Annotated in this window: 89 protein-coding genes, 11 tRNA genes, 4 rRNA genes, 1 pseudogene and 1 other annotated feature (1 of these 106 running past the window's edge); of the genes and pseudogenes, 72 read left to right on the top strand and 33 right to left on the bottom strand. The window is 27.2% G+C overall.

Features of this window, described 5'->3' with window-relative positions; all coding sequences use genetic code 11:
* Positions 1-39 precede the first annotated feature (39 nt).
* Positions 40-161, top strand: a sequence feature (ribosomal protein L10 leader region).
* 51 nt (positions 162-212) lie between these two features.
* The 14 genes and pseudogenes from rplJ (at position 213) to NBW53_RS09145 (ending at position 19,279) form a co-directional block, all read left to right on the top strand.
* Positions 213-704 carry a 50S ribosomal protein L10 gene (gene rplJ, locus NBW53_RS09210; RefSeq protein WP_250277958.1) on the top strand — a complete coding sequence of 164 codons (492 nt, stop codon included), beginning with the start codon at positions 213-215 and terminating at the stop codon, positions 702-704.
* Positions 705-847: 143 nt separating this feature from the next.
* On the top strand, positions 848-1,222 hold the full coding sequence (rplL, locus tag NBW53_RS09205) for a 50S ribosomal protein L7/L12 (protein WP_250277957.1): 375 nt from the start codon (positions 848-850) through the stop codon (positions 1,220-1,222).
* Between the two features lie 193 nt (positions 1,223-1,415).
* Positions 1,416-1,877, top strand: a pseudogene (tnpA, locus tag NBW53_RS09200) (IS200/IS605 family transposase).
* 440 nt (positions 1,878-2,317) lie between these two features.
* Positions 2,318-5,365 (top strand): S-layer homology domain-containing protein, encoded by a 3,048-nt coding sequence (locus NBW53_RS09195; RefSeq protein ID WP_250277956.1) that lies wholly within the window; start codon positions 2,318-2,320, stop codon positions 5,363-5,365.
* A 431-nt stretch (positions 5,366-5,796) separates the two neighbouring features.
* The gene (locus NBW53_RS09190; RefSeq protein WP_250277955.1) at positions 5,797-8,976 is read left to right on the top strand and encodes an S-layer homology domain-containing protein; all 3,180 of its coding nucleotides are present in this window, start codon (positions 5,797-5,799) and stop codon (positions 8,974-8,976) included.
* Between the two features lie 706 nt (positions 8,977-9,682).
* Positions 9,683-11,107 carry a tRNA (N6-isopentenyl adenosine(37)-C2)-methylthiotransferase MiaB gene (miaB, locus tag NBW53_RS09185; protein WP_250277954.1) on the top strand — a complete coding sequence of 475 codons (1,425 nt, stop codon included), beginning with the start codon at positions 9,683-9,685 and terminating at the stop codon, positions 11,105-11,107.
* Positions 11,108-11,125: 18 nt separating this feature from the next.
* Complete coding sequence (locus NBW53_RS09180; RefSeq protein WP_250277953.1) at positions 11,126-11,521, top strand: YlbF family regulator; 396 nt, start codon at positions 11,126-11,128, stop codon at positions 11,519-11,521.
* A 16-nt stretch (positions 11,522-11,537) separates the two neighbouring features.
* Positions 11,538-14,183 (top strand): DNA mismatch repair protein MutS, encoded by a 2,646-nt coding sequence (gene mutS / locus NBW53_RS09175; protein WP_250277952.1) that lies wholly within the window; start codon positions 11,538-11,540, stop codon positions 14,181-14,183.
* Positions 14,184-14,200: 17 nt separating this feature from the next.
* On the top strand, positions 14,201-16,141 hold the full coding sequence (mutL, locus tag NBW53_RS09170) for a DNA mismatch repair endonuclease MutL (protein ID WP_250277951.1): 1,941 nt from the start codon (positions 14,201-14,203) through the stop codon (positions 16,139-16,141).
* A gap of 12 nt (positions 16,142-16,153) precedes the next feature.
* The gene (locus NBW53_RS09165; RefSeq protein ID WP_250277950.1) at positions 16,154-16,786 is read left to right on the top strand and encodes a site-2 protease family protein; all 633 of its coding nucleotides are present in this window, start codon (positions 16,154-16,156) and stop codon (positions 16,784-16,786) included.
* A 1-nt stretch (position 16,787) separates the two neighbouring features.
* Positions 16,788-17,543 carry a segregation and condensation protein A gene (locus NBW53_RS09160; protein ID WP_250277949.1) on the top strand — a complete coding sequence of 252 codons (756 nt, stop codon included), beginning with the start codon at positions 16,788-16,790 and terminating at the stop codon, positions 17,541-17,543.
* Positions 17,544-18,101 carry an SMC-Scp complex subunit ScpB gene (gene scpB / locus NBW53_RS09155; RefSeq protein WP_250277948.1) on the top strand — a complete coding sequence of 186 codons (558 nt, stop codon included), beginning with the start codon at positions 17,544-17,546 and terminating at the stop codon, positions 18,099-18,101.
* A 101-nt stretch (positions 18,102-18,202) separates the two neighbouring features.
* Entirely contained in the window at positions 18,203-18,580 is a 378-nt protein-coding gene (locus tag NBW53_RS09150) for a DUF1292 domain-containing protein (RefSeq protein ID WP_250277947.1), read from the top strand.
* A 24-nt stretch (positions 18,581-18,604) separates the two neighbouring features.
* A complete protein-coding gene (locus NBW53_RS09145) occupies positions 18,605-19,279 on the top strand; it encodes a hypothetical protein (RefSeq protein WP_250277946.1) in 675 nt (224 codons plus the stop codon).
* A 153-nt stretch (positions 19,280-19,432) separates the two neighbouring features.
* Here NBW53_RS09145 and NBW53_RS09140 read toward each other — a convergent pair.
* Positions 19,433-19,513 (bottom strand) — tRNA-Leu (locus tag NBW53_RS09140).
* Positions 19,514-19,816: 303 nt separating this feature from the next.
* Between NBW53_RS09140 and NBW53_RS09135 the strand changes: the two genes are divergently transcribed.
* The 5 genes from NBW53_RS09135 to NBW53_RS09115 all read left to right on the top strand — a co-directional run bounded on the left by NBW53_RS09135 (position 19,817) and on the right by NBW53_RS09115 (position 20,260).
* Positions 19,817-19,899, top strand: a tRNA-Leu gene (locus NBW53_RS09135).
* A gap of 4 nt (positions 19,900-19,903) precedes the next feature.
* Positions 19,904-19,975 (top strand) — tRNA-Gly (locus NBW53_RS09130).
* 5 nt (positions 19,976-19,980) lie between these two features.
* Positions 19,981-20,052, top strand: a tRNA-Gln gene (locus NBW53_RS09125).
* 59 nt (positions 20,053-20,111) lie between these two features.
* Positions 20,112-20,183: transfer RNA gene (locus NBW53_RS09120), tRNA-Gly, on the top strand.
* Between the two features lie 5 nt (positions 20,184-20,188).
* A tRNA-Gln gene (locus tag NBW53_RS09115) sits at positions 20,189-20,260 on the top strand.
* A 678-nt stretch (positions 20,261-20,938) separates the two neighbouring features.
* Here NBW53_RS09115 and NBW53_RS09110 read toward each other — a convergent pair.
* Together NBW53_RS09110 and NBW53_RS09105 are read right to left on the bottom strand one after the other, a co-directional pair.
* Positions 20,939-21,667 (bottom strand): tetratricopeptide repeat protein, encoded by a 729-nt coding sequence (locus tag NBW53_RS09110; RefSeq protein ID WP_250277945.1) that lies wholly within the window; start codon positions 21,665-21,667, stop codon positions 20,939-20,941.
* Between the two features lie 93 nt (positions 21,668-21,760).
* On the bottom strand, positions 21,761-22,423 hold the full coding sequence (locus NBW53_RS09105; protein WP_250277944.1) for a manganese efflux pump: 663 nt from the start codon (positions 22,421-22,423) through the stop codon (positions 21,761-21,763).
* Positions 22,424-22,559: 136 nt separating this feature from the next.
* On the opposite strand from NBW53_RS09105, the gene NBW53_RS09100 reads away from it, so the two are divergent.
* From NBW53_RS09100 to NBW53_RS09090, 3 genes are all read left to right on the top strand, one after another.
* On the top strand, positions 22,560-25,154 hold the full coding sequence (locus tag NBW53_RS09100; protein WP_250277943.1) for a calcium-translocating P-type ATPase, PMCA-type: 2,595 nt from the start codon (positions 22,560-22,562) through the stop codon (positions 25,152-25,154).
* A 301-nt stretch (positions 25,155-25,455) separates the two neighbouring features.
* Positions 25,456-26,034, top strand: a complete 579-nt coding sequence (locus NBW53_RS09095; protein ID WP_250277942.1) for a BofC C-terminal domain-containing protein — start codon at positions 25,456-25,458, stop codon at positions 26,032-26,034.
* Positions 26,035-26,933: 899 nt separating this feature from the next.
* Complete coding sequence (locus NBW53_RS09090) at positions 26,934-28,823, top strand: DUF4914 family protein (RefSeq protein ID WP_250277941.1); 1,890 nt, start codon at positions 26,934-26,936, stop codon at positions 28,821-28,823.
* Between the two features lie 76 nt (positions 28,824-28,899).
* On the opposite strand, the gene smpB is transcribed toward NBW53_RS09090, so the two are convergent.
* Entirely contained in the window at positions 28,900-29,370 is a 471-nt protein-coding gene (gene smpB / locus NBW53_RS09085) for an SsrA-binding protein SmpB (protein ID WP_250277940.1), read from the bottom strand.
* A 206-nt stretch (positions 29,371-29,576) separates the two neighbouring features.
* A complete protein-coding gene (locus tag NBW53_RS09080) occupies positions 29,577-30,413 on the bottom strand; it encodes a PHP domain-containing protein (RefSeq protein WP_250277939.1) in 837 nt (278 codons plus the stop codon).
* Between the two features lie 103 nt (positions 30,414-30,516).
* Between NBW53_RS09080 and NBW53_RS09075 the strand changes: the two genes are divergently transcribed.
* The 18 genes from NBW53_RS09075 to NBW53_RS08990 all read left to right on the top strand — a co-directional run bounded on the left by NBW53_RS09075 (position 30,517) and on the right by NBW53_RS08990 (position 46,484).
* Complete coding sequence (locus NBW53_RS09075; protein WP_250277938.1) at positions 30,517-30,921, top strand: TIGR04086 family membrane protein; 405 nt, start codon at positions 30,517-30,519, stop codon at positions 30,919-30,921.
* An 81-nt stretch (positions 30,922-31,002) separates the two neighbouring features.
* Entirely contained in the window at positions 31,003-31,146 is a 144-nt protein-coding gene (scfA, locus tag NBW53_RS09070) for a six-cysteine ranthipeptide SCIFF (protein ID WP_250277937.1), read from the top strand.
* Positions 31,147-31,325: 179 nt separating this feature from the next.
* Entirely contained in the window at positions 31,326-32,687 is a 1,362-nt protein-coding gene (gene scfB / locus NBW53_RS09065; RefSeq protein WP_250277936.1) for a thioether cross-link-forming SCIFF peptide maturase, read from the top strand.
* A gap of 155 nt (positions 32,688-32,842) precedes the next feature.
* The gene (gene secD, locus NBW53_RS09060) at positions 32,843-34,219 is read left to right on the top strand and encodes a protein translocase subunit SecD (RefSeq protein WP_250277935.1); all 1,377 of its coding nucleotides are present in this window, start codon (positions 32,843-32,845) and stop codon (positions 34,217-34,219) included.
* Positions 34,220-34,231: 12 nt separating this feature from the next.
* On the top strand, positions 34,232-35,119 hold the full coding sequence (secF, locus tag NBW53_RS09055) for a protein translocase subunit SecF (protein ID WP_250277934.1): 888 nt from the start codon (positions 34,232-34,234) through the stop codon (positions 35,117-35,119).
* 112 nt (positions 35,120-35,231) lie between these two features.
* The gene (gene recJ, locus NBW53_RS09050; protein ID WP_250277933.1) at positions 35,232-37,004 is read left to right on the top strand and encodes a single-stranded-DNA-specific exonuclease RecJ; all 1,773 of its coding nucleotides are present in this window, start codon (positions 35,232-35,234) and stop codon (positions 37,002-37,004) included.
* 15 nt (positions 37,005-37,019) lie between these two features.
* Positions 37,020-37,532, top strand: coding sequence for an adenine phosphoribosyltransferase (locus NBW53_RS09045; protein WP_250277932.1), 513 nt, complete (start codon positions 37,020-37,022; stop codon positions 37,530-37,532).
* Positions 37,533-38,279: 747 nt separating this feature from the next.
* Positions 38,280-39,799: ribosomal RNA gene (locus NBW53_RS09040) — 16S ribosomal RNA — on the top strand.
* A 121-nt stretch (positions 39,800-39,920) separates the two neighbouring features.
* A 5S ribosomal RNA gene (gene rrf, locus NBW53_RS09035) occupies positions 39,921-40,038 on the top strand.
* Between the two features lie 7 nt (positions 40,039-40,045).
* Positions 40,046-40,119, top strand: a tRNA-Ile gene (locus NBW53_RS09030).
* A gap of 37 nt (positions 40,120-40,156) precedes the next feature.
* Positions 40,157-40,229: transfer RNA gene (locus NBW53_RS09025), tRNA-Ala, on the top strand.
* Between the two features lie 214 nt (positions 40,230-40,443).
* Positions 40,444-43,342: ribosomal RNA gene (locus NBW53_RS09020) — 23S ribosomal RNA — on the top strand.
* A gap of 70 nt (positions 43,343-43,412) precedes the next feature.
* Positions 43,413-43,530 (top strand): 5S ribosomal RNA (gene rrf / locus NBW53_RS09015).
* Together the 16S, 23S and 5S rRNA genes with 5 tRNA genes alongside form the textbook arrangement of a ribosomal RNA operon.
* A gap of 7 nt (positions 43,531-43,537) precedes the next feature.
* Positions 43,538-43,610 (top strand) — tRNA-Thr (locus NBW53_RS09010).
* Between the two features lie 22 nt (positions 43,611-43,632).
* Positions 43,633-43,706 (top strand) — tRNA-Ile (locus NBW53_RS09005).
* Positions 43,707-43,710: 4 nt separating this feature from the next.
* Positions 43,711-43,784, top strand: a tRNA-Asp gene (locus NBW53_RS09000).
* A gap of 242 nt (positions 43,785-44,026) precedes the next feature.
* Positions 44,027-45,271 carry a GGDEF domain-containing protein gene (locus tag NBW53_RS08995; RefSeq protein ID WP_250277931.1) on the top strand — a complete coding sequence of 415 codons (1,245 nt, stop codon included), beginning with the start codon at positions 44,027-44,029 and terminating at the stop codon, positions 45,269-45,271.
* A gap of 172 nt (positions 45,272-45,443) precedes the next feature.
* Positions 45,444-46,484: a GGDEF domain-containing protein gene (locus NBW53_RS08990; protein ID WP_250277930.1), complete on the top strand. Its 1,041-nt coding sequence runs from the start codon at positions 45,444-45,446 to the stop codon at positions 46,482-46,484.
* 98 nt (positions 46,485-46,582) lie between these two features.
* Here the strand turns inward: NBW53_RS08990 and NBW53_RS08985 are convergent, their stop codons facing one another.
* The 12 genes from NBW53_RS08985 to NBW53_RS08930 all read right to left on the bottom strand — a co-directional run bounded on the left by NBW53_RS08985 (position 46,583) and on the right by NBW53_RS08930 (position 58,735).
* Positions 46,583-47,461 (bottom strand): YitT family protein, encoded by an 879-nt coding sequence (locus NBW53_RS08985; RefSeq protein ID WP_250277929.1) that lies wholly within the window; start codon positions 47,459-47,461, stop codon positions 46,583-46,585.
* The gene (locus NBW53_RS08980; RefSeq protein ID WP_250277928.1) at positions 47,439-48,200 is read right to left on the bottom strand and encodes a WecB/TagA/CpsF family glycosyltransferase; all 762 of its coding nucleotides are present in this window, start codon (positions 48,198-48,200) and stop codon (positions 47,439-47,441) included. The genes NBW53_RS08985 and NBW53_RS08980 overlap by 23 nt, the downstream gene beginning before the upstream one ends.
* A 13-nt stretch (positions 48,201-48,213) precedes the next feature.
* Complete coding sequence (locus NBW53_RS08975) at positions 48,214-48,693, bottom strand: hypothetical protein (RefSeq protein ID WP_250277927.1); 480 nt, start codon at positions 48,691-48,693, stop codon at positions 48,214-48,216.
* Between the two features lie 22 nt (positions 48,694-48,715).
* Positions 48,716-49,837: a polysaccharide pyruvyl transferase CsaB gene (csaB, locus tag NBW53_RS08970; RefSeq protein WP_250277926.1), complete on the bottom strand. Its 1,122-nt coding sequence runs from the start codon at positions 49,835-49,837 to the stop codon at positions 48,716-48,718.
* Between the two features lie 13 nt (positions 49,838-49,850).
* A complete protein-coding gene (locus NBW53_RS08965) occupies positions 49,851-51,236 on the bottom strand; it encodes an O-antigen ligase family protein (RefSeq protein WP_250277925.1) in 1,386 nt (461 codons plus the stop codon).
* Between the two features lie 4 nt (positions 51,237-51,240).
* Positions 51,241-51,753: a hypothetical protein gene (locus NBW53_RS08960; RefSeq protein ID WP_250277924.1), complete on the bottom strand. Its 513-nt coding sequence runs from the start codon at positions 51,751-51,753 to the stop codon at positions 51,241-51,243.
* Positions 51,754-51,763: 10 nt separating this feature from the next.
* On the bottom strand, positions 51,764-52,318 hold the full coding sequence (locus tag NBW53_RS08955) for a DUF4330 domain-containing protein (RefSeq protein ID WP_250277923.1): 555 nt from the start codon (positions 52,316-52,318) through the stop codon (positions 51,764-51,766).
* Positions 52,315-53,445 carry a glycosyltransferase family 4 protein gene (locus tag NBW53_RS08950; protein ID WP_250277922.1) on the bottom strand — a complete coding sequence of 377 codons (1,131 nt, stop codon included), beginning with the start codon at positions 53,443-53,445 and terminating at the stop codon, positions 52,315-52,317. The genes NBW53_RS08955 and NBW53_RS08950 overlap by 4 nt, the downstream gene beginning before the upstream one ends.
* An 85-nt stretch (positions 53,446-53,530) precedes the next feature.
* Complete coding sequence (locus tag NBW53_RS08945) at positions 53,531-54,793, bottom strand: glycosyltransferase family 4 protein (RefSeq protein WP_250277921.1); 1,263 nt, start codon at positions 54,791-54,793, stop codon at positions 53,531-53,533.
* Positions 54,793-56,046 carry a nucleotide sugar dehydrogenase gene (locus tag NBW53_RS08940; protein WP_250277920.1) on the bottom strand — a complete coding sequence of 418 codons (1,254 nt, stop codon included), beginning with the start codon at positions 56,044-56,046 and terminating at the stop codon, positions 54,793-54,795. Before NBW53_RS08940 ends, NBW53_RS08945 begins: the two co-directional genes overlap by 1 nt.
* Positions 56,047-56,188: 142 nt before the next feature.
* Positions 56,189-57,679, bottom strand: coding sequence for a lipid II flippase MurJ (locus NBW53_RS08935; protein ID WP_250277919.1), 1,491 nt, complete (start codon positions 57,677-57,679; stop codon positions 56,189-56,191).
* A gap of 366 nt (positions 57,680-58,045) precedes the next feature.
* On the bottom strand, positions 58,046-58,735 hold the full coding sequence (locus tag NBW53_RS08930) for a 5'-methylthioadenosine/adenosylhomocysteine nucleosidase (RefSeq protein ID WP_250277918.1): 690 nt from the start codon (positions 58,733-58,735) through the stop codon (positions 58,046-58,048).
* A gap of 235 nt (positions 58,736-58,970) precedes the next feature.
* On the opposite strand from NBW53_RS08930, the gene NBW53_RS08925 reads away from it, so the two are divergent.
* On the top strand, positions 58,971-60,467 hold the full coding sequence (locus NBW53_RS08925) for a hypothetical protein (protein ID WP_250277917.1): 1,497 nt from the start codon (positions 58,971-58,973) through the stop codon (positions 60,465-60,467).
* Positions 60,468-60,801: 334 nt separating this feature from the next.
* On the opposite strand, the gene NBW53_RS08920 is transcribed toward NBW53_RS08925, so the two are convergent.
* The 4 genes from NBW53_RS08920 to NBW53_RS08905 form a co-directional block, all read right to left on the bottom strand.
* Entirely contained in the window at positions 60,802-62,064 is a 1,263-nt protein-coding gene (locus tag NBW53_RS08920) for a GntP family permease (protein ID WP_250277916.1), read from the bottom strand.
* A gap of 1 nt (position 62,065) precedes the next feature.
* A complete protein-coding gene (locus tag NBW53_RS08915) occupies positions 62,066-63,211 on the bottom strand; it encodes a glycerate kinase (protein WP_250277915.1) in 1,146 nt (381 codons plus the stop codon).
* Between the two features lie 115 nt (positions 63,212-63,326).
* The gene (locus NBW53_RS08910; RefSeq protein WP_250277914.1) at positions 63,327-63,761 is read right to left on the bottom strand and encodes a PucR family transcriptional regulator; all 435 of its coding nucleotides are present in this window, start codon (positions 63,759-63,761) and stop codon (positions 63,327-63,329) included.
* A gap of 104 nt (positions 63,762-63,865) precedes the next feature.
* Complete coding sequence (locus NBW53_RS08905) at positions 63,866-64,384, bottom strand: sugar diacid recognition domain-containing protein (protein WP_250277913.1); 519 nt, start codon at positions 64,382-64,384, stop codon at positions 63,866-63,868.
* Between the two features lie 125 nt (positions 64,385-64,509).
* Here NBW53_RS08905 and trmB point away from each other — a divergent pair, with 125 nt between their 5' ends.
* A complete protein-coding gene (trmB, locus tag NBW53_RS08900; RefSeq protein ID WP_250277912.1) occupies positions 64,510-65,154 on the top strand; it encodes a tRNA (guanosine(46)-N7)-methyltransferase TrmB in 645 nt (214 codons plus the stop codon).
* A 292-nt stretch (positions 65,155-65,446) separates the two neighbouring features.
* On the opposite strand, the gene NBW53_RS08895 is transcribed toward trmB, so the two are convergent.
* The 4 genes from NBW53_RS08895 to NBW53_RS08880 all read right to left on the bottom strand — a co-directional run bounded on the left by NBW53_RS08895 (position 65,447) and on the right by NBW53_RS08880 (position 71,919).
* Complete coding sequence (locus NBW53_RS08895) at positions 65,447-65,737, bottom strand: hypothetical protein (protein WP_250277911.1); 291 nt, start codon at positions 65,735-65,737, stop codon at positions 65,447-65,449.
* Between the two features lie 9 nt (positions 65,738-65,746).
* Positions 65,747-68,578 carry an excinuclease ABC subunit UvrA gene (gene uvrA / locus NBW53_RS08890; RefSeq protein ID WP_250277910.1) on the bottom strand — a complete coding sequence of 944 codons (2,832 nt, stop codon included), beginning with the start codon at positions 68,576-68,578 and terminating at the stop codon, positions 65,747-65,749.
* A gap of 720 nt (positions 68,579-69,298) precedes the next feature.
* Entirely contained in the window at positions 69,299-71,296 is a 1,998-nt protein-coding gene (uvrB, locus tag NBW53_RS08885) for an excinuclease ABC subunit UvrB (RefSeq protein WP_284345815.1), read from the bottom strand.
* Between the two features lie 17 nt (positions 71,297-71,313).
* Positions 71,314-71,919 (bottom strand): 3'-5' exonuclease, encoded by a 606-nt coding sequence (locus NBW53_RS08880; RefSeq protein ID WP_250277909.1) that lies wholly within the window; start codon positions 71,917-71,919, stop codon positions 71,314-71,316.
* A 215-nt stretch (positions 71,920-72,134) separates the two neighbouring features.
* Between NBW53_RS08880 and NBW53_RS08875 the strand changes: the two genes are divergently transcribed.
* The 7 genes from NBW53_RS08875 to NBW53_RS08845 all read left to right on the top strand — a co-directional run bounded on the left by NBW53_RS08875 (position 72,135) and on the right by NBW53_RS08845 (position 81,759).
* Positions 72,135-72,824, top strand: coding sequence for a DUF2225 domain-containing protein (locus tag NBW53_RS08875; protein WP_250277908.1), 690 nt, complete (start codon positions 72,135-72,137; stop codon positions 72,822-72,824).
* Positions 72,825-72,849: 25 nt separating this feature from the next.
* Entirely contained in the window at positions 72,850-76,431 is a 3,582-nt protein-coding gene (gene smc, locus NBW53_RS08870) for a chromosome segregation protein SMC (protein WP_250277907.1), read from the top strand.
* A 14-nt stretch (positions 76,432-76,445) separates the two neighbouring features.
* Positions 76,446-77,996 carry a signal recognition particle-docking protein FtsY gene (ftsY, locus tag NBW53_RS08865; RefSeq protein WP_250277906.1) on the top strand — a complete coding sequence of 517 codons (1,551 nt, stop codon included), beginning with the start codon at positions 76,446-76,448 and terminating at the stop codon, positions 77,994-77,996.
* 98 nt (positions 77,997-78,094) lie between these two features.
* Positions 78,095-79,396: a M18 family aminopeptidase gene (locus NBW53_RS08860; RefSeq protein ID WP_250277905.1), complete on the top strand. Its 1,302-nt coding sequence runs from the start codon at positions 78,095-78,097 to the stop codon at positions 79,394-79,396.
* Between the two features lie 63 nt (positions 79,397-79,459).
* On the top strand, positions 79,460-80,236 hold the full coding sequence (locus NBW53_RS08855; protein ID WP_250277904.1) for a L,D-transpeptidase: 777 nt from the start codon (positions 79,460-79,462) through the stop codon (positions 80,234-80,236).
* Positions 80,237-80,294: 58 nt separating this feature from the next.
* Positions 80,295-80,999, top strand: coding sequence for a hypothetical protein (locus NBW53_RS08850; protein ID WP_250277903.1), 705 nt, complete (start codon positions 80,295-80,297; stop codon positions 80,997-80,999).
* Positions 81,000-81,372: 373 nt separating this feature from the next.
* Positions 81,373-81,759, top strand: coding sequence for a helix-turn-helix domain-containing protein (locus NBW53_RS08845; protein WP_250277902.1), 387 nt, complete (start codon positions 81,373-81,375; stop codon positions 81,757-81,759).
* Between the two features lie 334 nt (positions 81,760-82,093).
* Here the strand turns inward: NBW53_RS08845 and NBW53_RS08840 are convergent, their stop codons facing one another.
* From NBW53_RS08840 to NBW53_RS08830, 3 genes are all read right to left on the bottom strand, one after another.
* Positions 82,094-82,405: a rhodanese-like domain-containing protein gene (locus NBW53_RS08840; RefSeq protein WP_250277901.1), complete on the bottom strand. Its 312-nt coding sequence runs from the start codon at positions 82,403-82,405 to the stop codon at positions 82,094-82,096.
* 95 nt (positions 82,406-82,500) lie between these two features.
* Complete coding sequence (locus NBW53_RS08835) at positions 82,501-83,256, bottom strand: exodeoxyribonuclease III (RefSeq protein WP_250277900.1); 756 nt, start codon at positions 83,254-83,256, stop codon at positions 82,501-82,503.
* A gap of 82 nt (positions 83,257-83,338) precedes the next feature.
* The gene (locus tag NBW53_RS08830) at positions 83,339-85,255 is read right to left on the bottom strand and encodes an NAD(+) synthase (RefSeq protein WP_250277899.1); all 1,917 of its coding nucleotides are present in this window, start codon (positions 85,253-85,255) and stop codon (positions 83,339-83,341) included.
* A 242-nt stretch (positions 85,256-85,497) separates the two neighbouring features.
* Here NBW53_RS08830 and spoVT point away from each other — a divergent pair, with 242 nt between their 5' ends.
* Both spoVT and NBW53_RS08820 read left to right on the top strand, forming a co-directional pair.
* Positions 85,498-86,037 carry a stage V sporulation protein T gene (spoVT, locus tag NBW53_RS08825; protein WP_284345814.1) on the top strand — a complete coding sequence of 180 codons (540 nt, stop codon included), beginning with the start codon at positions 85,498-85,500 and terminating at the stop codon, positions 86,035-86,037.
* Positions 86,038-86,421: 384 nt separating this feature from the next.
* Entirely contained in the window at positions 86,422-87,984 is a 1,563-nt protein-coding gene (locus NBW53_RS08820; RefSeq protein WP_250277898.1) for an AbgT family transporter, read from the top strand.
* 211 nt (positions 87,985-88,195) lie between these two features.
* On the opposite strand, the gene NBW53_RS08815 is transcribed toward NBW53_RS08820, so the two are convergent.
* Complete coding sequence (locus NBW53_RS08815) at positions 88,196-89,536, bottom strand: GHKL domain-containing protein (RefSeq protein WP_250277897.1); 1,341 nt, start codon at positions 89,534-89,536, stop codon at positions 88,196-88,198.
* A gap of 302 nt (positions 89,537-89,838) precedes the next feature.
* Here NBW53_RS08815 and NBW53_RS08810 point away from each other — a divergent pair, with 302 nt between their 5' ends.
* From NBW53_RS08810 to NBW53_RS08735, 16 genes are all read left to right on the top strand, one after another.
* Positions 89,839-90,537 (top strand): sortase domain-containing protein, encoded by a 699-nt coding sequence (locus tag NBW53_RS08810; protein ID WP_250277896.1) that lies wholly within the window; start codon positions 89,839-89,841, stop codon positions 90,535-90,537.
* A gap of 372 nt (positions 90,538-90,909) precedes the next feature.
* A complete protein-coding gene (locus NBW53_RS08805; RefSeq protein ID WP_250277895.1) occupies positions 90,910-91,596 on the top strand; it encodes a GntR family transcriptional regulator in 687 nt (228 codons plus the stop codon).
* Between the two features lie 182 nt (positions 91,597-91,778).
* A complete protein-coding gene (locus NBW53_RS08800; protein WP_250277894.1) occupies positions 91,779-92,630 on the top strand; it encodes an SDR family oxidoreductase in 852 nt (283 codons plus the stop codon).
* Between the two features lie 19 nt (positions 92,631-92,649).
* A complete protein-coding gene (locus NBW53_RS08795) occupies positions 92,650-93,255 on the top strand; it encodes a bifunctional 4-hydroxy-2-oxoglutarate aldolase/2-dehydro-3-deoxy-phosphogluconate aldolase (RefSeq protein ID WP_250277893.1) in 606 nt (201 codons plus the stop codon).
* A gap of 34 nt (positions 93,256-93,289) precedes the next feature.
* Positions 93,290-94,687 carry a glucuronate isomerase gene (gene uxaC / locus NBW53_RS08790; protein WP_250277892.1) on the top strand — a complete coding sequence of 466 codons (1,398 nt, stop codon included), beginning with the start codon at positions 93,290-93,292 and terminating at the stop codon, positions 94,685-94,687.
* 39 nt (positions 94,688-94,726) lie between these two features.
* Complete coding sequence (locus NBW53_RS08785) at positions 94,727-95,749, top strand: TRAP transporter substrate-binding protein (protein ID WP_250277891.1); 1,023 nt, start codon at positions 94,727-94,729, stop codon at positions 95,747-95,749.
* Complete coding sequence (locus NBW53_RS08780) at positions 95,746-96,228, top strand: TRAP transporter small permease (RefSeq protein WP_250277890.1); 483 nt, start codon at positions 95,746-95,748, stop codon at positions 96,226-96,228. Before NBW53_RS08785 ends, NBW53_RS08780 begins: the two co-directional genes overlap by 4 nt.
* Entirely contained in the window at positions 96,229-97,533 is a 1,305-nt protein-coding gene (locus NBW53_RS08775; protein ID WP_250277889.1) for a TRAP transporter large permease, read from the top strand.
* Positions 97,534-97,591: 58 nt separating this feature from the next.
* The gene (locus NBW53_RS08770) at positions 97,592-98,623 is read left to right on the top strand and encodes a sugar kinase (RefSeq protein WP_250277888.1); all 1,032 of its coding nucleotides are present in this window, start codon (positions 97,592-97,594) and stop codon (positions 98,621-98,623) included.
* A 44-nt stretch (positions 98,624-98,667) separates the two neighbouring features.
* Positions 98,668-99,711, top strand: coding sequence for a mannonate dehydratase (locus NBW53_RS08765; protein WP_250277887.1), 1,044 nt, complete (start codon positions 98,668-98,670; stop codon positions 99,709-99,711).
* Positions 99,712-99,973: 262 nt separating this feature from the next.
* Positions 99,974-100,516 carry a biotin transporter BioY gene (locus NBW53_RS08760; RefSeq protein ID WP_250277886.1) on the top strand — a complete coding sequence of 181 codons (543 nt, stop codon included), beginning with the start codon at positions 99,974-99,976 and terminating at the stop codon, positions 100,514-100,516.
* 26 nt (positions 100,517-100,542) lie between these two features.
* Positions 100,543-101,511 (top strand): biotin synthase BioB, encoded by a 969-nt coding sequence (gene bioB, locus NBW53_RS08755; protein ID WP_250277885.1) that lies wholly within the window; start codon positions 100,543-100,545, stop codon positions 101,509-101,511.
* Positions 101,504-102,157, top strand: a complete 654-nt coding sequence (bioD, locus tag NBW53_RS08750) for a dethiobiotin synthase (protein WP_250277884.1) — start codon at positions 101,504-101,506, stop codon at positions 102,155-102,157. Before bioB ends, bioD begins: the two co-directional genes overlap by 8 nt.
* A gap of 4 nt (positions 102,158-102,161) precedes the next feature.
* Positions 102,162-103,499 carry an adenosylmethionine--8-amino-7-oxononanoate transaminase gene (bioA, locus tag NBW53_RS08745; RefSeq protein ID WP_250277883.1) on the top strand — a complete coding sequence of 446 codons (1,338 nt, stop codon included), beginning with the start codon at positions 102,162-102,164 and terminating at the stop codon, positions 103,497-103,499.
* Between the two features lie 151 nt (positions 103,500-103,650).
* A complete protein-coding gene (locus NBW53_RS08740) occupies positions 103,651-104,232 on the top strand; it encodes a nucleoside recognition domain-containing protein (protein ID WP_250277882.1) in 582 nt (193 codons plus the stop codon).
* Positions 104,229-104,759, top strand: a complete 531-nt coding sequence (locus NBW53_RS08735; RefSeq protein ID WP_250277881.1) for a spore maturation protein — start codon at positions 104,229-104,231, stop codon at positions 104,757-104,759. The genes NBW53_RS08740 and NBW53_RS08735 overlap by 4 nt, the downstream gene beginning before the upstream one ends.
* Positions 104,760-105,057: 298 nt before the next feature.
* On the opposite strand, the gene nhaC is transcribed toward NBW53_RS08735, so the two are convergent.
* From nhaC to NBW53_RS08720, 3 genes are all read right to left on the bottom strand, one after another.
* Positions 105,058-106,440, bottom strand: a complete 1,383-nt coding sequence (nhaC, locus tag NBW53_RS08730; protein ID WP_250277880.1) for a Na+/H+ antiporter NhaC — start codon at positions 106,438-106,440, stop codon at positions 105,058-105,060.
* A 306-nt stretch (positions 106,441-106,746) separates the two neighbouring features.
* Positions 106,747-107,232, bottom strand: coding sequence for a thiol peroxidase (gene tpx / locus NBW53_RS08725; RefSeq protein ID WP_250277879.1), 486 nt, complete (start codon positions 107,230-107,232; stop codon positions 106,747-106,749).
* Positions 107,233-107,352: 120 nt separating this feature from the next.
* Positions 107,353-107,766: an endosialidase gene (locus tag NBW53_RS08720; RefSeq protein ID WP_250277878.1), complete on the bottom strand. Its 414-nt coding sequence runs from the start codon at positions 107,764-107,766 to the stop codon at positions 107,353-107,355.
* A gap of 125 nt (positions 107,767-107,891) precedes the next feature.
* Between NBW53_RS08720 and NBW53_RS08715 the strand changes: the two genes are divergently transcribed.
* The 5 genes from NBW53_RS08715 (at position 107,892) to typA (ending at position 114,532) form a co-directional block, all read left to right on the top strand.
* On the top strand, positions 107,892-108,623 hold the full coding sequence (locus NBW53_RS08715; protein WP_250277877.1) for a pseudouridine synthase: 732 nt from the start codon (positions 107,892-107,894) through the stop codon (positions 108,621-108,623).
* Positions 108,624-108,713: 90 nt separating this feature from the next.
* A complete protein-coding gene (locus NBW53_RS08710; RefSeq protein WP_250277876.1) occupies positions 108,714-108,878 on the top strand; it encodes a hypothetical protein in 165 nt (54 codons plus the stop codon).
* A 496-nt stretch (positions 108,879-109,374) separates the two neighbouring features.
* Complete coding sequence (locus tag NBW53_RS08705) at positions 109,375-110,751, top strand: S1C family serine protease (RefSeq protein ID WP_250277875.1); 1,377 nt, start codon at positions 109,375-109,377, stop codon at positions 110,749-110,751.
* A 147-nt stretch (positions 110,752-110,898) separates the two neighbouring features.
* Positions 110,899-112,107 (top strand): S1C family serine protease, encoded by a 1,209-nt coding sequence (locus tag NBW53_RS08700; protein WP_250277874.1) that lies wholly within the window; start codon positions 110,899-110,901, stop codon positions 112,105-112,107.
* Positions 112,108-112,702: 595 nt separating this feature from the next.
* Positions 112,703-114,532 (top strand): translational GTPase TypA, encoded by a 1,830-nt coding sequence (typA, locus tag NBW53_RS08695; protein ID WP_250279030.1) that lies wholly within the window; start codon positions 112,703-112,705, stop codon positions 114,530-114,532.
* Between the two features lie 260 nt (positions 114,533-114,792).
* On the opposite strand, the gene NBW53_RS08690 is transcribed toward typA, so the two are convergent.
* Positions 114,793-115,343: the 3' portion of a siderophore ABC transporter substrate-binding protein gene (locus NBW53_RS08690; protein ID WP_250277873.1), read on the bottom strand. 436 nt of this gene lie beyond the right edge of the window; the window shows 551 of its 987 coding nt (coding positions 437-987); its start codon lies beyond the right edge, outside the window; the stop codon is at positions 114,793-114,795.

Below are 115,343 nucleotides of genomic sequence, written 5' to 3'. Positions count from 1 at the left end.
ATAAATTAAATATTTATCTTGACATAATGTTAAAAATATATTATTATGTAATAAGTGCCGTAGACAGTAGGTGTTTTTACGTAATGCTTTTGCAACCTACCGAGGAATTATAATCGAAGATTTTATCCTTGCTGTCTTTGCAGGGTTTTTTGTGTTTAATTTTATACGGCTACTTAGGCTTTTGCCTTAAAAATATTATAGGAGGTAAAAAAATGGCTAAAGTAGAACAAAAACAAGTCATAGTTAATGAAATTAAAGAAAAGCTTTCTAAAGCTACTTCTGCAGTTTTAGTTGATGCTCGTGGTCTTACTGTTGAGCAAGACACTAAACTTAGAAAAACTTTAAGAGAAGCTGGTGTAGACTATAAAGTTTACAAAAATACTATGATGAGATTTGCTATTGAAGGTACAGAGTTTGAAAGCTTAGGCCAACATTTAGAAGGTCCTAGCACATTAGCTATTTGCTATGGTGCCCCAACAGTTGCTGCTGGTATCTTAAATAAATTTAGACAAGAAGCTAAAGCTTTAGAGTTTAAAGCAGGTGTTATTGAAGGTACTTACTATGACACAAAAGGTATGGAAATTATCGCAGATATTCCATCAAGAGAAGTTCTTCTTTCAAGACTTCTTGGCAGTATACAAGGTCCTATTGGAGCATTTGCTCGTGTGGTTAAAGCTATTGCTGAACAAAAAGAAACAGCTTAATCTTAAGATATGTATATTGAAATAGGTATTTATAACAATTTTATAAACTAAAATATTATATTTTTTAGTTTTAAGATTAAAATCATACCTTAATTATAATTAATTAAAAAATAATAAAATTTATATTTATGGAGGAAAATAAAATGGCTAAATTAACAATTGAAGAATTTATGGCTGCTATTGAAGAGCTTTCTGTTTTAGAACTTAACGAATTAGTTAAAGCTTGTGAAGAAAAATTTGGAGTATCTGCTTCTGCTGGTGTTGTAGTAGCTGCTGCTGGTGGCGGTGCTGCTGCTGAAGAAAAATCAGAATTTGATGTAGAATTAACTGAAGTTCCTGGTGATGCTAAAGTTAAAATCATCAAAGTTGTTAGAGAATTAACTGGTCTTGGTCTTAAAGAAGCTAAAGAAATCGTTGACGGTGCTCCTAAAATCGTTAAAGAAGGCGTTTCTAAAGATGATGCAGACAACTGCAAAGCTAAACTTGAAGAAGTTGGAGCTAAAGTTACTTTAAAATAATTGGAAATAGTAGAATAATAATTTAGGGCTATCATTTTAAAGATAGTCCTAAATTTTATTGTCGCCGAATAGGATTGATTAAACCACCAGCATAGCTGGTGGTAGGTAAAAACTCTTATAGAAAAGTAAAAACCTCCTATGATAGAATATAATTGGTCTGGCAAGCAAAAATAAAATAATAGGAGGTTTTGTCATGAAAGACATAAATAGTTTATCATATTCTAAATGGAGATGTAAATATCATATAGTATTTGCACCAAAATATAGGAGATAAGAAATATATGGAAAGATAAAAGCAGATATAGGGAAAATATTAAGAATGCTGTGTGAAAGGAAAGGGGTTAAAATAATAGAGGCAGAAGCTTGTAAAGACCATATACATATGTTAGTAGAAATATCACATTTAAGTGTATCACAATTTATGGGATATTTAAAAAGTAAAAGTAGCTTAATGATATTTGATAGGCATGCAAACTTAAATTATAAATATGGGAATAGGAATTTTTGGTGTAGAGGATATTATGTAGATACAGTAGGTAGAAATCAAAATGCAATAAAAGAATACATAAAAAATCAATTAGAAGAAGATATAGCAAATGACCAAATAAGTTTAAAAGAATATATAGACCCATTTATGGGTATCCAGAGTAAGTAGGCAAAAAAATAGCCACTTTTAGTGGCAGCCAAGAAATAGTAGTGTAATTGTCAGACCATTCAGTGCCTCTTTAGAGGCTTATAACAATAAAAAAGCCCTTATAGGGCTTGAGCAAACCACCCGTTAAACGGGTGGTTTTGATTTATATCAGAAAGTAAATTAATAAGTTAAGAGTAGTTTTTTATTTTTTAGAGGTTAATTATCATTATTATTGATATAAAAAAATATCAATGATAAAAATATTTTATAAAATTAAATAGGATGATTAAAAATTACAAATAGGTATTTTTTATTTAGACTGATTCTAAAATATATTATTTGACAAACTATGGATATATATGTAATATATAATTATAAACTTAATTACATACTATATGTTTTAGTTACAATTATTAAATATTAACTGAAGTTAATATTCATATTTAATGGAGGATTTTAATATGAAAAAAAATATTTCAAAAAAAGCTATCAAAGCTATGGCTATGGGTATAGCCATTGGTATAGGTAGTTCTTTAGCTATAAGCGGTGCTATAGATAAAACAGTTGTAAAGGCTTATGCTTCAAATTTAGATGCAGTAGCTCCTGGTTCAATAGATAATACAAGAGTTGGAGTACAGGAAGGTGACTATATTGTTGTTAATTCTGGATTATTATTTAAGGTTAATTCTAAGAATAATAAAAATACAGCAACTTTAGTTGGGAAAATATCTAGTGTAGGATCTTGGGGTGCAAAAACAAAAAGTTCTGAATATCCTTTTGCAGGTAGATTAGTTGATGGTAAGTTAACAGTTTGTACTAATAAATGCTATACTTTTGATGTGGTTGAAATAGCTAATAATGAACCAGGTAAAAAAATAAATTTTGTTGATGGTGATGTTTTAACAAATGCTTCTACTTTAGTTACAGAAATTAAAGAGGATGCATTAAGAAATGTTACAATAAAAGGAGATTTTTCTTTACCAGCTGTTAGTCATATAGAAGATTCTGCTTTTAAAGGAGCAACTATAATGGGTAACCTAAATGTAACTATTAATGAACCAAGTAAAAATTTACTTACTTCTAGAGATGCTTCTTCTCAACTTACATTAGGGAATTATGTTTTTGAAAATGCTAAGATAAAAGGAAGTTTTAATATTAGCTCAAATGCAAAAAATAATATTGTAGGTAATGAAATTTTAAAAGGTGCTAATATTGGTAAAGATTTAATTATTGATTTAAGAATAAACATTACTGATTATAATCAAGCTAATAATGTTTTTAAAAATTTAATAGTTAATGGTAATTTAGATTTGTCTAAATTTTCTGGTGATGGTGTAGATAATCTAAGTCAATATGGGTTAGGTAATAGTGTTGATGATATACCAGAAGGATTAAACCCTACTATTGTTAACGGCGAATTAAAATTACCATCGACTACTACTTTAGATAAATCTTCTTTAGCGGGAATTAAAGTTGGAAAGTTAGATTTAACTAAGATACCTTTAACAACACCAAATGAGTTAAGTGAAAAGACTTTTGAAAAAGCAACTATAAAAGACTTAAACCTTGATTCTAAAACTAATAAGATTAGTTCATTTGCATTTAGCGAAGCTAATATTAATGTAACAAATGATACTTTTAAAAATATTAAAGAGTTAAAAGAAGGAGCTTTTAAAGGTTCTAATATTAATGGTGACTTAGATTTTTCTAATGACACAATAATGAAGAATGCTTTTAAAGATTCTATTATTAACGGTAGTTTAGATTTATCAAGTGCTAATTTAGAGGTAAGTGATGATAATAAGATTTTAGAGAATTCAACTATTAATGGTACTTTAAATTTAAGCAATACTACTATTCCTACAATAAAAGATGGAACAACTGGTGCAGTTGCAAATTCTAAAATTAGAGATATTATTTTAGCAGGTGTTAATAACATACCAGCTAATACTTTTAAAGGAAGTACATTTGAAAATACTTTAATAGTAGATGCAACAACTATTGGAGCAAATGCATTTGATTTGACTAACGAAGCTACTATTAGATTAACAAAATATTCAAAAGATAATCTTGCAACAATAGATGCTAATGCTTTTGGTGGACAAAATGGAAAAAAAGTTACATTACTTTTACCTATTGGTACAAGTAATGAAGATATTAAAAACTTAAAAAATAAATTAAATAATAAAAATATTAATTTTATTGCCGATACTGTAGTTGTTACAAACAATGTAGGTACTTATACATTTGAAAGTGGAGTAAAATATAATGAAATTACACTAATAGATTTTACACCATCAAATAAGTCTAGATTTGCAAGAAATGTAGATGATAATACTTCTTTTATTAATGGAAAATTAACTTATAATGGTAATACATATAATTTAACAAAAATTGGAAATGATAAACCTTTATTAGAAATTACAAATGAAGCTTTAAAAAATAACACATCTTATGTAACAACTATTTCAGATAATGTTTTTAAAGATAATAAAACTATAAATGAGATAAACCTTCCTGTTGTAACAAATGTTGGAGAAAATGCTTTTTCTAATACAAATATTATTAAAGTTGATTTAGGTAGTAAGTTATCTACAAAAGTAAATATACCTAGTAGTGCTTTTTTAGGTGTTTCAACTATTAAGGAAATAAAAACTAACAAAGAAAGTAAAAATGTTGTAAAAACAGCATTATCTAAATCTAAATCTAATAATATTATTTTAGAAGTTAATAATAATAAAGAAATTGTTAATGAAATTAATAATAGCACAGGAGCAAATCCAAATAGTATATTAGGAAACTCATTTACACATGGAACAGGTGCTAATATAGGCATTACAAGTGATAAAATTACAAACACTAATGATAAAGCTATTAATACACAAAATAGTCAAAAAGTTGGAGAAGATAAAAATCTATCTATTAGTGATATAAAATTACCTATATTATCAGATGAATCTAAAGTATTTTTAGATATTTCTGATAAACATTGGGCAAAACCATATATTGACAAGTTATCTAAAGCTGGTATTATAAATGGAAATAATGGAGAATTTAATCCAGATTCTAAAACAAAGCGAGCAGATGTTACAGTAATGCTTATTAAACTTTTAGGTTTACAACCAGAAACTAATAATAAATTTATAGATGTTGATTCTTCTGCATATTATGCACCTTATGTAGGCACAGCATCTACTTATAAAGTAGTTAATGGAGCTAATGGTATGTTTAATCCAGAACAAGCTATATCTAGACAAGATACTATGGTTATGATAGCTCAAATATTAAAAGGTTTAGATTTAAATATTAATACGGATACTAGTGTATTAAATAAATTTAGTGATATAAATAAAATTTCTAGTTATGCAAATGAAAGCGTGGCTATATTACTTAATTCTGGTATTATATCAGGTAATAATGGTAAATTAAACCCTACAGATAATATTACTAGAGCAGAAATGGCTACTATTATGTCAAAATTATATGATATTTTAATTAATACTAAATAATTGAATAACAATATATTTTAGGTTATAGACTTTGTCTATAGCCTTTTAATTATATTATTTTTTATGCAAAGTTAAAAATAAATAAAATTTTATTAAAATAATAAAAATAAGTATAAATTTTAATTATTTTTGTGAAAATTATTTTCAAATATTTGTGAAAAAATATAATAAGCAATTTAAAAGTGTATATAGTTTATTTAATTTAAATAATTATAAAAAAATTTTATATATTATTATTTAAAAATAACATATTTTGACAATGAATTAATAGTAGTTTATGTATTGACAAAATATAATTATATATATATTATATAATTGTAATTTTAATGATTTATGAAATATTTTAAGGATAAATATATTAAATTGTAAATTAATATATTTTTTCTTTTATTTTTATAATTAATTTTTATTTTTTATGGAGGGATTTTTAGATGAAAAAAAATATATCAAGCAAAGCTATAAAAGCTATGGCTATTGGTATGACGGTTAATTTAGCTACAATAAGTATAGCTACTGTTGGAGGAATTAGTCTTAATATTGTTAAGGCAGAAGATACATATGATGATGGATATGAAGAAGATTATTATGAGTATATTGACATTAAAAATCCAGAGAGTATAAAATTAACTGAATATAGTTATGCTGTTACAGTAGATAGATTATTATTTAAGTTTGTAAAACCTAAAAATAAAGAAGATGCTCAGCCAGTAGAAATTAGTGAAAATAATGAAAGTGAGTTTGAAGCTATTTTTATAGGAATAGTTTCAAATAATTCAAATTTAAATGATGAAATAGAAAAGAAGGATAATGATAAGTTACCTTTTATGGCTAATATTGATAAAGAAGGAAATTTAGTTATAAAAACATCTGAAAAAAATAGTGAAGCGAGTTCAATAAGTGATTCAGTACAAGATAATGGACAAAAAGAAGTAAAAGTTCCTATTACACAAATTGGTAATGATAGTGATAACAATTATGGTAATGAAGGTGTTTTACGCTACTATAAAATAGATAAAGACAAAGACCCAGAACAAGAAAATGCTATAGCAGTTGATCAATATTTAATATATTCATTTTCAAAATTTAAAAAAGTAACGAAGATAGGTGCAAATGCATTTAGAGACATTACAATTGAAGATTATTTAATATTTCCAAAAGTTACTGAAATAGGTAAAAATGCATTTTGGGGAAGTACAATAAATGGAAATTTAATATTACCAGAGGTTTCGAAATTAAATTTATTTACTTTTCGTGGAGCAACAATAAATGGTGATTTATTACTAAAAAAAGCTAAAGAAATTAATGGAGCTTTTAGAGGTACTTATTTTACAGATGAATATAAAGGTATCACAGTAAAAGGTAAATTAGTATTAGGTGATAATGCTATTATAGATGATATGGAGTTTAATTATACTAATATAGGAGAGTTGGATTTAAGCAAATGTAAAGTACTTGAGGTTAATCCAGAATATGAAAAAGAAGAAGATGATGATGGACCAGATATTCCATCCACACCTTTTATTAATACTAAAATAGGAATTTTAACATTACCTAAAGACTATAAAGGTGCTAATGGAGCTTTTTTTAATTCTAAAATAGGTGTTTTAAATATAAATGCAAATACATTTGCAACAGATGCATTTAATGGTGAAATTTTTAGTTCTGAAACAAAATTTTCAGAAATAGGTACTTTAAATTTACCAGATGAGTTTACAGGACAAAACCATTCTTTTAAATATACTACTATTAAAAATTTAGATTTATCTAATGTTAAAGATATTAGCATAAAAAATGACTTCGAAATTAACGAAGATGAAGATCTTGAATTAGGTTTAGAAGATGATTTAGGAGATTTTGAAGATTTCGAAGATTTCGAATCTATAGATACTGCGTTTGCAGAGAGTATTATAGAAAATCTTACTCATAATGGTACTACTATAATGGGTGATGGATTTTTTTATGGTTCAACTATTAAAAATCTTAAGTTTAAAGAAGGTTTAACTCGTATAGAAGATAAAGTATTTGCTCAAGCTACTATACCAAAAGAAGTAGTTCTTCCAGAGATTACAAGTATAGGAAGTAGAGCCTTTGACATAGGTAATATAGAACCAGTTACTATAAAATTACCAGCGTATAAACCAGAATATATAGATAATATAGAAAAAGATGCTTTTAGCTTAGTAGTAACAGTTATATTACCGGCTGGTACTTCTGAAAAAGATAGAAAAGCTCTTGAAGATAAATTAACAGGTGATTTTGGAGCTCCTACCGTATTAGTAGATAAGGCAGAAGAAAATATTGTATCTACTACAAATGTTGGGACATATAAATTTGAAATGTTAGATAAAAAGAAAAAAGAAGTTGCTTTAACAGGATTTGAGCCTACAAATACAAATTTAAAATCTAAAATGGTTGATGATAGTAACTTTAAAAATGGTGTAATCACTTTAAATGGCAGTAACTATAAATTAACTCAAATTGGTGTTGGAACACCTATTACTAATTTAACAGATAAGGATTTAGAAGGACATACAAATAATGTAATAACTATTGCAGATAATGCTTTTAAAGGTAATAAAAACATTATAACTGCAAATTTTAAAAATGTTAAAACAGTAGGTGTAAATGCATTTGAAGGGGCTAGCAATTTAAGAATAGTTAATTTACCTAAAGTGACTAAAATATCTGATAAAGCTTTTGCATCTACAAATGTTATTGAAGTTAATTTAGGTAAAGATACTACTGAAAAAATTGAAGTTAAACCTAATATTTTTGACGAAGTTACAACAATTAATAAAGTTGAAACTAATAATATTAGCAAAGATAATGTTATAGATGCTATTAAAAATTCAAGCTCAGATAAAGTAAATCTTGTTACTAGCAATGGTTCACAAACTGTTAGCTCTGAGAAAAATAGTGTAAAAGGTATGCAATTTAATAGTAGTAGTGCAAATATAGGTGTAAAAAATAAAACTGATAATACAGAAATAAACCAAGAAAATAAACCAAATAAAAAAATTAGTGTAGATACTATAAAATTACCTAAAACAGAAGGTAAAGCTAAAGACTTTACAGATGTTAAAGATAATCATTGGGCAAAGGCTCATATTGATAAATTATCTACTGCTGGTATTATAAATGGAGATAATGGTAAATTTAATCCTAATGGTAATACAAAAAGAGCAGATGCTACTATTATGATTGTTAATCTTTTAGGTTTAACACCAGAGAATAATAATAAATTTACAGATGTTAATCCTTTAGCTTATTATGCACCTTATGTAGGTACTGCATCTACTTACGGTATTGTTAGTGGGTCTAATGGAATATTTAATCCAGAACAAATTATATCTAGACAAGACACTATGGTTATGATAGCTCAAGTTTTAAAAAGTTTAAATTCAAATGTTAATACAGATGTTAGTGTATTAAATAAATTTAGCGATGCAAACAAAGTTTCTGCTTATGCAAATGAAAGTGTTGCTATATTAGTTAATGCGGGTATTATATCTGGTAATAATGGAAAGTTAAACCCTAATACTCCAGTTACTAGAGCAGAAATGGTTACTATTATGTCTAAATTATACGATATTTTAATTGACGTTAAATAATTAAAATTTAACAATATAACATATATCATTTAAGTTTTATTGATTATTATTTTATATAAAAGACAAAGTCATAAAATAATATGATTATGTCTTCAGGGTGTAGACTTTGTCTACGCCCTTTCGTCGTAATAATAAAAAATTAGGTTGTTTACTGTTTTTAGTGATAGAAAAAATATAAACAATTAAAATATTTTACAAATAAAAAATAGAAAATTACTACTAAAAATTATAAATTGTATATATGTTTTTATAATAAATATATAAATAAAATACTTAGATACTTATAAATTAAATTATGATTTAGTTATATTTATAAATTTAAAAAATTTATCACTAATTTTGATAAATAACCTAAAATTATTATAACGAGTTACTATATGAAAAAATTTGATTTCTTTACACAAGGGCTAAAGTCCTAGTAGAATTTTTATGCCTTGTATAAAAATAAAAAAATTAGTATAAAATATTTTTTCTTCAATTTTAAGATAAAGTCATAAAATAGTATAAATTTATCTTTTATAGTATAAGTTATCTTAATACATTAAGTATAATATTTTTTTATAAAAACAAAAAAATAATAATCATTTACAAAAAAACTTTTTTAGAGTAAAATTAAAAATGTATTTAACAAATATTATTTGATAATAAGCAGGTTTTATTATAAAATGTATTATGTTAATACACTAATATTACGGAGGTAAAAAACTTGGGAAAAAGAGAAGACATAAAAGTATCTGAAGAAGAACTTTTATTACAAAAGCAATATATAGAAAAAATAAAGAAAATAAATGAAGATTTTGAAAAAATAAATGGTAGAAAAAAGAAAATGATTATATCTACCTTTGGCTGTCAAATGAACGCTAGAGATAGTGAAAAGTTAGACGGTATGCTTAAAGATATGGGATACATAGATGCTAAAGACGAAAAAGATGCTGATTTTATTATATACAATACTTGTTGTGTTAGAGAAAATGCAGAAAATAAAGTATATGGTAATTTAGGTTATCTTAAAAAGGCTAAAGAAGAAAATAAAGAGCTTAAAATAGCTTTGTGTGGTTGTATGATGCAACAAGATATTGTTATAGAAACTATACAAAAAACATATAAACATGTAGATTTAGTTTTTGGTACGTTTAATTTATACAAATTTCCACAGCTATTATACACAAACTTTGAAATAAACCAACCAGTATTTGATATATGGAAAGAACATAAAGATATAGTGGAAGATTTACCTAGCATAAGAAAATATAAATTTAAGGCTAGCGTAAATATTATGTTTGGTTGTAACAATTTTTGTTCTTATTGTATAGTACCATATGTACGAGGAAGAGAAAGAAGCCGTAAAAGTGAAGACATTATAAAAGAAATAAGAGAGCTTGTAGAAGACGGTGTGGTGGAAATTACATTACTTGGACAAAATGTTAATTCTTATGGAAAAGGACTTGAAGAGAATATAGATTTTGCAGGGCTTTTAAGAAAAGTAAATGAAATAGATGGATTAGAACGTATTAGATTTATGACAAGCCACCCAAAAGATTTATCAGATGAGCTTATTTATGCTATGAGAGACTGTGAAAAAGTATGTAACCATATACATTTACCTTTCCAAGCTGGTAACAATGAAATACTTAAAAAAATGAACCGTAATTATACTAAAGAGCATTATTTAGGTCTTATAGAAAAAATTAAAAAAGAAATACCAGATATTGCTATTACTACAGACATTATTGTAGGATTTCCTGGAGAGACTTTAGAACAAGTAGAAGATACTATAGATGTAATTAAAAAAGTAAGATTTAGCGGAGCTTTTACATTTATATATTCTAAAAGAACAGGAACACCAGCGGCTAAAATGGAAAATCAAGTAGATGAAAAAATAATTAAAGAAGGCTTTAATAAAGTTTTAGATACATTAAACCCTATTATATTAGATATTAATAAGCAAAAAGTTGGCAATACTTATAAAGTGTTGGCCGAAGAATATGATGAAGAAACTAAAACTATAAAAGGTAGATTAGAAGATAATAGCCTTATACATTTTAGCGGTGGAGAAAGACTTATAGGAAATATTATTGATGTTAAAGTAGTAGATTGTAAAACATTTTATCTAATAGGTGAAGTTATATAATTTTAGGAGGGAAAAAATATGAATAATCTTTTTGAACAAGCAAGAGAACTTGCAAAAAATTTATTAGAAACTAATCAAGGTAAAAAATATCAAGAGGCAAAATATATTTTTGAAGGTGATGATGAAGCCGTTGGCATGCTACAAGAATACGGTAATAAAACTAGAGATTTTCAAATGAAAATGCAAAGAGGAGAAAGCGGAGAAGAATTTGAAAATGCTAAACAAGAGCTTAATAACCTTGTTGCAGAGATGAAAAAAAATAGTATAATAACAGAGTTATTTAAAGCAGAAGGTGAGTTTAACCAAATGGTAGCTAGCGTAATGGATATATTTAATGCAACCCTTACAGGTGAAAGCGAAGAACAAGGTGGTTGTTGTAGTGGGGGTTGTGGCGGTTGCACTGGTTGCCACTAATTTTTAGGAGGCTTTTATGACAGAGTATACACCTATGATGAATCAATATTTAGAGATAAAAGAAAATTATAAAGATTGTCTTTTATTCTTTAGACTTGGTGATTTTTATGAATTATTTTTTGAAGATGCAGTTACAACTGTTGCAGAGCTAGACATAGTGCTTACTAAAAAAAGTTGTGGGAAAAAAGATGGGGAAGCTTTAAAAGTAGATATGTGTGGAGTTCCTTTTCATTCGGCAGATGGGTATATAGCAAAGCTTGTAGAAAAGGGCTACAAAGTTGCTATATGTGAACAAATAGAAGACCCGAAAAATATGACCGGGAAGGTTGTAAAAAGAGATGTTGTAAGAGTAGTTACAGCTGGAACTGTTATAGATACTAATGTTCTAGAAGAATCTAAAAATAATTACATTATGTGTATATTTGAAAATAAGGCAGCTATTGGGCTTTCTGTATGTGATGTTTCTACTGGTGAGTTTTTAACTATAGATTTTAGTCTTAGCGAAAAAAATAAAGTTATAGATGAAATAGCAAAATATAATCCATCGGAGATTATATGCAATAGTAATTTTACTTTATCATCAGAAATAGAAAAAATATTTAACATTAGGACATATACTTATTTAGATTTTTATTTTCAAGTAGACAATGCTAAAGATAGTCTTTTAAAACATTTTAATGTATTAAATCTTAATGGATTTGGTATAGAAGAAGAGCCTATATTAATAAGTGTTAGTGGAGCATTAATGAGGTATCTTTTAGACACACAAAAAAATAATCTTTCTCATATATCTAAAGTAAAAAAATATACAACTAATAAATATATGTTTTTAGATATATCTTCAAGAAAAAATTTAGAACTTACACAAACTATAAGAGAAAAAGGGAAAAAAGGGTCTTTATTATGGGTGTTAGACAAAACCAAAACTCCTATGGGAGCAAGGCTTATTAGAAAGTGGATAGAACAACCACTAATAGATAAAACAGATATAGAAAATAGGCTTTTAGCCGTAGAATATATAAAAAATAATCCATTAGACAAAACAGACATAGCCGAATATCTTTCAAAAATAAAAGATATGGAAAGGCTTATTAGCAAAGTGTCTTATCAAACGGCAAATGCTAGAGATTTGATAGTGCTTAAAAATAGTTTTAAAAGTTTACCTGATATAAAACAAGTTTTATTAAAAGCAGATACACCATTAATAAAAAATATATGTGAAGATTTTGATACATTAGAAGATTTATATACTATAATAGATAATTATATAAAAGAAGAACCTCCATTTAGCATTAGAGAAGGCGATATGATAAAAGATGGAGTTAACGAACAGATAGATAATTTTAGACAAGCTAAAAGCAAAGGTACAAGTTGGCTTTTGGAGCTAGAAGAAAAAGAACGAGAAAAAACAGGTATAAAAAATATAAAAATTAGATTTAATAAAGTTTTTGGTTATTATATAGAAGTTACTAATTCTTATTTATACTTAGTGCCAGAAAATTATATTAGAAAACAAACATTAGCTAATTGTGAAAGATTTATAACAGAGGAACTTAAAAAAATAGAAGAAGCTATATTAGGAGCAGACGAAAAATTAGTTGAGGTAGAGTATGAAGAATTTTGTAACGTAAGAAACAATTTATCTGATAATATAAGTCGTATACAAAAAGTTGCAAATATTATTGCTAAAATAGATGTATTAATATCTTTTGCAGAAGTTGCAACAAAGAATAATTATACAAAACCAAACATAACAGATACCCAAAATGGAGTTATAAATATATCTCTTGGCAGACACCCTGTTGTAGAGCTTTTAACAGAAGATAGCTTTATACCTAATGATACTATATTAGACAAAGAAGAAAATAGATTATCTATTATTACAGGGCCTAATATGGCAGGTAAATCTACATATATGAGGCAAGTTGCACTTATTGTTTTGATGGCTCAAATAGGAAGCTTTGTACCTTGTGATGAAGCAACAATATCTATTGTAGATAGAATATTTACACGTGTTGGAGCAAGTGATGATTTAGCAACAGGTCAAAGTACATTTATGGTAGAGATGACAGAAGTGGCTAATATTATTAACAATGCAACGGATAATAGCTTATTAATATTAGACGAAATAGGACGAGGGACAAGTACGTTTGATGGACTTAGCATAGCGTGGTCTGTTTTAGAACATATTGCCGAAAGAATAAAAGCAAGAACACTTTTTGCAACACATTATCACGAGCTAACAGAATTAGAAGGCAAAATAGAAGGTGTAAACAACTATTGCGTAGAAATAAAAGATAATGGTGATGATATAGTTTTTCTTAGAAAAATTATAAAAGGTGGAGCAACTGGTAGCTATGGTATACATGTTGCAAAACTAGCAGGAATTCCTAGCCGAGTGATAGACAGAGCTAATGAAATATTGAATATTCTTAATGAATGTGATGCTACAAAAGTAGCTAATGTAAGCATACAAAATTTAGATAGAGTAGAAGAGGATAAATCTTCAAATGATTTTATGTATAATGCATCTGCTAAAAGAACTATACTTTTTGTAGATGAGCTAGAAAAAGAGTTTAGAGAGATTGATATAGACAACATATCTCCTAGAGAGGCTTGGCAAAAACTTTTTGAAATAAAAAGCAAGCTAAAAAATCTATAAGAAATGAGGTATGCCTATTGAACAAAAAAATAAAACTTTTAGAAAATAATCTTATTAATAAAATAGCGGCAGGCGAGGTAATAGAGCGTCCTGCCTCTATTGTTAAAGAACTTGTAGAAAATTCTATAGATGCTCAAAGTAAAAATATTATAATAGAGATAAAAAATGGTGGTACTTCTTTTATAAAAATACAAGATGATGGTATAGGTATAGAAAAAAGCCAAATAAAAACAGCATTTTTAAGACACGCTACAAGTAAAATTGAAAAATTAGATGATTTAGATAGTATTTTAACCCTTGGGTTTAGAGGTGAAGCACTAGCTAGTATAGCATCTATATCTATGGTAGAGATGATATCAAACACTGGAGATAGCAACATAGGAAATAAAATAACAATAGAAGGTGGAGAAATAATTACTGAAGAAGAAGTGGCATCTTTAAAAGGTACAACTTTTATTGTAAAAAATATATTTTTTAACACACCAGCTAGAAGAAAATTTTTAAAAAAAGATTCGGTAGAAGGTGGATATATATCTGAAATAGTAAATAGATTAGCTTTGGCACACCCTAACATAGCTTTTACTTATATAAATAACGGTGTTGAAGTTATCAGAACATATGGAGATAACGATTTAACAAATACAGTTTTTTGTATATACGGAAAAGAAATATGTAAAAAGCTTATACCTATAAAATCTAGTAAAAATGGATTTAGTATAGAGGGGCTTATAGGTATACCAGAATTAGCTAGAGGTAACCGTTCTTATGAAAACTTTTTTATAAATGGTAGATATATAAAAAGCTCTGTTGTTCAATCTGGTATAGAAGAAGGATATAATGGAAAATTAATGGTTGGAAAATTTCCAGTATTTATTATAAATATGACTGTTCCAGAAAATACAGTTGATGTTAATGTACACCCTACAAAGTTAGAAGTGCGTTTTGAAGATGAAAATTTTATATATAATTTTTTATGTGATTCAGTAGAAAAAACATTAAAAAAAGAAGTTTTAATACCTAATATTGAAATTGAAGAGGAAAAAATATTTTCTAATGTAGCTAATACTATACCTTTTAATGTAGAAATACAAAAAAATTTAGAAGATTTATTAATAGAAGATGAGGAAGATGATATAACAATAAGTATTAAAAATAATAACAATATACTTATGGTAAATGAAGAAGCAGAAGATGAAATTAATTTACCTAAAAATACTATTGTAGATATGGTATATACAAAAAAACAAGATGATAATAAAAAAATATATAAAGATGATGAAATAAAAGGTATAAAAAAAGAAAAAGAAGATATTTCTTTAATTGAAAATGAAACAATATTGAAAAAGAAAGAAACTATTACTAAAAAACATAGCTTTTTTAATAATTATAAAATAGTAGGTCAAATTTTTAGCACTTATTGGATTGTAGAACAAGGCGAAGAAGTATTTATTATAGACCAACATTCAGCTCACGAAAGAGTGATATATGAAGAGCTTAGCAAAAAGTTTAAAGAAGAAACTATTAATAGCCAAAGGCTTATAGAACCTATTGTTATAAAAGCATCATCTTTAGAAAAAGCTACAATAGAAAATAATATAGATTTATTTTTAAAATTTGGATTTGATATTGAAGAATTTGGGGCAAACGACTATGCTATAAGGCAAGTTCCTTTTATATTTAAATCTCCAGTAGAGCCAAAGTTTTTTACAGAATTATTAGATATGCTTGTAGATAAAAACATATCAAATGTATATGATATGAAAATAGAAAAAATAATATCTATGAGTTGTAAAAAAGCCGTAAAAGCTAATGATAGACTTAGCTTTGTAGAGGCTAAAGCTCTTATAGAACAATTGTTAAATTTAGAAAATCCTTTTAGTTGTCCTCACGGTAGGCCTACTATTATAAAAATGACTAAATATGAAATAGAAAAACTTTTTAAACGAATACAAAACTAATGGGGTGAAAAAATGGATGTTATTTTATATTATTTAGCTATTTCTTTAGCTGTAATTGTAGTTATGACCATAACAGGCTTTACAAAAGCATATACTTCTTACAAGTTAGGCGATATAGCTATAAAAAATATAGGAAAAGTGTCGTTAAATCCCAAAAAGCATTTTGAAATATTAGGATTTATTTTATTTGTTTTTTTTAATTATGGGTGGACGGCACCAGTAGATACTTCTACTATGTATTATAAAAATAGAAAAAAAGGAAATATATTAGTAAATATTATGCCTCTTATAGTTGCAATAATATTTAGTTTTTTTAGCTACACAATATTTAGTTTTTTATCAAAAAAAATAGGGTTAAGTAATAGTAATTTTGTTTTAATATTTTTTAATAGCTTGACTTTATTTTTTATAAACTTTTCAGTTTTTAATATTTTACCTATATATCCTCTTTTGGGACAAAAATTATTTCAACATATTTTGCCTTCTAACAAAGCTGTTATGTTAACACAATATGAAAAATTATTTCAAATATTAATTATATTTTTATTATTATCAGGGTTGTTACAAAAAGTTTTAGATATTTTAACATTTAGTATATTAAATTTTATAGCTATTTTATCAAATTTATTATTAGGGATAATATAAAATGTCTTTGTTACAAATAAAGCTAGAAGATTTTGAAGGACCTTTAGATTTACTTTTAAAACTTATAGATAAAAATAAAATAGATATTTATGATATACCTATATCTAAACTGACAGATGATTATCTTTATTGTATAAAAAATAAAAATATAACAGATATGGAAGAAATGAGCCAGTTTATAGTAATGGCTACAACATTATTAGAGATAAAATCTAAAATGCTTTTACCAAAAGAAAAAGATGAACAAACAAACGAAGAAATTGACCCAAGAGAAGAGCTTGTACAAAAGCTTATTGAATATAAAAAATATAAGATGATAGCAGAAAAACTTTATAACACAGAGGTTTTTACTGAAAAAGTTTTATTTAAAAATGCAGATATAGAGGCTATAAATAGTATAAAAATAAAAATTGAACCGACTGTTGAAGAAATTTTAGAAGGTGTTACATTAAAAGATTTATATAATGCTTTTGAAGAGGCTTTGAAAAGAAAAGAATTAAAAACAGACAAGATAAGAAGTGGGTTTAAATCTGTAACAAAAGCCATTTATAACATAAATGATAAGATAGTTTATTTGAAAGATTTAATAAAATTAAACAAAAAAATAAGTTTTAATAAAATATTTGAAGAAAGTTCATCTAAAGTTGAAGTAGTTGTTACTTTTTTAGCTGTTTTAGAGCTTATAAAAACAAAAGATATAAAAGTAATACAAAAAAATATTTTTGATGAGATAATTATAACACAAGGGGAAATATAAATGGGCATAAAAAATATAGAAGGAATAATAGAAGCTATATTATTTGCAAAAGGTGAACCTGTACCTTTAAAAAATATTGCTTATGCTATAGAAAATACAGAAGAACAAACTAAAATTATTATAGAAAAACTAATGTTTAAGTATGAAGAAGAAAAAAGAGGTATAAAAATAATAAAGATAGATAATAGCTATCAAATGTGCACTAATCCAGATTATTTTTCTCACATAAAAAATATTTATAACATACCACAAAAAAGAACTATATCCCAAACATTGTTAGAAACATTGGCTATAATAGCATACAAACAACCAATAACAAGGGCACAAATAGAGTATATACGAGGTGTAAGCTGTGAACATGCTATAAATAGTCTTATAAAATATGAATTGATAGAAGAAAAAGGAAGGCTAGATACCATAGGAAAGCCAATACTTTTTGGTACAACAAATTATTTTTTAAAACATTTTGGATTTACTTCTTTAGAAAATATGCCTAATATAGATAATGAAGAAGATATAAAAAAAGAAGTAGAAAATGAAGTTTTTAATTTAAAATAAGTATAGCAATATAATATATTGTATGGTATAATCATATTGTATTATTAAATGTATAAAAATAGCAATATTATAAATTAAAACATTACAAAGGAGGCTTTTTTATGAGCGAAAAAGAACATAACTGCTGTGGAGGAGAGCATCATCACGAAGGGTGTTGTGGAGGACACGGACACGACCACGAAGAACAATATCTTAAAGTAATTTTAGAAAATGATGAAGAATTAAAATGTAGTGTATTATCAATATTTGAAGTAGAAGACAAAGAATATATAGCGCTTTTACCAGTTGGTGATGACAAAGTATTATTATATCAATATTTAGAGCATAGTGAAGAAGATTTTGAACTTTTAAACATAGAAACTGAAGAAGAATTTGCAAAAGTAGAAGATGCATTTTTTGACATATTTAACGAAGAGCTTTTTGAAGACGAAGAAGAATATGATTATGACGACTATGATGATGAGGAAGATGAAGAGTAGTTAGCTAGAGAAGGGGAGAAGATTATGATAGCTACATTACACTATTACAATAGCTACAAGCCTTTTGTATTAGATAAAAAGAAAAGCAGAGAGCGAAAAATTTCTCCAGATAAAAAATATAATAAACAAGTATCAAAATATAAAAATTCAGAAATTTCATATTTCCTTAATAAATCTTTAAATGACAATGTTAAATCGTATATGTTTGAGCTATCGTCTAATTTTAATAGCTTAAAAAATATATCTAACAATATATATGAAAAGATGCATTATAACTTGCCTTCTGAAACATTAGAAGAAAATTTTGAAAAATTTACATCTACATATAATAGATTTATAGGATTTTTAGAGGAAAATGCAGAGAATAGCAGTAGTTTTAAAAATATGTTAAACTCTACTAAAGACATAGTTAATAATAATATAGATATACTAAATGATATGGGTATAAATATGTCTAAAACTGGATTTTTAAATGTAAATAATGATGAAAATAAAAATATAATGAGTATAGATAATGACAAAATAAAATCATTTTACCATAATTTATATGAAAAAATGTGTGACTTTATGGAAGAACCTATGTCAAACCATATGGATTTTAAAGATTTTTCATATTATTTTAATTATAGTGGTGATTATGATAAAAATAAATCTTTTAAGATAATAGAGCAAGGAATATTAGTAGATATAGTAGTATAATTAATAAAATTAAGACTATTTATAAATTTTAAAGTATTTTAAACTATGTTATAAGCTAAAAGGATATGTTTTATATTAACATATCCTTTTAGTGTAATTTTTATTTAATTGAGTTGTTAAGATTATTATATATAAAGTATATAATAAATTTTATACCGTTGGTGGGACTCGAACCCACACGAGAAAACTCGCCAGATTTTGAGTCTAGTGCGTCTACCATTCCGCCACAACGGCATATAATACAGTTAAAATAATTATACATATATATTTACTATTTGTCAATTATTTAATACTATTTTTTATTAAAATATAATATTGAAAAGTATATTAATTTTTATATTTATAACAGACTAATATTTTTAAATAATATAAAATTCAAATAATTATTGAAATTTTAGACGAAATATTATATTAAATAATAAATTAATTAATATTTTAAAATAAAAAACAATAAAATAATAAAAAAAGTATTGACTTTTTTTTATTTATGGAGTATAATTGATGACAGAGTTGTTAAGTATTAAACGTATTTAACTTGCAGTCGTGGCGGAATTGGCATACGCGCTAGACTAAGGATCTAGTGGTCCTAGACCTTGGGGGTTCGAGTCCCCCCGACTGCATAGTGCGCGAGTGGCTCAGTGGTAGAGCATCGCCTTGCCAAGGCGAGGGTCGCGGGTTCGAATCCCGTCTCGCGCTTATGAAGGGTTATCGCCAAGCGGTAAGGCACAGGGTTTTGATCCCTGCATTCGTAGGTTCGAATCCTACTAGCCCTGTATTTTAAGCTATGTAGCAAAAGCTACATAGCTATCATATAAAAAAAGCATATATTTATGCGCGAGTGGCTCAGTGGTAGAGCATCGCCTTGCCAAGGCGAGGGTCGCGGGTTCGAATCCCGTCTCGCGCTTATAAAGGGTTATCGCCAAGCGGTAAGGCACAGGGTTTTGATCCCTGCATTCGTAGGTTCGAATCCTACTAGCCCTGTATTTTAAGCTATGTAGCAAAAGCTACATAGCTTTTTTACATATAGAGGTTTTTATAATAGTTGTAGTAATACTAAAATTAATAAAATATGTATTTATAATAAATATTGAAGTAGATAAATAGAAATTTCAAAAAAATAATAAAAAAGATAGTATATTTAACCAAAATAAAATAAATTTGAAAAAAACTATCGTAGGTTAAAAATATACTATTTTTAATATTATAATAAAATTTATATACTAAAGATATTTTAGTAAAAAATATATAAATTAATGAAAAATTTTACTTAATTGGTAATGATTAGAAAATAGCTTAGATAAAGTTATAAAATATTATTTAATTAACTTATTATTTGTTATGAAATATAAAAAGAAAAGTTTTATTTTAAAATTTTATGTATAGATTAAAAAATTTGAATTATTTAGTAAAGCTTATATTCTTTCATAATAATAATGATATTATTACAATTAGCATATCTTTTGAAAAATCCTATTTTACTATATAAGGGCTAAAGTATCTAAAAATATAGCTTTTTATTATGATTATTTAAATACTTTTCATTTAAAAATAATATATAAAATTAAATATTTAATCTTATAGCTTAAAATATATCTTAGTATATAAAAAATAAAGCTTTAAATATTTTATATTTAAGCCTTATTTTAATTTTATATATTTTTATTTTATATTTTTAATTTTTTCTTCTATACTTTCTTTTGAAACAGTATTAAAAAAAGTAATATTACAATCTAGTGCTTTTTTAAAATAATCTAAAGCAACATCTTTATTACCTTCTAGTTCACTTATTACTCCTAAATAATAAAGGCTTTCAACAGATTTAGAATTAATTTCTATTGCCTTTAAAAAGTTCTTTTTAGCATTATCTAAATCTTGTAGCTCTAAATATATTTGACCCATATTATCCCAAGCCGAATAAAAATTTGCATCATCATCAATAGCTAATTGAGAAAGCTCTTTAGCTTTTTCATAATCTTTTACTAAAAGATAAAAGTATCCAAGAGTTGTAAGTGTATTAGGGCTAACATAGTCATATTTTTTTCTTAAATCTTCTAATATTGATATAGCTTTATCAAGTTGATTTAAACGCCAATAGCTACTAGCTATAGCAAGAGGTATGTTTTTTTCCAAAAGTGCTGTTCTATTGGCAGAAGATGGTATAATAGATTTTTTTTTAGCTTTTTCATTATTAAGTTTCTCTGCTTTTAAAAAGAGGTCTAATGATTTATTAAAATCACCATTTTGTAAAAGAATAAGCCCATAATTGTATATGGATAATACATTTTTAGTATTATAGTTTAGAGCTTTTTCAAAACAATGTATAGCGCGTTTTGTGTCATATTTAATAAGATATAAATTGCCTAAAAAGCTATATATATAACCTTTCATAGTTCACCTCAATTAATATATTTTTATTATATATAAAAGATAATAATAAAAATTTTAACATTAATTAACTAACTATGCAATATTTTTTAAATATTAGCTATAAAAAACTAGTCTTAAAAAACCAATTATTATTAAAATAAGCCCAGATATTACAGAAATTTTTGTTTCATCTAAAAAGTTTAATTTTGTTTTTTTACCAAAAAATACACCTACTAATAAAAATGTTAATTGGAATATAACAATAAAAATAGGAAACAAAAATGTATATGTCTTAAATGACGATATAGCTATACTTGCACACATACAGTCTAAAGATAGAGCTATGCCAAGATAAAAGGCTTCTTTAGGGTCTATCTTTAAGGAGTTATCTAGGTCGCAATATGAAGGAGTTTTTATAATATTTATTGTTATACCTAAAGATTTTATAAAAAAAGAATATATATTTTTATTTTCATCGCTTAAAATAGGTATTTTTATATTTTTTTCATTTTCATCTTTTTCAAGACCTTTTTTTATTATAAAAAGCCCCAAAATAACTAAAATAACAATACTTATAAAAGATATAATTTTTTCTGAAAAAATGGAGGCTAGAATATTTCCAAAAAATATAGAAATAGTAGAAAAGAAAAGAGCTATAAAAGATATAATAGCTAAAGATGATAGCTTAAAATCTATTTTTCTAACCCCATAAGATAAGCCTATACCAAGAGCATCTATGCTAAGAGCTAATGCTAACACTAGTAGTTGTATAATCATTTTATACCTCCTACAATAAAATCTTATTTTAATATATGTTTTTATAATAAAAAAGGTTAATAAAATTTAAAAACAATTGCATATAAATTAGGACAAGCTAATATAATGTATAAATAAAATTTTAAGAGGTGAACAAATGAATTATTATTCTATAAATATTAAAGATACAGAAAAACAATTAAAGACAAACATACAAACAGGGCTTACTAGCAAAGAAGCTACAAATAGGCTTAGGCAAAACGGAGAAAATATAATAAAAGATAGTAATAAAAAAAATAATATAGTTAAGTTTTTTGAACAGTTTAATGATTTTATGGTTATAATACTTTTAATAGCAGGATTTATCTCTTTTTTTATTAGCTTTTTGCAAGGAGAAAAAGATTTTTTAGATGCTATAATAATAATTTTAATAGTTTTTATAAATGCAATTTTAGGATTTATGCAAGAAAATAAAGCCGAAAAAGCATTAGAGGCATTAAAAAAAATGTCATCTCCAAAGGCAACTGTTATAAGAGATGGTATTTTACAAAAAATAGATAGTACAAGCCTTGTTGTAGGAGATATTATTGTTATAAATAATGGAGATTATATATCGGCAGATGCTAGGCTTATAGAATGTACTAATTTAAAAGTGGAAGAAGCTACTTTGACAGGAGAAAGTATACCTATAGAAAAAGTATCCGATACTATAAACATAGAAAATAGTTCTATTGGAGATAGAAAAAATATGGTATATAGCGGTACATTAGCTATTAATGGCAAAGGAAAAGCTATTGTAACTGCCGTAGGTATGAAAACAGAAATGGGCAAAATAGCAGATATGCTTATAAACCAAGAAAATGAGCAAACAAACTTACAAAAAAAATTAGAAGAAACAGGTAAAATATTAGGTATAGGAGCACTTATTATTTGTTTTGGAATATTTTTTATAGGTATATTTAGAAAAATACCACCATTTGAAATGTTTATGACATCTATTAGTCTTGCAGTTGCAGCCATACCAGAAGGTCTACCAGCAATAGTAACTATTATGTTGGCAATAGGTGTTGAAAAAATGGTTAAAAGAAATGCCATAATAAGAAAGTTACCAGCCGTAGAAGCTTTAGGTTCGGCAACAGTTATATGCTCAGACAAAACAGGAACATTAACACAAAATAAAATGAAAGTTGTAAGAACATATACAAAAGACAAACAAATGTTATATAGTATGGCATCTCTTTGTAATAATGTAGAAATAGGATTAAAAAATAAATTAATGGGTGAGCCAACAGAAATAGCTATTATGGAGCTTGCTATACAAAATGGAGTTTACAAGCAAAAAGAAGAAGAGGCTTTACCAAGAGTAAATGAAATACCTTTTGATTCTAAAAGAAAAATGATGACAACTATACATAGAAATAAAAATGGATATAAAATAATAACAAAAGGGGCAATAGATGTACTTTTAAAAAGATGTAGTTATTATTATGAAAATGGTAGAAAAGAACCTTTAACAGAAAATAAAAAAAGAGAAATATTAAGAGAAAATATGGCAATGGCTAAAGAGGCTTTAAGAGTTTTGGCTATATGCTATAAAGATAGTGATACATATATAGATATAAAAAGTACCAATGTAGAAAAAGACCTTATATTTTTAGGTATGGTTGGTATGATAGACCCACCAAGAGAAGAAACATATGAGGCAGTTATGAAGTGTAAAAAAGCAGGTATAAAGCCAGTTATGATAACAGGCGACCATATAGAAACAGCAAAAGCAATAGGTAGAAAAATAGGTATATTAAGACAAGAAGGGCTAGCCATAACAGGAGAAGAGCTTAATAATATTACAGAAAAAGAACTTTGTGAAAATATACATAAATATGACATTTTTGCAAGAGTTAGCCCAGAGCATAAAGTACGCATAGTAAAAGCATTTAAGAAAAGAGGACATATTGTTGCTATGACAGGAGACGGTGTAAATGATGCACCAGCTTTAAAAGCCGCGGATATAGGCTGTGCTATGGGTATAACAGGAACAGATGTAGCTAAAGGGGCAGCAGATATTATACTGGCAGATGATAATTTTTCTACAATAGTAGAGGCTATAAAAGAAGGCAGGTCTATATATGAAAATATAAAAAAATCGGTACATTTTTTATTATCTAGTAATATAGGCGAGATTATAACAATATTAGTAGCACTAATAATAGGGTTTAAAAGCCCTCTTGTAGCTATTCAATTATTATGGATAAATCTTGTTACAGATTCGCTACCAGCAATAGCCCTTGGCATAGACCCACCAGACCAATTTTTAATGGAAGGTAGCGTCAAAAAGTCTAAAACAGGTATATTTACAAAAGCTAGATGGAGCAGAATAGCTTTAGAAGGAATGATGATAGGTTGTCTTTCTTTATTAGCTTATGCTATCGGAATAGCAGTTTTTAAAGAATATATAATAGGTAGCACTATGGCTTTTGCAACTCTTAGTATATCTCAATTAATACATGCTTTTAATATGAAAACAGAAAAATCTATTTTTTCTATAAATTTATTTAACAATCCGTATTTAATATATTCTTTAATTGCAGGAGTGATTTTGCAAGTATTAGTTATAATGGTGCCATTTTTAGCTAATATTTTTAAAGTAGTTGCACTTAATACAACTCAATGGTTAATTGTTTTGATATTATGTATTATGCCTATAATAATTGTAGAATTAGAAAAGTTTTTAACTAGAAAAAATGATTTATAAAATAAATAATATTGAAAGGTTGTAGGTAAAGTATATAACTTTTCATCACAATAATAAAATTATCACAATGAGATACTGTATAAGTAAAGTAAGGTTTTTTCGTAGAAGGGGTTAAATTCACTTAAAATCTAGCTTTTATTTATAAATTTTAGTTTATCTTCAGTTTGATTGATTTATGATATAAATAATAATTGATTTATGATATAAACAATATTATTAAAAATTAAAAAAACTGTTATATGTATTTTTTATCTTTTATCTGGAAATTATAAATATATAATTTTTAGATGGAGGATAAAGTATGTATAAGAAGATATATTTTGCTTTATTTTTTATAACTATTGTATTAGTAGCTATAATAGGTATTGCTATTGGGTATAATATGTATAATAATGATAAAAATGAAGTTATAGAATATAAAACCCAAGTTGACACAGATTTTTTAGAAGAAGAAAAACAAGTTGATAATATAACAGTTGCAAAAATAACCCCTTCTACAAAAATGACTTATGAATATGTATTTAAAGAAGATAACATAACAGAAGTGGTAGAAGATGTTCCGCCTTATTTTTTAATAGATTTAACAAGGGAGGATTTAGAAAATAATTTTAAAGATTGGCAGATAAAGTCTTTTTCTGAAAGAGAAGTTGTTTTACAAAAAGCTATAGAAGGAGAAAGTACACAACATTATATAATAGGAGAGTATGAAGGATATATAGCAGTTTTTTATGAGAAGTATATAAACGATACAAATATTAAAGAAATAACAAATATACCATTAGAATCTTTACCACAAGAAGAACAAGACAGAATAAAAAAAGGAATAAAAATAACAGGTAAAGAAGAACTTATGAAATTTTTGGAAAGCTATGGTAGCTAAAAATAATGCTAAAAGTATAAAAAAACAGAGAAAATGTTGAAATTGCACAAAAAATATATAAAAAAAATATTAATCTTTGGTAACACTTTTGGGTTGAATATGTTATAATAATAAATGTGAAAACCCTTAAATATTTTCACATTTACAGTTAAGAACATCCCCCAATCAGTTCTACTGTAAACCCCATAAAAAATACCTTCTCTTTATAAAAAAGGACAGCTCCGTTAGCTGTCCTTTTTTACGTTTTATATTTTATTTATAATTAATTAAATAAAATTATGTCTATCTATTTAATTTTAGCATAATTATTATTTATAATATATTTTATATAAAAATTAAGGCTTTGGATAAAGTATAAGCTTTTTTAAAACAAAACTGTATTAAAAGCATAAGCTTTAAAGGCTTTAGAATTTGGATTTTTAGATAGCTTAAAACAAATTATCATATTGTCATTAGAACTTTATTAAAAGCATAAAGATATTTAAAGATAATTAATATAAGAATTTAAAATTATTTCAACTTAAGACAAAATAAATAATAACCTTAATTTGACTTTATACTTTTTAATACTTTGCATTTAAAAATTATAATCATAATATTTAGGTTTAATTTGGATTATATAAAAAACTAGATTTTTAGAGAGGTAAGTCCTTGTATAAGAAAATTAGATTTTTTATATTAATTTAAAAATTGAAAAGATTAATATTCATTTTTTTTGAAAGGATTTATAATTTATCTATATTTTCAAGTATTATTTATATTTAAATCTTTTATATGAAAAATAAAATACAGTTAAATTTTCAGAAAATTATGAAAAAAGAATTATTTTAAAATTAAACTTGCAAAAAATATTTTTTTTTGTTAATATAATAATAGATTAAAATATTAGGAGTGATTTTATGCATAATTTAGCTTTAGATAAAATAATTTTACCTAAAATGGTTGATGATATATTAAAAAATACAAATGCAAAAATAATAGTGCCAGATAGTAAAACTGAGCTTTTAAATTTAGCACTTGGTGGCGAAGAAAACGACACTTTTGATGTTATATATAATGTAAATGGAGAAAACATTAAAGAAGCAACTGTTGTAAGATGCAAAAATGGTATAGCTGTAAATTTTGAAGATGTAAGCCTTAGAAGACGTGACCCTAACAGTATGGTTATTGCGGACAATTTACCAACAGATAAGCCAAAATATAAAGAAAGATTTAATAAGTCTTTTGATAATGACAGAAAAGCTACTTTTGATTGGTTAAAACAACAAGAAGAGCTTTTATTGTTGCCTTTTTTTGCAGGTAATGATGAGCTAAAAATAGGATATGAAGCATTGGCTATTATGCCGGCTAATTCTGCCTTTTTTGGAGCAGGTCTTGCAGATTTACAAGGGTTTATACCAGCAAGTGAGATAAGAGAAGGATTTAGCCCAAAAGCTATAATATATGTAGCTCCTCCATTTAGACATATGCTATATGAAGGAAAACAAATAGTTGTTCATAACAGATTAGAGAATATACACGAAGTATTTTCTTATAATTTATATCCAGGGCCTAGTGCTAAAAAAGGTGTGTATAGCATACTTTTAAACCTTGGAGAAAAAGAAGGCTGGAACACATTACACGCATCTACTGTAAAAATAACTACACCTTATGAGCTTACTTTAACTATTATGCACGAAGGTGCATCTGGTGGTGGCAAAAGCGAAATGACAGAGCCTTTTCATAGAAAAAAAGATGGACGTTTACTTTTAGGAACAAACATTATAACAGGAGAAGAAACTTTAGTTAGATTAGCTGATACTTGTGAGCTTAACCCAGTAACAGATGATATGGCTTTAGCTCACCCATCTATACAAAATGGTAGCAATAAGCTAGTAGTGGCAGATGCTGAATATGGTTGGTTTTTAAGAGTAGACCATATAAACAGATATGGTACAGAACCAGAAACAGAAAAAATATGTATGCACCCGTCAGAGCCACTTGTATTTTTTAACATACAAGGTGTAGCAAACTCTACTTGTCTTATATGGGAACATACTGAAGATAAACCAGGTGTACCTTGTCCAAACCCTCGTATTATAATACCTAGAAAAGCAAAATCAAATGTTATAAACGAAGCTATGGAGGTAGATATAAGAAGTTTTGGTGTTAGGACGCCTCCTACAACAAAAGAAAACCCTAATTATGGTATAATAGGTATGTTACACGTTTTACCACCTTCTCTTGCTTGGTTATGGCGTTTAGTTTCTCCTAGAGGGTTTGCTAACCCATCTATTGTAGATAATGGTGGTGGAATGAAAAGCGAAGGTGTAGGGTCTTATTGGCCATTTGCAACAGGTAAAATGGTTGACCAAGCTAACTTGCTTTTAGACCAAATTTTAAATACATTATCTACACGCTATATATTAATACCAAATCAATATATTGGAGCTTATAAAGTAGGCTTTGGAGCTCAATGGGCAACAAGAGAATATTTATCTAGACGTGGAGGATGTAAATTTAAAAGAGAAGTGTTAGAAGAAGCTAGATGTCCTATTTTAGGATATATACCAGAAAGTATAAAAATAGATGGTATGCGTATACCTCAAGGCTTTTTAAAAGTTAACAAACAGCCAGAAGTAGGTGATAAAGCATATGATGTTGGAGCAAAAATGCTTACAGACTTCTTTAAAAAAGAATTAAAAAAATATTGCACTAATGATTTAAATCCTTTAGGCAGACAAATAATAGAAGCTTGTTTAAATGATGCTCCTTTAGAATATTATTATAATTTTATACCAAAATTATAATATAAAATAAATACAGTTATATAATAAAAAAGTTCAATTGAAAAAACAATTGAACTTTTTTATTATATAACTAAAATTAGGCTTGTAGTTTTAGTTTAAAATCTTTTTCTGCTTCTCTTTTTTGGTCTTTTTTAGCTATATCGTGGCGTTTGTCATATAATTTTTTACCTTTAGCTATGGCAATATCTACTTTTATATAACTACCACTAAAATAAATTTTTGTAGGTACTAATGTGTGTCCATCTATTGTAGAAGCACCTATTAGTTTATTTATTTCATATTTATGCAAAAGAAGCTTTTTATCTCTTAATGGGTCGTGGTTAAAAATGTTTCCGTGGTCGTAAGGGCTTATATGCATATTTTTTATATATGCTTCATTGTTTTCTATTTTTATATAACTATCTTTAAGGTTACATCTACCAGCTCTTAAAGACTTTACCTCTGTTCCTTTTAAAGATATGCCAGCTTGATAAGTTTCTAAAATAAAGTAATCGTGAAATGCTTTTTTATTTTGTGATATTATTTTTATACTATTTTTATCTTTCATAATTTACCTCCTAAAAATAAAAAGTTAGATGATGCTGTAGATAAAGTCTACAACCTTTCGTTGGAATAACAAAATTATCACGACGAGTTACTGCGTGAATAAAGCAAAGTTTTTGCGTACAAGGTGCTAAATCACTATTAAAACTTCAATTTGAGTATTTATTTTTATTTATAAATTTTATTTTGTCTTTAGTTTTATTAGAGTTTTTATAATTTTAAAGTTTTTAAATCTTCTAATATTTTATAATCAATTTGTTTGTTTAAAAAAATATTGCCTAAAGATACATTAGGTCTATTATCTCCGTGAAAATCACTTCCTCCAGTTACTTTAAGGTCATATTTTTTAGCTAAAGATAATAAAAAGTTTGTTTGTTTTAAAGAATTTGAAGGATAATAACATTCTATACCTTTAAGTCCTGCATTTTTTAATGTTTTTATACATATATCTAAATCTTTTTCTGGTATTTTATATATCATAGGGTGTGCTAAAACAGGTATGCCCTTTACATTTAATATAGCATTTATTGCATCTTCATATGATATTAAATCTCTTTTAACATAAGCTGGTTTATCTTTGCCTAGATAAAGACTAAAAGCCTCTTTAATTGTTTTTGCATAGCCTTTTTTACATAATGCAACACCAAAATGTGCTTTTGTTATTAAGCCCATAGGAGATAAAGATTTTACATCGTCTAAGGTTATATCTAACCCTAAGCTATTTAATTTATTTATAAGCTCTAAATTTCTTTCTTCTCTTGTTTGTTTTAAACCTTCTAAAAATTTCAGAAAAGACTGATTATTAATATCTAAAAAATAACCTAAAATGTGTACTTCTATATTATTATATTTGGCCGAAAATTCTATACCATTAATAAGCTCTATGTTAAGCTCTTCTGCTCTTTTTTGTCCATAACATATACCTTCTATTGTATCGTGGTCTGTTATAGATATTGCTTTTATATTGTTTTTATAGGCTAACTCTATAAGCTCTTGTGGAGAATAAGTACCATCTGAAAATGTTGTATGTGTATGAAGGTCTATCATAAAATCACCTCTTAAGTTGTATAGTTAATAAACTAATATTATCATAAAACAAAAATTAAATTAATACAATAGGAATAAGTAGTTTTTTTTAAAGGAGGGCTTTATGACACAAAATAAAAAGGTTAATGTTAATGAAAAATCAAACAATACTATAATATCTTTAACTAAAGGAGCTATATTTTCATATTTAATAACAGCAATAGTTTTTATAGTTTATGGAATATTACTTACATATACAGAAACAACAGAAAAAAATATGCAATTAGTTGTTATGATAACTACTGTTGTTTCTGTTTTAATAGGTGGGGTTATAGCATCTAAAGGTGTTAAAAGCAAAGGTTTGATATTTGGTATGCTTGTAGGTGTAATTTATGCTCTTATTATGATAATGGTTAGTTTTTGTATTTTGCCTACTATTAAAATAACTTCTAAAATGATAATGATTATTGTTTTATCAATATCTGCAGGGGGTATAGGGGGAATTATTGGTATAAATAGTAAAAAATAATAAAATAAATATAGAAAAAGGTTAAAATTTGTGTTATAATACTTTGTATCTATTAATTTAACCATTTTAGGAGGATATAAAATGAAACACATTAAAACATTAAACACAAAGTTACTTAAAAGCACTATGGCAAAAGGCGGTTGTGGTGAATGTCAAACATCTTGTCAATCTGCTTGCAAAACATCTTGTACAGTTGCTAACCAAAAATGTGAAATGGTAAAATAATTAGCCTAAAAACAATAGCACCATAGCTTAAACCATTTTAAGCTATGGTTTTTGCTTTAAATATATATTTAAAATTATATTGTATTTTGTTATTTTAACATTACAATATAAATTTTTATTGACTAAATGGTAAAATAGTGGTTTACTATTTTAGTAAGAAATTTTGAAAGGGGATTAAAATGATACATAAATATAAAATGAACGACTTAAACATTGTTTTAGATGTTAATAGTGGGTCTGTTCATTGCGTAGACGATATTTCTTATGATATATTAGATTATTATAAAAAAGAAACATTAGAAAATATAATTAATATATTAAAAGAAAAGTATAATGAAGAAAATATTAAAGAGGCTTATGAGGAAATAAAACAATTAGAAAAAGACGAAGTTTTATTTTCTCCAGATATTTTTTCTGGTATCATACCAGAAGTAAACAACAGACAACCAGTTGTAAAGGCACTTTGTTTACATATAGCCCACGATTGTAACCTTAAATGTAAATACTGTTTTGCAGAAGAGGGAGAATATCACGGTAAGCGTTCTCTTATGAGTGTTGAAGTTGGTAAAAAAGCTATTGACTTTTTAATAGAAAACTCAGGCTCTAGAAAAAATCTTGAAATAGACTTTTTTGGTGGAGAACCTTTAATGAACTTTAATGTTGTTAAAGAAATAGTAGAGTATGGTAGAAGTGTTGAAAAACAACATAATAAAAAATTTAGATTTACTATGACAACAAATGGTATATTATTAAATGATGAAATAGCAGAGTATATAAACCAAAATATGCATAATGCTGTTTTAAGTTTAGACGGTAGAAAAGAGATAAACGACAAAATGCGTGTGCGTGTTGGTGGACAAGGTAGTTACGACAACATTGTACCTAAATTTGTAAAAATGGCAGAAGATAGAAACCAAATGGACTATTATGTAAGAGGTACTTTTACTAGAAATAATCTTGACTTTGCAAATGACGTATTACATCTTGCAGATTTAGGCTTTAAACAAATTAGCGTGGAGCCTGTTGTTACTGACGAAAAAGAAGATTATGCAATAAGAAGAGAAGATTTACCTATAATTTTTGAAGAGTATGAAAAATTAGCTAAAGAAATGTTAAAAAGAAGAGAAGAAGGCAAATGGTTTAACTTTTTCCACTTTATGATAGATTTAACAGGTGGTCCTTGTGCTTATAAAAGGCTTGTTGGCTGTGGCTCTGGAACTGAATATTTAGCTGTTACTCCAGAAGGTGATTTATATCCTTGTCATCAATTTGTAGGACAAGAACAGTTTAAAATGGGTACTGTTTTTGACGGAGTTGAAAGAAAAGACATTAGGGAAAATTTTGAAAGTATAAACGTATACTCTAAGCCTGCTTGCAAAACTTGTTGGGCAAAATTTTATTGTAGCGGAGGTTGTGCGGCAAGCTCTAACAATATGCATAATGACCTTGTTACTCCTTATGACATAGGATGTGAAATGCAAAAGAAAAGAACAGAATGTTCTATTATGATGAAAGTTTATGAAGCATTAAAAGAAGAATAGATTTAAAAAATATTAATTATTATAAAAAGTCTTATATAATAATTATAAAAATATACAAAATATTATTCAAAAAAATAGAGAATAATATAAATAAGATAAACCTAAAAAATTGTTTATGTATTTTAATATATTAAACAAGAAAGGAAGAAAAATATATGAAATCTATGAAAACTAAAAATATTTTATTACTTTTTATAATATTCGTTATTACAGGTGTACTCTTTTATACATCTTATAATGGTTATGGTAATGGACATATACTTAGCTATAGAAACATAGAAAAAGGTTTAGATTTAAGCGGTGGTGTTTATATCGTTTATGAAGCAAAAGAAGAAACATTGCCACAAAGTGATTTAAACAACAATGAAACTGAAAGTAGTAGTGAGCAAAATAGCACACAAGAAAGCAGTAGCGAAACTATTAGCCAAGAAAGCTCATCTACAAGTGAAGAAGAAGTAGAATCTTTAGGCGAGTCATCTTGGAAAGAAAAAATGGAATCGGCCGTATCTATGATACAACAAAGGCTTGACAGAAAAGGCTGGACAGAGGCTAATGTTTATCAAGAAGGAGATAAGCGAATAAGAGTAGAAATACCTGGTGTTGATGACGTAGAAACTGCCGTATCTGAAATAGGACAAACTGCTAAGTTATCTTTTTTAGATTATAGCGGACAAGTAGTTGTTAAAGGTGAAGACGTTATTAATGCTAAAAAACAAGCATATACAGACCAAACAGGTCAATCTAAAATAGTTGTAAGTTTAGAGTTTAATGAAAAAGGTAAACAAGATTTTAAAAAAGCAACAGAAGAAAACATAGGAAACCCTATATTTATAATGCTTGATGACCAAATTATAAGTGCACCTACTGTTAATACTGTTATACCAGATGGAAAAGCAGTTATTGAAGGTGACTTTGACATAGAAAGTGCAGAAGAATTAGCATCTTTAATAAGAGCAGGGTCTTTACCTTTTGAGCTTGAAATATTAGAAATGAACACAATAGGAGCTACTCTTGGAGCAAATGCTTTAAAAACAAGTATTTTAGGCGGAGTTATTGGTATTTTATTAGTATTATTATTTATGGTTTTATTTTATAGAGCAAAAGGGTTTGCAGCAAGCCTTGCTTTAGTTATATATATACTTTTAGAGCTTATATTATTAAACGGACTTAACATAACTTTAACTTTACACGGTATAGCAGGTATTATATTATCTGTAGGTATGGCCGTTGACGCTAACGTTATTATTTTTGAAAGAATAAGAGAAGAGCTTGCACAAGGTAGAACTATAAGACTTGCAGTGGATAAAGGATTTTCTAGAGCTTTTCCAGCTATATTAGATAGTAATATTACAACTCTTATAGCAGGTGGTGTTTTATATTGGTTAGGTAGTGGACCTATAAAAGGATTTGCACAAACATTAATGATTGGTATAGTTCTTTCTATGTTTACAGCTTTAGTTGTTACAAAAATAATTATTAAAGCTATGGTTAATGCAGGTATAAACTCACCTAAGCTATATGGAAGTAAATAAGGAGGCTTTAAAATGAATATAATAAAAAATAGATATATATATATTACTATATCCACTATTATTATAGCTATTGGGCTTGGATTTATGTTTTATAACAATAGTCAAGGCAAAGGTTTTTTTAACTATGATATACAATTTACAGGTGGTACATCTATTGAAATATCTTTAAATGGTAAAGACGTAAATAGTGATGACATAGATGCTATACTTAAAGATAGTGTTAATATAGATAATGCTCAAATACAAATTGTTGGTGATGGACAAAGCGTTATTATAAAAACTCGTTCTTTAACACAAGATGAGCGAATAGCTTTTACAGAGGCTATATCTAAAAAATATGAATTGACACAAAATGATTATTCTATTAGAGACATAAGCGCTACAATAAGTAATGAGATGAAAAGAACATCATTTGTAGCTATATTAGTATCTTGTGTAGCTATGCTTATATATATTTCTTTTAGATTTAAAAACTTAAAAACAGGTGCTAGTGCAATAATTGCACTTTTACACGACGCTTTAATATTAATATCATTTTATGCTATATTTAGAATACCTTTAAATGATGCTTTTATAGCGGCTATACTTACTGTACTTGGTTATTCTATTAATGCTACAATAGTTATTTTTGACAGGATAAGAGAAAACAAAGGTAAAGCTGGTAAGCTTGATGAAGAACTTATAAATACAGGTATAAACCAATCTTTAAGACGTTCTATTTTTACATCTTTAACTACATTTTTTACTGTAATTTGTTTATATATTTTTGGTGTTGAATCTGTAAAAATATTTGCTTTACCTATCGCTGTTGGTATAATTTGTGGTACTTATTCATCTATATTTATAGCTGGTCCTATATGGTATATGCTAAATAATATTAAAACTAAAAAAGCTAATTAATAAAAGTAGTTTATAAAATTTATATTAAAGGCTGAGGACTTTGTCTTCAGCCTTTAAAGGTTATAATTTATAATATTTATATATACATTAAAATAATAGAAAGGAGCTAAAAATGGCTAAATGGACAATTAGAAACCCAAAAGCTAACATAGCTAAAATGGTTAATGAATTTGGCATAAGTGAAATTTTTGCAACAGTTTTAGCTAATAGAGATATTTTAACAAGAAGAAAACTAAATACATATTTATATAGTGATGAAAAATTTTTTTATGATGCACTAGAAATGAAAGATATGGAAAAAGCATTTATAAAAATTATAGAAGCTATATCCAAAAATGAATTAATATGTATATATGGTGATTATGATGTAGATGGTGTTACTAGCACAGTTATTTTATATAAGGCATTAAAAAAAATAGGCGCTAATGTAATTTATTATATACCAGATAGAGAAGAAGAAGGATATGGACTTAATATACAAGCTATAGATGAGGTTAAAGATAAAGGTGTAGATGTAATTTTTACTTGTGATAATGGTATAGCTAGCATAGAAGAAGTAGATTATATAAAAGAAAATAATATGGATATAATTATACTAGACCATCATGAGCCTAGATTTTTTGAAGAAGAAAATAAAAAAGTAGAAATATTGCCCAATGCAGATGTAATAGTTAATCCTAAACAAGAAAAATGTGAGTATAAATTTAAAGCATTATCAGCGGGAGGTATTAGCTACAAGTTTGTAGAAGGTATTTTTAAATATATGGAAATAGATGAAAATCTTGATGAGTATTTAGTATTTGCATCTATTTCAACATTATGTGATATAGTAGATTTATTAGATGAAAACAGACTTATTGTGAAAATGGGTTTGGACATACTTAACAATAACAAGTATATTAATAAAGGGCTTTTTGAAATTTTAAAAGTTAATAACATAGAAGAAAAGCTAATAAATGAAAATGATTATGGATTTATAATAGGCCCGTGTATAAATGCTAGTGGACGACTTGAAAGTGCTTTAAAGGCAGTGGAATTATTTACAACAGATGAAGAAGAAAAAATTGAAATATTAGCAAAAGAGTTATTAAGCCTTAACTGTGAAAGAAAAGAGCTAACACATAATGCAGTACAAGATATATTTAATATGATAGAAAACAGTGATATAAAAAATGATAAAGTATTAGTAGTATATAATGACAAAATACACGAATCTATAGCTGGAATTGTGGCAGGAAGGATTAAAGAAATTTATTATAAGCCTACTTTTGTAATAACTAGGGCTAAAGATGGTGCTAAAGGTTCTGGAAGAAGTATACCTGCTTATAATATGTTTGAAGAATTATTAAAATGTTCAAGTTTATTTACAAAATTTGGTGGACATAAAATGGCTGCAGGCTTATCTTTGATAGAAGAAAATATAGATTTATTTAGAAAAATGATAAATGAAAATTGTACGTTAACTTATGAAGATTTTGAAGAAAACATAGTTATAGATAAAGCACTACATTTTTGTGATATAAATTTAGATTTAGCTAAAGAGTTTAATAAAATGAAACCTATTGGGAAAGAAAACAAAGGGGCTATATTTGCTACTAAAAATGTTAAAATTAAAAGCATAAGATTTGTAGGGAAAGAAAATAATATTATACAATTTGTATTAAATGACAATACAACAAGTGTTAAAGCTATAAGTTTTGATGGGTATAATAAATTTTTAAACATATTAAACGATAATATTAGTAAAAATGAAGTTGAAAAACTTTTAGTCGGTATAAAAAAAGATATTGACTTAAAATTAGATGTAGTATATTCTATTGATATAAATATATTTAATGATATTGAAAATGTGCAATTAATATTAAAAGATTTTAGGATTTCTTGAAAAGGAGAAAACACTATGGATTTAAAAAATGTAATAAGAACAATACCTAATTATCCAATAGAAGGGGTTTTGTTTAGAGATATTACAACAGTTTTAAAAGATAAAGAGGCTTTAAAAAAATCTGTTGATGAAATGCAAAAAACACTTGAAAATATTGAGTTTGATTATGTTTTAGGCCCAGAATCTCGTGGGTTTATATTTGCTATGCCTATTGCATATAATATGAACAAAGGGTTTATACCAGTTAGAAAAGCAGGGAAATTGCCAGCTGAGACTATATCAAAAGAGTATGATTTGGAATATGGAAGTGCTACTTTAGAAATACATAAAGATGCAATAAAAAAAGGAGATAAAGTTATTATTGTAGATGATTTATTAGCTACTGGAGGCACTTGTAAAGCTATTATAGAGCTTGTAGAAAGCATTGGAGCAGAGGTTGTTAGCCTTAATTTCTTTATAGAGCTTGAAGAATTAAAAGGAAGAAGCATATTAGGCGATTATAATATAAATTCGGTGGTTAAATATTAAAAGGTTTTTAAAGGGTGCAGATAAAGTCTACACCCTTTCATTTTATATAGTAAGTTTATTACGATGAGTTATTATATGAATAAATTAAGGTTTTTCGTGCAAGGGCTACAATACTTATAAACTTGTTTTTTATATAATTATTAAGTAAAGTTTTGTATTTAAAATTATAAAGGTAAATTAAAGATTATTATTTATTTTACCTTTAATTAAACGGTTATAGATTTTTTAATTTTAGTATAAAAAGCTATTTATGATTAAAAAATGTGGTAAAATATATTAAAAACTGTTGACATATTTAAATTTATGTGATAAACTAATCGAGTCGTCAACAATTGATAAAATAATTTTTTAAAATTATAAAAAAGTGTTGACAAGGTAAAAAAAATATGGTAGACTAACTAAGTCGCTAAAATAAAGCAAAAATGTAAAAAAGATGAAAAAAGTTCTTGACAATGTAAAAGACAAGTGATAAAATGATAAAGTCGCTAAAACGACAATAAATTGGAAGTCAAGTAAATAAAATAAAAAAAGCTTGACAAAAATGAAAAAAATGTTATAATAGAACAAGTAACTAATAAAATTTATAAAAAATGAGATTAGTTAAAGACATTATAAAAGATTGAACATTGAAAACTAAATAATCAAAAAGTGAATTAGACAACCCGAAAAAATTCAAGTGAGAAAAAACACTGAAAAAGAGAAAAAGTCAGAGTAATCTGAGCTAATTAAACTTAAAGTTTAAAGAATTAAAATGAGAGTTTGATCCTGGCTCAGGATGAACGCTGGCGGCGTGCCTAACACATGCAAGTCGAGCGGAGTTTTATGGGAGCTTGCTTTTATAAAACTTAGCGGCGGACGGGTGAGTAACGCGTGGGTAACCTGCCCTATACACAGGGATAACATTGAGAAATTGATGCTAATACCTGATAAGCCAACAAGTAGGCATCTACAAGTTGGAAAAACTGAGGTGGTATAGGAGGGGCCCGCGTCTGATTAGCTAGTTGGTGGGGTAAAGGCCTACCAAGGCGACGATCAGTAGCCGACCTGAGAGGGTGATCGGCCACATTGGAACTGAGACACGGTCCAAACTCCTACGGGAGGCAGCAGTGGGGAATATTGCACAATGGGGGGAACCCTGATGCAGCAACGCCGCGTGAAGGAAGAAGTATTTCGGTATGTAAACTTCTATCGACAGGGAAGAAATAAATGACGGTACCTGAATAAGAAGCACCGGCTAAATACGTGCCAGCAGCCGCGGTAATACGTATGGTGCAAGCGTTATCCGGATTTACTGGGTGTAAAGGGTGAGTAGGCGGTTATGCAAGTCATATGTGAAATTCTGGGGCTCAACCTCAGGGCTGCATAAGAAACTGTGTAACTAGAGTACAGGAGAGGTAAGCGGAATTCCTAGTGTAGTGGTGAAATGCGTAGATATTAGGAAGAACACCGGTGGCGAAGGCGGCTTACTGGACTGAAACTGACGCTGAGTCACGAAAGCGTGGGGAGCGAACAGGATTAGATACCCTGGTAGTCCACGCCGTAAACGATGAGTGCTAGGTGTTGGGAAGAGATTCTCGGTGCCGCAGCAAACGCAATAAGCACTCCACCTGGGGAGTACGACCGCAAGGTTGAAACTCAAAGGAATTGACGGGGACCCGCACAAGCGGTGGAGCATGTGGTTTAATTCGAAGCAACGCGAAGAACCTTACCTAAACTTGACATCCCGATGACAATCTGTGTAATGCAGACTTTCTTCGGAACATCGGTGACAGGTGGTGCATGGTTGTCGTCAGCTCGTGTCGTGAGATGTTGGGTTAAGTCCCGCAACGAGCGCAACCCCTATTCTTAGTAGCCAGCATTTAGGATGGGCACTCTAGGGAGACTGCCGTGGATAACACGGAGGAAGGTGGGGATGACGTCAAATCATCATGCCCCTTATGTTTAGGGCTACACACGTGCTACAATGGCTGTAACAAAGTGAAGCAAGATAGTGATATGGAGCAAAGCACAAAAAAGCAGTCCCAGTTCGGATTGTAGTCTGCAACTCGACTACATGAAGTTGGAATCGCTAGTAATCGCGAATCAGAATGTCGCGGTGAATACGTTCCCGGGTCTTGTACACACCGCCCGTCACACCATGGGAGTTGGAAGCGCCCGAAGCCTGTGACCTAACCGCAAGGGAGGAGCAGTCGAAGGTGAAGCCAGTGACTGGGGTGAAGTCGTAACAAGGTAGCCGTATCGGAAGGTGCGGCTGGATCACCTCCTTTCTAAGGAAAAAGGGAAACTAATTCATTGATTATTTAGTTTTGAGTGTTTAAGTGTTAATTTTATAAAATAAAATTATATATTACCTTTAATAAAAAAGGTAGAATTAAATACTGAAAAATTTACGGTGACGATGCGTTTAGGGGAAACACCCGTTCCCATACCGAACACGAAGGTTAAGACCTAAACGGCTGATGATACTTGGTGGGGGACCGCCTGGGAAAGTAAGTGGTTGCCGTATTAAATATGGGCTTATAGCTCAGCTGGTTAGAGCGCACGCCTGATAAGCGTGAGGTCGATGGTTCGAGTCCATTTAAGCCCACTGGTAAGAAATTTTAATAATGTTTAAAATATAATATGGGGGTGTAGCTCAGTTGGGAGAGCACTTGCCTTGCAAGCAAGGGGTCACGAGTTCGAATCTCGTCATCTCCACTCGGTAACGAAAGTTACCAATTATTATTAATCTTTGTAAAAAGGTTATGTAAATTTGTACTTTGAAAACTGAATAGAAAACACAACGCGATAAAGTTTGAGAAAACGATATCGTGAGCCAGACAAAAATGTTTAAGAGGTAAAAGCAAGAAATAAAAGTTTTTCCGAAAAAAGATTTAAACAATATCTCGGTGAATAAATAAAGAAACCGAAAGGTCAAGCTAATAAGAGCAAAGGGTGAATGCCTTGGCATCAAGAACCGAAGAAGGACGTAGAAAGCTGCGAAAAGCCACGATGAGACGCAAACAGTCAGCGACTCGTGGATATCCGAATGGGGAAACCTAGCAGAGAAAAGCTCTGTTACTGCATACTGAATAAATAGGTATGTAGGGGGAACGTTGTGAACTGAAACATCTAAGTAGCAACAGGAAGAGAAAGAAAAATCGATTTCCTAAGTAGCGGCGAGCGAAAGGGAAGAAGGCCAAACCGACGAGCGTGCTTGTCGGGGTTGAGGACTGCATAATCCATTGACAAAGAATAGTCGAATTGTTTTGGGAAAGCAAACCAAAGAAGGTGAAAGTCCAGTAGACGAAATTTGGAGTCAGGAGGCAGAATCCAGAGTACCACGGGACACGAGAAACCCTGTGGGAAGCCGGGGGGACCACCCCCCAAGCCTAAATATTCCTTGATGACCGATAGTGAAATAGTACTGTGAAGGAAAGGTGAAAAGAACCCCGGGAGGGGAGTGAAAAAGAACCTGAAACCCTTTGTTTACAAACAGTGGGAGTTACAATAGTAACAACTGCGTACTTTTTGTAGAACGGTCCGGCGAGTTACATTTGCAAGCGAGGTTAATTAGTAAGAAGCTAAGAAGCCGAAGGGAAACCAAGTCTGAAAAGGGCGACAAGTTTGTAGGTGTAGACCCGAAACCGGGTGACCTATCCATGAGCAGGTTGAAGTTACCGTAAAAGGTAATGGAGGACCGAACTCGTATCTGTTGAAAAAGGTTGAGATGACTTGTGGATAGCGGAGAAATTCCAATCGAACCCGGAGATAGCTGGTTCTCCTCGAAATAGCTTTAGGGCTAGCCTTGTGTTAATCTACTGGAGGTAAAGCACTGAATTGGTGCGGGGCCTTCGCGGGTTACCAAATCATATCAAACTAAGAATGCCAGAAAGATGATGCACAGGAGTCAGACTATGTGAGATAAGTTTCATAGTCAAAAGGGAAAGAGCCCAGACCGACAGCTAAGGTCCCAAAGTGTGTGTTAAGTGGAAAAGGATGTGAGAATTCGAAGACAACTAGGATGTTGGCTTAGAAGCAGCCACTCATTTAAAGAGTGCGTAACAGCTCACTAGTCGAGAGTTTTTGCGCCGAAAATGTCCGGGGCTAAAACACACCACCGAAGCTACGGAATTGTACGAATGTACAATTGGTAGAGGAGCAATCTGCAAGGATGAAGCCAAACTGAAAGGAATGGTGGACGAAGCAGAAGAGAGAATGCCGGAATGAGTAGCGAGATATATGTGAGAATCATATAGGTCGAATGTCTAAGGTTTCCAGAGTAAAGCTGATCTGCTCTGGGTAAGTCGGGACCTAAGGCGAGGTCGAAAGACGTAGTCGATGGATAACAGGTTTAAATTCCTGTACTACTAATAATCAGAACTGTGGGGACACAGGAGGATAGGAAAACCGAGGAAAGGAAATACTCGGCTAAGCACAAAGCTGTGGATATGATGCAAATCACATATCTAAAGGTGAAGTGTGATAGGGAGTGAAGAAAAGTAGCGAAGTTTCTGAATCCACACTGTCAAGAAAAGCCGCTATAGTGTTATTAGTACCCGTACCGCAAACCGACACAGGTAGACGAGGAGAAAATCCACAGACCGACGGGAGAAGTGTTGTTAAGGAACTCGGCAAAATGACCCCGTAACTTAGGGAGAAGGGGAGCCTACGAGAGTAGGCCACAGAGAAGAGGCTCAAGCGACTGTTTAGCAAAAACACAGGTCTCTGCTAAACCGAAAGGTGAAGTATAGGGGCTGACACCTGCCCGGTGCTGGAAGGTCAAAAGGAGAGGTTAGGAGCAATCCGAAGCTTTGAATTCAAGCCCCAGTAAACGGCGGCCGTAACTATAACGGTCCTAAGGTAGCGAAATTCCTTGTCAGGTAAGTTCTGACCCGCACGAAAGGTGTAACGATTTGAGCACTGTCTCGACAACACGCCCGGTGAAATTGAAGAACCAGTGAAGATACTGGTTACCCGCAACAGGACGGAAAGACCCCATGGAGCTTTACTGCAGCTTAATATTGGGATTCGGTATTACATGTACAGGATAGGAGGGAGACTGAGAAGCCAGTACGCCAGTATTGGTGGAGTCGATGTTGGGATACCTCTCTTGTAGTATTGGATTTCTAACCTGCTTCTGTGATCCAGAAGAGGGACATTGTTAGGCGGGCAGTTTGACTGGGGCGGTCGCCTCCGAAAGAGTAACGGAGGCGCTCAAAGGTCTTCTCAGAATGATTGGAAACCATTCAAAGAGTGTAAAGGCAGAAGAAGGCTTGACTGCGAGAGCGACGGTTCGAGCAGGTACGAAAGTAGGACTTAGTGATCCGGTGGTAACAAGTGGGAGTGCCATCGCTTAACGGATAAAAGCTACCCTGGGGATAACAGGCTTATCTCCCCCAAGAGTTCACATCGACGGGGAGGTTTGGCACCTCGATGTCGGCTCATCGCATCCTGGGGCTGAAGTAGGTCCCAAGGGTTGGGCTGTTCGCCCATTAAAGCGGTACGCGAGCTGGGTTCAGAACGTCGTGAGACAGTTCGGTCCCTATCCGTTGTGGGCGTAGGAAATTTGAGAGGAGCTGTCCTTAGTACGAGAGGACCGGGATGGACGAACCGCTGGTGTATCTGTTGGTAACCAATGCCACGGCAGAGTAGCCAAGTTTGGAAAGGATAAACGCTGAAGGCATCTAAGCGTGAAGCCAACCTCAAGACTAGATTTCCATTGCCTAGTGCAAGTAAGACCCCTTGAAGACGACGAGGTTGATAGGCCTAAGGTGTAAGTACGGTAACGTATTTAGCTGATAGGTACTAATGGTCGAGTGCTTGTCCAATGATTTTGTTTAATTCTTTTAGTTTGGTTTGTGTTTTCTATCAGTTTTGAGAGTATAAACTCTAAAAATTTACGGTGATGATGCGTTTAGGGGAAACACCCGTTCCCATACCGAACACGAAGGTTAAGACCTAAACGGCTGATGATACTTGGTGGGGGACCGCCTGGGAAAGTAAGTGGTTGCCGTATTAAATAAGCCGATGTGGCTCAATTGGCAGAGCAGCTGACTTGTAATCAGCAGGTTGGGGGTTCGAGTCCCTTCATCGGCTTTGATTTCTTAATCAATAGTATGGATCTTTAGCTCAGTTGGTTAGAGCATCCGGCTCATAACCGGACGGTCCAGGGTTCGAGTCCCTGAGGATCCACTTTGGCCCAATAGCTCAGTTGGTTAGAGCGCTGGCCTGTCACGCCAGAGGTCGAGGGTTCGAGCCCCTTTTGGGTCGCTAGTTAATTAAAAGGATTGTATACTACAATCCTTTTTTGCATATATAATATTATTTATTTTATAAGGTTATTTACCATTAATACTTAGATACTTATAAATTAAATTATGGTTTAGTTATATTTATAAATTAAAAAAATTATTAATAACTTATTAAAAATATATTGACCTTAAATAGATTTTTATGTTATTATATAAGTAATAGTTAATAAAAGTGTAATATAGGTTAGATATGATAAATTTATGTTTAATACTACTTTAAATATAGATAGATTACTGCGGAGGTTATATAATATGGTTCTTTCTATGGCTATATTTTTTTGCGTTAATTTATATATTTTTAAAAATATTTCCAAAATTTTATTAAATTTTAAAAGAAATATTATTTTATATTGCTTAATATCATTTTTTAATACTTATTTAATGATTTATCTTTATAAAATAGGAATACCCTATTATATAGCATATTTTTTAGCTTTAATAGTATTAACAATAGAATTTTTATTATTTTCAGAATCAAAATTTAATCAGGCTTTTTTATGTTCTGGAGTTTTAATTATTAATATGAGTATTGTACAACTTATCATTTTACCAATATATGCATATATAATAGATAAAACACCATATGAAATTTTTAATAATAAAACATTATTTTTTAATTGTTTTTTTATAGTATTTTTTATTTTATTTATAGTTTTTAATATTCTATTAAGATTTGTGCCAATTGATGATATAAAAAAAATTTCAACAATGCCAATATATTCATTAGTAATTTCTATTATAATAATTTTAATTTTAATATATAGTATTACAGATGTTATAGTTATTCATCAAAAAAATTATTTTGTTGAATATTTACCAATTTTTATTGCAACACCAATTTTAAATGCAGCATTGTTTTATATATTACTTTTTTATAGTATAAAAAGTGTAAAAATGGTTGCTTTTAAGAGAAAGTCAGATGAATTAGAAATTGTTAAATTAAAAAAATCAATAAATATAAAATGTATGGAAGATAAAATTTTGAAAGATGATTTAACATCTTGCTATAATAGAAAATATATTATGTGTGATTTAACACATAAATATGAAAATAATATTTATAATTTTGCACTTTTATTTATAGATATAGATGGTTTAAAATGTGTTAATGATAATTTAGGACATAAATTTGGAGATGAATATATCATTAATATTAGTAAAATATTAAAAGAAGCTGTAAGAGAAAATGATTTGATAGCTAGAATAGGTGGAGATGAATTTCTTATAATTTTAAATGATTTAAAGGAAAAAGATATTAAAGATATATTAAAAAGAATACATTTAAAAATTAATTTTATTGATAAAATAACAAATAGTTATAAGGTATCAGCTAGTATAGGATATATATTTGTTGATGAAGAATTATTAAAAACAGGTGTAGAAAATATTATTAAAATTGCTGATGATAAAATGAGGAGAGAAAAAAGTCAGCTAAAAGGAGAATAATTTTTTAATGTTAAAATTATGTTGTTTTTTACTAGGTATTATATATATTTACATAGGATTTTTATATTCATCAAATGTATTTTCGAGACGAGTTATAAAAACAAACTATATATATGTTTTATTTTTAATTAATGTTTTTATTTTAGGTTGTGCTTTATATTATAACATATATTTGACAGAGTACATGTTTATGATAATATACTTTATTATTTTATGTTTAGAATTTAAATTAATATTTAATGATAAATGGCTAAAAATTATTTTTGGAACATTTGGTTTTTGTATAAATTTTTTTGCAATACGATTAATATATATATCTACTTTTGCATTAATACATAAAATACCTGTATTTAATATAATTCAAAATAATAATGCTTTAATAAATATTACTATATTAACATTTTTAACAAGTATTGTATATATTTGTGTGTTTTTATCACTTTTTAGAGTAGATTATATGAATATGATTATAACAGATAAAAATAACTTGAAATTTTCTTTATCTATTTTTACGAGTTTATATTTATTTTTATTTTTAAATACTTATTTTTTATATAAAGAAGTTAATATGCCTTCAATAAATATATTAAATATAAAAGTAGGTATTTGTGCAATGCTTGGATTTTTTTTGACTTTATTATATTCTTATATTTTAGGAAAACTACAGTTATATGCTGTTAAAGCAGAAAGTATACAAAAAGAGTTAGAACAAGATGAAATAGTATTAAAAAGGTTAGAAAATGAAGCAAACTATGATTATTTTACATCTTGTTTAAAAAGAGAAGTTATATACAACAAAATAGATAATATTTTAGAAGGAACACCATTTTTTTGTGTGGTATTTGTAGATATTGATGGATTAAAAATAACAAATGATGTATATGGGCATGATGAAGGGGATTTTTATATAAAAGCAGTTTCAAAGATTTTAATTGACGAATTTGTAGGTAAAGATATTGGAAGAATAGGTGGAGATGAATTTTTAATAGTTTTAGAGCATACAGATATTTATGCTACTATGAAATGTATTATTAGGTGCTATGAAAAAGTTAATAATATTAGCAAGATGTTTAATAAACCATATAAAACTTCTATTAGCTATGGAGTTGTAGATATTATGCCAGATAATAAGTTTTCTAGAGATGAGATTATAAAGTTGGCAGATACACATATGTATAATTTTAAAAAATCAAGGAAAAAAAATAGAAAATAATTTAAATTAATAATTATTTAAAAAATAGAGTATATTTTAAAATTATGATATTTTTATTTTATCATATTTTGTTTTAATATACTCTATTTTTATATAAGTTAATTGTTATCAATAATACCTTTAAATCCTCTGCCCATAACTTCACTAACATTATCTATAACAACAAATGCATTTTCATCAATATCTGCAACAACTTCTTTAAGCTCAGGTATTTGTTTTTGTTTTAGGATACAAAATATAACATTTTTTTTATTTTTTGTATACATACCTTGAGCATCTAATGAAGTTGCACCTCTATCTATGATGTTTAGTATACTATTCCCAATTTCTTCATATTTATCGCTAATAATAAATACAGCTTTAGCAAAGTCAAAACCATCTACAACTGTTCCTATAACTTTACTAACTATAAATACGCTCATAATAGCATATAATGTAGGTTTGACACCAAAAACAATTACACCTATAAAAATAATAGTAGCATCTATACATAGAAGTATTTTAGATATTTGTATATGTTTTATAAATTTATTAATAATAATAGCTAAAAGGTCTGTACCACCTGTGCTACATCTATTTTTTATAATAAGACCTAGTGCTATACCATCTAAAACTGCACCAAAAACTGATGCTAAAAATATATCTTCTGTAAATGTTGGTAAAAAATCTGTAATAGCTAAACAAAAAGATAAAAAGAAAGTAGCAAATAAAGTATTACCTAAAAATTTAAATCCAAAAATTTTATATGCTATTAAAAATAAAGGTAAATTTATTAAAATATTACTTATTGAAAGTGGAAAAGGTATAGCAAAAGTTGATTGGAATACACTATCTAATATAATACCAAAACCAGTAACACCACCTAATACAAAGTGATTAGGCTTTAAAAAAACATTAAGTGAAATAGATAACAAAAGACAACCAACAATAATATTTAAATATTTTTTAAATGTTTTATTCCTTAATATTTCTTTCATTTTTACCACCTTTTATTTTATATTTTAAAACTTCTATAATAAATAAAGGTAGCTTTAACATTCTTTTAAACCTTGTTGGCTGTGTTATAAGTCTATAAAACCATTCTAAATTTAGCTTAATAAAAATTTTAGGAGCTCTTTTTACATTTCCGCTCATAACATCAAAGCTACCACCAACACCTATCATAACCTTAACATTAAGTAAATCTTTATTTTTATATATCCATTTTTCTTGTCGAGGAGAGCCAAGCCCAACTAACAATAAGTCTGGATTAAGTTTATTTATATTGTGTATTATTATTTTATCCTCTTCTTCAGTAAAATATCCATTATGAACACCAACTATTTTAAGGCCTTTATATTTTTGTTCCATTTTTTCTTTAGCCAAATTAATAGTTTCTTCATTAGCACCAAGAAAATATACTGTTTTATCTGTATTTTTTATTTTAGAAAAAATATTTTGTATTAAATCAAATCCTGCTACACGTTTTCTTATGTTGTAGCCTAACATTTTTCCACCTATAACTACTCCTATACCATCTGGTATATTTAGGTTACTTTTATTTAAAATATCCATAAATTCATCATCTTGAAGAGCATTCATAATAAATTCAGGGTTAGGTGTAAAAATTAATTTTTTTTCATCATTTTCAAGAAATAAAAGTACTAAATTTAAAGCTTCATTTAAAGTTATATTATTTATAGGAACGCCTAATATGTTGCAAATTGTAGAAGACATATAAAAACTCCTTTTATTTTATTTCATAATCACCTTTTACTAAAAACCAAGCTTTTTCTGTAACTTTTATACCTCTACCGTCACTTCTAGGTATTATAAGAAGGTGATTTTTATTTATAGTATTTTTATTTTTAACTTCTAGACCATTTGTTATATTAGCAATACCTTCTGCACCAGGTATTACAGCATTACCTTTTCCACTTCTTAATATAATTTCTGTACCTTCTTTTCCATATATAGTTTGTCCAACTTCGACTAAAACAGGTTTAAAGCTATTACCACTAATTTGAACATTAGTATTATTAGATATTTCGCCTTCTGTGTTAATTGTACTGTTTATTACTTCTAAAACTTGGTTTATTTTATCATCAACATAGCTTTTAGCTACCAACGGGTCTTCTGAGCTACCAGCAGGGTTAGCAAATGCTATAACAGTTGCTATAGTTGTTGTAGCTAAAAATATCTGTATTCCAACTAAAATTTTTTGTTTCATTTTTATTCCCCCTATAAATAAGTTATTTTTTCTTATTTCTTATTTTATTAAGTTCTTTATTTAAAAGAATTTCATTTTGTTTAGCTTTATCTAGTAGTATGTTTATTTTTTCGGCTAGTATATTTTCATATCTTTCAAGCCCCATAAACATACCCTCCATTTGAGCTGTAAGTTTTTTTGCATCTATATCACCAGTTCTAATATCACCACCATTTGGCATATTTAAAACATCTAGATAATATTCTATTTTAGGGTCATAAACTAACCCTATCATAGGTACTTTTTTTGATGCAGAAAATAATAATGTATGAAGTCTCATACCAAGTATAAGTTTTGTTTGTCCTATTATACCAAGTATTTCGTCTGGTTTATACGATTGTTGTAATATATAGCTATCTTGTTTCATTTCATACATAACTTTTTTAGAGGTTTCTATATCTTTTGGTTGTTCCATAGGTATAAAGAGAACAGTTTTGTCTTGTTTTACCATATTATCACAGGCTTTGGCAATTTCTTTAATGTATTTATCACCATATTTTGCTTTGCTCCAATTTCTAACAGATACACCTATAATGTCTTTATCAAGTGGTATTTTTTCTTTTATTAAAAAGTTTATTGCACTTTTATCTGATATTGATTTAAGGGTAAATGCAGCATCTGCCGTAATATGGATTTCTGGTTTTTTAACGCCCATATCTAATAAATCATTTTTAGAAAATTCTTCTCTAAGGGTAATTAAATCTACGTTGTTTACTACCATTTTTACTAATTTTCTATTTATATTGCCATTTACAGGTCCTATTCCATTAGAATAAAGCATTACTTTTTTCTTAAAAAGCTTTGCAACTTTTATTATGCTTAAATAATATAAAAGTGAACGTGTGCTAGTGCCATTTTGTATTAAAGTTCCTCCGCCAGATAGTATGATATCACTTTTAAAAATAGCTTTAATTACTTCAATAGCATTAAATCTTTGCACAGAATTAATATTGTATTCGGTTTTTGTCAATTCAGGAATATGGGAAATAGCGGTTATATTAACATCTGGTGCCATTTCTTTAATATTTGTTGTCATAGCCATTAAAGTTGCCTCATCGCCACAATTTCCATATCCATGATAGCCAGCTATTAATAAGTTAATCATTGGTTATCCCTTCTTATTTTTTATTTGTTAAAACTGTATTTTTATTATAATTTATATACCAAAAATGCATAAGTACTGCTACTAAAAGCCAAAAACAAGATGTCATCATAGGTACTTCAAAAACATTTTCTACAAAGTTGTGGACAATAACTCCAAAAAGGCCAGCAAAGATACCTATTTCTAGTTCTTTAGATATTTTATCTGTTGTTATTCTAATCGTTCTTATACTATTTATTATTATTTGATACATAAGTATTACAAATGCAAATAAGCCAAAAAGACCAGTTTCAACAGCCGTTTTTAAATAGTAATTATCCATATAAAAAGTTTCTACCATTTCTGTACCAACTAGATAAGAAAGATTATTATTTATAGCAACAGCACCACCAAAATGTCCAAGACCTACGCCAAAGAGGGGAGTACCTTTTAATATTTGAAGACCAGTTAACCATCTTACAAGCCTACCACCTCTAAGGCTACTTTCTATATATTCGGGGCTTAACATATAAGTTATTCTATTAGCTATGCCTGGTACTAAAACAATAGCAAGTAAACCTAATATAATAACAGGTATTAAAAGCCTTTTATCTTTTAAAAATACATAAGCCAAAATAGCCACACCAAAGCCTATCCAAGCACCTCTTGAAAAAGTAAATATTAAGCAAGCTACCATCATTAATGCTAATATATAAAATAGTGCTTTAGTTTTATTATTTTTAGATATAGCACCAAAAGATAATGTTAAAGGTAAAGCTAAAGTCATAAGAGAGCCTAATATATTAGGGCTAGTAAGGATAGAAAATACTCTTGTTCTAACGCCAGCTTCTTTGCTATCTACCCAGCCAGCAGGCATCTCAACACCTATTATATATTGATATACGCCGTGTATAGCCATTAAAGAAACAACTATAACAAATATAAGGCATAGTCTTTTTGCACCATTAGTATCTTTTAAAAGCTGTATTATAACAAAATACCAAAGTATGTATTGTACAACAGCTCTAAAGCCTTCTAAGGATATTTTATAATCTGGAGAATTTAGTATAAGTACGACAATCATTGCTATTAAAAATAGAATAACAAGTAAGTCTAAAGGGGTTTGTTTAAAGCCTTCTTGGTCTCTATATCTAAGGTATTTATAGCCCCAGATTAAAAACATAGCTATAAATAAAAGTTCGTCCCATATGCTAGCTATACTTGGTGCAAAACTTCTAAGTATAAAATCTATAAAAGGATATAGACAAAGGGCATATGCTATAATTTGATAGTCAGCAAAGACAAGACCAGATATAGCTAATACCATTAAAAGTATAATTAATTTTTGAACACCTAAAAATGCACCTAATACACCAGCTAATGAAAATAATATTATTAAACTAATTAGCGTTTGTTTCTTCACATCTTCACCAACTCTTAAATATTTTATAAATAAAGCTTTCTTTAAAGCAATTTGTATTTCTACTAAATAAATATAAAATTATTGTTATTATTAAAAGGCCATAAGATATATAAAGATTTATTGTATTAAATATTATACCAATAAAGCTATAAGATAAATTAAAAGCACCTAATAATATACATAATAATAATAATTTTTTTTCTTTAGTAAAATATTTTATATTTCGTAATTCTATAAAGCTATTACTGCCTAATAGATAAGTTTTAATTTTTTTGTGTAAAAAATCCATTATTTTGTCAATTATTTTTATTATTTTTCTAATAAATTTGTATATAATACTATTTAAAAAGTAAGGTTTTTTATCTAAATATTTTTGAATAGATTTATATATAAAGCTTTGTTTAAAACAATTTGATATTTTACCTAAAACTTTTTTTAACAAGCTAGTATTATAAGGGTTTATTAGAGTTTTATCTAGTAATGTATAAATAAAACTTTTTTTAATAAACAAAGGCATAATATACCTCCTATTCTGATACAGATTCACTTTCTTTTGTTGCTTGATTGTCTGCATTTATATCTTTAAGCTCTATATCACGAACTTTACAGTTTGCCTCAAATTGTTGTGTTTTTAATATAAAATTGTAGTTTACTCTAACTTCTTGGTTACCCGCTTTTAAGATAGGGTTAGAGGCATTAACCGTATCTTTTATAACTACAGTAATGTCTTTCCATATTGGGTGGTTTGTAAGAAGAGGCTCACCGTTTGAATTAGTAGTAATATATGCAGCAGGTTTCATATCAACAGATACTATTTCTGCATCTGTAAATACATTGTTAGCTACAAGTTTATCACCAGGTTTTAAAGTTTCTATAGCTTCTGGAACTATAGAGTTTCCATATAATGTAACATAAATTTCCTTTTTGCTATCTAATGGATTTTGACCTTGTGCATTTCTAGCGCTACTAGTAAGCCTTATTCCAACAACGGCTACAACACCTATTATAACTAATAATGCTAATAAATCTACAATGTTTATAAATCCAAATAATTTTCCTTTTTCATCTATTATTTTACTCACTTTTTTGTCTCCTTTAAAATATTTTTATAAATGTCTATATGTGTTTTTGCCATTTTTTCATCTGAAAAATGGTCATAGGCATATTTATAAAAGCTCTCGCCAAAGCTAGACATAAGGTTTTTATCTTTTAAAAGTATATTTATTTTTTTTGCTATATCTTTGCTATTATGAGGCTCTATTAAAAGACCTGTTTTGTTATCTTGTATCATTTCTGGTATACCACCTACACAAGTTGCTATTGTAGCTTTTTTTAGCCTAGCACCTTCTAAAAGGGCATAAGGGAAACTTTCAGAATAGCTAGTTAAAACATTTATATCAATAGAATTATAAAAGCTATCTATATTATTTACAAACCCTAACATTTTTACGTTATTTTGTAAATTGTTATCTTTTATATAGGCTTTTATATTATCTTCTAAGCTACCGCTACCAGCTATTAAAAACATAATGTTTTTATTATCTTTTAATAAAATTTTAGTAGCTTCTAAAAAATCTTTTAAGCCTTTTACTTGTTGTAGTCTAGCGGCTATACCTACATATATATAGTCTTCATAAAATGGTATATTATAACTTTTTAAAAACTCTTTTTTATCTAAAATATTTATATTTTTTTGCATATCTATACCATTATATATAACTTTTAGTTTTTTTTCATTAAAGCCTCGTTCTATAAGCATATTTTTAAAGGCTTTTGTAACAGCTAATATATAGTCAAATTTTCTAAGCGCAATAGCATTAATAGGCATAAATATAGTTTGTTTATATATACTATCTTTAAAGTCTAGCTTATAATCACTATGCAAAGTTGTAATAAAAGGTATGTTAAAGCTATTTTTTATAAAAAGGGCAATATAGTTTGCACGTGCACCGTGGCAATGGACTATGTCATAATCGCCATTAAGGATATGTTTTTTTATGTTAAAAATAGGCTTTAAGCTATATCTTTTATTTTGATGTATAATTTTTATAGGTATGTTTGCCTCTTTAGCTTCTTCGGTAAAGATACCTTCCATTATACATAAAAGCTCTACATTTATGCCTTCTTTGATAAGCCTTTTAAGGAGAGTTATAACGTGGGTTTTAGCTCCGCCACCATCTCCACCGCTTATTAAATGAAGCACTTTCATTTTATTATCACACCCCAAGGTATTATTTTAATATATATTATAAGATAATGTTTTATATAACAACATATTATCTTATTTTAAAAAGTTAAACTTTATTAATGTTTAATGCTTTGTCAAAAATATTAGCTAAATCTTTAGTAAGCATTTTTCGTTCAAATTTTTTTATTATGTTAAAATCTGGGTTAAATGTTAAAACATTTTGTTGCCATTTTTCATAATATTCTTTTATTATGCCTTCTATTTGCAAAATATCATCTGTATTTGCTACAACACCTATTTTACTTTCTAAAACTAAATCTTTAGCCACACCATCTGGTAATAATGCAAGGACAGGGCGTCTAGTGTTCATATATTCAAATATTTTACCAGTGTAAAAAGCATTGGCCCCAACGCCACTGCCTTCTATTAAAACTAAAGCATCTGAGCTAAGCTGGTGTTTTATACAAACATTATGAGGCACATATCCTATTATTTCTATCTCTTTTGTTAAGCCAAGACCATCTATTTGAGCTTGTAGCTTGTCTTTATGATAATTGCCAATAAGTTTAACTTTTAAGCTATTTTCTTTAATTATTCCTTTTTCTTTTAAATTTTTTATTGCTTTAAAAAAGTTATCTGGTTTTCTTCTACCATATAAAGCACCAGTATAAACCATTGTAAATTTATCATTATTAGGGCTTGTAAAATCCATACCATAAAAGTCTTCTTCATCATATCCATTTGGTATAACATAAAAATTATCTCCAGATATTTTATTGTTTTTAATAAAGTTATCTTTCATAACAGGTGTGTTAGTTATTAAATAATCGGCCTCTAAAAGAACATTTTTTTCCATATTTTTTTCTATTTTAGTTCTTATAGGATTATGTGGATTATCTAAAGTGTATGGATTATTAGTCCATTCGTCTCTAAAATCTGCTACCCATTGTATGTTAGGAAGTTTTCTTTTTATATATAAACCTAAAAGATGGTCGCTATAAGGTGCACTTGTTGTATATATTAATTTTATATTATTATCTTGTATAGTTTTTAAAGCTTCTTTTTTGCTTGTTTCAAACCATATCCTAGCACTATCTGGTATCATTATTTTAGATAACACTTTAAAAGGAATTTTTAAAAGTCCTTCTACTTCTGAAGGTTCATAGGCCTTTGTTCTAACAATATTTACACCGTGAGGAACATCATTTAAAAGAGTTTCATCTAAAAGTTTAGCTCCAGTTGTTTGTCTTGTAAAAACAATAGGTTCATATCCAAATGTTCTAAGATGTTTTACAAATTTTACGCTTCTTTGCACACCAGAGCCACCCATAGGTGGAAATTGGTTTGCAATAATAAGAATTTTTTCCATTATTTTTCACCTAATAAATAATAATTTAAGTTATTTTTTATAATATCTTCTCTATTAAAGAAATTTCTTGTATCTAATATATTTTTGTCTTTTAATAAAGTAGATACTTTGTTAAAATCTATATCTTTAAATTCGTCGTGGTTTACACCTAAAACCATAATACTAGCATCTTTTATAGCATCATAAATATCCATATTATTTTTAACTTGGTCTTTAGCGTGCGGGTCGCAAACATTTACTACTACATTTTCTTTGTTTAGCATATCTAAAAGATGCATAACAGGGCTTTCTCTTACATCATCTATATTAGGTTTATAAGTTACACCTAATAAAGCTATTGTTTGGCCACTAAATCCACCTAATATATTTTTTATTTTATCAAAAACATATTGAGGCATACTATCGTTTATAAGCCTTGCTTGTTTTATAAGCTTAGCATTTTCTGATTTTTCTACTAAAAACCAAGGGTCTAAAGCTATACAATGTCCGCCAACTCCAGGACCTGGGCTTAATATATTTACACGTGGGTGGTGGTTTGCAAGACGGATAACCTCAAAGGCATTAACGCCAAGCTCTTCGCTTATTTTAGCAAGCTCGTTAGCTAAAGCTATGTTTACATCTCTAAATGTGTTTTCCATAACTTTACACATTTCTGCCGTAGTAGATGTTGTAATAAATATTTCGCCTTCTACAATACTTTCATAAACTTTTTTAACTTCAAGGCTAGACTTTTCGTTTATACCACCAACAATACGGCTATTTGTTCTAAGCTCTTCTATTACCTTTCCTGGTAAAATACGCTCAGGAGAGTGTGCTACTAAAAGTTCTTCACCAAGTTTAAGACCTGTTTCTTTAAGGATAGGTAACATTAAATCTTCTACTGTACGTGGAGGAGAAGTAGATTCTAATATAACTATACAACCTTTTTTAAGATGTGGCACAATAGCTTTTGTAGCACTTTCTACATAGCTCATATCTGCCGTTTTATCTTCATTAATAGGAGTAGGCACTGCTATTATATAAACATCACAATCTGGAGGACAAGTCGTAGTTGCAGATAAATTACCATTTGCAACGCATTCTTTTACAAGCTCTAAAAGACCAGGCTCTTCTATTATTATTTCACCTTTGTTAAGAGCATCTACGGCACGTTTGTTTAAGTCATATCCTATTACTTTATGGCCTTTAGAGGCAAACATAGCAGCAGTAGGTAACCCAACATATCCAATACCAATCATACAAATCTTTTTCATAGGTATAAATTCCTTTCATATCTATATTAAAAATTGTTTTAGTTTTTACATTATTTTTATTTTACCACCTTTTATAAGCTTTAACAATATTTATTTATAATAATACAATTATTTTCACAAAAATTTTACAAAATTAGATATATTATTTTCTTTTAAGTTTATTTATAATAAGGTTTATCTCATTTTTAGCCTCACCTGTAAAATAGAGACATATAGTATAAGTTATTACACCTATAAAAACAAGTAAACATAAAGTAATAATATTAATAGGTAAGAATGATTTTATAATAATTATTGTTATACTCATAATAAAAACACTTATTAAAATTCTAAATAAAGATAGTTTATTAATAACAAAAGGCATATGTTCTTTTGTTCCATTTTTAGCTAATAAAAAATATATAAAAAATGATAAAAATGTACTTATACCAGCAAATTTATACCCAAAGCTTTTAATAAAAAATATATTTAAAACAATATTTAACACACCACTTATCATACTTCTTTTAAAAATTTCTTGTGTACGAGCATTAAGCTCCCAAGGTTTAATAGCATATTCTGTAAGACCCAAAAACATCATACCAAGAGCAACAAAGCCCATTATACTATGTCCTTCAAAATATCTTGTTTCAAAAAGCACTTTAGCTATAAAGTCTGAGGTGCAAAATACACCAAAAACAGCAGGTAAAGATATTAAAAGATAAGTTCTTATAGCATTGCCTATAAGAGTTTTTGTAAGAGCTTTATCACCCTCGCTCCAAGTTCTGAGAATAGTAGGGTAGCTACCTCTCATAGCACCAGTGGCTAATAGAGTAAAGGCAGAAGCTATTATAGAATAATTAGTTTGATATATACCAACTTTATTTTCATCTAAAAAGTAGCTTATAATATATATATCTGATTTGTTTAAAACAGATGTAGCTATCATATTGCCCATTAAAGGCATACCATACATTTTTAAAACGTGTAATATTTCTTTATCATAATATTGCCATTTTATATGTTTTATAATATCTAGTTTTATAATACCTATTATAGCGGTTAAAAAATCAAATATTATATAGCTTACAAATATCCATTCTATTTTTGTTGTAAAAAGTTTATTTAAAATAATAATAGATAAAAGTTTACCTATGACATTTATAACCGATAAAACTAAGTTTATTTTGCTTTTTCTAACACCAGCAAGCATACTTATCACAAGCTGAGAAGTATTATAAGTAAAAAACATAAGTATACTAACTGCAATAAGACTTATAGGATAAATATTTGTTATAGATTTAAAAAATCCAAGGCTTAATATTAAAATTAAAATACTAGATATAAAAAATACAATTATATTTACTTTAAACCAAGAAAAGAAAACAGTAGAAAAAAATTTGTCTTGTTCATTATCTAGCTCATATTTATTTATATACCTTAAAACAGATTGTACAAGCCATTGTATTAAAACCATAGCAATAGTTGTTATGGCTATATTTATAGTAGAATATTTACCGGTTTGTTCTGGTATGTATATATAAGACATAGCAGATATAGTTAAAACACCAATAATACCTTCTATACCTTTTGCAATCATATATATAATAGTATCTTTAGCCATAGCTTGATTTTTATTATTTTTATTAGACATTTTATTACCTCTTTAATTATTTTTATGTTTTAAGTGGTTATTATTAAATATTTTATATTATAGCTAATTTTTTATACTTTGTCTATTTATAAAAAATAGTTAAATATTCTATTTTTTTGAGTAACATATATGAAAAAAAGTATATTTTTTTTGGAAAATAGATAAAGTTCTTAAAAATTTAGCTTTTTACATAATCTAAATTAAAGTTTTATTTTGTGATTAAAATCTTTAGCTTAAAGGTATAAAAATACAAAAAAGGTAATGTAAAATAGTTTGTATTTATTTTAATATTATACAATTATATTGTTAATAAAATAAAAAGAGAGGTTGTAGACTTTGTCTACAACCTGATACTAATATAAGTTTTTATATAACTTCTATCATATTTTTTAAAATATTACTTGCTTTTATAGCACTATCTCTAAAGAAATTTTCATAGTCATTGTTTTCGTCAGAATTGTCAGATATAGAACGTATAATGCAAAAAGGTATTTTATTAAGATAACAAGTTTGACCTATAGCAGCACTTTCCATATCTACACAATATGCTTTAAAATGAGACCATATTTTATTTTTTTTGTCTATGTCGCACAAAAACTGGTCTCCGCTAACTATTCTACCAGTAAAAATAGTATTTTCAGTTTCTTTAGTAGAAGAATTTACAGCTATATTCATTAATTCTTCATCAGCTTTAAAACAACTTTCTTCCATTCGAGGAATAATACCAAGCTCGTCACCAAAATATGTTGTATCCATATCGTGATGCATAACATCTGTTGCTACAACTATATCACCGATTTTTAAATCTTTATTTATAGCACCAGCAACGCCAACATTTATTATATAGTCTACGGCATATAAATCTATTAAAACTTGGCTACAAATAGCAGCGTTCACTTTACCTATTCCAGAACGAACTAAAACAACGTTATTTCCAGACATTTTACCCATATAAAAATCTAAACCTACAATATTTTTTGTAGATATAATATCTATATGAGGTTTTATATTTTCTATTTCTTCTTCCATAGCGCCTATTATACCGATTGTTTTCATAATTGCCTCCTTTTAATATGTTTTGGGATTAATATCCAAAACAAAATAAACAAAAAGTTTAATATACATAAGCAAATATAATTTATTCTTATATTTTAACACATTTATAAATAAAATGATAGTACTTTTTAAATTTAAAATATATATATTTTTTACAAAATATATAGTTTTTATCATAAAAATTTATTTTACAATATATATTATAACAGTAGATATTAATTATAGGGGGAACTTTATGGTTTATTCAAGAAGATATAGTAGAAATTTTATACCATTAAAACAAGATAGCTCTAAATACAATTTAGACTTTAGACCTTCTCTTGGTAGATGTGTTATAGAGATAAAAGATGGAAAGGGCAAAGTAAATATTTATGCACAAGGTATAAAACCAGATGAAGAGTATTGCCTTGAGCTTATAGGGTTTAAAAAAGGTAATGTAAAAAATGTATGCTTAGGAAAATTTAATGTAGATGCTTATGGAAAAGGTGAATTTTCTACTTCTTTTAACCCAGATAATATGGAAAGCCCAGAAAATAAGATAGAAGATTTTAATGTTATATCTGTTATGGTAAAAGGTGATAATGACATATCTTCAGCATTAGTTGGATATATAGGTAATGAGATAGATTGGCAAGAGCAATATAAAGCAAATGCTATTATAAATATACCTAAAGGAGATTGTTCTTGCAACAAACCTACAGAAGATAATGATGATAAAAACGATAATATTGAAGATGATAAAGAAAATATCTCAGAATTTGAGCAAGGGCTTATAGATAGAGAGGAAGGTCTTTTAGAGAGAGAACAAGGGCTTATAGATAGAGAAAAAGGTTTAGTTGAAAAAGAGAAAAATCAAAATAAAATTTCATTAGATGATTATGAGCAAGCTTTAAATGAAAAATTAGATGGATTAGCAGAAAAAGAAAAAGGCTTGGCAGAAAAAGAACGAGGGCTTTTAGAAAAAGAAAGAGCATTAAAGGAAGGCTATTTACCAACAGATGACAAAGATATTAGACAAAAAGAACTAGATCTTATAAAAAGAGAAATGGAGCTTATAAAAATAGAACAAAGCCTTATAGAAAGAGAAAGAAAAATAATAAGAACAAACCCTACATCCGATAGAGAAAGAGGCTTAATAGAAAAAGAAAAAGGTATTTTAGAAAGAGAACAAGGGCTTTTAGAAAGAGAGAAAGGCTTAATAGAGAAAGAAAAGGGACTTTTAGAAATAGAAAAAGGTATAAGAGAAAAAAATAAATACAAAGAAAATGAGAAAGAAGAACCTAAAAATACAAATCATCAAGATTTTAAAGATATGTTAGATAATCTTAGAAAAAATATGATGAATATTCAAAATATGGATACAAAAAATATAAAAATTAATAGTAATATAGAATATATAAAAGATAAAAGTGTTGTGATGAAGCCTTTTGCTAACAACCAAGAAAATATAAATTGGTATAGAATATCTCCAGTAGATTTAACTAATATATCAGATAATAGTTGGGAATATAGCAACAATCCTTTTGTATTTATGTCTTATAAAAAATATAAACATCTTATGTTAGGTATAGATAATAGTGGAGAAAAAGAAAAATATACTTTAGCCATTCCTTGTAGATATGAACAAAACTTTAATTTAAAAGATTTTAAAGAGTTTATACCTATTGATAACAATATAAGCGTAAAAAACTTAAATGATGGAGAGTATGGATATAGAATAGTAGAATTATAAAGCTAAGGCTGTAGATTAATCTACAGCCTTTAAAAAAATAACAAGATTATTTTTTTAAGACATTGTATGAAAAAAGTTAATTTCTTTGCATAATGTCTAATAAAGCCCTAGAAATATACCTTTTTCACAATATGAGTTTTGCCCCGTCTTGTGATTATAATGTTTATACAAAACATAAAAATGAAAAAATTAGTTTAAAATATTTTATCTTCAGTTTAATAGTATAGGTTAATTTTTATATTATTTAAAGTTAGTATTACATAAAATAGAATCAACTGTTATTTTTTTATTAAAATTGCATATTTAACCTTATTTAAAGATTTAGTATTTTTTATTATTTAGTTATTAAATAGTATATAATAGAAGTTATAGTTATAGATAAACCTATTAACACTTCATAAGGTATTAATTTTAATCTATTAGGAAAGTTTGTATTTACTGCACCAGCTGTTGCATGGAAAAATGAACCATGAGGTAAAGAGTCTATAACAGTAGCACCGGCATGCATCATAGCACCACCAGAAACAGCAGGTATGCCTGCATCTAGTATAACGTTACCAAAAGTAGAGGAGGCTATTGTAGCGCCTGCAGTTGTAGAGGCAGTAGCACCTGCCATTAATATACCAGATATAGGGGCTAATAATAGTATAGGCATATTAGCAGCATCTAATAATGCAATAAAATCTGTTTGTAGATTAGATGCTTTTATAACACCAGCTATTGTGCCAGTACCTATTAATAAAATGGCAACAGGCATAACTTTAGATAAACCAAAATTAAAATATTCTCCAATGTTCTTAGCATTACCAGTAACTAAAGCACAAACAATACCACCAACTGGTAAAGCTATTAATGGGTCAACTGCAATATTTAAAATAGACCTTAAAGACAATAATATAATAACTACTAAAGGACCTAATATTGCCATTAAAAAAGAAGGTAGTTTTTCATCTATATCTTCAGATAAATCTTTGTTAGTAATAGATTCTGCTTTTCTTGTACTAATAAATTTTGCAAGTAAAATAGTAACTATAAGACCAACAATTGCAGGTATAATGTTTTCTATTATAATAGAGGTTAAAGGTACTTTAAGATTTTCAGATACAGATATTGTGTTAGGGTTTGGAGAAATAATATTACCGGCTTTACCACCACCTACCATGGCTAATAAAACAGACATTTTATTTATATTAGTTTTTTGTCCAATAGCAAGTGCAATAGGAGCAACAGTAATAACAGTAATATCAACAAAAACACCAACGGTACATAAAATCATAGCAGATATAGCGATAGCTACAATAGCCATTTTGTCTCCTAGCTTACAGACTATAACATCGGCTATTTTTTTAGCAGAGCCAGTTTTTATTAATACACCAGCTAAAATACCAGATGTGATAATTCTAAGTACAGATGATATAATATCTTTAGCACCGTAAACCATTATATTAACAGTATCTACTAAAGAAGCGCCACCGATTATACCACCAACTAAAGCTCCAATTATAAGGCTATATGTTGGTTGAATTTTTGCTATAATAAGAGATATAGCTAATATAAGACCAATTAAAGCACCTAATGTAGTTATTTCTATTTCCATTTTATTCACCCCTTAATATTTTTATTAGATTAAATACTTGCTCCGTTGTAGAGAGAAGATTTTCTTTAGCAACATCTTCTTTTAATAAATTTTCTAAAGTATCAGCTTTTTGTATAATAGGGAAATAGGCATCAATACCTTCTTTGTTACAAGCCTTAGCATCTTCTGTTGCACAACCAGAAAAAGCAATTACTGTTTTATTATATTTTTTAGCAAGCTTTGCAACACCAATAGGGGCTTTGCCCATAGCTGTTTGATTATCAAGCCTGCCTTCACCAGTTATAACTATGTTAGCATCTTTTATTTCATTTTCTAAGTTTATATATTTAAGTATTATTTGTATACCAGATTGTAAATTTGCATTTAAAAAGGATAAAAATGCAAAACCAATCCCACCAGCAGCACCAACTCCATCTACATTTGAGTTATCTTTATTTAATAATTTAGAAGTTAAACTTGCATAATGTTTTAGTAGGTTATCTAGTTCTTCTACCATATCTGGTGTAGCACCTTTTTGTGGGCCATATATAGCGCTAGAACCATTTGCTCCACATAGAGGGTTATTAACATCACAAGCTATATTAAATGTACAATCATCTAGTTCTTTAAGTTTATTTTTTGTTTCTATTTTTACAAGATTTTTAATTCCTTTTGCACCAAGCTCAATTTGGTTATTATTACTATCTAAAAAGTCAAAGCCTAAAGATTGTAGCATACCAATACCACCATCATTTGTAGCACTACCGCCTATACCGATTATAAAGTTTTTAATACCTTTTGATATAGCGTCTTTTATTAATTGTCCAACACCATAAGTTGTTGCATTTAAAGGGTTTCTTAAATTTTCTGGTACAAGGGTTAGGCCAGCAGCCATTGCCATTTCTATAATAGCCGTATTACTCTCTTTAATAATACCGTAGCTACTTTCTATTTTTTTACCTAAAGGGTCTAAAACAATAACTTTTTCTATGTACCCACCCATACCATTTACCAATGCTTCAACAGTCCCTTCACCACCATCGGCTAAAGGTTTGACAACAACATTTGCATTAGGTATTACATTATTAATACCTTGTTTTATTACATTACCAGCCATAGTAGATGATAAACTACCTTTTAAAGAATCTATTGCTATAACAACTTTCATACTATTACCTCCCATTATTTATATAGTTATTATATAAATAATGGGAGGTATTTGCTATATTTTATATAATATAAATAATTATATAAAATGTAAAAAAATTGTTATTAATAACAATTTATAATAAATTAATTAATATATATAAAAAATTTGCATCTTTAAATAATCTAGGGTTAAAGCCAATTTTTTTATGTATTTTATCTAATTTATATTGAAGGGTATTTATATGTATAAATAAAGTATTTGCAGTGTTTTTCAGCTCCATATTATTTTCAAAATATATTTTTAATAAATTTATCTCATCTTTGCTTAAATTATTTATTACATTATTTATATATTTTTCTTTTAAATCTTTTGATATACTATTTAATAATATTTCTAAGCTAAAATCATCATAAAATTTAAAATTTATATTTTCTTTAATATATGATATAGCTATATTAGAATTTTTATAAGATATATTTATATTTTCTAAGTTAGTGCTATTACCTATACCTATTTTTATTATATCTTTATATGAACTTGCAAAATTTGATAAATTATTTTTTAGCATATCAAGATTATTTTCAGGTAAAAAACCTACAAATTCTAAAGGATATATATAAGTGTTTAATATACAACCACATTGTTTAAAAAAATGTTTTATATCTTTTTCTATTATCTTAATATTTTTAAAATTATAGTTATAGCATAATAATTAGTTTTTATATCTACATTTAATTTATCTAAAATTTTTAGTGTATGTTCATATTTTTCTTTTTGGTTATAAAGATATGTTTGTACAATATAATTAATTTGTGTAAATTTATTAGACAAACTTTCTTTTAGAATATTTTCTTTTAAGAATATTTCAGTTATTTTTATAGCTAAAAATATATATTTATCAATTTCTTTAGGCTCACCACTAACACCTATTACGGCTATAGGTTCTTCGTTTATAAATATAGGTGTATTAATACCTTTTTTTGAGCCTAAATAACAATCATCATTATCTACTATAACTGTTGTTTTTGTTTTTATTGCATTTAATCCAGCTTGATTAAATGTATTAATACGTTTTTGATTTGTACTAGCTATTACAATACCGTCTTTATCTATAAAGTTTATATTATATTTACAAATTTGATTTATTGCATCTACAATTTTTTGAGCTAAATCTACACTAATATTTTGCATAATATATCTCCTTAAAAATTATTTAAAAATATTTTAACATATTTATATAAATTGTTAAATGTTGAAATTTTTAATAAATATGTTATAATCTAATAAAATCATAAAATTTTTTAAGGAGTAAAAATATGCGTTTAAGAAAAAAGCCGTGGGGCGATAATGAATTAAATACAAATGATAGATTTATTCATCAACCAGAACAAAATAAGGGTAAATGGAGAGAAATTTTTGGCAATGATAACCCTATACATATAGAGATAGGTACAGGTAAGGGTCAGTTTTTAACTACTATGAGTATTTTAAACCCTAATATTAATTATATAGCTATAGAAAGACAGACAAATGTTATAGTTAGTGCATTAAAAAAGGGCAGAGAAAAAGGTGTAGGTAAAAATATAGTATTTTTTGTAGCAGATGTTAAAGAGCTACTTAATTATTTTGAGCCAAAAGAAATAGATAGAATATATATAAACTTTTGTGACCCGTGGCCGAATAAGAAAAAATGGGCAAAAAGAAGACTTACTCATAAAAACTTTTTAAATTTATATGAAGAACTATTTGTAGATGGTGGGGAAGTGTTTTTTAAAACAGACAATAGGCTATTATTTGAATTTTCTTTAAATGAGTTTGCGGATAAAGGTTGGCGTTTACATAATATATCTTTAGATTTACATAACTCAGACTTTGAAGGCAACGTTAAAACAGAATATGAAGAAAAGTTTTCAGGTATAGGTATGCCTATATATAGACTAGAGGCTTATTATAAAAAATAAAGTTTAAATAATATGAGGTTGTAGACTTTGTCTACAACCTTTCAAAAAAATAACAAGATTATTTTTTGAGGTACTGTATGAAAAAAGCTAATTTTTTCACACAAGGGATAAAGCCTTATAAATTTAGCTTTTTACACAACACGAGGCAAAGCTCTGTATTGTGATTAATATTTTTATGTTTTACATAAAAATAAGAAATTATCGCTAAAATAGTTTGTCTACAATCTAATAATATTAAAAGGTTGATTTATAAGATTTAAATATCTTAAAATCAACCTTTTAATATTAATTTTTATAATAAATTGTTATTATCTAAAATGAAAGCTAATTTTACACATTCTATACCTATAACCATTGTATAGTTTTCTTTTTTATAAATCATAGGTTCATTATTTTTTTTCACTATTACACAATCTTTGGCCTTGTTGCTATCATCTATATAGGTTAAAAAGAATATACCATCATTATCTTTTATAGTCCATTTTTTATTTACTAAAGGTTTAATAAAAAAATCATCATTACAGTTAAAAGTTTCATTTAATATATTTTTTGCATTTATAAAATTTTCTACTATATCCTTCATTTTTTTCTCCTAAGTATTTTTAAACAAAATTGGTTTTAAATATTTTCCGGTGTAAGATTTTTCACACATAGCAACTTCTTCTGGTGTTCCAATAGCAACTATTGTGCCACCACCGTCACCACCTTCTGGCCCTAAATCTATAATATAATCGGCAGTTTTTATAACATCAAGGTTATGCTCTATAACAACAACAGAATTACCAGAAGATACAAGACGTTTAATAATATTTATAAGTCTATGAACATCATAGGTATGAAGACCAGTTGTTGGTTCGTCTAATACATATATAGTCTTTCCTGTTGGGCGTTTGCTAAGCTCTGTTGCTAGCTTTACTCTTTGGGCTTCGCCACCAGAAAGAGTAGTGGAAGATTGTCCAAGCCTAATATAAGACAGACCAACATCAGATATTGCTTGTAGTTTTTCTTTTATTTTAGGTATATTTTCAAAAAAAGTCAAGGCTTCTTCTACAGTCATGTTTAAAATATCGTATATATTTTTACCTTTATATTTTATTTCTAAAGTTTCTCTGTTATATCTTTTACCACCGCATACTTCACAAGGAACATATACATCTGGTAAAAAGTGCATTTCTATTTTTATAATACCATCACCAGAACAAGCTTCACATCTACCGCCTTTTACATTAAAACTAAAACGTCCTTTTTTAAATCCACGTATTTTAGCATCTTGTGTTTCGGCAAATAAATCTCTAATAAGATCAAAAACACCTGTATAGGTAGCAGGATTTGAACGAGGAGTTCTTCCGATAGGTGATTGGTCAATATCTATTACTTTATCAAGATTCTCAAGTCCCGTTATAGACTTTGCCTTACCAGATTTACATTTTGCTCTATTAAGCTCTTTAGCTAAAGTTTTATATAAAACTTGATTTACAAGAGAGCTTTTACCAGAGCCAGATACACCTGTTACACAGACAAAAAGCCCAAGAGGTATATCTACATTTACTTTTTTTAAGTTATTTTCATAAGCACCTTTTATAGAAATTTTATTTTTTGTAGGCTTTAAACGTTCTTTTGGTATAGGTATAGCTAATCTACCGCTAAGATAACCACCAGTTAAGGAGTTTTCACACTTTAATATTTCATCATAAGTACCGGCAAATACAACTTCACCACCGTGTTCACCAGCTTTTGGACCTATATCTACTATAAAATCTGCTTGACGCATAGTGTCTTCGTCGTGTTCTACAACAATAAGCGTGTTGCCTATATCTTTTAAATGGTTTAATGTGTTTAAAAGTTTATCATTATCTCGTTGGTGCAGTCCTATGCTAGGCTCGTCTAATATATATAAACATCCTACAAGCCCTGAGCCTATTTGAGTAGCTAGCCTTATCCTTTGAGATTCGCCACCAGATAATGTCCCGGCTGTTCTTGAAAGAGAAAGATAGTCAAGACCTACATCCACTAAAAATCCTATTCTTGCGTTTATTTCTTTTAATATTTGTTCGCCTATAAATTTTTCTTTTTCAGATAAAACAAGTTCATCAAAAAATTTTTTTGCATCTTTTATAGATATATTAGTTATTTGGGATATATTTTTACCATTAATAGTAACAGCTAAAATTTCAGGCTTTAAACGTTCTCCTTTACAACTTTTACAAGTAACATTAACCATATATTGTTCTAATTCTTGTTTCATTACATCTGAAGATTCTTTATATCTTCGTTCTAAATTGTTTACTATACCTTCAAAAGAATAAGAATATTCTCTATATCCGTTTTGTCCTTCCCATTGTATATCTATTTTTTCACCTTTTGTTCCATACATTAAAATATCTTTAATTTTATTTGGTAAATCTTTATAAGGTGTGTGTAAAGAAAAATTATATTTTTCAGATAGTGCATAAAATATACTATTAGACATAGAGTTTGCATTGTTTATAGAATTCCAACCAGAAGCATTTATAGCTCCTTGTGCTAAAGAAAGGTCAGGATTTGGCACAATAATATCTGGGTCAAAAATAAGCTTTACACCAAGTCCTGTACAGTCTTCACAAGCTCCTTGAGGGCTGTTAAAAGAAAAGGAGCGAGGCTCTATTTCTTCTATATTTATGTGGCAGTTTTCACAAGCGAAGTTTTGGCTAAATTTTAAATCTTTACCGTTAGTATCTACAATTATTATACCATCTGTAAGGCTCATAGCAGTTTCTATAGAGTCTGTAAGACGAGTTTTTATATCATCTTTAACAACTAATCTATCTATAATTATTTCTATGTTGTGTTTTTTATTTTTTTCTAGCTTTATTTTTTCTGATAAATCGTATATATTACCGTCTATTCTAACTCTAACATAGCCACTTTTTTTAGCATCTTCTAAAAGCTTTATATGCTCTCCTTTACGGTCTCTAACAATAGGAGCTAATATTTGTATTTTTGTTTTTTCTTCTAGGCTACATATTTGGTCTACAATTTGGTCTATAGTTTGTTTTTTAATTTCTTTGCCACATTTTGGACAATGAGGCTTACCTATACGCGCAAATAATAACCTAAGGTAATCATATATTTCTGTAACAGTACCTACTGTTGAACGAGGGTTATTATTAGTTGTTTTTTGGTCTATAGATATTGCAGGAGACAAGCCTTCAATATAGTCTACATCAGGCTTTTCCATTTGGCCTAAAAAATGTCTAGCATATGAAGATAGGCTTTCTACATATCTTCTTTGGCCTTCTGCATATATAGTGTCAAAAGCAAGGCTAGATTTACCAGAGCCACTAAGCCCTGTAAAAACTACAAGCTTATCTCTTGGTATAGTTAAATCTATATTTTTAAGATTATTTTCTCTAGCGCCTTTTATAGTTATCTGTTGTTTGTGCATTTTTATCTCCTTTCTATAATTTAAAAATTGTATAGTTTTTATATAGAATAATAAATATGAAAATATTTAAGTTTTATTTTTATTATTACATTTAATTAATTTTCTATTAAAATAATTAAACTAGATTATATCTAAATTTTACTATAATATAAAATTTATGTCAAAGATTAAAAATAACATTAATTAGCATAAGAATAATATTAACTAATAATAGAAGAAAATAATACAGTAACCACTAAAAGTAAAATATTAATAGTTTTTTTCAATATTTTACTTTTAGTGGTTAAAGAAATTATAATTTTTAAAATACAAAATATATTAAATAACAAAAACTAAAATATGAAAAATTAAAAATATATTTATGTAAATATCTATATAAAAATAGAAACAAATTTAAAAAATATTAAGGTTAAGAAAAAGGTATAGGTATTAATAATTGTTAAATTTTTCTAGCTATATAAAATTTTTTAGGTAATAAATATTTATTTATATATACGGTATAAGAACTAAAAATAATCATAGAAAATAAGATAAAATGTCATAAGTCCAAGTCTGCCACCATAAGTTTCTTGGTACATTAGGATTAATGATAAAAAAGTTAAAGTTATATTAACTAAAAGTAAGATAATACTAAAATAATGAGTTTTTATACATAATTTTAAAAAATTTCATAAATTAACTCTTATTTAAGATAAAGTTTAATATTTATAATATTAAACTTTATCTTAAACTTAATTTTTTTAACTCTATAATTTCATCCCTTAAAATAGAAGCTTCTTCAAACATTAAATCTGTTGCATATTTTCTCATTTCTTTTTCTTTTTTTGCTATAAGCTCTAAAAGTTCTTTTTGGCTCATAGATTCTGGGTCTTTATCTAATTTTTTAGAATTTTTGCTAGGAGCAATACTTTCAGTTGCTTTTATTATTTCGTGAACTTTTTTTGTAATAGTTTTAGGTGTTATACCGTGTGAATTGTTATAATCTTCTTGTATATTTCTTCTTCTATTGGTCTCCGATATAGCGTTTTTCATAGAGTCTGTCATTTTATCGGCATACATAATAACTCTACCATTAGCATTTCTTGCAGCTCGTCCTATTGTTTGTATAAGAGAAGTCTCGGAGCGTAAAAACCCTTCTTTGTCGGCATCTATAATAGCTACCAAAGATACTTCAGGTATGTCCAAACCTTCTCTTAAAAGATTTATACCTATTAATACATCAAATACATTAAGCCTTAAATCTCTAATTATTTCTAAACGTTCTAATGTATCTATATCTGAGTGTAAATATTTAGCCTTTATTCCTACTTCTTTAAGATATATTGTTAAATCTTCGGCCATTTTTTTAGTTAGAGTAGTAACTAAAACTTTTTCATTTTTTGCCACTACGTTGTTTATTTCGCCTATTAGATTATCTATTTGACTTTTTACAGGTCTTACAGAAATTTCAGGGTCTAAAAGCCCTGTTGGTCTAATTATTTGTTCAACAGTGTTTTGTGTATGTTCTTTTTCATATTTATTAGGTGTTGCCGATACAAATAACATTTGATTAATTTTTTGTTCAAACTCTTCAAATTTAAGAGGTCTATTATCTAATGCAGACGGTAATCTAAAACCATAATCTACAAGAGTTGTTTTTCTAGATTTATCTCCTTCATACATACCTCGTACTTGTGGTATAGTAACGTGGGACTCATCTACAATCATAAGAAAATCATTAGGAAAATAGTCTATAAGAGTATGTGGGGTAGAGCCTGCTTCTCTACCAGATAAGTGCCTTGAATAATTTTCTATACCAGAGCAAAAGCCCATTTCTAGCATCATTTCTATATCATAATTTGTGCGTTGTTCTAGTCTTTGAGCCTCTAAAAGTTTTTCTTCTTCTCTAAATTTTTTTAATTGAGTTTCAAGTTCATTTTGTATACGTTTAACGGCCTCCATAAGCTTTTCTCTACTTGTTACATAATGAGAAGCAGGAAAAACTGTAATATGGTTTCTAAAACCTAAAACCTCACCAGTAAGAGTATCTATTTCAGATATTCTATCTATCTCATCACCAAAAAATTCAACCCTATATGCCACATTAGAGGCACCCGCAGGAAATATTTCTAAAACATCTCCTCGTACACGAAAAGTACCACGTATAAAATTCATATCATTTCTGTTATATTGAATTTCTATAAGCTTTTTTAACACACTATCTCTATCTTTTCCCATACCAGTCCTAAGAGATACAACCATTTCGTTATAATCTATCGGGTCTCCTAAGCCATATATACAAGAAACACTAGCTACTATTATAACATCTCGTCTTTCAAAAAGGGCAGCCGTTGCTGAGTGTCTAAGCTTGTCAATTTCATCATTAACAGATGAATCTTTTTCTATAAATGTGTCTGATGATGGAACATATGCTTCTGGTTGATAATAGTCATAGTAGCTTACAAAATATTCTACGGCATTTTCAGGAAAAAACTCTTTAAATTCGTTATATAACTGAGCAGCTAATGTTTTATTATGGGCTAAAATAAGAGTAGGACGGTTTAGTTTTTCTATAATATTTGCCATTGTAAAAGTTTTTCCAGAGCCAGTAACACCAAGAAGAGTTTGAAATTTTTTACCATTTATAAATCCAGTAGATAAATTTTTTATTGCATTTGGTTGGTCTCCAGTTGGTTTAAATTTTGATACAACTTTAAAAGGCTTATCTATTTTATCCATTTTACCCTCCTTAAAATTTATTTTTTCCTTACATTTTTAGAATTAAATACTTTAATTGATAAATCTTGTGGTTTAATTTTTTTAAAAATTTCTGCAGTGTATATAGCATCATTTAAGGCATCGTGAAAGTCTTCTTTTATAGGTAAATTTAAAAGCTCTATTGCATTTTGTAAACCTATACAACCACCTTTTTTATATTTTAAATGTTTTGTTGCTAAATTTTGAATATCTATATATTTTAAAATTAAATCGGATTTTAAAATATTGTAGTAAGATAAATTTCTATATAATGCTTTTAAGTCACCAGTTCCCCATACGCAAAAAATATGTTCTTCTTTACCTAAAAATTTTTCAAAATCTATATAGGCATCTTTAAATAATGGCTTGTCTTGTAAAAAATCTAAAGAAAGTCCAGTTATTTTTTCTACATAAGGGTGCATTTTTTTATAAAGGTTTGGTCTTATATAAAGATTTATTTTATCTAATATATTAAAATTATTATCTAATTTTACTGCGCCTATTTGTATTATTTCAAACCTGCAAGAAGGTATAAGCAGTATAGTTTTATTTGTTTCAAAATCATATGCTTGGTTAAACTCTAAGTCTAAAACTATATAAGACATAAAAACCTCCTAAATTAAAAATATTTTATAATAATAGTACAACAATTTTTAAATAAATACAATGTTTATATATAAAAAAATTAATTGATTTAAATTTATTTTTAAAATATTGATTTTTTTTAATATCTAATGCTATAATATTAGAATAACACAAAACTAAAAAAATATGAAAAATTATATATTTTTACAAAAAGAATAAAATAGTGAGGCAGAATATGGAGTCAAAAAATTATAGTATAGAAGAAAGATTATATGACAAAAGTTATACTTGTCCTGTATGTAATAAAGATTTTAAGGCTAGAGAAATAAAAAAAGGAAAAACTATTTTTGTAGAGTTAGATTTGGGGCTTAGAGGTAAATTTAAACCAATTATGCCAGATTATTATTATGTTATTATATGTGATAATTGTGGATATGCTAGTGTATCTAAAACTTTTAATAAAACTAATGGTAAACATATAAAAAACATAAAAGAAAATATAAATAAAAATTATGTCCCTAAAAAATATCCTTTAGTATATGATGCAGAGATAGCAATAGATAGATATAAAAAGGCTTTATATTTTTCTCATATTAAAGGAGGAGATATATCTGAAAGGGCTTATATAGCACAAAAAATAGCATTTATATGTGAAGATATAAATGATGAAAATCAAGCAAAAGAATATAACATACACGCTTATAATTGGTATAGCGAAGCTTATTTAGAAGAAAGATTTCCTATAATGGATATGGAAGAAGGCCAGTTTTTATATAATTTAGCTTATTTAGCATATAAAATAGGAAACATAGATGAAGCTAAAAAAACACTTAGTAAGGTAATAGTAAAAAAAGATTTATCTGTTACATTAAAAGAAAAAGCCGAAGATTTTGCAGAAATATTAAAAAAAGAAGATAAGGCATGAAATCTTAAGATGAAAGAGGCATATTATGTTTTTAAAAAGACTAGAGATACAAGGGTTTAAATCTTTTCCAGAAAAAATACGACTAGATTTTAAGCAAGGTATAACAGGAGTTGTAGGCCCAAATGGTAGTGGTAAAAGCAATATATCAGATGCTATAAGATGGGTTTTGGGAGAACAAAAAGCAAGAACTTTGCGTGGAGACAAAATGGAAGATATTATTTTTGCTGGTACGAAAAACAGAAAACCTTTAGGCTTTGCAGAGGTTACTATGTATTTAGACAATAAAGATAAAAAGTTACCATTAGAATATAGCGAAGTTGCTATAACTAGAAAAGTTTATCGTTCAGGAGAAAGTGGATACTATATAAATGGGACAAGCTGTAGGCTTAAAGATATACACGAGCTTTTTATGGATACAGGAATAGGTAAAGAGGGCTATTCTATAATAGGACAAGGTAAAATAGATGCAATATTAAGCAACAAATCTGAAGATAGAAGAGCGTTATTTGAAGAGGCTGTTGGTATTATAAAATTTAAAAATAAGAGAATACAAGCAGAAAATAAGCTAGAAGAAGTTAGAAAAAATTTAATAAGAACTAATGATATAATAGCCGAATTAGAAAGACAGATAACACCTCTTTTAGAACAAAAGCAAAAAGCACAACAATTTTTACAATTTTCTGAAAAACTAAAGCTTATAAGAGTAAATATCTTTGTTGAAGAATATGAAAAATCTGAAGCATACATAAAAAGTATGGTAGAAAATATAAATATTTTAGATAGTACAATATTATCTTTACAACAACAAAAAGAACAATACGTAAAAAATCAAGAAGATTTAAAACAAAATATTTTATCTAAAGAGCAAGAAATAGAAAAAATAAATGATAAAATATTAGAGGTTAATATTAGTATAAAGCAAAACCAAAATAGCATTAACCTTAATAATCAAAGTATAAAATTTATAGAAGAAGATATACAACGTATAAAAAATGAACAATATAAAAATAAAGATTTTATAATTAAAAAAGATGAAGAAATTAACCTTATAAAAGCTAGCTTAGGTGCTAAAAAACTACAATATAGCATAAAAAAAGAAGAAATTGAAAAATTATATATACAGTTTGAAGATATTTCTGAAAAAATGGATAAAAATGAAGAAGAATTTAAAAAAATAAATAATGAAATATTAGAAAAAATACATCTATCTTCTGAAATATCAAATAAACTAACTATTTATAAAAGCTCAAGAGAAAATCTACAAGAAAAACTTAATCAAATAGAAAAAGAAATAGGTATATGCAGTAGTAAAATTAGAGAAAAAACAATTAGAAAAACTGTATTAGAAAAAGATTTTAAAGACATAAGAGAAGAAGAAAATATTATAAGCCAAAATATAAATTTATACAATTTAGATTTTGAAAAAAATAAAGCAGAGCTTTATAACATAAAACAAGAAAATAATGAAGATAACAAAACATATATAGAATTAAAAAATAAACATAAAATATTACAAGAATTAGAAAAAGACTATGAAGGATATTTTCAATCTGTAAAATTTATATTAAAAGAAAAAGAAAAAAATATTAAGCTAAAAGGTATATTCAGTGCCATAGGTGAACTTATATCTGTTCCAAAACAATATGAAATAGCAATAGAAATAGCTCTTGGAGCAAATATCCAAAATATTGTTACAAAAACAGAAGAAGACGCTAAAATAGCTATAGAGTATTTGAAGCAATCTAAAAAAGGAAGAGCTACCTTTTTACCTATATCATCTATAAAAAGTAAGCAAATAGGCGAAGAAAAAGATACTTTATTAAAACAAAAAGGTGTAATAGGTATTGCTGATGATTTAATAAAATTTGATAACCAGTATAAAAATATTATGTCTAATATATTAGGTAAAACGATTATTGTAGACAATATAGATAATGGTATAAACTTGGCTAAAAAATATAAATATGCATATAAAATTGTTACTTTAGATGGTGAACTTATAAATGCTGGAGGGGCATTAACAGGTGGTAGTATATCTAAAAAAACAGGTGGAATATTTTCTAGAGGAAGAGAAATAAAAAATATATTTGAAAATATTTGTATATTAGAGCAAAAAATAAACCAAAATAAATATATAATACAACAAAAAGAAGAAGAACAACTTAACATAGAAAAAAATATTGAAAAAGATAGAGAAAAATTAAACAACATTAGCTTAGAAAAAATAAAGATAGAAGGAGCTATAAATCAAACTATAGAATATTTAGAAGAGCTAGAAAATAGCATAAAAAATAATTTTAAAGAAAAAGACGAAATAAATACTGAATTAAAAGAAGGACATTTTGATAATGATATTTTAGAGGAAAAACTTTTAAACATAAATAAAGAAATAGAAGAATTAAAAAAATATATGTCTAACTTTTCAACTAAATTAGAAGAAGAAAAATTAATAAAAGAAACAAATTTTAGTTATATAAATAAGTTAAAAATAGATATAAAAGAAATAGAATATCAAATAGAAAATGAAAATAAAAATATAGAAAGATTGCAACAAGAAATAGAAGAATTAAAAAAATTAAACGATTTATTAGAAGTAGATATAAAAGCTAAAATTGAAAAACAAAAAAATGTTGAAAAAGATATTAGCTATATCCAAAAAAATATTTATGATTTGGAGCAACAATATAATAATATAAAAAATAAAATAAATATTTTGCAACAAGAAAAAGCAATAATAAATTATAATATAAATAACATTTCTAATGATATTTTAAAAATAGCAAATAATATATCAGACACAGAAAATAAAAAGACAAAATTGGAGGTTAAAATAGAAAATATAGAAGATAAAATTGAAATTTTGTCGGATAATATGTGGAAAGATTATGAAATAACTTATGCTAGTGCTTGTAACGATTATGATAAAATATCTTTAAGTTTTGAAGAGCTAAAAAAAGAAGAAAATATTTATAAAAATAAAATATCTAGCTTAGGAAATGTAAATGTTGGGGCAATAGAAGAATATAAAATAGCAAAAGAAAGATATGACCTTAACATTAAACAAAGAGAAGACATATTAAAGGCTGACGATGATTTAAAAGATATAATAGCAACATTAGTTAAAGAAATGGAAGAACAATTTAAAAGACAGTTTTCTTTAATAAATAAAAATTTTAGAAAAGTTTTTTCAGATATATTTGGTGGAGGTATGGCAGAGCTTATACTTATAGATGAGAATAATATATTAACCTCTGGCATAGATATTGTTGCACAACCATCAGGAAAAAATTTACAAAGTTTAACACTTTTATCTGGTGGAGAAAGAACTCTTACCGCAGTATCTTTACTATTTGCTATACTTATAATGAAACCATCACCTTTTTGTGTTTTAGACGAAACAGAGGCAGCTTTAGATGATGCAAATGTTTTAAGATATGCAAAATTTTTAAAAAAATTCTCAAAAGATAATCAATTTATAATAATAACCCACAAAACGGGAACAATGGAAATAGCGGATACACTATATGGAGTAACTATGGAAGAACAAGGAGTATCTAAAGTTATATCTGTAGAGTTAAGAGATGCTAAAGAATATGAAAAAGTATAAAGGAGTAAAAAAATATGGCATTTTTTAAATGGTTTAAAAAAAATAAAAAAGAAGAAAGTGTTCAACAAGAAGACATACAAGAAACAATACAAGATGAAACAACAGGTGAGCAAGGAGATAATTTAACAGAAGAAACTATAAAAGATAAAATAGAAGATATAAAAGAAGATGCAAGAGAAATAAAAGAGGAAGTTACAGAAAAAATATATAATATAACAGAAGAAATAAGAGAAAAAGCAACAGAGATAAAAGATAAAACAAAAGATAAAATAGAGGACATAAAAGAAGATTCAAGAGAAATAAAAGAGGAAGTTACAGAAAAAATATATAATATAACAGAAGAAATAAGAGAAAAAGCAACAGAGATAAAAGATAAAACAAAAGATAAAATAGAGAACATAAAAGAAGAGTCAAAAGAAATAAAAGAAGAAGTTACAGAAAAAATAGATAATATAACAGAAGAAATAAGAGAAAAAGCAACAGAGATAAAAGAAAAAGCAAAAGATAAAATAGAGGACATAAAAGAAGAGTCAAAAGAAATAAAAGAGGAAGTTGCAGAAAAGGTAGAAGAAATAACAGAAGAAATAAAAAAAAAAGACGATACATTAGACACTTTAGAAGAAACAAAAGAAGAAGAGGCAGAGGAAGAGCCTAAGAAAAAAGTATTTTTTACTAAAATAAAAATGGGTCTATCCAAAACAAGAGATAGTATATTAAATGGTGTGGAGCAAGTTTTAAGTAGCTTTACTAAGATAGATGAAGAACTTTTTGAAGAGTTAGAAGAATCCTTAATTATGTCGGATATTGGAGTAGAAACTTCTATTTATATAATAGGCAAAGTTAAAGAAATAGTAAAATCTGAAAGGATTAAAGAGGTTGCAGAGGTAAAAAATGTAATAATTCGTGTTATATCTGATATTTTAGAAGAAGAAACAGATGAGTTTGAATTAAAATCTCCTAGTGTAATTCTTGTTATTGGTGTAAATGGTGTAGGCAAAACTACAACAATAGGTAAACTTGCAAGTAATTATAAAAAACAGGGAAAAAAATTAATATTAGCAGCAGGTGATACATTTAGAGCAGCGGCTATAGACCAGTTACAAGTATGGGGAGAAAGAAGTGGTATAGACGTAATAAAACATCAAGAAGGCTCAGATCCAGCGGCAGTAGTTTTTGATGCTATACAAGCAGGAAAAGCCAGAAAAGCAGATATTTTAATATGTGATACAGCAGGTAGGTTACATAACAAAAAGAACCTTATGGAAGAGCTTAAAAAAATAGCTAAAGTTGTAAACAGAGAAAATCCAGAGGCTCAAATAGAAACCTTACTTGTTTTAGATGCAACAACAGGTCAAAATGCTTTACAACAGGCAAAATTATTTAGAAAAGTCGCTAATATTACTGGAATTGTACTTACAAAATTAGACGGAACGGCTAAAGGTGGCGTTGTTATAGCTATAAAAAATGAGTTAAAAATACCAGTACGTTTTATCGGTGTAGGTGAAGGTATAGACGATTTAAGACCTTTTGATGCAAAAGAATTTTCAAGAGCATTATTTGAATAAATTTGTATATTTTTAGAGATAGGTATCTAGTATTTATCTCTAAAAATATATATTAAATATATAAAAATAAAAAATATAGTTTATAGAGGTGATTTTTAATGAAAAAGCAATATGCAAAAAATATGATTGACTTTTTACAAAATAGCCCTTGCTCATTTTTAGCAGTGAAAAATTGTGAAAATAAATTAAAAGAAAAAGGGTTTGTATGTTTAAATAACAAGGAAAAATGGGAAGTTGAAGAAGGTGGCAAATATTATATAACAAGAAATGATTCTACCTTAATATCATTTATAGTAGGTAAAGAGGCTAACAAAACAGGATTTAGAATGATAGGCTCACACACAGATTCACCTAGCTTTGTTATAAAACCAAACTGTGAAATAAAAGTAAATGATAGATATTTAAAATTTAATACTGAAGGATATGGAGGTATGATTTTAAGCACATGGCTTGATAGACCTTTATCTATGGCGGGACGTGTAATATTAAAAGGTGAAAATATTTTTAAACCTACAACTAAAATGATAGATTTTAAAAAGCCTATTGCTATTATTCCTAATTTAGCTATACATTTAAACAGAGATATAAATGAAGGGCATAAGTATTCTAAACAAAGAGAAATGTTGCCTATAGTATCTTTAACTGGTGAAGACTTTAACGAAAAAGGATATATTTATAAACTTATAGCTAATGAGATAAATGTGAAAGAAGAAGATATTTTAGATTATGAGTTATTTTTATATGAAGCAGAAAAAGGTAGTATAATAGGCATAAAGGATGAATTTATTTCTTGTTCTCGATTAGATGATTTGATGATGGTATATAATTCTTTGGAAGCATTTTTAAAATATGAAGAAAGTAAGAACTATAATGGTATAAAAGTATTATATCTTGCAGATAACGAAGAAGTGGGGAGCCACACTGGACAAGGAGCAGATGGTGCTCTTCTTAGAGATACATTAAAAAGATTATGTTTAAGCTTATTTGATGATGAAGAAGCTTTTTATAGTATGGCAGAAAAGTCTGTTTTTATATCGGCAGATTTAGCACACGGCTTACACCCTAATTATATAGACAAACACGATTTAACAAATAAACCTATTTTAAATGATGGAGTTTGTCTTAAATATTCGGCAAATCAAAAATATAGCACTACTGGTGTTTGTGCTGGAATATTTGATGGGCTTTGCAAAGAGGCTAACATATCTTATCAAAAATTTGTTAACCATTCAGATGTTGTGGGAGGTAGTACGATAGGTGCTATGTTAGCTAGCCAGTTTAATATAACAGTAATAGACTTTGGTGTTTGTATACTTGGTATGCACTCTATAAGGGAATTAGCATCTGTAAAAGACACTTATGATTGTTATAAACTTTTTACTAAATTTTATGAGTTATAAAAAGTTATTAAATTATATAATTTTAATATACATATAATAAATAAAAAATAAAAGGAGAAATATATGACAAAAAGCTTTTATAAAATATTATTTATTATATGTATTATTATAGCAATATGTAGTTTTTGGTATTATAAAAAGCATATTGTATTAGCACAAGATATATATAATATAAAACAAAAAATAGTTGCCTCTCCTGTTATAGCAACTATAAATGATGATTGTAATGTATATTTAGACAAAGAATTTAAAAAAATATTAACAACAATAGAAAAAGGAACAAATGTAGAAATATTAGAAGATAAGTCTAGAGAAATATATTATATAAAAAATGAAAAATTAAATATAAAAGGTTGGGTAACAAGAAAAGACTTATATATACCAAAAACACCAATAGCAAATAAAGAGTATTTAAAAGACATAGAGCTAGAGGCCTATGTTAATAGCATAGGCTTAGATAGCGAAACAGATTATCTTGTTTTTACAGATATATATAGGCAACTTACATATGTATTTAAAGGAAAATGTGAAGATTGGAAGCTTATAAAAACTATACCTTGTGGAACAGGTGTAAATGAATCTCCTACAACACGTGGTATTTTTAAAATAGTAGATAAAGGAGAATGGTTTTATAGCGAAAGATTAGGCAGTGGGGCTATGTATTGGCTTAAATTTAATGGGTCTTATCTTTACCATTCTGTGGCTATGGATAAAAATAAAAATATTATTGACAATACAATCGGTGAAAGGTGCTCTAGTGGTTGTGTTCGTATGAGTATAGAGGATATAGAATGGTTTTATAATAAAATACCAAATAAAACTACTGTATATATAAATTAGTGTCAAATAAAAATATTAAGAATATAATATATATAAGATAGTTTTTAGGAGGTATTATATGCCTTTATTTTTTAACAATAGATTTAATAATTTTCAAAATAGAAACAATAGCTTTTTTTTCAACAATAATAACCTAATGCGTAATAATATACCAAATAATAGGTTTATGCAAAATAACTCACATATGATAAATAATCAATATATCCAAAATAATCAGCAAAATAACTATCAAAACAATATTCCATCGGATATAACATTAAAACCTTTAACAGAAGAAGAGCTTGAAAAAATAAATGAAGAGATAAAAGAAAATATTGAAAAAAACAAAAAAAATATAGTAAATATAGAGCAACCACAAAATAAAAATATAGTAAGTACCTATATAGAAGAGTTTATACAAGATGAATCTAATGCCAATATATTTTACGAGCAATTGTCTAATAAATGTAATAATAGTTTGTATAGAGATAGATTAAGAAATATAAGTAATGAATGCAAATTAGAATATAATAATTTAAAAGATTATTATGAAGAGATAAATGAAAATAAATTTGAACCAAAATCTATATCTATAAATGTTAATATGCCTTTGAAAGTAGGAATACTTTTAGCTATAGAAGAAGAAATAAAATGTTACGATAAATTATGTAAAATAATAGATGATTTGCCACCACAAGATACTAGAATATTTTATAAAATGGCTTTAAAGAAGTTAAGCAGAATAAATAATTTACAATATATGTCAATTAATGAAGTATATTAAAATGAAAAAGTTAATTTTTTCATACAAGGGTTAAATTTCCTACAAATCTAGCTTTTAAATAATCTGATGTAAAGCACTGTATTGGGATTAGAATTTTTATACCTTGCATAAAAATTAAAAAATTTAATCTAAAATATTCTGTCTTAAGATTTAACCTAGCTTATATATTTATGTAAGCTAGGTTAAGATTAATATTTAATTTATTTTTTTATTATAGTTTATTTTTATAAGTTTAGTATATTATTTAATATAATGTATTTTGATATTTTTTGTTGAAATAGAATATTATTTATGATAAAATGGTAATATGTTACACATTTTAGTTTTTAATTTTATAAAAATATATAAAAAAACAAGTTTGGAGTGATTTTAAATGGACTATAATAAAATAATAGGTTCCAACATTAGATTTGAACGTCAAAAAAGAGAACTCACTATTGATGAACTTTCAGAAGTTTTAGAAATAGCGCCAGGTTTTTTAGGATTAATAGAAAGAGGCCAAAGAGGCACTAGTATAAAAAATCTTTGTAAAATTGCGGAATTTTTTAGTATTTCTTTAGATACATTAATTACTTGCCCATTAAATGGTGAAAGAGTATGTAAAGAAGAAAGCGGAATAGAAAAGAAAATGTCTGTAATATCTACATATCTTAGTAGCATGGACGAAAAAGAGCTTGATTTCTTCATAGCTACTATGAAAGGGTTTAAAAAATACGTTACTTCTAAATTAGATTTTAAAGAAGATAAAATTGACGAATAATATATAAAATCAATTTTTTGAATTTTAGGAATACCTTAATTGTAATAATAAAAATACACCTTAATTTTGATAGGTGTATTTTTTATATATTAAAAAATATTATACTAAATAAAAATTTAACTTTATTTTATATTTTAAATACTTTTTTGTTTAAAAAAATTAATAATAACAAGTAGTTTTATTGATTATATAAAAAGATAGATGTTTAGGGGCTTTTGTCTTTGTATGATAAAGTTATTTTTATATTAATTTAAAACTAGAAAAGATAAATATTCATATTTTGTAAAGGGTGTAGACAAAGTCTACACCCTAAAATATAATTATTAGAGAAATTTTATAATATAGTTTCAAATGGCCAATCAATAATACCGCCAAATTCTAATATATTAGAATATCCTTTTTCTGCCATTATTTTAGAAGCTTGTTTGCTTCTTACACCACTTCTACAATAAACAAGGATAGTTTCATTTTTATCTTTAAAAGTTTCTTCTACTTTTTCTTCTATTTCATCTAAAGGTAAAAGAATAGCATTTTCTATATGACCTTCATCAAATTCTTCTTTAGTTCTAACATCTAATATTTTACAATTACCTTTATCCATTATTTTTTTTGCTTCAACTTGATTTATAACTTTAAAATTATTCATATATACCTCCATTATTAATAACCTAATATATTATATATTTTAAAAATCAAATAAATTTAAATAAAAATATTTGTTTTAAGATTATTATATTATAATTATAAATTAATGTCTATGCTTACAGGACAATGGTCTGAACCTAAAATGTTAGTGTGGATATTAGCATCTATTAAGTTTTCTTTTATATCATTAGATATTAAATAATAATCTATACGCCAACCAGCATTTTTTTCTCTTGCTTTAAAACGATAGCTCCACCAGCTGTAACAACCTTCTTTATCTGGATATTTACATCTAAAGGTATCTAAAAAACCACTATCCAAAAGATTTTGAAATTTTTCTCTTTCTTCATCAGAAAAGCCAGGATTTTTTCTATTAGTTTTAGGATTTTTTAAATCTATTTCTTTATGTGCTACGTTTAAATCACCACAATAAATAACAGGTTTATCATTTTTTAACTTATTAAGATAATTTCTAATATCATCTTCCCATTTCATACGATAGTCAAGCCTTTTTAGCTCATCTTGTGAATTTGGAACATAAGCTGTAACATAATAAAAATTTTCAAATTTTAAAGTTATAAGCCTACCTTCATTGTTATGCTCGTCTATATCTAACCCATAAGTTACTTTTAAAGGTTGTTTTTTAGAAAAAACGGCAACACCAGAATACCCCTTTTTTTCGGCATAATTCCAATATTTATAATATCCATCTAAGTTTATATCTATTTGTCCTTCTTGTAATTTTGTTTCCTGTATAGAAAAAATATCTGCGTTTATATCGTTAAAAAAGTCTAAAAAGCCTTTTGTCATACAGGCTCTAAGACCATTAACATTCCAAGATACCATTTTCATATTTTTATCCTCCGTTGTTAAGTTTGTTGTAAATATATTGTGTAATATAATGTTTAATATGTTGATTTAATTTATATAAATATTATTCTAAATTTTTAATTCTATCTAAAAATGTATCAAAGCTAACATCACTAGGCATTCTAAAATCTCCTCGAGGAGATAATGATACAGAACCTACCTTTGTACCATCTGGTAGACAAGAACGCTTGAATTGTTGAGTGAAAAATCTAATATAAAATTTTTCTAACCATTTTAAAATAGTTTTATTATCATAAGTTCCATTAAAAGCCTTTTTGGCAAGATAGTATATTTTTTCTGGTGTATAATTATATCTTAACATATTATATAAGAAAAAGTCGTGTAGCTCATAAGGTCCTACTATATCTTCTGTTATTTGAGCTATGTTACCATCTTTGTTAGGTGGTAAAAGCTCTGGAGATACAGGTGTGTTTAATATATCCATTAATATATCATTTAAACTATCATTAGAATTTTTAGCAAAATATTCTATTAAATATCGTATTAATGTTTTTGGTATTGATGAATTTACACCATACATACTCATATGGTCACCGTTATATGTTGCAAATCCAAGAGCAAGTTCTGATAAATCTCCAGTTCCTATAACTATCCCATTATATTTGTTGGCTATATCCATAAGTATTTGAGTACGTTCTCTTGCTTGACTATTTTCATAAGTTACATCGTGTATATTAGGGTTATGGTTTATATCTTCAAAATGTTTTAAAACAGAATCTTTAATATTTATTTCTAAAAGAGTAGTTCCTATTATTTCACAAAGCTTTTTAGCATTATTATACGTTCTATCTGTTGTACCAAAGCAAGGCATTGTAACTGTTATAATTCCTTTTTTATCATAGTTTAAAAGCTCAAAAGTATGATTTATAACAATTAATGCGTGGGTAGAATCTAACCCTCCAGATATACCAACAACAACATTTTTAATACCTATATGTTGTATACGTTTTTTTAGACCATAAGCTTGTATATCTATTATTTCTTTACATCTTAATGCTCTTTTATTTTCATCTTTTGGAACAAAAGGCATAGGGTCTATATATCTTTTTATATCAAATGATATATTTTCCATATTATACTTTTTAATAGGATATAATTCAGAAATTTTAGAATTAAAAGTAGTATTTTTTCTTCTTTCATTATTTATATATTCAAGGTCTATATCGGCATATATAATTTCATTTTTAAAAGGTGTACTTTCACTTAAAAGCCTACCATTTTCAAAAATTAAATTGTGTCCAGAAAATACTAAATCTGTTGTGGATTCACCTTCACCAGCGCTAGAATATATATATACACATATACATCTAGCAGATTGATTTTTTACAAGTTCTTTTCTATATATAGATTTACCAGCTATTTCGTTACTAGCAGATAGATTTAATATAATATTAGCACCATTAAGAACATAGTTGGAGCTAGGAGGGATAACAGACCATAAATCTTCACATATTTCTATTGCAAAAGTAAAATTTTTAACATTTTCAACTTGAAAAATAATATTTCCAAAGCTAATATCGTAGTCACAAATATCTTTATCTGTAAAAGTACAGTTATTTTCTAATTTATTAAAATGACGTTTTTCATAAAATTCATTATAGTTTGGCATATAAGTTTTTGGTACAATACCTAAAATTTTACCTTTATAAAAGCATATAGCACAATTATATAATTTTCCTAAAAATTCTATTGGCATACCAACAACACAAGTTATATTAAAATTTTTTGTTTCTTCTAAAATTTGTTTTAAGGCTTTTTTACTATCTTGTATTAAACTATCTTGTAAAAATAAGTCTGAACAGGTATAACCAGTTATACAAAGCTCAGGAAAAACAATAAGACTAACATTATTTTTATGAGCTTTTTTTATATATTCAATTATATTTTTTGCATTATAAAAACAGTTTGATACTTTTATATTAGGTGTAGCAGAGGCTACTCTAACAAATCCATATTGCATAATTTTATCTCCTTAACATTTAATTAGCTTTATTATACCACAAATAAAAATTTTTAAAATATATTTATAAATAATAAATATGTTAAAAGTAAAAATTGAAAAAATAGGATAAATTGTATAAAAAATAAAAAAACATTGCATAAAAAATCCTCTACTGAACAATAATAGTATTATAAAAAATAAAACAAAAAATAAAATTTATAATCTTATTTTAATAAGCTTTAATTAAGGAGGAATTTTTTTTGAAAGCAACAGGGATTGTAAGACGTATAGATGATTTGGGGAGAGTTGTTATACCTAAGGAAATAAGAAGAACACTAAGAATAAGAGAAGGAGACCCTTTAGAGATATTTACAGATAGAGAAGGTGAAATTATATTAAAAAAATATTCACCAATAGGGGAGCTTGGAAGCTTTGCAAAAGAATATGCAGAAAGCTTAGCCCAAACAGCAGGTCATATAGCTTGTATAGTAGATAAAGACCACGTAATAGCTGTTAGTGGTGGTAGCAAAAAAGAGCTTTTAGAAAAACATATAAGTAGCGGTTTAGAAGATGTAATAAACAAAAGAACAACACATATAGCTAATAGAGATGAAAAAAACTTTGTTTCTATAACTGAAGATGACAATATTTCATATAACCACCAATTAATAACTCCTATCATATCTGAAGGAGATGTTATAGGAGCAGTTGTTTTGTTGTCTGGAGACAAAAAAATGGGAGAAGTTGAAGGAAAGTTGGCACAGACAGCAGCAGGTTTTTTGGGAAAGCAAATGGAATAAGATAATTAATATTTAGCATTATAAAAGAATTTTAACTTTTATAATGCTAAATATATTTTACATAATAGATGTTGTATACAAAGTCTATAACCTTTCAAAAATTTAGTATTGTGTGAAAAAAAGTTGATTTCTTCACAAAGACTTAAAGCCCTGTGTTGTAATTATAATTTTTATAAAAAGTATAAAAATAAAAAGATTATTCCTAAAATATTTTGGTTTTAGTCTGATATATTTTACATAAATTAAAACTTAGAATAAACATTTATATAGCATATAAAAATTTTAAATATAAAAAGACATTTTTTTATTGTATTTTCAAGTAAAATTTAGTATAATTATAAAATATGAATTAATATTATACAATATTTTTGGAAGGAGAAAGCTATGGGTAAAAAAGAAAATATCAAAAAGAAAAATTCTTTTTTTGATAAATTTTTAAATAGCATTGAAGTAGCAGGGAATAAATTACCACATCCGATAACTTTATTTACAATTTTATCATTATTAATAGTTATATTATCGGCCATATTTGAAGCTTTAGGTATATCAGCTACTGGCGAGATAATGAACCAAAAAACAATGGAACTAGAAGAACAAACAATAACAACCGTAAGTTTGTTAAGCGGTGAAGGTATAGCTTATATGATAAAAAATGCTATATCAAACTTTACAGGATTTGCACCACTTGGTGTAGTTTTAGTTACTATGCTTGGTGTTGGTTGTGCAGAAGGTAGCGGATATATTACAGCAAGTATGAAAAAATTAGTATCTAAAACACCTGTGAAATTAATAACACCAGTTGTTGTTTTTTTAGGTGTTATGTCTAACGTAGCATCAGACGTAGGATATGTTGTTTTAGTACCTATTGGAGCTATCGTTTTTATGGCTTATAAAAGACATCCTTTAGCAGGTCTTGCAGCAGCTTTTGCAGGTGTATCTGGTGGATTTAGTGCAAACCTTTTAATCGGTACTGTAGATACACTTCTTAGTGGTATAAGCACAGAAGCAGCTCAAATATTAGACCCGTCATATACGGTAGGAGCAACAGCAAACTGGTTTTTTATGTTTGTATCAACAGCATTAATAGTTATAGTAGGTACATTTGTTACAGATAAAATCGTAGAGCCTAGATTAGGTAAGTTTGACACAACAGATGAAACTGTATCTGAAGCTACAGAGCTTACACCACAAGAAAATAAAGCATTAAAATATGCAAACTTTACGTTAATAGCATATATTTTATTAATAGTTTTATGGGCAATACCTAAAAACTCTTTACTTAGAAATCCTGAAACAGGTAGCCTTATATCAAAATCATTATTAATAGACGGTATTATTGTATTTATTACATTAGGATTTTTTATTCCTTCTATTGTCTATGGTAGAGTATCTGGAACATATAAAAGTGAAAAAGATATTGGTGACCAATTAGGAAAAAATATGGCTTCTATGGGCTCATATATAGCATTAACATTTGTTGCAGCACAGTTTGTAAATTATTTCAACTATACAAACCTTGGTAGTATTTTAGCTTTAAAAGGGGCAGACTTTTTAGGTAATATAGGCTTAACAGGAGCACCTCTTATGGTATTATTTATAATATTAACTGCATTTATAAATTTATTTATGGGGTCGGCTTCTGCTAAATGGACTATACTTGCACCAGTATTTATACCTATGTTTATGCAGTTAGGTTATTCACCAGAGCTTACACAAGTTGCATATCGTATAGGAGATTCTACAACTAATATTATTAGCCCACTTATGAATTATTTTGCTATGATAGTTGTTTTTGCAAAAAAATATGATAAAAGATCTGGTATAGGTACATTAATATCTACTATGTTACCATACAGTATAATGTTTTTAATAGGTTGGACTATATTATTAGTTATATGGATTGTTTTAGATTTACCTTTAGGACCAGGTGTATCTATGTTTTATTAAAAAATTATAATATTTTAAATCAAAATAAAATGCTAAAGATAAAGTCTTTAGCATTTTATTTTTTTGAGATACTGTATATTTCTTTATACAAGGGATAAAGTAAGTTTTTTGTTCAATAGGTTAAAGCATCCTTAAATCTTTTACGTATAATTGATAAAGTAATTTATACAATTTAAGTATCATTTAATTTTAGTTTAAAGTATTATAATTTTTATTTTTTTAAAGGTATTTTTATTTGAGCAGTGAAAATTTTATTCTTCTTATCAATTTTAAAATCAAATTTACCTTTAATTTTATTTAGAACTTGTTCTATATAACCAATACCAAGGCCTTCTACTTCTGTATATTTTTTAGAAGACTCTAAATAACCATTGTCAACCTTTGGTGCTTTATTATATGTATTAGATATTTTTAATATAAAATCTTTATTTATTTGTTCAGTGTTTATACTTATATATTTTTTATTTTCATCATTTAGTCTTAATGTAGCTTCTAAGCAATTTTTTAATAATATAGATAATATTTCGTGTAAATCTTTTTCATCAATATTAAGGTTATTATTAAATGAATATTCACCCTCTAGTTTTATATTTTTAAAACTACAAACATTTATAAATTCATAAAATAATGCATTTATTATTGTAGAATGAGATATTGTGTTACAATCTATATTATTTATAGATTTATATTTATTATCTAAATTATTAAGTGTTTCTAAAGCATCTATTTTATTATCCGTATTTATAAGTTCTTTTAAATTAACAGATGATTTATGATATAAATTTAAAAAATCATTAGAATTTTGAGTTTTTGTAAAATTAGACACTTGATTTAACATAGTAAAATCTTGATTTTTTTTTCGTATTTCATTTTGTAATAAGCTAGTTGTCCTAACACCAAAGCGTAAAACTAAGAAGTATATAGTATATAAAACTATACAAGTATATACTTGTTCCACAGAAAACCAAATAAGGTCTAGGTTAAAGTAAAAATTATAGCAGTTAAATAGTAAGTATAAAGTTAACATAATATGTATAATCATAACATAATATACTTGACCTTTACATAAGAAAAAAGCAGACATTTTTTGGCTATTAAAAGTTAAATAATATATACAAAATAATGTTGCTAATAGTCCATGAGCAATACAAGTTATGATTTGAGTATATTGGTCAACCTGAAAAAGTTGGAACATATTTTTTTGATAAAATAGAGACATAGCTCCAGCAGACAACCCTTTTACAAAAACAATGTGGAAAGTTTGAAATATACTTAAAAATATAGCTTCTTCTAAACGTATTTTTAAAAGTAATATTAACAAAATCATACTAACTATAAACAAAACAACATATGAGGTAGGTTCGTTTGCTATAGTTATTTTTTTAGCAGTAAATATAACTGCTATAGTACAAGTTACAGGATATATTAAAGGTATTAAAATATTGAGTATTCTACCTTTCCAACGTTTAAGAATAATTAATGAAAAAAATAAGTTTCCAATTAAAAGAAGGAAAAAACCTATAGTATTTAAAAAAGAGGAAGCTTCACGCATTTTTGTCACCATTCCTTATTATTTTATTATATACTAACTTAAGTATACATTATAAATAGATTATACACTAAAATTGAAAAATTTTAAAGAAAAAAATAAAAAAGATAAAATTTTATATTTTTAACCAAATTTTTATATATAGAGATAAAGCTAATAAAAATTTAAGTTTTTAAATATATATTTTTTTAAATTATAATTTTTATATAAAATATAAAAATATTTTATCTTCAATATTAATTTATATATTTACAAATACCTTTTAATTATGTTAGTATATTTAGAAGAAAGAGGTGGTTAAATATATGTTAGTAAGAAAAATATGTTTTAGCTTGATAGCATTTATTGCAACAGCAAGTTGTGTTAAATTGTTTCCAGTTGTGGCAAAAAATCCTACTACATTTTCTCAAATGGAACAAGATAAAGAAAAAACATTAGAAAAATACAAAGAAGTTTGGGATGATAATACAATTGTAGAGATAGATACATTAGCTCCAGAATATGAACTGGGAGAACAAGTAGGTACTCTTACTATACCTAAAATGGAAATATATGAAATGCCTATATATTATGGGTCTGATGATATAAACAACAACTGGCAAATAACAGCACCAGGGCGTTTTGGAAACTGGGGGATATTTGGTGAAAAATCTGTTACGGCCTTAGGGGGACATAACTATCAACTTTTTTATGATTTGCCTAAAATGGAGGTTGGAGATAAATTTATAGTAGAAACTCCTTTTGATATATTTATATATGAAGTAACGGGGTCTGCTATATATGAATCGGGTGTTCACGATTGGAGTGATATGGCATTTAATGGAAAAGAACCTTATTCGGTAGACTTGTTAACTTGTTATCCAATAGAAAAAATTGTTACTAATGATATGTATATAGTATATACAAAAATGGTTAGTGGGACTAAATTTTTACAAGAAAGACCACCTTTAACAGATGAAGAAATGAGCAAACCAAGACCGATGACAGAACAATGGCAAAAATAAAAAAGTCATAAAATTGAGGTTGTAGAAAAAATCTATAACCTGTGAAAAAATAATAATATTATTTTTTAAGGTACTGTATTAAAAAAACAAGGGTTTCTTGTATAAGGGGCTAAAACTTAGTTTTGCGTATACGTGGCAAAACCACGTGTACGATTAAATATATGAACTCTTTTCGTTTTTTGTGTTAATTCTATTTTGTTTACAATCTGAAGTCATAAAATTTTTATGGCTTTTTTATTTTTGTAATTTAACTAATTAATAAATATATACTTGTGTAAAATATTACACTAATGTATAATATTTTTAGTATTAAAGATTAAATTTAGTTTTAATAATAATTATATATAAAAAGTATATTATGGAGGTATAGGGTTGATACTTTATAATAAAGAAAAAAATGAGACTACAAAAGAATATGTATATAAAAATTTAAAAAATAATATTATGTTTTTAGAGCTAAAACCAGGGGCTTTACTTAGCGAAAGTGATTTAGCTAATATATTAAATGTATCTAGAACACCTGTTAGAGAAGTTTTAATAAAATTAAAAGAAGAAAATTTAATAGAAGTTAAACCACAATTAGGAACATATGTTTCATTAATTGATAAAAATTTGATTAATGATGCAATTTTTATTAGACAAAATTTAGAAAAAGAAGTTTTACATTTAGCTTGTAAAAAATTTTCTAAAAATGGATTATTAAAATTAGAAAAGTATATAATGGAACAACAATTAATATGTAAAAAAGATAATAATTTTTTAGATTTTCACGAATTAGATAATAAATTTCATAGATTAATTTTTGAAGAGGTAGAAAAAGCTAATGTTTGGAAAGTTATTTGTAATATTAGTACCCACTATAATAGAATAAGATTGTTAGATGAAATGAATGAGAGCAAAGATAATTTAATACAACAACATATTAAATACTTTGAAATTATAAAAGATGGAAAAATGAGCGAAGTAGATGATATTATTTATAGTCATATAGTAGAACCAGTTAGTAGCTGGGAAAATTTAATTATAAATAATAAGGAAATAGCTAATTATATTAGATAATATAAACAAATTATTACATATACAATATAACTAAAAATAAATAAAATATATAATTTGAAAATTGTATAAAAAGGAGAAAAAATAAAAAATATTAAAAAAAGTATTGTTAAAAAATATCTTGTATGCTAGTATACTAGTATACAAGATATTTTTATGTTTAGATTATTTAAGGAGTGTTTTATATGAAATTACCTTTTAATATTGATTTAAAAGACAAAGTTTGTGTTGTAACAGGTGGAACAGGTGTTTTATGTGGAGAAATGGCAAAGGCACTTGCTAAATGTGGAGCTAAAGTTGCTATTTTAGCTTTGGGACAAGAAGAATGTGATAAAAAGGCAAAAGAAATAAATGATGAGGGCGGTATAGCCATAGGCATAGAAACAAATGTTTTAGATAAAGAAAGCATAAAAAATGCTCATAATATAATACTAGAAAAATTTGGTGAAACAGATATATTAATAAATGGGGCAGGAGGAAACCACCCAAAAGGAACTACAACAAAAGAATATTTTGAAGTAGAAGATTTAAAAAATAAAGATTTAACAACTTTTTTTGATTTAGACCCAAGTGGTATAGAATTTGTATTTAATTTAAACTTTTTAGGAACTTTGCTTCCATCACAAGAATTTAGTAAAGATATGATTAATAAAAAAGGAGCAACAATAATTAACATATCATCTATGAATGCTTTTACACCACTTACAAAAATACCGGCATATTCTGGAGCAAAAGCAGCTGTAAGTAATTTTACTCAATGGCTTGCTGTTCATATGTCTAAAGTTGGAATTAGAGTCAATGCTATGGCACCAGGATTTTTTGTAACACAACAAAATGAACGATTATTATTTAATGAAGATGGAACACCAACAGAAAGAAGTAAAAAGATTTTAAATAGTACTCCAATGGGAAGATTTGGAGAGGCAGAAGAGCTTATAGGAACTTTATTATATTTAGTATCAGAAGAGGCATCAGGTTTTGTTAATGGTGTTGTTATCCCAATAGATGGAGCATTTTCTGCATATTCAGGAGTATAAATTTAAAGGAGTGTAAAATATGATTTTAGAACAATTAAAAAATAATAAAATAGTAGCTGTTATTAGAGCTAAAGACCATAAAGAAACTAGAGAATATATAAGTGCTTGTGTAAAAGGTGGTATAAAATCTTTAGAGCTTACCTATAGCATACCAAATGTTTGTGAACTTATAAAAGAATATAGTGAAGATGAAAATTTATTAGTTGGTGTAGGAAGCGTATTAAATAAAAAAATGGCTTTAGATGCAATAGAAGCAGGAGCAAAATATGTTGTAAGCCCTGGATATAGTGATGAAGTAAATGAAGTTTGTAAAGATAAAAATATTCTTTATTTACCAGGTTGTATGACTGTTACAGAAATAATGAAAGCTATGGATAAAGGAAATAAAATGATTAAGCTATTTCCAGGAGATATGTTTGGCGCTAAGTTTGTAAAGGCTATAAAAGCACCTATACCAAATGTAGAAATAATGCCAACAGGTGGAGTAACTATAGATAATGTTAAAGAGTGGTTTAAAAATGGAGTTTCTTGTGTTGGAGTAGGAAGTTCATTAATTAAAGGGTCAGTTGAAGATATAGAAAATACAGCAAAAAAATTTGTTAGTTTAATTAATGAGTTAGACTAGTAAACATAAATTTTAAAGCTAAGAGGTGATAATAATGAGAAAATTTATGGATGAAGATTTTTTATTGGAAAATGAAGTTGCAAAAAAATTGTATCATAACTATGCTAAGAAAACACCTATATTTGATTATCATTGTCATTTAGTACCTAGCGAGATAGCAGAAGATTATGAGTTTGATAATTTAGCTAAAATGTGGTTATATCACGACCATTATAAATGGAGAGCTATGAGAAGTTTTGGTATTGATGAAAAATATATAACTGGTGATGCAGATGATTATGATAAATTTTATCAATTTGCAAAAATGATGCCTTATTTAATAGGCAATCCTATATATCATTGGACACATCTAGAGCTTAAAAGATTTTTTGGCATAGAACAAACATTAAGCGAAAAAAATGCAAAAGAAATATGGGATAAATGTAATGAAATAATAAAACAAGAAAAGCTTACAGCTAAAAAATTGATAAAAATGGCAAATGTAGCTTATATTGGAACAACAGATGACCCAATAGATGATTTAAAATATCATAAACAAATAAAAGAGGATAAAGATTTTAATTGTACAGTTAATCCTACATTTAGACCAGATAAAGCTATAAAAATAAAAGAAAAAGGATTTATACAATATATAAATATTTTAGCTAAAGTATCTAATATAGATATTAAATGTTTTAAAGATTTAGAAAGTGCATTAGAAAAAAGATTAGATTATTTTTATGAAAATGGCTGTAAAATTAGTGACCATAGTTTAGAACGAATTAATTTTTATAATTTTAATGAAAAAGAAATTGATAATATATTTATTAAAGCTTTAAATGAAGAAAGCATTAATCAAGAAGAAGCATCTAAATATGCTTGTGCTTTATTAATATCTTTAGGTAAAATGTATCATAAAAGAAATATGGTAATGCAATTACATATAGGAGCATTAAGAAATAATAATACAAGAATGTTTAATAAATTAGGAAGAGATTGCGGATTTGACAGTATTGATGATGGAGAAATTGCTTATACATTATCAAGAATATTAGACCATATGGAAAAAGATAACAAATTGCCTAAAACTATTTTATATTGCTTAAATCCAAAAGACAACGAAGTAATAGGTTCTATGATAGGTAATTTTCAAGGGGATAATATAAAGGGTAAAATTCAGTTCGGGTCTGGCTGGTGGTTTAACGACCAAAAAGATGGTATGGAAAGACAAATGATGGCTTTATCTCAGCTAGGACTTATAAGCCAATTTGTAGGTATGGTTACAGATTCTAGAAGCTTTTTATCTTATGTAAGACACGAATATTTTAGAAGAATATTATGTAATTATATAGGAACTTTAGTTACAACTGGTCAATATCCTTATGATGAAGAGATATTAGGTGAAATTATAGAAAATATTTGCTTTAATAATTCTAAAAGATATTTTTCTTAAATTAGGTGTTTAAAGACTTACACAAAGGGAGAGAAATTTATGTTAAAAAGTTTTAAAAAATTAGCTTTATGTAGTAGCCTAATTTTTTGTGCTATAACTTTTGTAGGGTGTAGCTTAGTAAATGACGGTAAAAGAATAGTAAGAATATCACATGGGCAATCTACAAGCCACCCACAACATTTAGGGCTTATGGCTTTTGAAAAGTACATAGAGGAAAACTTGCCACAATATGACATACAAATATTTCCTAACGAGCTTTTAGGTCCAAGTGTTAGAGCAATAGAGCTTGTACAAACAGGAGCAATAGATTTTGTAGTTTCTAGTACAAGTAATTTAGAAACTTTTAATGATATATATCAAATATTTAGTATGCCTTATTTATTTGATAGTGTAGAAGCTTATCATAGTGTAATGGAAAATGAAGAAATATTAGAACCTATTTACAGTTCTACTGAAGAATCTGGATTTAAGGCTGTAACGTGGTTTGATGCAGGTACAAGAAACTTTTATGCTACGACACCAATAAATACACCGGACGATTTAAAAGGTAAAAAAATAAGAGTTATAGCAAGTCCAACTAACATAAAAATGATGGAGGCTTTTGGCGCAGCAGCAACTCCTATGAGCTTTGGTGAAGTTTATACTGCTATTCAACAAGGAGTTATACAAGGTGCTGAAAATAACGAATTAGCACTTACAAATAATAAACACGGTGAAATCGCAAAATATTATAGCTATAACCAACACCAAATGGTTCCGGATATGCTTGTTGGTAATTCAAAATTTTTAAATAGTTTACCTGAAGAAGAAAGCAAAATTTTTGAAGAAGCAGCTAAAATATGTACAGAAGTTGAAATAGAGGCATGGAAAGAAGGCATAGAACAAGCAAAAGAAGAAGCTTCTAAAAATATGGGTGTACAATTTATATATCCAGAGATAGAACCATTTAAAGAAAAATTGTTGCCTTTACATAAAGAAATTTTAGCAGAAAATCCAAAACTAGAGCCTATATATAATAATATACAAAAAGTTAATAAACAAGTAAAGGAGGATAACAAATGATACAGTTTAGAAAAACTTTAGATAAGATTTTAGAGATAGTTTGTGTTTTACTATTTGTATTTATAACTATTGTTGGGTCTTATCAAATTATTACAAGATATGTATTTAATTCTCCTAGTACAGTATCTGAAGAATTGTTAATATTTTCTTTTACCTGGTTATCTTTATTAGCTTCCGCATTAGTTTTTGGGAAAAAAGAACATATGAGAATGTCATTTTTGGCAGATAAAATTACTGGAGTGAAAGCTATATATTTAGATATAATAACTGAAATAATAATATTTATTTTTTCTGCAGTAGTATTAGTATATGGTGGTATAAAAATAACAAATCTTACTATGACACAAATAACAGCATCTTTAGGAATAGTAATGGGGTATATTTATATTATTATACCTATAACAGGAGCATTAATTTTAATATATAATATTTTAAATATATCAGAATCAGTTTATAAGTTAAAGTCGGGAGGGAATTAGATGGATATAGCAACTTTATCTGCAATTATAATAGCTATTACATTAATAATTTTATTATTAATGGGTGTGCCTATAGCTGTATCTTTAGGGGTTTCTTCTATATTAGCAATATTACCAATATTAAATGTAGAAGCTACTGTTATAACTGGTGCACAAAGAGTATTTTCAGGTATTTCAGTGTTTACATTAATAGCAATTCCATTTTTTATATTAGCAGGGAATATTATGAACCGTGGAGGCATAGCTATTAGGCTTATTGATTTTGCAAAATTGTTAACAGGTAGAGTGCCTGGAAGTTTAGCTCATACAAATTCAGTTGCTAATATGATGTTTGGAGCCATATCTGGCTCTGGTGTTGCGGCCGCATCAGCTATGGGGTCAATAATAGGACCAGTAGAAAAGAAAGAAGGCTATGATGAGGCTTATTCGGCGGCAGTTAATATAGCTACTGCACCTACAGGCTTATTAATACCTCCTAGTAATGTTTTAATTACATACTCTTTAGTTAGTGGTGGAACATCTGTTGCCGCATTATTTATGGGAGGTTATATACCTGGTATATTATGGGGTCTTTCTTGTATGTTAGTTGCATTTTTTGTAGCTAAAAAACGTGGATATAGAAGTAGTGAAAAAATTTCTTTTTCTCAAGGCTTAAAAGTTTGTTTAGATGCTATACCTAGTTTATTTTTAATAGTTATAGTTATTGGGGGTATAATAAAAGGTATCTTTACAGCTACTGAAGGGTCTGTTGTTGCTGTTGTATATAGTTTAATTTTAAGCTTATTTATATATAAAACTATAAATTTAAAAGAGCTTTATGAAATATTTAAAGAAAGTGCTAAAATGACTGGTATTATCGTACTTTTAATAGGTGTTTCTAGTATAATGGCGTGGGTAATGGCTTTTACTAATATTCCAGAGGCTATATCTTCTACTCTTTTAGGTATAATAGATAATCCTATAATAATACTTTTTATAATAAATTTAACATTATTATTTGTAGGAACATTTATGGATATTACTCCGGCAGTATTAATATTTACACCAATATTTTTACCTATATGTGAAAAATTAGGTATGAGCAGTATTCAATTTGGTGTAATGTTAGTATTTAACCTTTGTATAGGTACAATTACACCACCAGTTGGTAACATATTATTTGTTGGAGCAAAAGTTGCCGATATAAAATTAGAAAAAGTATTTAAAGATTTATTACCACACTATATAGCTATATTTATAGTATTACTATTAGTAACATATATACCGGCAATATCTATGTGGTTACCTACTTTGATGGGATATTAATAAATATGTAAATTAGAATAAATTTAAGATATTAAAAAATTTTAAAGGAGATTTAAAATTGACTAAAACTAATTTAGATACAAAAAGTATATTAGGGTTTGGTGAGATAATGTTAAGATTAACACCTCCTAATAATCAACGAATAATACAAGCAAATTCTTTTGAGGCATTATATTCTGGTGGAGAAGCAAATGTAATAATAAGTCTTTCTCTTTTAGGGCATAAAACAAAGTTTTTAACTAAATTACCTAACAATTATTTGGGAGATAAAGTAATAAACAACCTTAGAGGATATAATATAGACACTAATGATATTTTACAATGTGAAGGTAGATTAGGGGTATATTATGCCGAAATGGGCTATGGCTTAAGAAGTACAGAAGTTATATATGACAGAAAATATTCTGCTATATCTATGGCTAATAAAGAAGATTTTAATTTAGAAAAAATATTAGAAAATGTAAGTTTAGTACATTTATCTGGTATTACCCCTGCTTTAAGTGAAAATTTAAAAGAAATTGTAATAAATATGGTAAAATATTGTGCTAAAAAAGGCATAAAAGTATCTTATGACTCTAACTATCGAGCTAAACTTTGGTCTTTACAAGAGGCAAAAGAAGTGTTAGAAGAAATTTTACCTCATATAGACTATTGTTTTTTAGGATATTTAGATATGGTAAATATATTAAACTTTGAAGTTAAAAACAATAGCTTAGATTTTGATACAAATTTAAAAGATTTATATAAAGAACTATTAAAAAAGTATCCTAATTTAAAATATGTAGCATCTACAAAAAGAGTTTTAAATACAGTAAATAATAATACTTTAGAAGGTTATTTATTTAATGGTACAGATTTATTTAAATCTAAAACATATACTTTTGATATTTTAGATAGAGTTGGAGCCGGAGATGCTTTTACAGCGGGTATTTTACACGGAATTTTAAGTAAAAAAGAAGATGAAAAAACAGTAGAATTTGGAACTTGTGCTAGTGTTTTAAAACATTCTATAACAGGAGATATAAATGTTATAGACGAAGAGGCAATTAACTCTTTAGTAAATGATGGACTAAAAACAGTAAAAAGATAATAATTTAAAATTAAATATAATTTTATAAAATGGGAGATGAAAATATGAAAATGACGTTTAGGTGGTATGGCAAAGATGACCCAGTAACGCTAGAATATATAAGACAAATACCTGGTATGACTGGTGTAGTATCTGCTATATATGATGTTCCAGTTGGCGAAGTTTGGCCAATGGAAAAAATATTAGAGCTTAAAAAAATGGTGGAAGATAAAGGGCTTGAACTTGAAGTTATAGAAAGTGTGCCAGTACACGAAGATATAAAACTAAAAAGAGGTAATTATCAACAATATATAGATAATTATAAAGAAAACATAAGACGTTTAGCTAGCGCTGGTATAAAGTGTATTTGTTATAATTTTATGCCTGTATTTGATTGGACTCGTTCTCGCCTTGACCAACCATTACCAGATGGGTCTAACGCGCTTGTATATTATAAAGAAGATGTTGATAAAATGGACCCAACTAAGTTAACACTTCCAGGTTGGGATTCTTCATATAATGTTGATGAGATAACAGAGCTTATAGAGGCTTATAAAGCTCAAGGAGAAGAAGGATTATGGGCTAACCTTGAATACTTTATTAAAGAAATTATGCCAACAGCTATAGAGTGTGATGTTAATATGGGCATACACCCAGATGACCCACCTTGGTCAATATTTGGTATACCTCGAATTATCACTAATGAAGAAAACATTGAAAGATTTTTAAGCTTATATGATGATAAACACCACGGATTAAGCCTATGTAGTGGAAGCCTTGGTTGTTCTAAAATTAACGATATGCCAAGGCTTATAAGAAAATTTGGTAAAATGGGACGTATACATTTTGCACATATAAGAAACATTAAAATTTTAGAAGATGGTTCATTTGAAGAAAGTGCACATTTATCTAGCTGTGGGTCTTTAGATGTTGTTGAAATGTTAAAAGCCTATAAAGAAATTGATTTTAAAGGATATATAAGACCAGACCACGGACGTATGATTTGGGGTGAAACTGGTAAACCTGGATATGGATTATATGATAGAGCACTTGGAGCTATGTATATGTTAGGTATTTGGGAAACATTAGAAAAGTTAAAATATAATTAAATTTACTTGACAAACATATTGTAAACTAATAAAATATTAATGGTTTACAATATGTTTTTTTATTGTTACAATTAATTTATGATTAAGTATATTAAATATTAAATTTTAGGTATTTAAAAATAGTTGGGGTATAGAGCATAGATAACCTTAAAGGCATTATCTAAAGTTATAACCTATTAATAAAATTACCTTGATAAATTTTATTTTTATATTTAGTGGTAAATATTTTAGATTGTATTTTAGAGATAAGAAAGGATTTATTATGACATTAAAAACAAAAGAAATATGTTTAACTTCACTTTTTACAGTATTAATTATAGTAGGAGCATTTATAAAAATACCTATACCATACATACCATTTACATTACAATTTTTATTTACAACATTAGCAGGTATATTGTTAGGTCCTAAGCTAGGTAGCTTAAGTGTTTTAGCTTATATTATTTTAGGGCTTATTGGAGTACCAGTTTTTACCCAAGGAGGAGGAGTTGTGTATGTGTTAAAGCCTACGTTTGGTTATATAATTGGATTTTTAGTTGGAACATTTTTTACAGGATTTATTTTAAATAAAAATAAAGAGTTTACTTTTAAAAGCATATTATTTGCATCATTTGTAGGACTTATTATAGTTTATACATTTGGATTAATTTATTATTATTTTATAAGTAAATTTGTTTTAAACATAGAAATGACTATTTGGACATTATTTTTATATGGATTTATATTATCTGTACCTGGAGATATATTATTATGTATATTAAGTGCTATTTTAGGTAAAAGATTAAAGAAATTTATTAATTTTTAAAAATTAAAGGAGTAAAGATTAGTTATATGAATGTTGAAAAGTTAAAAAATGATATTATTAGTGGATATAAGATAAAAAAAGAAGAAGCTTTTAAGTTATTAGATGTAGATTTAGAAATATTGTGTAAATGTGCTAACCAAATAAGAGAACATTTTGTTGAAAACTTTTTTGATATGTGTACAATAATAAACGCTAAAAGTGGAAATTGTTCTGAAAATTGTAAATTTTGTGCACAATCTTCACATTATAACACAGGGATATCAACATATTCTATTTTATCTGAAGAGGAAATATTAAAAGATGCTAAATATAACAGTGAAAAAGGTGTTTTAAGATATTCAACTGTTAATTCTGGCAGAAAACCAACTAGCTTTGAGCTAGAAAGAATATGTAGCGCTATGAAAAGAGTTAAACAAGAAACAAAATTAAAAACTTGTGTATCTTTAGGCTTATTAGATAGAGAGCAATTAATAAAGCTAAAAGAAGCAGGCATAACAAGGATACATAACAATATAGAAACATCAAGAGAATATTTTCCTAATGTATGTACTACTCATACTTTTGATGACAAAATTAAAACTATAGAAGAGGCTAAAAAATTAGGGTTTAGTGTGTGTAGTGGGGTAATATTAGGTCTTGGAGAATCTTTTGAAGACAGAATAAATACAGCATTTACATTAAGAGATTTAGAAGTAAAATCTATACCTGTAAATATGTTAAATCCTATTAAAAATACGCCTTATGAAAACAATGCTAAGCTTACACAAGATGAAATAAGAAGATTTGTAGCTATATTTAGGTTTGTTAATCCAGATGCATATATTAGATTGGCAGGCGGTAGAATTCTTTTAGAAGATAAAGGTGAAAAATGCTTTTTATCTGGCGCTAATGCTACTGTATCTGGTGATTTATTAACAACAGTAGGAACAACAATAGATTTTGATATTAATATGATAGAAAAATTAGGATATAAAATAGGTATTAAAGATGAATAAAGCAATTTTTGTAACAGGAACTGGAACAGACGTAGGTAAAACATACATATGTGGATTATTAGTAAAAAAATTAAAAGAACAAGGTGTTAATGTTGGATATTACAAGCCAGTTTTAAGTGGAGCAGATAGTATTTATAGTAGTGATATTGGATATGTAAAAAGTTTTTCACAAATTAGCCAAAATATAAATAGTATGGGGTCTTATATATTTACAAACCCTGTTTCTCCACATCTTGCTAGTAAAATGGAAAATAAAACAATTGATAAAAATAAAATATTGTATGATTTTAATAACATAAAAAATAAATTTGAATATACCATTGTTGAAGGAAGTGGAGGCATAGTATGTCCGATAATTTATAATAACAGTGAAAAGTTATTTTTAGAAAATATTATAAATATGTTAGGTTTAGATGTTATTATAGTGGCAGATGCAGGGCTTGGAACTATTAATTTTACTTTGCTTACTATAGAATATATAAAATCTAAAAATATAAATATAAAAGGTATTATTTTTAACAACTATAAAGATATAATTATGCATAATGACAATATAAACTTAATATATAATACAACTAGCGTACCAATAATAGCTAAAGTTGGACATAATGATAAAAATATAAATATTTTAAGTGATTTTAGGTGAGTTTATGAATTTACAAGAAAAAGATTTAAAACATATATGGCACCCTTGTTCTCAAATGAAAGATTATGAAGAGTTGCCACCTATAATTGTAGAATATGCAAAAGGGGTATATATATATGACAATTGTGGTAAAGAATATATAGATATTATAAGCTCCTGGTGGTGTAACCTTTTGGGGCATTGCAATGAAACAATAAACAATGCAATAAAAAATCAATTAGACAAGCTAGAGCATGTTATTTTTGCAAATTTTTCCCATAAACCAGCAATAACTCTGTGTGAAAAATTAACAGAAGTATTGCCTAAAGAGCTAACAAAATTTATATTTTCAGACAATGGATCTAGTTCTATTGAATGTGCTTTAAAGTTAGCCTTTCAATATCATTATCAAACAGGGAATAAAGATAAAAGACAATTTATGTGTTTTTCTAACGGATACCACGGAGAAACTATTGGAGCTTTAGCCGTTAGTAGCATAGATTTATATAAAAAAATTTATAAGCCTATGCTTATGGACGTTATAAATATAGAAGCTCCCGATTGTTATAGGTGTAAATATGATAAAAATAGAGATAATTGCAACTGTGAATGTTTTGAAATGGCAGAAAAACAGTTTGAAATTTATGGAGAGAAAGTGGCAGCAATAGTAATAGAACCACTATTACAAGGAAGCGCAGGAATGAGAATATATCCACCTCTTTATATACAAAAATTAAGAAAAATTTGTGATGAATATGAAGTTTTATTAATTTTAGATGAAATAGCTACAGGATTTGGAAGAACAGGCAAAATGTTTGCTATGGACCATTGTAATGTTGTACCCGATATAGTATGTTTATCTAAAAGCCTAACAGGAGGGTATTTGCCAATGGCTCTTACTGTTACAAACGATAAAATATATGAGGCCTTTTATGATGATTATATTAAAGGTAAAGCATTTATGCATAGCCATACTTATAGTGGTAATCCATTAGCTTGTACTGCGGGTATTGCAGTTTTAGATATTTTAAAACAAGAAAATATTATTGAAAAGGCTAATAAAACAGCTATTTATTTAAATAGCAAACTTAATGAAAAATTAATAGAGCATAAAAATGTTGGTGAAATAAGAAATATTGGTTTAATTAATGCAGTAGAGCTAGTGGAAGATAAGCAGAAAAAAATAGAATTTGATAAAAATTTACGTATAGGATATGAAATATACAAAAAAGCCCTAAAAAATGGTTTATTATTAAGACCATTAGGGAATGTATTATATTTTAACCCACCTCTTAATATTACAAAAGATGAAATAGATTTAGCTATCCAGAGATGTTTAAAATCTATAAATGAAGTTTTATAAATATATTAGTACTATTTATAGAAATTTTAAAATATAAAAATAGTAAAATAAAAAGTATATCTAATTAAATAATTTTAAAAAGTATAAATTTAAGTAATTTTTTTGTTTTTTTATGAGTATTATTATATAAAACAAAGAAAGGACAGGGAGTATGCTTAATTATTTATGGGGTGGTATGATTTTAATTGGTGTTGTTGTTGCATCGTTTACTGGAAATATGCAAAACATAACACAAGCTATTTTAGACTCGTCTAAAGAGGCTATTACTATTTGTATAACTATGATGGGTATTATAGCTATGTGGTCTGGAATGATGGAAATAGCAGAAAGGTCGGGGCTTATAAAGCATTTAAGCAAAAAGATGCGTCCATTTTTATCCTACCTTTTTCCAGATGTACCAAAAAATCATAAATCTTTAGATTATATATCTACAAATGTTATAGCAAATATTTTAGGCCTTGGTTGGGCAGCTACACCAGCAGGAATAAAAGCTATGGAAAGCCTACAAACTATCAATAAGAAAAAAGATGAGGCTAGCAGAGCTATGTGTATGTTTTTAGTATTTAATATGTCTAGCTTACAAATAATATCTGTAAATATAGTAGCTTATAGGTCTCAGTTTAATTCTCAAAATCCATCTGAAATAATAGCACCAGGGCTTTTTGCTACTTTAGTTTCTACTATTGTTGGTATTGCTGTTATAAGAATTATAGAAAGGTGGAAATACAGATGAAATTTATGTTATTATTATCAGATTTAATGATTCCACTTGTTTTAATTTACATATTATTTTATGGATATTCTAAAAAGACAAACGTATATGATGCTTTTGTAGACGGAGCAGAAGAAGGCTTTAAAACAGTTTTTAAAATAGCTCCAACTCTTGTTGGACTTATGGTAGCAGTTGGTGTATTAAGAGCATCTGGAGCATTAGATTTATTATGTAATTTAATAGCTCCTGTAACAGAAAAAATAGGTTATCCAACAGAGGTAGTGCCTTTAACATTTATGAGGCTTATATCTTCATCGGCATCTACTGGTATATTATTAGATTTGTTTAAAACATATGGACCAGATTCTTTTATAGGTAGGTTTGTAAGTGTTATGATGAGTAGCACAGAAACTGTATTTTATACTATGAGTGTATATTTTATGGCAGTAAATATAACTAAAACAAAGTACACATTAGTAGGGGCATTAATCGCAAACTTTGCAGGAGTTATAGCTAGTCTTTGGATATGTAATGTTTTATGGGGATAAAAATAGGTTTTAGACAAAGTATAAAATCTTTTGTTGTAATGATAAAATTATAACGATGAGTTACTGTATGAATAAAAGAAGGTTTCTTCGTATAAAGGATAAAGCACCTAGAAATTTATCTTTTTACACAATTAGAGGTAAAGCCCAATCTTGCAATTAAAATTTTTATACTTTACATAAAAAGTAAAAAATTAGTCTAAAAAATTTTGTCTTTAGTCTTATATAATTCTAAATATTGTAAATATAAATTGCTTTTTGGATGAAATTAAATGATGAAAAAATATAAAGAAGATAGATTTTACCTATCTTCTTCTTTATGTTTTACAATAAATATGCCTAAAAATGTAAATATTAACGATAATAATGGATTTACCAAATTTAATATGGTATATTTGGCATAATCTACTGTTTGTACATTTAGTGTAGCCGTTATAAAAGCAGAGGCTGCTGTCCAAGGTATTAATGGTGCAAATAATGTTGTACCTTCTTCTATTGTTCTAGATAGCATTGTATTTTTTAGCCCTCTTTTTTTAAATTCTTCTTTATACATATTACCATTTAATATTATGGATAAATATATATCGGCGAATAGAGCAGTACCTAATATACAAGTAGACATTGTTGTAAATATTAAGGCAAAAGTTGAGTTTATTTTATTTGTTATAGCTTTTATAATAACTTTTACAAACCCACTTTTTTCTAATATCCCTCCCATAGATAAGGCAAAAAAGCATAATAAAAACGTAGACATCATACTATTAATACCACCTCTATTTAAAAGGGTATTAACCTCTTTATTAGATGTATTTATAGATATACCATTCATAATTGCATCAAAACATTCGTATAAACTTTTATCTTGTAAAAAAAGAGCACATATTATAGATACCCCAATAGTAATAATAATAGATTTTATAGCATTAATTTTAAAAAATGATAAAAATATTAAAACTATTAATGGTATAAAATTTAATATTGAAATATTATAAATACTATCTAATGTATTTTTTATATTTTGGATATTATTAATATCTATATCTTTTATATCATAAAAAGAATTTATAATAGTGTAAACTATTAAAGATATAATATATGAAGGAAGAGTTGTCATAGACATAACTTTTATATGGTCATAAACATTTGCATTTACAGAGGTTGCGGTCATAACAGTAGAGTCGGAAACAGGAGACATTTTATCTCCAAACCAAGCACCAGATATTATAGCACCTACTATAATAGGAATAGGTATTGCTAAATTTGATGTAGTAGCTATACCTACTGTACCTACCGTACTCCAAGATGAACCTATTATAGAAGATAAAAGTGTACATATTAATAGAGTAGTTGGTAAGAAAAAATTAGGAGACAAAATATCTAGCCCATAATATACCAATGTTGGAACTGTTCCTGACAATATAAATATACCTATTATGCCACCTATTAATATAAAAAATAATAAACCTATAAAGGCTTTAGAGCAACCATAAGACATATACTCTATTATGTCTTTTTCACTTATATTATTAAATTTACCTATTATAGCTATGTATATAATACATAATATAAGAAGTAAAACTATATTTATTTTAAATGCACTTATTCCTATCAAAAGAATTAATAATATTCCTAGTAATATAAATATACTAGTTTTTAAAGATGGTTCTTCTTTATTTTTTTCCATAAAAACTCCTTTCTTTAATAAAAAAACTATTTTAAAATATTTTATGTTATATTATAACAATTATTAATAAAAAAGCATAATATAAATTTAGAGTGAAGACAAAATAATGTTTATAAACTTTAAATTGTAAAAATAAACTAAATGTAGTTTAAATAGGTTTGTATAAGTTTAAGTGGGTTAGTTTAAAAGTAATATTACAAAATTAGGTTTTTATAGGTTTTAGCCCTTTGATAAGAAAATTAATTTATAATTTTGTTATTATGACGAAAGGGCGTAGAATTAATCTACACCCTTAAATTTTTTAGTTTATTTTAAAGCATTTAAAGCAGATTCGAAATCTGGTTCGCTTTTTATTTCTTTACAATATTCTACATAAGATATTTTGTTATCTTCATCTACTATAAATATAGATCTTGTTAACAGTCCTAATTCATTTATATATACACCATAATTTTCTCCAAAGCTTCTATGTTTATAATCAGATAAAGTAGTTATTCTATCTGAGCTATTAGCACCACACCATCTTGTTAGAGCAAATGGTAAGTCCATAGATACAACATATATAGAAACATTATCAAATTTTGTAGCTTCTTCGTTAAAACGTTTTGCAGATAAATCACATATAGGTGTATCTAAAGAAGGTACTACAACAAATACTCTTTTTCCTTTAGTATCTGCAAGAGAAATATCATTTAAAGAAGTATCTGTTAATAAAAAGTCTGGAGCAACATCTCCTACTTTAAGTTCATTACCTTTTAATGTTACAGGGTTACCGTTAAAAGTTATATTCATAATAATCCATCTCCTATCTAAAATTTATATTAAAACAATGTAGTTAATTTAATTCATACTAAAATAATACACTTTAAAATATAATTAGTCAAGGGGTAAAATAACAAAAAATAAAAAATTTTAAATATTTTTTTCAATTTTTATTTGTTGAGTTTCTTTAGAAAGTGTTGTACTAAAGTTTATTTTGCCAGAAAGATTAGTTTTTATTTTATCTATATTAACATCATTAATAAATAATGAATAAGTTGTATTAGGTTCTAGCTCTAGTGTAATAAGTGTATCGCCTAAGCCTTCTGCCAAAAATGAAGATTCTTTTTCACTTATAAAAAGATTATGTATTGTAGCACCAGGAACTGTTTCTAATAAAAGATTACCATTTTTAGAAAGTCTTGTAACTTCATTGTGAGTTCTAATTTTATATATATTACCGTCTACATTAAAATCTTTAACTTTGATTTTTTCAGAAACTTCGTAGTTACCAAAGCTTAATGTTTTATCTTCATTTAAAATAATTCCTTGTTGTATTGCAGACATTTTTTAATCCTCCTAAATAAATTTTATAAAATAATTCGACATAATAAATAAAATGTATTATAATTATATCAAAATAGAAAAGATTTGTATATAAGAAAATATATAATATTTTGGGAGGACAATAGATGGCACTTGTTAGATTAGATAAATTTTTGTCTAATGCTGGTATAGGTAGCAGAAGTCAAGTTAGAGAGTACATAAAATTTAGAAGAGTATGGGTAGATGGTGTACCTTGTGTAAAGGCAGACACTAAAATAGATAAAGAAAAAAATATTGTAACATTTGACAAAAGAGTTGTATCCTATGACCAGTATGTTTATGTTATACTTAATAAGCCAAAAGGGGTTATATCTGCAACAGAAGATGAAGAGCAAAAAACAGTGATTGATTTATTAGATGAAAAATATAAAAAAATGAAGCTTTTTCCAGTAGGTAGATTAGATAAAGATACCGTTGGACTTTTAATATTATCTAATGATGGCAGATTTGCTCTTAATACATTATCACCTAAGAAGCATATAGAGAAAAGCTATTATGCTCATATTAATGGCAAAATAACAAAAGAGCATATTGAAAAATTTAAAGAAGGGGTTGTTATTAGTGGAGGATATAAATGTTTGCCTGCAAAATTAGATATAGAATACAGCGCAGACAACTTTTCTAAAGTTAATGTAACAATAAAAGAAGGAAAATATCATCAAATAAAAAGAATGTTTGAAGCTTTTGGAAAAAAAGTTGTTTATCTTAAAAGAACAAGCTTTGATGAAATAAAATTAGATGAAAGCCTTGAAGAAGGTCAATATAGGCTAGCTAATGATGAAGAAATGAAAGTTATAGAAAAATTTATCGAAAAATAGAAACTTTTTTTATTATTTTGCGTTTAAATTTTTGAAACAAAGTATTATTTTTAAAATAAAATATATTTAGGATTAAAAATAGGAGTTAGTATGTTTGAGCAAGAAGTTAAGAAAAAAAGTAAAGTAACACCAGGTTTACTTATTGTTTTTGGGATTTTTATAATGAGTATGGTTGTTATTATAAATAATAGTATAGTTGTCGAAAATTCTATTGAGCATATAAATACCTTTAATGAAGATAAAGAAGAAATGTAATTTGGTGTAGACAAAGTCTACACCTTTTGTCGTAATAACAAGATTATCACGATGATTATATTTTTTGTAAAAAGCCGATTTTCTTGTACAAGGACTAACTACTCTAAAAATCTATATTTTTACATAATACCTTGTGTTATGATTAGAATTTTTAAATAATTTAATAATATAAACTAAAATGTATTTTTTATTTGTTTTAATTTTAATTATCATAGATTTTTAATTTAATAAAATAGTTATTTATATTAAAGTAAAGCTAAAATATCTTTATATTATTAATGATTTTTATACTTTATAAAAATTTTAATTATAAGACTGAGATTTACTTTAATTTATTTAAAATTTTAGGCTATTTTTGTATGTAGTTTTTTAAGTTTGTATCAAATATAATATTTTAAAAATTATTACAATTGTTTACATATTATTAATATTTTATTCAAATTATATGTATATAATTTAAATATAGATTAAGAAAGATAATTTGGAGGTAGTATATATGAATAAAGATGATAATAATTTAAATAATAATATATTTGAAAACAAAGAGATTGTAGAAAATGAAGCAAACAAAGAAAATAACATTAATAATGTTGAAAATACTTTACCAGATATTCATATCATTAATAACAAAGAGCAAATAATAGATGATATGGAAATGAAAAAAGAAAACATAAAAGATATAATAAACAAAGAAAAATTAGAAAAAAAAGAAAAAGATAAAAATAAAAGAAAAAAAGCTACTAAAGTAATTTTAAAATCAGGCGCTATTGCATCTTGTTGTTTATTTTTAGGGGTTGGCATTGGAGCTGGAGCAGTTGTTTCTAAAAATTTTATTTCTAAAAGAGAACAATCTAGCTTTAAATTTGATACTAATGACCTAAAACAATCTAGCTTAAAAGATAATATTATACTTACATCTAACAGTGCATCATCTATATTTAAAGAAGTAGGAGACTCTGTTGTAAACATATCTACAAAAGTTTCAGGTGGATTTTTTGGGTCAAATTTACAAGATTTAAATTCGGGATCTGGTATTATTTATAAAATAGACGGAGATAAAGTTTATATAGTAACAAACAATCATGTCATAGAAGGGGCTTCTTATGTTACTATATCTGTTACTGGGGAAGAACAAGTGGAAGCTAGCCTTGTAGGTATGGACCCTAGCTCAGATTTAGCCGTTCTTAGTGTTAGTAAACAAGATATGCATAAAGCAGGTATTAAAAATATTACTGTTGCAAAATTTGTAAATTCTGATACAGTAGAAGTAGGAGATTTTGTTTTTCCAATAGGTAACGCCTTAGGTAGAGGTAAAACTATGACACAAGGCATGATAAGTGCCCAAAATAAACAAATAAATATAGACGGCAAAAATTTAACTGTTTTACAAACAGACGCGGCTATAAACCCTGGCAATAGCGGTGGCGCATTAATGAACACAGAAGGCGAAGTTGTTGGTATAAACACTGCTAAGCTATCTAGCTCGGCTATTGAGGGGATAGGCTATGCTATACCGTCTAATATAGCTATAGATATAGTAGAACAAATTATAAACAATGGTTATGTAGAAAGACCTTATTTTGGTATAATGGGTAAAAGTATAACAGAAAATACTAAACGTATATATGGTTTAAATGTAGATGGTGTTATAGTAGTAGAAGTAGAAGACGACAGTAATGCAGATAAAGCAGGGCTTAAACCAGGAGATATAATAACAAGCTTTAATGGTAAAGATGTAAAAACAGTAGAAGATTTATCAAGTGCTATTAATAGTTGTAAAGCTAATGATACTGTATCTTTTGATATAATTAGAGAAGGTAGCAAACAAATTACTTTAACAGTTGTATTAGCGCCTAACAATACATCATTTTAATATCTATTTAGCGTAAAATAAAATATACAAATTGTAAAAAATTTTAATATTTTTATATAAATTAAAAAAATTTTTAAAATTGTTCACATTTAATTCATATTTTATTCATTTATTTGATTTATTATATATTTATAGGGAGGAAACATTATGGACAATAATCAAAACTTGAATGAAGATAATAGTTCTAATGAACCTTATACATTTTATAAAGAAGAAATTAAAAAGCAAAAAAACATGCCAAAAAGCTTGAAAAAATTTATAATATACGTAGGTTCAGTTACTTTTTCTTTAATATTAGGTTTAGTTATTAGCTTTTCATATATATTTTTTAAAGATATAATTATCCCTAAATATGCTAATAATAGCATATTAGAAACTTCGGCAGATGAAGATGATAACAATATTATACAAACATCAAATGATTTGGTAAAAACTATAATAGAAAATATTAGACCATCTGTTGTAAGCATAACTACTTTAAATGATGATATAGATTGGTTTAAAGGAGTTGTACAATACGAAGACGCAGGGTCTGGAATTATTTTTCATAAAACATCAACAGATGTATTTATAGTTACTAACTATCACGTTATAAAAAATGCATCTACAATAGGTGTTGCTATAGATGATAACAAGCCAGTACAAGCTAAGATTATAGGAAAAGATGAAAACTATGATTTAGCGGTTATATCTATTAGTAGTAATGATTTAGACAAAGATGAAATGAAAAATATTCGTGTAGCACAATTTGCTAGCTCTGAAAATATTACTGTTGGAGATTATGTTATAGCACTTGGAAATACATTAGGCGAAGGCATTACTTCTACTTTTGGCATAATAAGCTCAACGTCTACTGACATAGTTTCAAACAACAAAAAATTAAATGTTTTACAAACAACAGCTGCTATAAACCCTGGCAATAGTGGCGGTGCATTAATTAACTTAAATGGTGAAGTTATAGGTATAAATACTGCAAAAGTTGCTAATAATACAGTTGAAAACATTGCTTATACAATAGGAAGTTCTGTTGCTATGCCTATTATAGAAAATATAATGAGTAATTTAAATCCAACAGCTTTAGGTGTTAGTGTTATAAACGCACAAGATAATGTAAGTTATGATGGAATGGCTGGTGGAGCTATAATAGCAAAGGTTGAACCAAATGGGTCGGCAGATAAAGCAGGACTTAAAGTAAATGATATTATCACAAGTATTAATGATGTACCTATACTTAGTTCTTCTCAATTAGTAGAAGAAATTAAAAAGTATAAAGTTTGGGACACTATTAAGTTAAAAATTATTAGAGATGGTGAGCTAAAATCTGTTAAAGTTAAATTGCTCCCAATAAAAAATTAGCTTATAAGTTTAAAATTGATATAGATACTCCTCTCCTAGCCCAAAAGGGCTAACCTCAAAATTCTCTCTTTTCTGAAAGACACTATTATATGTGTCTTTCTTTTTGTATTAATAATAATTTATTATACTTTTATATTATAAAATATTTTTATTAAATATTAGAGGTTATAGACAAAAAGTTTACAACCATTTAAAAAATAATAAGATTATTTTTTGAGGTACTGTATTAGAAAAAGCTGATTTCTTCACACAGGGGCTAAAGCCTCTATAAATTTAGCTTTTTACACAATTCGAAGTAAAGTATTGTTTTGTAATTAGAATTTTTATACAAAGTATAAAAATGAAAAAAATTAGTTTTAAATATTTTACCTTTAGGTTGAAATATTTTAATTAAATATTATATTTTTAGTATAAAATTTATATGAAATATTTATTTTATAAAAGTTATATTATATATTTTTAATAATTTATAAATTTTTATAGTAATTATTAATAACCAATCTAATGTAAAATAGTATATATAGTATAAATGCTTGAAAATATCCGTTTTTTATGTTAAAATTATTTAATAAAATTTATTAGAGAGTAGGAAAAAATTGTGAATAAACGAGAAGATGTAAGAAATATTGCTATTATAGCACACGTAGACCACGGTAAAACTACGCTTGTTGATGAACTTTTAAAACAAAGTGGTACATTTAGGTCTAATCAAGTTATTAGAGAAAGAGTTATGGACTCGGGAGATATAGAAAGAGAAAGAGGTATAACTATTCTTTCTAAAAATACATCAGTATATTATGAAGATAAAAAAATAAATATTGTAGACACACCAGGACACGCAGATTTTGGTGGTGAAGTTGAGCGTGTTTTAAAAATGGTAGACGGTGTTGTTTTGGTTGTAGACGCATATGAAGGCGCTATGCCTCAAACAAAATTTGTTTTAAAAAATGCTTTATCTTTAAAGCTACCTGTTGTTGTTTGTGTAAACAAAATAGACAAACCAGAAGCTAGACCAAACGAAGTTGTAGATGAAATATTAGAACTTTTTATTGAGCTAGACGCAACAGATGAACAACTAGATGCTCCTTTTGTCTTTGCATCTGCAAAAGCTGGTAAGGCATCTATGGACCCAGATAAAGCTATGGAAGCTAGTGATATGAAGTGTCTTTTTGATACAATAATAGATTATATACCAGCTCCAGAGGGCGATATGGAAGCCGGAGTACAAATGTTAGTTACTACAATTGATTATAATGAATATGTAGGTAGAATAGGTATTGGTAAAGTAGAAAATGGTACAATAAAAGTAAATCAAGATGCTTGTGTAGTAAACTTTAATGACCCAGAGAAAAATTATAAAGTAAAAGTAAATAAACTTTATGAATATGAAGGACTTGAAAGAGTTGAAGTAAAATCAGCAACAGTAGGGTCTATTGTTGCAGTTAGCGGTATACCAGATATTCAAATAGGAGATACTATTACCTGTATAGAAAATCCTCAACCTATTGAAGTTAACAAAATTTCAGAACCTACAATAGCTATGACATTTTCTGTTAATGATAGTCCATTTGCAGGGCTTGAAGGTAAGTTTGTTACAAGTAGACATTTAAGAGATAGATTACAAAAAGAACTTAACACAGATGTAAGCCTTAGGGTAGAAGAAACAGAAAGTGCCGATTCTTTTAAAGTAAGTGGACGTGGTGAGCTACATTTATCTATATTAATAGAAACTATGCGTAGAGAAGGCTATGAATTTCAAGTATCTCGTCCAGAAGTTTTATTTAAAGATGTAGACGGAAAACGCTATGAGCCTATGGAGATTGCTACAATAGATGTTCCTGAAGAGTTTGTAGGAAATGTTATAGAAAAGCTTGGAACAAGAAAAGGTGAAATGACAAACATGGTGCCATCTAAAGGTGGATATACAAGGTTGGAATTTAACATACCTGCTAGAGGGCTTATAGGATATAGAAGTGAATTTTTAACAGATACAAAAGGAAATGGTATTATAAATACTATATTTAATGATTATGAACCATACAAGGGAGAGATAGTAAGCCGTCCTCAAGGGTCTTTAGTAGCTTTTGAATCTGGTGAGGCCGTAACATATGGTCTTTATAATGCACAAGAACGAGGAGATTTATTTATCGGCCCTTCTACAAAAGTATATTCTGGTATGGTTGTTGGTAGAAATGCTAGAAGTGGTGATATGGAAGTTAATGTTTGTAAAAGAAAACAACTTACTAACACACGTTCTTCTGGAGCAGATGATGCATTAAAATTAACACCACCTATAAATATGAGCTTAGAAAAATGTATAGAATTTATTACAGATGATGAGCTTGTTGAAGTTACACCAGAAAATCTTAGAATAAGAAAGAAAATTTTAGATTCTAACCTTAGAAAAAAAGCAAATAAAAACTAATTTTTTTAAGTTTATATAATATTAAAATAGTTGAGTATAGCTTATTTAAAAATTTTTATAAGTTATCTCAACTATTTTGTTATCAAAATTTAAAAAAATTTATATTATATTATTTTAGAGGATTAGATTTTATACAATAAAATTGGATTTTTAAAATATTTATTATAACAAAATTAGGGTGTAGAAAAAATCTACACCCTTTATTTTATAATATATCTACATATTTAGGATTAAATTATAAAAATATAGTATTATATGAGTTATTTTAAAGCATTAAGTGTATCATCTATCATAATATTAATAGAAGATAAACCATTACCAACTATATACCAAGCTTCAGGATTTAACATTATTATTTTATTATTTTTTGCAGCATTTGTATTGTTAATTAATTCATTATTTAATGTAGATTTAGCATCTCCTTCACCACTAACAACCGCATTTCTATTTACAACAAATAATATATCAGGGTTAATTTGTGAAATATATTCAAATGATACTTCTTTACCGTGTGTAGTTGCTTCTTCGCCTTCTTTATATAAGTTTTCATCTGCTTGCTTAAATCCTAATACATCGTATATAAGACCAAATCTAGAGCCAGAGCCATATGCAGTTATTTTACCGTTATTTGTTAAAATAACTAATGCTTTTTCATTTAAATTTTTAATTTTTTCATTAGCTTCTTTAATTTTAGCTTCTATATTTTTAATTTCTTCTAAAGCTAAATCTTCTTTATTAAAGATTTTACCTATATTAGTTACATTATTTTTAAAACTTTCCATATAATTTTTATAGTCTAAATCTACATAAA

Source organism: [Clostridium] colinum, from assembly GCF_940677205.1.
GTDB lineage: Bacteria > Bacillota > Clostridia > Lachnospirales > CAG-274 > Tyzzerella > Tyzzerella colina.
The sequence above is the reverse complement of the archived record's forward strand: the minus strand, read 5'-3'. Positions and strand labels throughout refer to the sequence as shown.

Excerpts from the sequence above, each read along its gene's own strand:
- NBW53_RS08720 (WP_250277878.1), bottom strand. The coding sequence starts at position 107,766 with ATGTCTGCAATACAACAAGGAATTATTTTAAATGAAGATAAAACATTA.
- NBW53_RS08985 (WP_250277929.1), bottom strand. The coding sequence starts at position 47,461 with ATGAAAGAAATATTAAGGAATAAAACATTTAAAAAATATTTAAATATT.
- NBW53_RS08810 (WP_250277896.1), top strand. The coding sequence starts at position 89,839 with ATGTTAGTAAGAAAAATATGTTTTAGCTTGATAGCATTTATTGCAACA.
- NBW53_RS09095 (WP_250277942.1), top strand. The coding sequence starts at position 25,456 with ATGTATAAGAAGATATATTTTGCTTTATTTTTTATAACTATTGTATTA.
- NBW53_RS08940 (WP_250277920.1), bottom strand. The coding sequence starts at position 56,046 with ATGAAAAAGATTTGTATGATTGGTATTGGATATGTTGGGTTACCTACT.
- bioA (WP_250277883.1), top strand. The coding sequence starts at position 102,162 with ATGAATTTACAAGAAAAAGATTTAAAACATATATGGCACCCTTGTTCT.
- smpB (WP_250277940.1), bottom strand. The coding sequence starts at position 29,370 with ATGAAAGATAAAAATAGTATAAAAATAATATCACAAAATAAAAAAGCA.
- NBW53_RS08820 (WP_250277898.1), top strand. The coding sequence starts at position 86,422 with ATGGGTAAAAAAGAAAATATCAAAAAGAAAAATTCTTTTTTTGATAAA.
- csaB (WP_250277926.1), bottom strand. The coding sequence starts at position 49,837 with ATGATTAACTTATTAATAGCTGGCTATCATGGATATGGAAATTGTGGC.
- NBW53_RS09195 (WP_250277956.1), top strand. The coding sequence starts at position 2,318 with ATGAAAAAAAATATTTCAAAAAAAGCTATCAAAGCTATGGCTATGGGT.
- NBW53_RS08995 (WP_250277931.1), top strand. The coding sequence starts at position 44,027 with ATGTTTAATACTACTTTAAATATAGATAGATTACTGCGGAGGTTATAT.
- NBW53_RS09145 (WP_250277946.1), top strand. The coding sequence starts at position 18,605 with ATGATAGCTACATTACACTATTACAATAGCTACAAGCCTTTTGTATTA.
- rplL (WP_250277957.1), top strand. The coding sequence starts at position 848 with ATGGCTAAATTAACAATTGAAGAATTTATGGCTGCTATTGAAGAGCTT.
- NBW53_RS09160 (WP_250277949.1), top strand. The coding sequence starts at position 16,788 with ATGTCTTTGTTACAAATAAAGCTAGAAGATTTTGAAGGACCTTTAGAT.
- uvrA (WP_250277910.1), bottom strand. The coding sequence starts at position 68,578 with ATGCACAAACAACAGATAACTATAAAAGGCGCTAGAGAAAATAATCTT.
- NBW53_RS08855 (WP_250277904.1), top strand. The coding sequence starts at position 79,460 with ATGACAAAAAGCTTTTATAAAATATTATTTATTATATGTATTATTATA.
- NBW53_RS08905 (WP_250277913.1), bottom strand. The coding sequence starts at position 64,384 with ATGCAAAATATTAGTGTAGATTTAGCTCAAAAAATTGTAGATGCAATA.
- NBW53_RS08915 (WP_250277915.1), bottom strand. The coding sequence starts at position 63,211 with ATGAAAGTTGTTATAGCAATAGATTCTTTAAAAGGTAGTTTATCATCT.
- NBW53_RS08815 (WP_250277897.1), bottom strand. The coding sequence starts at position 89,536 with ATGCGTGAAGCTTCCTCTTTTTTAAATACTATAGGTTTTTTCCTTCTT.
- NBW53_RS08845 (WP_250277902.1), top strand. The coding sequence starts at position 81,373 with ATGGACTATAATAAAATAATAGGTTCCAACATTAGATTTGAACGTCAA.
- NBW53_RS08785 (WP_250277891.1), top strand. The coding sequence starts at position 94,727 with ATGTTAAAAAGTTTTAAAAAATTAGCTTTATGTAGTAGCCTAATTTTT.
- NBW53_RS08775 (WP_250277889.1), top strand. The coding sequence starts at position 96,229 with ATGGATATAGCAACTTTATCTGCAATTATAATAGCTATTACATTAATA.
- scfA (WP_250277937.1), top strand. The coding sequence starts at position 31,003 with ATGAAACACATTAAAACATTAAACACAAAGTTACTTAAAAGCACTATG.
- scpB (WP_250277948.1), top strand. The coding sequence starts at position 17,544 with ATGGGCATAAAAAATATAGAAGGAATAATAGAAGCTATATTATTTGCA.
- NBW53_RS09100 (WP_250277943.1), top strand. The coding sequence starts at position 22,560 with ATGAATTATTATTCTATAAATATTAAAGATACAGAAAAACAATTAAAG.
- NBW53_RS09190 (WP_250277955.1), top strand. The coding sequence starts at position 5,797 with ATGAAAAAAAATATATCAAGCAAAGCTATAAAAGCTATGGCTATTGGT.
- NBW53_RS08795 (WP_250277893.1), top strand. The coding sequence starts at position 92,650 with ATGATTTTAGAACAATTAAAAAATAATAAAATAGTAGCTGTTATTAGA.
- NBW53_RS09080 (WP_250277939.1), bottom strand. The coding sequence starts at position 30,413 with ATGATAGACCTTCATACACATACAACATTTTCAGATGGTACTTATTCT.
- NBW53_RS09075 (WP_250277938.1), top strand. The coding sequence starts at position 30,517 with ATGACACAAAATAAAAAGGTTAATGTTAATGAAAAATCAAACAATACT.
- NBW53_RS08880 (WP_250277909.1), bottom strand. The coding sequence starts at position 71,919 with ATGTCTTATATAGTTTTAGACTTAGAGTTTAACCAAGCATATGATTTT.
- recJ (WP_250277933.1), top strand. The coding sequence starts at position 35,232 with ATGGCTAAATGGACAATTAGAAACCCAAAAGCTAACATAGCTAAAATG.
- mutS (WP_250277952.1), top strand. The coding sequence starts at position 11,538 with ATGACAGAGTATACACCTATGATGAATCAATATTTAGAGATAAAAGAA.
- NBW53_RS08835 (WP_250277900.1), bottom strand. The coding sequence starts at position 83,256 with ATGAAAATGGTATCTTGGAATGTTAATGGTCTTAGAGCCTGTATGACA.
- scfB (WP_250277936.1), top strand. The coding sequence starts at position 31,326 with ATGATACATAAATATAAAATGAACGACTTAAACATTGTTTTAGATGTT.
- NBW53_RS08760 (WP_250277886.1), top strand. The coding sequence starts at position 99,974 with ATGACATTAAAAACAAAAGAAATATGTTTAACTTCACTTTTTACAGTA.
- NBW53_RS08945 (WP_250277921.1), bottom strand. The coding sequence starts at position 54,793 with ATGGAAAAAATTCTTATTATTGCAAACCAATTTCCACCTATGGGTGGC.
- NBW53_RS08830 (WP_250277899.1), bottom strand. The coding sequence starts at position 85,255 with ATGCAATATGGATTTGTTAGAGTAGCCTCTGCTACACCTAATATAAAA.
- NBW53_RS08980 (WP_250277928.1), bottom strand. The coding sequence starts at position 48,200 with ATGTCTTCTACAATTTGCAACATATTAGGCGTTCCTATAAATAATATA.
- NBW53_RS08950 (WP_250277922.1), bottom strand. The coding sequence starts at position 53,445 with ATGAAAGTGCTTCATTTAATAAGCGGTGGAGATGGTGGCGGAGCTAAA.
- NBW53_RS09180 (WP_250277953.1), top strand. The coding sequence starts at position 11,126 with ATGAATAATCTTTTTGAACAAGCAAGAGAACTTGCAAAAAATTTATTA.
- NBW53_RS08910 (WP_250277914.1), bottom strand. The coding sequence starts at position 63,761 with ATGCTAAAAAATAATTTATCAAATTTTGCAAGTTCATATAAAGATATA.
- NBW53_RS08860 (WP_250277905.1), top strand. The coding sequence starts at position 78,095 with ATGAAAAAGCAATATGCAAAAAATATGATTGACTTTTTACAAAATAGC.
- NBW53_RS08800 (WP_250277894.1), top strand. The coding sequence starts at position 91,779 with ATGAAATTACCTTTTAATATTGATTTAAAAGACAAAGTTTGTGTTGTA.
- NBW53_RS08700 (WP_250277874.1), top strand. The coding sequence starts at position 110,899 with ATGGACAATAATCAAAACTTGAATGAAGATAATAGTTCTAATGAACCT.
- tpx (WP_250277879.1), bottom strand. The coding sequence starts at position 107,232 with ATGAATATAACTTTTAACGGTAACCCTGTAACATTAAAAGGTAATGAA.
- NBW53_RS08875 (WP_250277908.1), top strand. The coding sequence starts at position 72,135 with ATGGAGTCAAAAAATTATAGTATAGAAGAAAGATTATATGACAAAAGT.
- NBW53_RS09090 (WP_250277941.1), top strand. The coding sequence starts at position 26,934 with ATGCATAATTTAGCTTTAGATAAAATAATTTTACCTAAAATGGTTGAT.
- NBW53_RS08740 (WP_250277882.1), top strand. The coding sequence starts at position 103,651 with ATGCTTAATTATTTATGGGGTGGTATGATTTTAATTGGTGTTGTTGTT.
- smc (WP_250277907.1), top strand. The coding sequence starts at position 72,850 with ATGTTTTTAAAAAGACTAGAGATACAAGGGTTTAAATCTTTTCCAGAA.
- NBW53_RS09165 (WP_250277950.1), top strand. The coding sequence starts at position 16,154 with ATGGATGTTATTTTATATTATTTAGCTATTTCTTTAGCTGTAATTGTA.
- NBW53_RS08960 (WP_250277924.1), bottom strand. The coding sequence starts at position 51,753 with ATGCCTTTGTTTATTAAAAAAAGTTTTATTTATACATTACTAGATAAA.
- NBW53_RS08765 (WP_250277887.1), top strand. The coding sequence starts at position 98,668 with ATGAAAATGACGTTTAGGTGGTATGGCAAAGATGACCCAGTAACGCTA.
- NBW53_RS08975 (WP_250277927.1), bottom strand. The coding sequence starts at position 48,693 with ATGAAACAAAAAATTTTAGTTGGAATACAGATATTTTTAGCTACAACA.
- NBW53_RS08895 (WP_250277911.1), bottom strand. The coding sequence starts at position 65,737 with ATGAAGGATATAGTAGAAAATTTTATAAATGCAAAAAATATATTAAAT.
- NBW53_RS08925 (WP_250277917.1), top strand. The coding sequence starts at position 58,971 with ATGGTTTATTCAAGAAGATATAGTAGAAATTTTATACCATTAAAACAA.
- uvrB (WP_284345815.1), bottom strand. The coding sequence starts at position 71,296 with ATGGATAAAATAGATAAGCCTTTTAAAGTTGTATCAAAATTTAAACCA.
- NBW53_RS08920 (WP_250277916.1), bottom strand. The coding sequence starts at position 62,064 with ATGGAAATAGAAATAACTACATTAGGTGCTTTAATTGGTCTTATATTA.
- NBW53_RS08930 (WP_250277918.1), bottom strand. The coding sequence starts at position 58,735 with ATGAAAACAATCGGTATAATAGGCGCTATGGAAGAAGAAATAGAAAAT.
- NBW53_RS08710 (WP_250277876.1), top strand. The coding sequence starts at position 108,714 with ATGTTTGAGCAAGAAGTTAAGAAAAAAAGTAAAGTAACACCAGGTTTA.
- NBW53_RS09045 (WP_250277932.1), top strand. The coding sequence starts at position 37,020 with ATGGATTTAAAAAATGTAATAAGAACAATACCTAATTATCCAATAGAA.
- ftsY (WP_250277906.1), top strand. The coding sequence starts at position 76,446 with ATGGCATTTTTTAAATGGTTTAAAAAAAATAAAAAAGAAGAAAGTGTT.
- secF (WP_250277934.1), top strand. The coding sequence starts at position 34,232 with ATGAATATAATAAAAAATAGATATATATATATTACTATATCCACTATT.
- NBW53_RS08705 (WP_250277875.1), top strand. The coding sequence starts at position 109,375 with ATGAATAAAGATGATAATAATTTAAATAATAATATATTTGAAAACAAA.
- rplJ (WP_250277958.1), top strand. The coding sequence starts at position 213 with ATGGCTAAAGTAGAACAAAAACAAGTCATAGTTAATGAAATTAAAGAA.
- NBW53_RS08715 (WP_250277877.1), top strand. The coding sequence starts at position 107,892 with ATGGCACTTGTTAGATTAGATAAATTTTTGTCTAATGCTGGTATAGGT.
- NBW53_RS08850 (WP_250277903.1), top strand. The coding sequence starts at position 80,295 with ATGCCTTTATTTTTTAACAATAGATTTAATAATTTTCAAAATAGAAAC.
- NBW53_RS08840 (WP_250277901.1), bottom strand. The coding sequence starts at position 82,405 with ATGAATAATTTTAAAGTTATAAATCAAGTTGAAGCAAAAAAAATAATG.
- NBW53_RS09110 (WP_250277945.1), bottom strand. The coding sequence starts at position 21,667 with ATGAAAGGTTATATATATAGCTTTTTAGGCAATTTATATCTTATTAAA.
- trmB (WP_250277912.1), top strand. The coding sequence starts at position 64,510 with ATGCGTTTAAGAAAAAAGCCGTGGGGCGATAATGAATTAAATACAAAT.
- uxaC (WP_250277892.1), top strand. The coding sequence starts at position 93,290 with ATGAGAAAATTTATGGATGAAGATTTTTTATTGGAAAATGAAGTTGCA.
- bioB (WP_250277885.1), top strand. The coding sequence starts at position 100,543 with ATGAATGTTGAAAAGTTAAAAAATGATATTATTAGTGGATATAAGATA.
- NBW53_RS09105 (WP_250277944.1), bottom strand. The coding sequence starts at position 22,423 with ATGATTATACAACTACTAGTGTTAGCATTAGCTCTTAGCATAGATGCT.
- nhaC (WP_250277880.1), bottom strand. The coding sequence starts at position 106,440 with ATGGAAAAAAATAAAGAAGAACCATCTTTAAAAACTAGTATATTTATA.
- bioD (WP_250277884.1), top strand. The coding sequence starts at position 101,504 with ATGAATAAAGCAATTTTTGTAACAGGAACTGGAACAGACGTAGGTAAA.
- secD (WP_250277935.1), top strand. The coding sequence starts at position 32,843 with ATGAAATCTATGAAAACTAAAAATATTTTATTACTTTTTATAATATTC.
- NBW53_RS08935 (WP_250277919.1), bottom strand. The coding sequence starts at position 57,679 with ATGTCTAATAAAAATAATAAAAATCAAGCTATGGCTAAAGATACTATT.
- NBW53_RS08735 (WP_250277881.1), top strand. The coding sequence starts at position 104,229 with ATGAAATTTATGTTATTATTATCAGATTTAATGATTCCACTTGTTTTA.
- NBW53_RS08780 (WP_250277890.1), top strand. The coding sequence starts at position 95,746 with ATGATACAGTTTAGAAAAACTTTAGATAAGATTTTAGAGATAGTTTGT.
- NBW53_RS09150 (WP_250277947.1), top strand. The coding sequence starts at position 18,203 with ATGAGCGAAAAAGAACATAACTGCTGTGGAGGAGAGCATCATCACGAA.